We start from the raw sequence: 112,826 nt of genomic DNA, 5'->3' as shown, positions 1-112,826 counted from the left end.
CGTAGTACTCCAGATGCGCCGTGAAGCCGAAGCGGTCGCGCAGCGGGTTGGGAAGGAGTCCCGAGCGGGTGGTCGCCCCGACGAGGGTGAAGGGCGCGAGATCCAGCGGGATGCTCGTCGCGCCGGCGCCCTTGCCGACCATGATGTCGATGCGGAAGTCCTCCATCGCGAGGTAGAGCATCTCCTCCGCCGAGCGGGCCATGCGGTGCACCTCGTCGATGAAGAGCACCTCACCCGGTGTGAGACTCGACAGCAGGGCAGCCAGGTCGCCGGCGTGCTGGATGGCCGGACCGCTGGAGAGCCGCAGCGGTCTGCCGCTCTCGTGCGCGACGATCATCGCGAGCGTGGTCTTGCCCAGTCCCGGAGGCCCCGACAGCAGGATGTGGTCGGGCGGGCGCTGCTGGATCCGCGCGGCATCCAGCAGCAGCTGCATCTGACCGCGCACCTTCTGCTGGCCGACGAACTCCGCCAGCGACGTCGGGCGCAACGCGCCCTCGATCGCGAGCTCGGTCTCGTCGACGGGCTCGCCCGTCTCTCGCAGGTCATCCACCGACGGGCTCCTTCCGCGCCGGGCCGAGGGCGGCGAGCGTGAGCCGCAGCAGGGCCGGCACCGAGCGGCGATCGGCGTCACCGGCGTCGGCGACGACCGTCTCGACGGCATCCGCGGCCACCCGTTCGGACCACCCGAGCCCCACGAGCGCCTGCACGACCTGTGCCGGCACCGCGGCCGGGGCCTCTCCGCCGGCGCCGCCTGCGGCGGGGCGCGCAGCGGCGATCTTGCCGGTCAGCTGCACCACGATCAGCTTCGCCGTCTTCGGTCCGATCCCCGAGACGCGGCGGAACGGGGCGTCGTCGTCCGCGGCGACGGCATCGGCGATCTGCGCCACGGTGAGGGTCGCGAGCACCCCCAGGGCGGACTTGGGGCCGACCCCGGTGACACTCAGCAGATGGAGGAAGACCGACAGCTCTTCGCGGGTCTCGAACCCGTACAGCGACAGGGCGTCCTCACGGACGATGAGCGTCGTGTGGAGGGTCACCGCGTCGCCGACGTGCACGACCCGTGCCACCTGCGGCGTCACGGCGACGTGGAGACCCACCCCGCCCACCTCGACGACGACGGAATCCGCCTCGACGTGGACCGCCGTGCCGCGAACTGACGAGATCATGGCTCGAGCCTACGTCGGGCTTCGGACCTTTGTTCGACCGACACGCGAGGGTGGTCGCCGATCAGCGGCGCGCGAGCCTCTCGGCATCCCGCCACAGACGCTGCGCGGGTGTCAGCGACGAGGATGCCGCGACGGCGGCTCCGCCTCGCCACGCGTGGCACAGCGCGAGCGCGAGCGCGTCGGCGGCGTCGGCGGGCTTGGGCAGGTCGTCCAGGCGCAGCACGCGGGCGACCATCGTCTGCACCTGGCGCTTGTCGGCCGACCCGTAGCCGGTGACCGCCGCCTTCACCTCCGACGGCGTGTGCGTCGCAGCGGGAAGCCCACGCTCCCCCGCGACCAGCAGCGCGATGCCGCTGGCCTGCGCGGTCCCCATCACCGTGTGCCGGTTGTGCTGTGCGAAGACCCGCTCGACGGCCACCACATCGGGACGGTGCGCGTCGACCACGGCGCGCAGGCCCGCCGCGATGACGGCCAGTCGCGCCTCGATCGGGTCGGACGGATCCGAGCGCACGACATCCACGTGGACCAGGGTCGCCGAGCGGTCGGATGCGACGTCGACGATTCCCACGCCGCACCGCGTCAGACCGGGGTCCACCCCCAGGACGCGAAGTGTGCCGCGGGTGCTTCGGGATGCCACTCCCCCACGCTAGGCGTGCCGCGCCCGGCGGCGGCGCAGGCGCGCCCGGACGCGGCATCCGTCGCGATCAGTCCTCGTCGTTCTCGAGCTCCGCCTGCACCTCGGGGGTCAGGTCGAAGTTGCTGAAGACGTTCTGCACGTCGTCGCTGTCCTCGAGCGCGTCGATGAGCCGGAACACCTTGCGCGCCGTCTCGGCGTCGACTTCGACCTTGAGGTTGGGGACGAACTCGACGTCGGCCGACTCGTACTCGATGCCGGCGTCCTGCAGGGCCGTACGCACCGCCACCAGGTCGGAGGCCTCCGTGATGACCTCGAAGCCCTGCGCGTGCGGCTCGACCTCCTCGGCACCCGCCTCCAGGACGGCCAGCATGACGTCGTCCTCGGTGGTGTTCTCGCCCGAGACGACGATGACGCCCTTGCGCGTGAAGTTGTAGGCGACGCTTCCGGGATCGGCGAGCGTGCCGCCGTTGCGTGAGAGCGCGGTGCGCACCTCCGCCGCCGCCCGGTTCTTGTTGTCGGTCAGACACTCGATCATGAGGGCGACGCCGTTCGGGCCGTAGCCCTCGTACATGATGGACGAGTACTCGACGGACTCGCCGCCGATGCCGGCGCCCCGCTTGATGGCACGGTCGATGTTGTCCTTGGGGACCGACGTCTTCTTCGCCTTGAGCACCGCGTCGAACAGGGTCGGGTTGCCCTGGAGGTCGGGTCCGCCGAGCTTCGCGGCGACCTCGATGTTCTTGATGAGCTTGGCCCACGACTTGGCACGGCGCGCGTCGATGACGGCCTTCTTGTGCTTGGTCGTAGCCCACTTGGAATGCCCGGACATGGTCCTCCTGTGATCGTGGTGGCTGGGCGCCCGGGTCGAGGGCCGCTATCGGCTCGGCCGCGGCGTCTGCGCCGACAGACCATTCTAAGCGCAGGCCTCCCGCCCGTCCCGAGACGGTCAGGCCACGCGCGCTGTCCCCCGCGCGGCCACGACCATGTCGAGGAAGAGCCGGTGGAACCGGTGCTCTCCGGTGACCTCGGGATGGAACGCCGTGCCGAGCCGCGCCCCCTGGCGGACGGCGACGATGCGCCCGTCCGGCAGCGTCGCCATGACCTCGACCCCGGCGCCGGCGTGCTCCACGAGCGGCGCACGGATGAAGACGGCGTGCACGGGGGGACCTTCCAGCGCGGGGACGTCCAGGTCGGTCTCGAAGGAGTCCGACTGCGTGCCGAACGCGTTGCGCCGGACGGTCACGTCCAGTCCGCCGAAGGTCCGCTGACCCTGGATGCCGTCGGTGATGCGGTCGGCGAGGAGGATGAGTCCGGCGCAGGTGCCGTACGCCGGCATCCCGGCGGCGATCGCGTCGCGGATGGGCTCCCGCACGCCGAACGCACGAGCCAGCTTGTCGATGACGCTCGACTCGCCCCCGGGGATCACGAGGCCGTCGACGCCGTCGAGGTCCGCCGGACGCCGCACCGACAGCACGTCCGCGCCCAGCTCCGTCAGCATGCGGGCATGCTCGCGGACATCGCCCTGCAGCGCCAGGATGCCCACGCGCGGGCGCCCGGTGGTCACCATCCGCGCTCCGCCAGGCGGTGCGGCGCGGCGAGGTCGGCGACGTTGATGCCCACCATGGCCTCACCGAGCCCCCGTGACACGTCGGCGATGACCTTCGGGTCGTCGTAGAACGTCGTCGCCTTGACGATCGCCGCTGCGCGCTGGGCGGGATTGCCGGACTTGAAGATCCCCGACCCGACGAACACGCCGTCTGCGCCCAGCTGCATCATCATGGCCGCATCCGCCGGTGTCGCGACCCCTCCGGCGACGAACAGCACGACGGGCAGGGTGCCGGTCGCCGCCACCTCGGCCACGAGGTCGTACGGCGCCTGCAGCTCCTTCGCGGCCACGTACAGCTCGTCCTTCGACATCGCCCGCAGCGCGTTGATCTCCCCCTTGATCTTGCGGATGTGCCTGGTCGCCTCGGAGACGTCGCCGGTGCCCGCCTCCCCCTTGGACCGGATCATCGCCGCGCCCTCGTTGATCCGTCGCAGCGCCTCACCGAGGTTCGTCGCGCCGCACACGAACGGCACCGTGAACGACCGCTTGTCGATGTGGTTGACGTAGTCCGCCGGCGAGAGCACCTCCGACTCGTCGATGTAGTCCACTCCGAGCTCCTGGAGGACCTGCGCTTCGACGAAGTGCCCGATGCGGGCCTTGGCCATCACGGGGATGGAGACCGACGCGACGATCTGGTCGATCAGATCCGGGTCGCTCATGCGCGCGACGCCGCCCTGCGCGCGGATGTCGGCCGGAACGCGCTCCAGCGCCATCACCGCGACCGCCCCCGCGTCCTCGGCGATCTTCGCCTGATCCGCGGTGACGACGTCCATGATGACGCCGCCTTTGAGCATCTCCGCCAGGCCTCGCTTTACGCGGCTGGTTCCGGTGTCGGTCATGGTCATGAGCGGGTCCCTTCGACGGGCACGTGGAGGCGTGCAGACAGGTTGCGATATTGGCCTAGGCCAAACGGTAGCATGTGTCCGGCCTACACTCGGGAGCAATGGACGCGCATATGGACCTGGCGATCGCGGGACGCTCGGCATCGGAGATCGCCGACAGCCTCCGAGCGTCCATCGAGCGCGGTGCCGTGCGTCCGGGGGCCGCGCTGCCGCCGGTGCGGACGCTCGCCGATCAGCTGGGGGTCAACCGCAACACCGTCGTCGCCGCCTACCGGCAGCTGACGCACGCCGGCATCGTCGTCACCCGCGGCCGCGGGGGCACACGCGTCGCCGACCGGGGCACGGTCCCTCAGGAGGGCTTCGCGCCCGACAGCGTGCTTCGCGACATCGCCACCGGCAACCCCGATCCGACCCTCATCCCCGACCCCTCGTGGGCGCTCGGCAGCATGGCGGGTCGCCCCGTGCTCTACGGCGAACCCGTCGTCGATCCGGCCCTCGAGCGATGGGCGCGCGCATGGATGAGTGACGGCCTCGCCACGGCGGACTCGATGCGGGTGACGGTCACCAGCGGCGCCGCGGACGCCGTCGAGCGGCTGCTCGCGCAGGCGCTCGCCCGCGACGACGCCGTCGCGCTGGAGGACCCGTGCTTCCTGGCCAGCATCCACACCGTCCGCCTCGCCGGCTACCGGCCGGTGCCCGTCCCCGTCGACGATGAAGGCATGACCGTCGAGGGTCTCCGTGCCGCACTGGAGCAGGGGGTCCGCGCCGTGGTCTGCACGCCGCGGGCGCAGAACCCGACCGGCGCGAGCCTGTCGGCCGGGCGCGCCGCGGAGCTGCGCGCGGTGCTGCGGGATCATCCGTACGTCCTCGTCATCGAGGACGATCACTTCTCGATGCTGTCGCGGCAGCCGTATCACTCGCTCATCGACGCCGGACACCGCCGCTGGGCGCTCGTGCGCTCGGTGTCGAAGTTCCTGGGGCCGGACATGTGCCTCGCCGTCACCGCGAGCGACCCGGAGACGGCCGAGCGGCTCGCGATGCGCCTGACTCCGGGGACCACATGGGTCAGCCACCTGCTGCAGCGGCTCACCTACGCGCTGGTCACCGACCCCCGCGTCATGGCGGACATCGAAGCGGCAGGCGAGCACTACCGCGCCCGCAATTCCGCCTTCGCGGCGCGGCTGACCGCACACGGTGTGCCGGCCGCGGCTCGTGACGGGCTCAACCTGTGGGTCGCCCTTCCGGTGCCGGCGCATCTGGTCTCCGAACGCCTCATGCGCCGCGGATGGCTGGCGCGCACCGGCGACGAGTTCTCGCTGAGCCGGGCGCCGTCGCACCGGCTGCGCCTGACCGTTCACGAGCTGGACGATGGCGACGCCGAGCAGCTCGCCTCGGACATCGCCGCAGCGGTGCGCGACGCCGAGAACCTCGTCGCGGGAAGTGGGAAGATCGGACGGTGAAGATCCTCTCGATCCAGTCCGCGGTCGCCTACGGTCACGTCGGCAACTCCGCCGCCGTCTTCCCTCTGCAGCGCATCGGCGTCGAGGTGATGCCGGTGTATACCGTCAACTTCTCGAACCACACCGGCTACGGCGCCTGGCGGGGGCCCCTGATCGATCCCGCCGACGTGCGGGAGGTCATCACGGGCATCGAGGAGCGCGGCGCGTTCCCGCGCACCGGCGTGGTGCTCTCCGGCTACCAGGGCGGCGAGGGCATCGCCGATGTCATCCTGGACGCCGTGGCCCGGGTCAAGGCCGCCAACCCGGATGCCGTCTACGCGTGCGATCCCGTCATGGGCAACGCCAAGTCGGGCTGCTTCGTCGCGCCGGCGATCCCCGATCTTCTGCGCGACCGGGTCGTGCCGGCGGCCGACATCATCACCCCGAACCAGTTCGAGCTGGGCTATCTGACCGACACCGAGCCGTACACCCTCGAGGACACGCTCGCGTCGGCCGACCTCGCCCGCGACATGGGACCGCGCACCGTGCTCGTCACGAGCGTGGAGCGTCCCGACCGGCCGGAGGGGACGATCGAGATGCTCGCGGTCACGGACGACGGAGCATGGATCGTGCAGACGCCGATGCTCCCGATGAAGGCGAACGGATCGGGTGACGTCACGGCGGCGCTGTTCACCGCGCACTACCGCGCCACCGGCGACGCGGCGCTCGCGCTGGCCCGTACGACATCGAGCGTGTTCGACCTGCTCACCCTCACCCACGATTCCGGCGAGCGAGAGCTCAAGCTGGTCGAGGCGCAGGAGTTCTACGCGCACCCGCGCATGCAGTTCGAGGTGCGTCAGGTGCGCTGACGCCGGCGTTCCCGGGATGACCGCGTCGCGGCATCCCGGGACCTGCTCAGGCCGGCCAGGCGTCGGCGACGGCGCGGCGCACGTCGCCCAGAAGCTGCGGCAGCGCCTTGGTGCGCGCGATGATCGGGAAGAAGTTCGCGTCGGAGGCCCATCGCGGCACGACGTGCTGATGCAGGTGCTCATCGACGCCCGCCCCGGCGACACTGCCCTGATTCATGCCGATGTTGAACCCGTCGCAGCGCGACACCGATCGCAGCACCCGCATCGCCTGCTGCGTGAGCTCGCCGATCTCGGCGATCTCCTCCACCGTGGCCTGATCGTAGGTCGGGATGTGCCGGTACGGGCAGATCAGCAGGTGACCGGAGTTGTACGGGAAGAGGTTCAGGAGGGCGTACGCCGTGCGACCTCGCGCCACGATGAGGCCGTCCTCGTCGGACTTGTGCGGCGCCTCGCAGAACGGGCACTCCCGGCGCAGCGCTTCCGGACCGGTCTGGATGTAGGCCATGCGATGCGGCGTCCACAGTCGCTGGAACCCGTCGGGCACGCCGGGCAGCGTGGCGGCGTCGGCGAGCGCTCCGTCGGCGCCATCCGATCGGTCCTCGCTCACGCGAAGTCCGACGCCGAGTTCACGAGCGCGTGAGCGGCGATCGCCTCGCGGACGCGACGGACGGCGTCCTCGATGGGCACCCCGTTCTCCTGCGAGCCGTCGCGGAAGCGGAACGACACCGTTCCCGCGGCGCGGTCCTGCTCGCCCGCGATCAGCAGCAGCGGCACCTTCTGCGTGGTGTGCGTGCGGATCTTCTTCTGCATGCGATCGTCGCTGTGGTCGAGCTCCGCTCGCACCCCCTGCCCGCGCAGCTGCGCGATGACATCGCCGAGGTAGTCGGCGTACTCCTCCGCCACCGGGATGCCGACGACCTGGACCGGCGAGAGCCAGACGGGGAACGCACCGGCGTAGTGCTCGAGCAGGATCGCGAAGAACCGCTCGATCGAACCGAACAGGGCGCGGTGGATCATGATCGGCCGCTTCTTCTGCCCGTCGCGGTCGGTGTACTCCAGCTCGAACCGCTCGGGAAGGTTGGGGTCGACCTGCACGGTGGACAGCTGCCACGTGCGCCCGATCGCGTCGCGGGTCTTCAGGTCGATCTTCGGGCCGTAGAAGGCCGCCTCGCCGGGAACCTCGGTGAGCTTGAGGCCGCTGGCCATCGCCACGTTGCGCAGGGCGTCGGTGGAGTACTCCCAGAACTCGTCCGAGCCGATCCACTTGTCCTTCTCGTCGTCGCGCATCGACAGCTCCAGCTCGAAGTCGTCGAGGCCGAAGTCGCGCAGCATCGAGATGACGAACTCGAGGACGCGAGTGGCCTCCTCCTCGAGCTGCTCGGGGGTCACGAACAGGTGCGAGTCGTCCTGGGTGAAGCCGCGCACGCGAGTGAGGCCGTGCAGCGCGCCGGACAGCTCGTTGCGGTACACCGTGCCGTTCTCGGCGAACCGCAGCGGCAGATCGCGGTAGCTGCGCGCACGCTCCTTGTAGATCAGGATGTGCATCGGGCAGTTCATCGGCTTGAGGTAGTAGTCGACGCCCGCCTTGGTGATCTCGCCCGCGTCGTTGCGCTCCTCGTCGAGGTGGATGGGAGGGAACATGCCCTCCCTGTAGGTGACGAGGTGGTTGGACTGAAGGAACAGATCCTGCTTGGAGATGTGGGGCGTGTAGACGTAGGTGTATCCGCCCTCGATGTGACGGCGCCGCGCGTGCTGCTCCATCTCGCCGCGGACCACTCCCCCGCGCGGATGCCACACCGACAGGCCCGAGCCGATCTCGTCGGGGAAGGAGAACAGGTCGAGCTCCTTGCCGAGCTTGCGGTGGTCGCGCTTGGCGGCCTCCTCGAGGCGGGTCTGGTACGCCCGCAGCTCGTCCTTGGTCGGCCACGCGGTGCCGTAGATGCGCTGGAGCTGCGGGTTCTTCTCGCTGCCTCTCCAGTAGGCGCCCGCGACGCGCTGCAGCGCCCAGCCGTTGCCGATCAGGCGCGTGTTGGGAACGTGCGGTCCGCGGCAGAGGTCCTTCCAGGCGGTCTCGCCGTCGCGGGTGACGTTGTCGTAGATGGTCAGCTCGCCCGCGCCGACCTCGACCGAAGCCCCCTCGGTCTTCTCGGCGCCGCCGCCCTTGAGTCCGATGAGCTCGAGCTTGAACGGCTCGTCGGCGAGCTCCGCACGCGCCTCTTCGTCGCTGACCACGCGGCGGACGAAGCGCTGGCCCTCTCGGATGATGCGCTGCATCTCCTTCTCGATCGCCTTCAGATCCTCGGGAGTGAAGGGATGCTCCACGCCGAAGTCGTAGTAGAAGCCGTCGGTGATGGGCGGACCGATTCCGAGGTTGGCCTGCGGATTGATCCGCTGCACCGCCTGCGCCAGGACGTGCGCGGTCGAATGACGGAGGATGCTCAGCCCGTCCGGGCTGTCGATCGTGACAGGTTCGACGGCATCGGTCTCGCTCACGGTGGTCGCGAGGTCTTTCAGCTCGCCGTTGACGCGGAGGGCGACCACGGAGCGGTCGGGGAACAGGGCGAAGCCGTCGGAGGGATAGGACACGTCCGACGGAAGGGCGAGGTCAGTCAAGGGAACTCTCCAGAGGTGGCTCGGTTCAAGGCTACTCAGCTTCGGGCGCTGTCCGCGCCCCGCCCGCTCAGGCGCCGAACGTTCGCGTGCCGGTGACAGCGACGACCGCCGCGTGCGTCATCCGAGCTAGTTCCATGTCGCCGAGTCTACGCCGGACGCCACCGCGCCTGCTCAGGGCCGGGTGCGGGGGGCGTGGCTCGGAAGGGACAGTGCCGGCGACGGCGAGCGGCCGCTTACCCGGATTGGGGTCCTTTCCACAACCCCCATCCGTGCGCGGCCGATCCGGACTCATGCTTCGGCATGACCTTGTTCGAGTTCAGGGCCGATGCGGGTCCTCGGCGGACCGACGCCATCCTCCAGGACACCGCCTCCGGGATCCGGGAGGAGGCCGCCTCCACGTTGCGCAGCACGGTGCAGCGCCCCTTCATCGGCGCCTTCGAGAGCACCTTCCTTCCGGCCGCGGGCGTGGACGTCGGCGAGACGACGGGCGTGTACCGGCACTGGCCCGAGCACCTCGATCGCCTGCAGGCCGCGGGCGTCACGCGGTTGCGGTATGCGCTCCGGTGGCATCACATCGCCCGCGATCCCGGGGTCTTCGACTGGGAGCAGACGGACGCCGAACTGGCTGAGATCCGGCAGCGTGGCCTCGAGCCGATCGTCGATCTCGTCCATCACACGAGCTATCCGAAGCGTCTGGAGGGCGGCTTCGCTGACCGGCGCTTCGCGGCGGAGTACGTGAGCTTCGCGGAGGCTGTCGCGCGGCGCTACCCGTGGCTGACGTCGTACACGCTCTTCAACGAGCCGTTCGCGACGCTGTTCCTGGCGGGCCACGAGGCGCTGTGGCCTCCGTACCAGGCCGGCATGGAGGGCTTCGTCCGGCTCGTCTCGTCGGTCCTTCCCGCCGTCAACGCGGCAGGGGCCGTCTTCGCCGAACTGCTCCCGGATGCCGATCACGTCTGGATCGACACCTGCGAGGCGCATTCGGGGACGTCGGGAAGACCCGCGGAGTACGCGGCCTTCGCCAACGACCGCCGCCACCTGCTGCTGGATCTGGCACTCGGTCGGCACCTCGACCGCGAGCGTCCGGCCCTGGCCGCCTTCCTGGCAGCGGGGGGCGAGCCACTGCTGGAGCTCGCGCCGATGCGCGTCGACGTGCTCGGCCTCGACTACTACCCCCATTCGGAGTGGTGGTACAGCGAGGCCGGCAGCGTGTCGCCCTCGCCCGCGCCGCGCGGCTTCGCCGCGATCGCGGCGGAGTACCACGACCGGTACGGCTTGCCCGTCCTTCTGTCCGAGACCAACATCCGCGGGCTCGCGTCGGACCGTGCGACCTGGCTGCGCTACATGATCGACCAGTACGACCGGGCCGTCGCCTCCGGAGTTCCTCTGCGGGGCTTCTCATGGTTCCCCCTCGTCGACTCCGCCGACTGGGACTCGCTTCTGGCCGTGCCGGCCGGGCACCGCGACCCCGTCGGCGTCTACGACCTGGCACCCAGTGGACACTGCATCCGCACCGAGTTCACCGAGGCGTGGGAACGCGCGGCCCGGGGCGCGCCTCTGGACGAGCTGCCGGCGTACCGGTTGCAGGCGCCCAACGACGAACTTCTGCACGGGTTCTTCCGCGACCTCGAGTGGCCGTGGCAGGACGCGCCCAACCCGGAGCCGCCCATCCCCGTGTACCCGCAGGCCCACGATCTGGTGGTGCTCTCGCACCTGCGCTGGGATTGGGTGTGGCAGCGGCCGCAGCATCTCGTCACGCGCTTCGCCGAGGACCGCGGCGGCCGCGGAGCCCGCACGTGGTTCGTGGAGGAGCCCATCCCTGGCGGTGTGCCCGAGCCGGAGCTGTGGACGGAGCAGGTCGGCAGGATCACGCGCGTGCGCCTGGTCGTGCCGATGGAGCCCGGACAGGGAACCAGGCTGAGCTTCGACGACCCGGCAGCGGCGCCGTACCGGACGCTGCTGGGGGAACTGCTGGCCGACGAGGGCGTGCCGCATCCGGACGTGCTCATCTACACGCCGATGGCGCTCGACATCGCCCGCAGCCTGGATCCGCACCGCATCGCCTATGACGTCATGGACGACTTGGCCTCCTTCGCGCAGGCGCCGCCCGGGATGCGGGAGCGCCAGCGGGAGCTCCTGGAGACCGCGCATGTGGTCTACGCAGGCGGTCGCTCCCTGCACCGCGGCGTGGTGGGCATTCGACCCGACTGCCACCTGTTCCCGAGCGGCGTGGACGTCGAGCACTACGCGGCCGCGCGCCTTCTGCGCGCGGCGGATCCGGCACCCCGCCAGGTGCTGGGGTATGTCGGCGTGCTCGATGAGAGGCTCGACCTGGACCTCGTCGCGGCGGTGGCTGCCGCCCTCCCCGACTGGACCATCCGCATGGTCGGCCCCGTCGCGAAGATCGATCCGGCCACGCTGCCCACCGGGCCGAACATCGAGTATCCCGGCATGGCCGACTATGCGGACCTCCCCGCCGTCATGGCCGGCTTCGACGTGGCGATGATGCCCTTCGCGCTGAACGAGGCGACCCGTTCGATCAGCCCGACGAAGACGCTCGAGTACCTCGCGGCCGGACTGCCGGTCGTCTCGACCCGCGTCACCGACGTGGTCACGGACTACGCCGACGTCGTCTGCTTCGCCGACGACGCCGCCTCGCTCGCCGAGGCGTGCCGCCGGGTCGTCGACGACGCCCAGGAGGATCGGGACCGCCTGGTCCGCGTGATCCAGGATCACCAGAGCTGGGATGCCATCGCGGAGTCGATGATGGGACTGTTCGAAGCACCGGCCGCCCGTCTGGAGGCCCTGCGGACCGACCCTGTCCACCGCGCCGCGACGCGAGCCGCTGCGGCCGGGCTGTCGGACGCGGCTCTGGGCTCGGCGCGCCTGCAGGGACCTCTGGTCACGACGCTCGCCGAGGCTGCGGTGGCGTCGGCGACGCCGTTCCTGCGAGCGCCGCTGCTGGCTCGGCTCTCCGCCGTCGAGCGGCTCCACCCGATGTCCGGCGACGCCTCCGGCGACTGTCCGAGCTGTGGCGTGCCTGCGCCGTGCAGCACGGCCGTCGCCTGTGCGTGAGGCCGTGGGCCACCGCCTGGTCCGAGACGCGCGGACATGAGAAAGCCCCCGGGGGCAACCCCGGGGGCTTTCTCGATGGTGGGCGATACTGGGATCGAACCAGTGACCTCTTCCGTGTCAGGGAAGCGCGCTACCGCTGCGCCAATCGCCCGAGTCGAACTCCGGTCGGGACCGGGAGTGGAGGTGGCGACGGGATTCGAACCCGTGTAAACGGCTTTGCAGGCCGGTGCCTAGCCGCTCGGCCACGCCACCGCGTGTGGTTTGACCCCACGTGCCGTGGTCTCCTCGGAAGAAGACCCCCGCACTCGAGCGGATGACGAGACTCGAACTCGCGACCCTCACCTTGGCAAGGTGATGCGCTACCAACTGCGCTACATCCGCATTTCGTTCCCGGGATTCGCACCCCGGGCACGTCATCGACTTTAGCCGATCCTCGGCGTCTTGCAAAACCGACACCGGCTCGCGCGTGTCTCACACGCGTGGTTCGAGGACGGCTCCGCCATCCGGTAGGATCATTACTCGTCCCCCACGGGAACGGGCGATTGGCGCAGTTGGTAGCGCGCTTCCTTCACACGGAAGAGGTCATCAGTTCGAGTCTGGTATCGCCCACCACGAAGGCCCGGCATCACATCGATGTCGGGCCTTTCGATTCCGGCTCACATCGTCACGGCCCAGCCGTAGCGACGGTGCAGCGCTTCAGCGACACGCGCGAACCGGGCGGGATCGAGGGCGGATGCCTCGCGTCGCATGCCGTCACGGTGCACGCTGTAGATCTGCTCGATGTCGACCCAGGAGGGGCGTCCCCGAGCGTCCCACTCCCCCGCGCCGAGCGGGAGGAAGTCGCGGTCTCCGTCGCGCGTCCTGCTGGTGAGCCGGACCGCGTAGACCCGCTCGTCATCGCGCCGGGCGATGACCAGCACCGGCCGGTCCTTCCCGCGACCGTCGTTCTCGTCGTACGGCACCCACGTCCATACGATCTCGCCCGCATCCGGCTCGCCGTCGCGATCGGGCCTGTACCGGATCCGCAGCTGCCGCGGCGCCGGAGGCGGCACCTCGACCGTCGCCGTCGACCCGGCACGATCGCGCAAGCCGGCTGCGCCGGATCGACGCCCGGCTGACCCGCTCCGTCGCCGTCGCAGAAGATCGGCGATGCTCGCCAGCAGGCTCGGTCGCGGTGTCACACGGTCACCCTAGCCCGGGCAGAGGACGGGGGCGCCGCAGCATCCGCTGCGGCGCCCCTGTCGATGCCTGTCGTCAGGCGCGCGAGTTCTCCAGCACGTAGCCCTCCTCGCCGTGCACGACGGTGTCGATCCCGGCGACTTCGTCCTCGTTCTTCACGCGGAAGCCGATGGTCTTCTCGATGACGAGCCCGATGACGAAGGCCAGCACGAAGGAGTACACAAGGACCGCGATGGCCGCGATCGCCTGAACGAGCAGCTGAGCGCCGTTTCCACCCATGAACAGGCCGGTGCCGTTGGCGAAGAAGCCGAGGTACAGGGTGCCGATGAGGCCGCCGACGAGGTGGATCCCGACCACGTCGAGCGAGTCGTCGAAGCCCCACTTGTACTTCAGCTCGATCGCGAGCGCACAGACGGCGCCGGCGACGATGCCGAGGACGATCGCCCAGATCGGGTCCAGCGACGCGCAGGCCGGCGTGATGGCGACCAGACCGGCGACCGCTCCCGACGCGGCGCCGACCGAGGTCGGCTTGCCGTCCTTGATCTTCTCCACGATGAGCCAGGCGAGCAGAGCCGCGGCGGGCGCTGCGATCGTGTTGATGAACGCCAGGGCGGCGACGCCGTCGGCGGCGAGCTCGGAGCCGGCGTTGAAGCCGAACCATCCGAACCACAGCAGTCCGGCGCCGAGGAGGACGAACGGCGGGTTGTGCGGGACGTGGACGCCCTTCTGGAATCCGAGGCGCTTGCCCAGGACGAGCGCCAGGGCGAGGGCCGCGGCACCGGCGTTGATGTGGACGGCGGTGCCACCGGCGAAGTCGATCGCGCCGACGCCGAACATCTCCTGCATGCCGTAGGTGATCCAGCCGCCATAGGCGAAGCTGCCGTCCTCGGCCAGACCGAAGTTGAAGACCCAGCTGGCGACGGGGAAGTAGACGATCGTGGCCCAGAGGCCCGCGAAGATCATCCAGGAGCCGAACTTCGCCCGGTCCGCGATGGCACCGGAGACCAGCGCGACGGTCAGGATGGCGAACGTGGCCTGGAAGCACACGAAGGCCATGGGCGGGAACGCGGCGTCCTCGGGCACCTCGAGGAGGCTCGACAGCCCGATCGCCGACCAGTCGATCGACCACGGGGCGACGAGGCCGTCAGCGCCGGGGAAGGCGATGGCGTAGCCGTAGACGACCCACAGCACGCCGATCAGTCCGAGCGCCCCGAAGCTGAGCATCATCATGCTGATGACGCTCTTGGCCTTCACGAGGCCGCCGTAGAAGAACGCGAGCCCTGGCGTCATCAACAGGACGAGTGCTGCCGCTATGAGCATGAATGCGGTGTTGCCTTGATCCATCTCGGTGGAGAACCTCTCTGCGGGGACGCAGGTGTAGCGTCGGGTCCCCCCAGTGTGATCAGGGCCCGTTTCAGCCGCGGGACACCCTGTGTTTCCTTCGCGTTACGCGTGCCGCTCGCCCGTAAACAACGTGTTTCGTGCCGCCGCGGGCTCGCTTCGGATCAGGCGAGCGTCGAGGCCACGAGCCGGGAGATGGCGCGGAGGTACTTCTTGCGATAGCCGCCTGCCAGCATCTCCTCGGGGAAGACGAGGTCAAGCGAAGTGCCTGTGGCGCGGATCGGGAGCTCGGCGTCGTAGACGCGGTCGATGAAGGCGACGAAGCGCAGCGCGGCGGACTGGTCGGTGAAGGGCTCGACGTCCCGCATGCCGATGAGGTCCACGCCGTCGATGAGCTTGATGTACCGCGAGGGATGCACGCGCGCGAGGTGTGCGACGAGGTCGGTGAACCGGTCGTCCGAGGCGACGCCGCGCGCGGCGGCATCGGCGATGGCGGTGTCGTACGCCTCCGTCGCCAGCACGTCGGCGTGGCCGTCCAGTGCACGGTGGCGGTAGTCCGTGCCGTCGATGCGGATCGTTCGGAAGCTCGACGCCATGGCGTGGATCTCGCGCAGGAAGTCCTGTGCGGCGAAGCGGCCCTCGCCCAGCGCGTTCGGCGGGGTGTTGGATGTCGCGGCCAATCGCGTGCCCGAGGCCACCAGCTCACCGAGCAGGCGGGTCATCACCATCGTGTCACCGGGGTCGTCGAGTTCGAACTCGTCGATGCACAGCAGATCCGACCCTCGGAACAGCTCCACGGTGTTCTGATAGCCGAGAGCGCCGACCAGCGCCGTGTACTCGATGAACGAGCCGAAATACTTCCGGCGCGCAGGCATGGCGTGGTACACGGCCGCGAGCAGATGCGTCTTGCCGACGCCGAACCCGCCATCGAGGTAGACGCCCGGCTTGACCTCGGGGCGCTTCGCCCGGCGGAAGAAGCCGCCCTTCGCCGGCGCGGCCGCTCCCCCGGCGAACACGGTCAGCAGGTCCTTCGCCTCCTGCTGCGACGGGTAGGCGGCATCCGCCCGATACGTCTCGAACGTCGCGTCCGCGAACTGGGGCGGCGGCACGAGGGCCGCGACCATCTCGGCGCCGGCGAGCTGCGGCGTGCGCTCGGCGAGGTGGATGACGCCGGAGCGGGTCTCGGGGACGGTCATGCGGATCCTGTGTCGGAGTCTTACGGGATGGCTGTGCCGCCGGCGCCGGGAATCTAATGTCGGAGGCGACGGTTCAACCCTAACCGTCACCGTCACCCGCCCCGACCGAGGAGCACCATGGCCGTCGAGACCGACACGTCGTCCGAGAAGTTCGCCGAGTACGCCGAGCCGGGGCGTCTCGTCACGGGACAGTGGCTCCAGGAGCGACTGGGCCGGCCGGGCCTGGTCGTGGTCGAGTCCGACGAGGACGTCCTCCTGTACGAGACGGGGCACATCCCCGGCGCCGTCAAAGTCGACTGGCACACCGAGCTCAACGACCCGGTCGTCCGCGACTACGTCGACGGCGAGGGCTTCGCCGAGCTGATGTCGCGCAAGGGCATCTCGCGCGACGACACCGTGGTGATCTACGGCGACAAGAACAACTGGTGGGCCGCCTACGCGCTGTGGGTGTTCTCGCTGTTCGGCCACGAGGATGTCCGGCTGCTCGACGGCGGCCGCGACAAGTGGATCGCAGAAGGCCGGCCCATCACGACCGAGGCGCCGTCGCGTCGCCCCACCGACTACCCCGTCGTCGAGCGGGACGACAGGCTGCTGAGGGCCTACAAGGAGGACGTCCTCGCGCATCTGGGGAAGCCCCTGATCGATGTGCGGTCGCCCGAGGAGTACGACGGCACCCGGACCTCCGCGCCGGCGTACCCGGAGGAGGGCGCGCTGCGGGCCGGGCACATCCCGACGGCTCGCAGTGTGCCGTGGGCGCGCGCGGTCGCCGACGACGGCGGATTCAAGACGCGGGCCGAGCTGGACGCGATCTACCGCGACGAGGTGGGCCTGCAGGAGGGCGAGTCGATCGTGGCCTACTGCCGCATCGGGGAGCGCTCGAGCCACACCTGGTTCGTCCTGAAGCACCTGCTCGGATTCGAGGACGTCCGCAACTACGACGGCTCCTGGACCGAGTGGGGCAGCGCGGTGCGGGTGCCGATCGCGACCGGGCCCGAGCCCGGTGAGGCGCCCGCCCGGCGCTGACGCGGTCGCGCGGTGGGACAATGGGACGGATGACTGATACCGCCGTTCCCGAGCGCCTGGCCGAGATCCGGGACGAGTTCCTCGAGCTGCCCGAGGCCGAGCGCCTCCAGCTGCTCCTGGAGTACTCGCAGGAGCTGCCGCCGGTGCCTCCCGCGTACGACGGCCACCCTGAGCTGTGCGAGCGTGTGGTCGAGTGCCAGTCGCCGGTCTACATCGTCATCGACGTCGACGCCGACGGTGTGGTCGCCATGCATGCCACCGCCCCGCCCGAGGCGCCGACCACGCGCGGTTTCGCGAGCATCCTCGTCCAGGGCCTCACGGGGCTGCGCGCCGAGGAGGTGCTGGCGATCCCCGCGGACTTCCCGCAGAGCATCGGCCTGACGCGCGCGGTGTCGCCGCTGCGCATCGCGGGCATGACCGGGATGCTGATGCGCGCGAAGCGCCAGGTGCTCGCCAGATCGGCGGCGGCGCCGGCCTAGTCGCCGATCAGTCCGCGCGAGGCGAGCCACGTGCGGATGCTCTCGCTCCAGCGCTCTTCGTCGTAGTTCCACAGCTTCGTGTGGCGGGCCACCTCGAACACCTTCATTTCCACGAGATCCGGACGCGCGACGACGAGGTCGTGCGACGCGTCGGACGGCACGAACCCGTCATCGTCGCTGTGAAGGATGAGGATCGGATGCCGCAGCTCGGCGGCGCGGGCGACGACGTCGAGCTCGTCGAAGCGGATCGGAGCGCCCGCGCGCGTCAGCGGCGCCGCCCAGCCGGTCTGCAGGGCTTCGATCGCGAGCCCGCTCACGGCCGTCGGCACGCGCAGAGCACGCGCCTGGTACTCCAGCACCACGCGCCAGTCCACGACGGGAGACTCCAGCACGAGACCGGAGATGAGATCGCGATGCGCCGAGTTCAGCGACAGCTGCAGGGCGATCGCACCTCCCATGGACCAGCCCATCACGATCACCCGTCGGGCGCCACGGCGACGGGCGAAGCCGACGGCGGCATCCACATCCCGCCACTCGGTCGCCCCGAGCGCGTAGGTGCCGGTGCGGCTCCGTGGTGCCTCGCCGTCGTTGCGGTACGACACCACGAGCGAGGTGATGCCCAGCGCGTGGAACACCGGGACTGCGCGCAGGCACTCCGCACGCGTCGTGCCTCGACCGTGGACCTGGATCACCCACGTCTCGCCGTTCCCCGCGGGGAAGAGCCAGGCCGGGCACGGCCCGGCGGGCGAGCCGATCAGCTCGGGCGTGAAGTCCAGGTGCAGCTGCTCGGGACGGTCGTAGTACCAGCCGCTGAAGGCCGCCTCGGGCGACAGGCGCGCATCGTGGCCGATATGGGTGAGGAGCTTGCGCTTGACGCTCACGTCGTCCTCGGACAGCACCGATCCGAGCTTGAGGTAGTCGGCGCTGCCGCTGGTGAACAGCCCGTACCGGCCGGGAAGGCGCGTGTCCGGCGTGCGGGCGAGCGTGATCGTCTGCGCCGCCGTGTCCAGCGACAGGATGCGGGTGTCCGGCACACGCTGGGCGGGCGTGACGACGCGGCGCGCCATGCGCACCGATCCGCCGGCAAGGGCGGCGAGCACGCCGATCAGGGCGACGCTCAGCATGGTGACGGCTGTCCTCACCGCGGCGAGGACAGCGGGAGATGCGCCGCCCATCGCGGCGCGCCTGGAGGCGACCATCGAGGCCTCAGCCTAGTCTGTCCGCGTGGCTGAGCATCGTCCTCCGGCGGCACCGACCTCGTTCGAGCAGGCGGCCGAAGCCGTGCGCGCGATGACGTTCCGCGAGGATCTGACGGTGCGCGAGATCACAGCGCCGGCCAATCTGGCACCGCACGCCATGGCGATCGCCGGGGACGTGCGCGCAGAGGAGCACGGCGTCGACTCGCCCTACGGCACCGGCCGGCTGGTTCTGCTGCACGACCCCGACGAACCGGCCCCGTGGGACGGCCCCTGGCGGATCGTGTGCTTCGCGCAGGCGCCCCTCGAGCCCGACATCGGCGTCGACCCGCTTCTGGCGGACGTGGCCTGGTCATGGCTCACCGACGCGCTGGCTTCGCGTCACGCCGGCTTCCACTCCGCGTCGGGAACGGCGACGAAGACGCTGTCCAAGGGCTTTGGGTCCCTCGCGGCCGAGGGCGACGGCGCGCAGATCGAGCTTCGCGCCTCGTGGTCGCCGGAAGGCGCGATCGCTCCGCACGTGGAAGCATGGGCAGAGTTGGTATGCATGCTGGCGGGGCTCCCGCCGGGGTCGGAGGGGATCGCGATGCTGGGTTCGCGGAGGATGGCGCGTGACTGAATACATCGTCATCGACGATGCGGCGGGACTGGCCGAAGCAGCGCGCCTGCTGCGCGCCGGCGAAGGCCCGGTCGCCGTCGACGTGGAGCGCGCCTCGGGGTTCCGCTACTCGCAGCGGGCGTACCTGGTGCAGGTCTACCGCCGCGGAGCCGGCGTGTTCCTGTTCGATCCCCCGCCGATCGAGGACTTCGCCCCGCTGCAGGAGGCGATCGGCGGAGAGGAATGGGTGCTCCACGCGGCGAGCCAGGATCTGCCCTCCCTGCGTGAGCTGTCGCTGGAGCCGGCATCGCTGTTCGACACCGAGCTGGCAGCGCGCCTGCTCGGTCACGAGCGTGTCGGTCTCGGCGCCGTCGTCGAAGACACCCTGGGGATCACGCTGGCGAAGGCGCATTCCGCCTCGGACTGGTCGACGCGCCCGCTCCCGCAGGCGTGGCTGGAATACGCCGCGCTGGATGTCGTGCACCTGGTCGATGTGCGCGACGCCCTCGTCGCCGAGCTGGCCGAGCAGGGCAAGACCGACTTCGCCGCGCAGGAGTTTCAGGCGGTGCTCGAGCGCGAGCCGAAGCCCGCGCGAGAGGAGCCGTGGCGGCGGCTGAGCGGCCTGCACACGGTGCGTGGGCGCAAGAATCTGGCGGTCGCGCGCGAACTGTGGACCGCCCGCGAGGACTATGCCCGCGAGCAGGATGTCGCCCCCGGCCGACTTGTCCCGGACCGCGCCCTCATCGCCGCCGTGCTGGCCGATCCGAAGTCCAAGAGCGCGCTCGCCGCCGTCAAGGAGTTCACGGGCCGGGCGAGCAGGTCCCAGCTCGACCGGTGGTGGGCGGCCATCGAAGCGGGTCGCGCGACGACGCAGCTCCCCCTCGAGCGGGCCACCGGCGGCGACACGCTTCCCCCGCCGCGCGCCTGGGCGGACCGGAATCCGGAAGCGGACGCGAGGCTCAAGGCGGCCAGGCCCCGCATCGAGCAGCGCGCGGGCGAGCTCGGCATGCCGACGGAGAATCTGCTGACGCCCGACCTGCTGAGACGGGTCGCGTGGTCCCCGCCGGAGCCGATCACCACAGCTGCCATCGCCGAGGCGCTGCAGGATCTCGGCGCACGCACCTGGCAGATTGGGCAGACTGCACAGGTGATCGCCGATGCGTTTGTCGAATCCATGCAACCGGCCGTGACACCCTCGGAAGCCGCTTCGTAGGAATCCGCCACCCGATTCCCGACGCCTCCGAGCGCCCTCCTAGGCTGGCCGCATCCCTAGTTTTGGAGGCAGAGTGGCCGAGATTTCGGACGTCTTCTTCGTCGACGGCATGCGCACCCCGTTCGGGCGCGCCGGCGAGAAGGGCATGTACTGGAACACCCGCGCGGATGATCTGGCAGTGAAGGCCACGATCGGTCTGATGGAACGCAACCCCGCGGTGCCGAAGGACCGTGTCGACGACGTCGCGATCGCCGCGACCTCGCAGACCGGGGACCAGGGCCTCACCCTCGGTCGCAGCGTCGCCATCCTCGCGGGACTGCCGCAGACCGTCCCCGGGTTCGCCATCGATCGCATGTGCGCCGGGGCGATGACCAGCGTCACGACCATGGCGGCCTCGATCGGCGTGGGCATGTACGACGTCGCCCTCGCAGGCGGCGTGGAGCACATGGGCCACCACCCGATCGGCGGCAACGCCGACCCGAACCCGCGCTTCGTCGCCGAGAAGATGGTCGATCCCGGCGCTCTCAACATGGGCGTGACGGCCGAGCGGATCTTCGACCGCTTCCCGCACCTGACCAAGGAGCGCTCCGACCGCTACGGCATGCTCTCGCAGCAGAAGGTCCAGGCCGCGTACGAGGCCGGCACGATCCAGCCCGACCTGGTGCCGGTGGCCATCAAGGGCTCTGACGGCGCGTGGGGCCTGGCGACCGAGGACGAGGGGCGCCGCCCGCAGACCACGATGGAGGACCTGGCCGGTCTGAAGACGCCGTTCCGTCCGCACGGGCGCGTGACCGCCGGAACATCGTCGCCGCTGACCGACGGGGCGACCATGTCGCTGCTGGCCGGCGGCCGGGCGGTGAAGGAGCTGGGCCTGCAGCCCAAGATGCGGCTGGTGTCCTTCGCCTTCGCGGGCGTGCAGCCCGAGATCATGGGCATCGGGCCGATCCCGTCGACCGAGAAGGCCCTCAAGAAGGCCGGTCTCACCATCGCCGACATCGGCCTGTTCGAGCTCAACGAGGCGTTCGCCATCCAGGTGATCTCGCTGCTGGACCACTTCGGCATCGCCGACGACGACCCGCGTGTGAACCCGTGGGGCGGCGCGATCGCATTCGGGCATCCGCTGGCGGCGTCCGGCGTGCGCCTCATGATCCAGCTCGCGGCTCAGTTCGCCGAGCGCCCCGACGTGCGCTACGGCCTCACCGCGATGTGCGTCGGCCTCGGCCAAGGCGGCTCGGTGATCTGGGAGAACCCGCACTACGACGGCAAGAAGAAGAAGTGAGACCGGGCTCGATGACGAACTACGACGAGATCGACTTCTCCCCCATCCAGGCCCTCGCCGGCGACGAGATCGTCACGCACTCGCGGGCGCGGGACATTCCCCTCCCCTCCGGCAGGGTGCTCGCTCTCATCACCCTCGACAACGGCCGGGACCACACCCGGCCGAACACGCTCGGCCCTGCGACCCTGACCGAGCTCGGCGAGACCCTCCAGACCCTGAAGAGGCGTGCGGCGGCGGGCGAGATCCAGGCGGTCGGCATCACCGGCAAGCAGTACATCCTCGCCGCCGGCGCCGACCTGTCCGACATCTCACGGCTGGGCTCGAAGGACAACGCCCGCCTCATCGCCCAGCTGGGGCACCACGTGCTGGGCTCGCTGTCGGAGCTGGGCGTGCCCTCGTTCGCGTTCGTCAACGGCCTCGCGCTCGGCGGCGGACTGGAGATCGCGCTGAACTCGACGTATCGCACCGTCGACGCCTCGGCAGCGGCCATCGCGCTCCCCGAGGTCTTCCTCGGGATCATCCCGGGATGGGGCGGCGCCTACCTTCTGCCGAACCTCATCGGGATCGAGAACGCGCTCGAGGTGGTCATCTCGAATCCGCTCAAGCAGAACCGGATGCTCAAGCCCCAGCAGGCCTTCGACTACGGCATCTTCGACGCGATCTTCCCCGCGTCGAACTATCTGGAGGACTCCCTCCGGTGGGCCGACGGCGTGCTGACCGGCGCGACCAAGGTCGTGCGGAAGAACGAGCCGGGCAAGCTGGAGCGGCTGACCAAGTGGCCGATCGCCGTCAAGATGGCCCGCGGGATGCTCGAATCCAAGATCGGCACGGTCCCGCGCTCGCCGTACGTGGCACTGGAGCTGCTCGACAAGGCCAGGAGCGGCACGAAGGCCGAGGGCTTCGCGCGCGAGGACGAGGCCCTGGCAGAGCTCGTCACCGGCGATCAGTTCGCGGCTTCGATGTACGCCTTCGATCTCGTGCAGAAGCGCGCCAAGCGGCCGGTCGGCGCGCCCGACAAAGACCTCGCCAAGAAGGTCACGAAGGTCGGCATCATCGGCGCCGGGCTCATGGCGAGCCAGTTCGCCCTGCTGTTCGTGCGCAAGCTGCAGGTGCCGGTGCTCATCACCGACCTGGACCAGACCCGCGTCGAGAAGGGGCTGGCGTACATCCACGAGGAGATCGGAAAGCTGGAGGCAAAGGGGCGCCTGGACGGCGACACCGCCAACAAGCTGCGCGCCCTCGTCACCGGCACGACCGACAAGACCCTGTACGCCGACTGCGATTTCGTCATCGAGGCGGTGTTCGAGGAGGTCGGCGTCAAGCAGCAGGTCTTCGGGGAGATCGAGCAGATCGTCGCCGAGGACACCGTCCTCGCCACCAACACGTCCTCGCTCTCGGTCGAGGAGATCGGCGCGAAGCTGGCGCATCCGGAGCGACTGGTCGGCTTCCACTTCTTCAACCCGGTCGCGGTCATGCCGCTGATCGAGATCGTGCGGACGCCGCAGACCTCGGACGCCGCCCTGTCCACGGCCTTCGTCGTGGCCAAGAGCCTGGGCAAGAACGCGGTGCTCACCGCTGATGCACCCGGGTTCGTGGTGAACCGCCTGCTGGCGAAGGTCATGGGTGAAGCGGCGCGCGCGGTGTACGAGGGCACTCCCCTCCTCACGGTCGAGAAGGCGTTCGCTCCCCTCGGACTGCCGATGACGCCGTTCCAGCTCATCGACCTCGTGGGGTGGAAGGTCGCCGCGCACGTGCAGGACACCATGGCGACGGCGTTCCCCGACAGGTTCTACGCGAACGAGAACTTCCACCGGCTGGCGGAGCTGTCCGAGGTCGTCGAGAAGGACAAGAGCGGTCGTGTCACCGGCTGGAGCAAGGCGGCCGAGAAGGTGCTCAAGGGCGCCACAGGCTCGTCCCCGGCGTCCGAGGCGGAGATCCTCCGCCGCGTGCAGGACGGGCTGGCCTCCGAGATCCGCATCATGCTCGACGAGGGTGTGGTCCCGGAGGTCGAGGACATCGATCTGTGCCTCATCCTCGGCGCCGGCTGGCCCTTCATCGACGGCGGCGCGTCCCCCTACCTCGATCGCGAGGGAGCCTCGGAGCGCGTGTTCGGCGATACCTTCCATCACCCGCCGATCCGCGGCATCGGCGCCTGACCTGCAGGGTCGTCCACGGAGAGCGCCCCGGCGCGCGGCTCGCCGAGTCCGCGCCGGGGCGCCGTCGTTCCTGCCGGACGCCTAGTCGCGGGGCGGGCGCGCGCGCGCCAGGTCGCCGATCGTCGGGATCTCGCTCGTCTGCGCACCGCGTGCCACCGGGATCCGCGTGCCGAGCACCTGCGCGACGACGTCCTGCGCGATGCGCGCCGGGGTGAGCCCGGCGTCCTGGAAGATCTCCTCGCGGCTGGCGTGGTCGATGAACTCGTCGGGCACCCCCAGTTCGTCCACCGCGGTGTCGACGCCCGCCTCGCGGAGCACCTGGCGCACCCTCGTGCCGATGCCGCCCACGCGGATGCCGTCCTCGATCGTGATGACCAGGCGATGGGATGCCGCAAGTTCGACGATGGACGGCTGCACCGGGATGGCCCAGCGCGGGTCCACGACCGTCGCCCCGATCCCCTGCGCGCGGAGTCGCTGGGCGACGTCGACGGCGATGTGGGCCATGGGGCCGATCCCGACCAGCAGCACGTCCTGGGCCTCGGAGCGCACGAGCACGTCCACGCCGTCGCGCAGCCGCTCGATCGCCGGCAGCTCGGGGCTCACGGCGCCCTTCGGGAAGCGCACGACCGTCGGCGCGTCCTCGATCGCGACGGCTTCGCGCAGCTCCTCGCGGAGGCGGACCTCGTCGCGGGGCACGGCGATGCGGATGTTCGGCACGATCTGGAGCATCGCGAGGTCCCAGATGCCGTGATGGCTGGGACCGTCGGGGCCGGTCACCCCGGCACGGTCCAGCACGAAGGTGACCCCGGCACGGTGGAGGGCGACATCCATGAGCACCTGGTCGAACGCCCGATTCATGAAGGTGGCGTAGATGGCGACGACCGGATGCAGTCCGCCGAAGGCGAGCCCGGCGGCCGACGCGACCGCGTGCTGCTCGGCGATGCCGACGTCGTAGACCCGATCCGGGAAGCGCTGCGCGAACGGCAGCAGGCCCGTGGGGCGCAGCATCGCCGCCGTCATCGCGATGACGTCGTCCCTGCTCTCACCGACGTGCACCAGCTCGTCCGCGAAGACGTCGGTCCAGGCGGTTCCCGCCGAGCCGCCCAGCGCCTCCCCGGTGAGCGGGTCGATCTTGCCGACGGCGTGGAACTGGTCGGCCTCGTCCGAGAGGGCCGGCGCGTACCCGCGCCCCTTCTCGGTGATCGTGTGGACGATGACCGGCGCCCCGTACTCCTTCGCCAGCTGGAGCGTCTCGATGAGCGCGGGGAGGTCGTGGCCGTCCACCGGGCCGAGGTACTTGATGTCCAGATTGGAGTAGAGCGCGGCGTTGTTCGTGAAGCGCGAGAGGAACCCGTGTGTGCCGCCGCGCACGCCCCGGTAGATCGCGCGCCCCACCGGACCCATCCGGCGGAAGAGCCGATCGGACGACCGGTGCAGGGTGCGGTACGAATCCGCGGTCCGCACGCGGTTGAGGTAGCGCGCCATACCGCCGATCGTGGGCGCGTACGAGCGGCCGTTGTCGTTGACGACGATGATCAGGTTGCGGTCGTTGTCGTCGGAGATGTTGTTGAGTGCCTCCCACGTCATACCGCCGGTGAGAGCGCCGTCGCCGACGACGGCGACGACATGCCGGTCCTTGCGGCCCGTGCGCGTCAGCGCGCGCGACACGCCGTCGGCCCAGCTGAGCGAGCTGGACGCGTGCGACGATTCGACCACGTCATGCAGGCTCTCGGCGCGCTGAGGGTATCCCGCCAGTCCCCCGCGGGCGCGCAGACGCGTGAAGTCCTGCCGTCCGGTGAGCAGCTTGTGCACGTACGACTGGTGCCCCGTGTCGAAGATGATCGGATCCGACGGCGAGTCGAACACCCGATGCAGGGCGATCGTCAGCTCGACGACGCCGAGGTTGGGGCCGAGGTGCCCTCCCGTGCGTGCGACGTTCTCGACGAGGAAGTCGCGGATCTCCCCCGCGAGCTCCTCGAGCTGTTCGATGGTCAGTGCGTCGAGGTCTCGTGGACCGGTGATCGACCGAAGAAGAGGCATCCGTCTCCCTTCGCCTCCCGACTTCCCGGGGCGTCACCCGACGATCGGATGGCCCCTCAAGCTTAGACCGCGGGGCTGAATGACCTCCCAGAGTGGACGGCGCGGGCCCCGTGCGGTAATGGGCGAGCCCCGGAACCGACGCGGTTCCGGGGCTCGCCGCGACTGCTCAGACGAGCGAGCGCAGCACGTACTGCAGGATGCCGCCGTTGCGGTAGTAGTCCGCCTCGCCGGGGGTGTCGATGCGCACCACCGCGTCGAACTCGACGGTCTCCTTGCCGGGCGCGGACGCGTCGCTGGGCGAGGCGGTGACGTGCACGGTGCGCGGGGTCGTGCCCGCGTTCAGCTCCTCGATGCCGGAGATCGAGAAGACCTCGGTTCCGTCAAGGCCCAGGGTCGCCGCGGACTGCCCGGCCGGGAACTGCAGCGGGATGACGCCCATGCCGATGAGGTTCGAGCGGTGGATCCGCTCGTAGCTCTCGGCGATGACGGCGCGCACACCCAGCAGGCGTGTGCCCTTGGCCGCCCAGTCGCGGGACGAACCGGAGCCGTACTCCTTGCCGGCGAGGATCACCAGCGGCGTGCCGGCCTCCTGGTAGTTCACCGACGCGTCGTAGATGAACGACTGCGGTCCGCCCTCCTGCGTGAAGTCGCGGGTGTAGCCGCCTTCGACGCCGTCGAGCAGCTGGTTCTTCAGGCGGATGTTCGCGAACGTCCCGCGAATCATCACCTCGTGGTTCCCGCGGCGGGAGCCGTACGAGTTGAAGTCCTTCTTGTCGACGCCGTGCGCGGTCAGGTACTGACCGGCCGGGCTGTCGGCCTTGATGGAGCCGGCCGGCGAGATGTGGTCGGTGGTGACGGAGTCGCCGAGCTTGGCGAGCACGCGTGCGCCGGAGATGTCCGCCACCGGCTCGGGCTCGAGCGTCATGCCCTCGAAGTACGGGGGCTTGCGGACGTAGGTCGACGCGTCGTCCCACTCGAACGTCGCGCCCGTCGGCGTCGGAAGCGAACGCCACCGCTCGTCGCCTGCGAAGACGCTCGCGTACTGGGTGTCGAACATGTCGGTCGAGATCGACGAGTCGATCGTCGCCTGCACCTCCTCGGCGCTGGGCCACACGTCGCGCAGGAACACGTCGTTGCCCTCGGAGTCCTTGCCGAGCGGATCGGTCTCGAAGTCGAAGTTCATCGAGCCGGCGAGGGCGTACGCGATCACCAGCGGCGGGCTGGCGAGGTAGTTCATCTTCACATCGGGGTTGATGCGGCCCTCGAAGTTGCGGTTGCCCGAGAGGACGGCGGTCACGGCGAGGTCGTTCTGGTTGACCGCCTCGGAGACCTCCTCGATGAGGGGGCCGGAGTTGCCGATGCAGGTCGTGCAGCCGTAGCCGACGGTGTAGAACCCGAGCGCCTCGAGGTCGTCGGTCAGGCCGGCCTTCTCGTAGTAGTCGGTGACGACCTTCGAGCCGGGCGCCATGGTGGTCTTGACCCACGGCTTCGCCTTGAGACCCTTCTTCGCGGCGTTGCGCGCGAGCAGTCCCGCCGCGAGCATCACCGAGGGGTTGGACGTGTTGGTGCACGAGGTGATCGCCGCGATGGTGACCGCACCGTGATCGATCGTGTACGTGCCGTCGTCGGTGGTGACCGTCGTCGGCCTGGACACGCCGGCGGGAGCCGCGGCCAGGTCCTGCGCGGCGAACTGGTGGTGGTGGCTGACGTCGCCGGCCGCCCCGTTCTGGACGTGGCCGTCGTCCTCGGCGGTGAAGCCGATGGGGTCGGAGGCCGGGAAGGTGCCCTCGACCGCCGCATCCACCTGGGTCAGCTGGTGGGCGTCGGCGTCGGCGTAGTCGAGCAGGTCGCTGGCGAACTGCTCCTTGGCGCGCGAGAGCTCGATCCGGTCCTGCGGGCGCTTGGGACCCGCGATCGACGGCACGACGGTCGAGAGGTCGAGTTCGAGGTACTCGCTGAAGGAGGGTTCGACCGCCGGGTCGTGCCACAGGTGCTGGGCCTTGGAGTAGTCCTCGACGAGCTGCACCTGCTCCTCGCTGCGGCCGGTGAGGCGCAGGTAGTCCAGCGTGACGTCGTCGATGGGGAACATCGCCGCGGTCGAGCCGAACTCCGGGCTCATGTTCCCGATGGTGGCGCGGTTGGCCAGCGGAACGGATGCGACGCCCTCGCCGTAGAACTCCACGAACTTGCCGACAACACCGTGCCGGCGGAGCATGTCGGTGATCGTCAGGACGACGTCGGTGGCCGTGACGCCCGCGGGGATGGCGCCGGTCAGCTTGAAGCCGACCACGCGCGGGATCAGCATCGAGACGGGCTGGCCGAGCATGGCCGCCTCGGCCTCGATGCCGCCGACGCCCCAGCCGAGCACTCCGAGGCCGTTGACCATCGTGGTGTGGGAGTCGGTTCCGACGCAGGTGTCCGGGTAGGCGCGGAGCACGCCGTCGACCTCGCGGGTGTAGGTCACCTTGGCGAGGTGCTCGATGTTGACCTGGTGCACGATGCCGGTGCCCGGCGGGACGACCTTGAAGTCGTCGAAGGCCGTCTGGCCCCAGCGCAGGAACTGGTACCGCTCGCCGTTGCGCTGGTACTCGATCTCGACGTTGCGCTCGAACGCGTCGGGGCGCCCGAACAGGTCGGCGATGACGGAGTGGTCGATCACGAGCTCCGCCGGCGCGAGCGGGTTGATCCGGGTCGGGTCGCCGCCGAGCTCGGCCACGGCCTCGCGCATCGTGGCGAGGTCGACGATGCAGGGAACACCGGTGAAGTCCTGCATGACCACGCGGGCGGGGGTGTACTGGATCTCGGTGTCGGGCTCGGCCTGGGGGTCCCACGACCCGAGCGCGCGGATGTGGTCGGCCGTGATGTTCGCGCCGTCCTCGGTGCGAAGCAGGTTCTCCAACAGCACCTTGAGGCTGAACGGCAGCTTCTCGTAGCCGGGCACCGTGTCGATGCGGAAGATTTCGTAGTCGGTGCTGCCGACCGTCAGGGTGCTCTTGGCACCGAAGCTGTCAACCGTGGACACGTCTGTCTCCTTCGTCGGCGGCGGGATGGGGCCGAAGCCCGGCATTCCCCATCTTCCCCCGCCGCGAACCGGTCGGCTAGTGAGGCAGACCTAATCCGGCGGGGGCGAATTTATCTCGATATCGAGATAAATGTATCACCTGGACGACGGTGGATAGAGCGCCCGCACGGCGAGCCACGTGACCGCGACGAGGGGCGCGAACAGCGGCAGCCCCATGACGAGCTTCAGCGTCCCGAGCGCTGTGACGTCGCCGGCGAAGTACAGCGGCAGCTGCACGAGCAGCCGCGCCGCGAACAGGGCGGCCCACGCGATCGACAGCCAGAAGAACACGCGGCGCTTGCGGCGGTCGCCTCGCCACGCCACCCCTTCGCCCATGAGGAAGCCCACGGCGAGGCCGATCAGCGGCCAGCCGACGAGAGCGGAGATCAGGAACGCGCTGCCGTAGAGGCCGTTCGTGACGAACCCCCACAGGAAGTTGTCCTCGGCGCGTCCGGTCCACAGGGCGAGAGCCGCGGCCGCCGCGGCGGCGATGAGGCCCCCGAGCGCGGCGCCCACCGCCTGCCTCTGCAGCAGACGCACGGCGGTGAAGATCGCCGCGATGCCGACCGACACGCCGAGCGAGAGGACGAGGTGCTGCGTCACGGTGAACAGCACGACGAACGCCAGGCTCGGCAGGACCGATTCCAGGATGCCGCGCCACCCGCCCATCGCGGCCCACACGACGTGGCCGGTGCCCTTGTTCTCGGCCGGGTCGAGCCCTGCCCGGCGGGCGGCGCCACCCAGGGCCGCTCCGAGGATGTCGCTCGGCGCGGGCTGCTCGCGCTCCGGGTCCGGCGGCGTGAGGTCGGCCCGGTCGCTCACGCGGTTCCCGGGGTGGCAGGCATCCGGAGCGGGATGAGGTCTCGCGGCGGCATGGGGGCGCCGCCGCGCACCACGACGATGGAGCGGAAGAGGTCCTCCACGGCGGCGGCTGCCTCGACATCCGACGTCGCGGCCCCGCCGATCACACCGCGCAGGAACCAGCGCGGCCCGTCGACGCCGACGAAGCGCGCCAGGCGCTTGCCCGCGGCGCCATCCGGCCCGGCGACCACGGGGACCTCCGCGAGCAGCTCGGGGCCCAGCGGCCCCTCCCGCTCCTCGACGCGCCCGCCCTGCTGACGGATCTGCTGTCGGATCTGGTCGCGCGTCTCGTCCCACAGTCCGGCCGAGCGCGGAGCCGCGAACGGCTGGACCTGGAGGGTGGATTCGGCGTAGTCCAGGCCCACGGCCACGATGCGCTTGGTCTGCTCCTCGACCTCGAGGCGCAGGTTCAGTCCCTCGCGGGGCAGGATCTTGATGCCGCCGAGGTCGATGTAGGGCCGCACCGGGTTGGCCTCGGACTCGTCGAAAGGACCGGTCGTCGGCCGGTCATCGGGTGCGACCTTGCGCGGGACGTCGGGCGAGCTGGCGTCGCTCATGCCGGGACTCCGTTCTTCTGGTAGCCGGTCGAGCCGAACCCGCCCTCCCCACGCGCGCTGTCGGGCAGGGATTCGACCGGGATGAAGCGGGCGCGAGGAACCGGCATCACGATCAGCTGTGCGATGCGGTCGCCGACCGCGATGTCGTGGGCGTGCTGCGAATCGGTGTTGAGCAGGATCACCTTGATCTCGCCGCGGTAGCCGGCGTCGACGGTGCCGGGGGTGTTCACGACGGTGATGCCGTGCTTGGCTGCCAGGCCGCTGCGCGGGACGACGAACGCGACGTGCCCCTCGGGAAGGGCGATGCGGACGCCGGTGCCCACGACGGCGCGCTGTCCGGGCGCAAGGCGCACCGGCTCGGCGGCGACGAGGTCGGCGCCCGCGTCGCCGGGGTGGGCGTAGGCCGGCATGTCGGCAGCGATAATGGGGACGTCCACCGTTTCAGTCACCCAATGAGGGTAATGCAGAAGACACCGCGCAGTGCGAGCCCCCGAAGCCGTTCCGAGGGCTACCGGGAGCGGCTCAGCCCCTCACTGTGGATCCTGTGCGCCGCGGCCGTCGCGGCTCCGATGGCCGCCCTCGTCTTCACCGCGATCGACACCACGGTGGCCCTCGTGATCGGCGCCGTCGTGGGGGTCGCCGTCATCGGCGCGATGGTCGCCGCCTCTCCGGTGATCCGGATCGAGGGAGGCGAGCTGCGGGCCGGCCGGGTGCACATCCCGGTGCGTCTCCTGGGAGCTCCCGAGGTGCACGAAGGCGATGACGCCCGTCACGCGCGGGGCGCGGGTCTGGATCCGCGCGCGTGGCATCTGATCCGCGGTGGCATCGACGGGATCGTGACGATCCCCGTCATCGACCCCGCCGATCCGACGTCGGCGTGGGTCATCTCCTCGCGGACGCCCGACCGCCTCGCGGCGGCCGTGCGTCGCGCTCAGGCTGTCACGCCGCGCACTCCGAGCAGATAGGTCCGTCGGCGGTGTCGTGATCGAGCTGCGAGCGGTGCTTGACGAGGAAGCAGTTGGAGCAGGTGAACTCGTCCTCCTGCGGCGGCAGCACGACGACGTCGAGCTCGAGGTCGGAGAGGTCGGCACCGGGGAGCTCGAAGCCCGACGGGTTGTCGGCGTCCTCCACGTCGACCGAGCCGGAGAGCTTGTCGGGAACACGCTCCTTGAGCGCCTCGATCGACTCGCTGTCGTCCTCGGTCTTGCGGGGGGCGTCGTAATCGGTGGCCATGCGTGGAGGTCTCTACTTCCGGGTGTTTCGGGTTGCGCTCGCCCAATCGGGCGGCGATAGTTTGCATGACGGCATCCCTTTTCGCAAATGCGATGCGTGATGCCTCGGATCGTGCGTTCCCCTGAAACTCGCGCCACGCGCGCGATATTCCCGGCGGTGGCGATCGGCTGTGTCAGCATGGGCGGGACAGGCACGATCGGAGGGGCGTCCGCATGGAACAGCTCAAGGTCATCGGAACCGAGGACGACAAGCTCGTCCTGGCCACCGAGTCTGGCGAGAGATTCTCGCTGTATCTCGACGACGTCCTGCGCGCCGAGCTTCGGAAGGCCCGCAAGGACCGGGATGCCGACGCGCACATTCCCCGGCCCAGCCCGCGCGAGATCCAGGCGCACATCCGCGCCGGCTTGTCCGCGCAGGAGGTCGCGACCCTGCTGGGTGCGCGCGTGGAGGATGTCGTCCGCTTCGAGCGGCCGGTGCTCGCCGAGCGCGAGCACATCGTCGGTCAGGCACTGTCGGTGCCGGTGCTGCTGGGCGGCGACTTCGAAGGCGACGGACACGCCACCTTCGGCTCGGCCGTCCGCGGCAAGCTCGCCGAGGCCGGCGCCAGCGGTGAGCGGTGGACCAGCTGGAAGGAGCCGACCGGCTGGATCATCAAGCTCGAGTTCACGGCGAACCAGATCGATCACGACGCCCGCTGGGGGTTCGACCCGCGCCGCAGCACGCTGTCGCCGCTGAACGCCGACGCGATCCAGCTCTCGCGCCAGGGGTCGCTTCCCGAGGGGCTGATCCCCCGGCTGCGCGCCCTCGACAATCCGCTGGGCAAGGACGACTCGCGGTTCGACAGCGGCGCCTTCGGCCCGCGCCGTCCCCCCGAGGCCGACCTCGAGTCTCCCGACCTTCCCGCACCGGCGGCACCGGCGGTGCAGCAGGCGGCGATCAAGCGCGCCGACGAGCCGGTCGTGACCAACGCCGAGACGGCCGACCTGCTCGAAGCGCTGCGGCGCCGGCGAGGCCAGCGCGAGCCGCTCCCCGGAGCCGATGAGGCAGAGGCGCCGCCGCGCGGCTCCTCCCCCGTCGCGCTGTTCGACGCGCTCGAGCCGGGGTACGACGAGGCCCCTGCCGAGCCGGAGCCCGAGACGCCGTCGCCGCCGGCGGTCGCCGAGGCGGGTCGGCGCAAGGGCCGTCCCTCGATGCCGTCGTGGGACGAGATCGTGTTCGGAGCGCGCTCGGACGACTGACCGTCACGCGGGCGTCGCGAACGCTCCCAGGCGGATCAGGGGCACGATGCGCTCCTCGTCGGTCAGCGACCCGTGCTGCCCGATCATCTTCTGCGGTCCCTTGTCGTCGAGGCGGTCGTCGTAATACACCACGCCCGCTCGTGCGGCCACGACGACGTCGCCGATCCGCTCGGCGACGTCGGGGGCGACCGCGCCGAGCAGCCCCGACGCCGCCAGCTCCTCGCGCGAGCAGACCCAGGAGCGGGATGCCTCGGCGTCACGCCAGCGGGCGAGGACCGCGTCGGCCTCCCCGGGCTCGGCGTACAGGTGCAGCATGCGCGGCTCCCCGCCGATGAGCCGGACGCCGTCGAGAAGAGGCGAACCCTCCTCGAGGAGCACATGACGATGACGCGGGACATCGACCATGCCGTGGTCCGAGGTGACGATGACGCCGGTGTTCCGGTCGACGGCTGCGGCGAGGGCGCGCGCCGCGGCATCCACGCGCTCGAGGACGGCGACCCACTCGTCGGACTCCCACCCGTGCTTGTGCCCGGCGGAGTCGAGCTCCGGCGCGTACAGGTAGGTGAGCGATCCCGGATGGTCGGCGGCGATCTCGGCCGCGGCACGCACCCGTGCGTCCAGATCGTCCTCCCCGCGGAAGCGTGCGCCGTCCAGGGTGACCGCCGTGAATCCGGTCCCTTCGTACTCGTCGCGCGACACCGCGAAGAACGGCCGGCCGAGCGCGCGCGACAGCGGCGCCGCGCGCTGGAAGGAAGGCGGGAGGCCGTCGGTGTCCCAGCCGCGGAGCTGGTTCACGACGTCGTCGGTGCCAGGCACGCGCGCCCGGTAGCCGACGATGCCGTGCTCCCCCGGCGCCGTGCCGGTCAGCAGGCTCGTCAGCGCCGCCGCGGTCGTCGACGGGAAGACCGTGCGCGCGGCATCCTTCTTCCCCCTCGCCTCCGCGAGGAAGCGCGCGTGCCCCGCCCGCGCGGACAGGTTGTGGGCGCCCAGTCCGTCGATCACCCAGACGATCGCGCTGCGCGCGGGAGCGAACCACTCCGAGCGGCCCTCCAGTGCGGCCGACATCTCGCGCACGACACGGGTCACGCTCCGGGTCCGCGCAGGGTCCGCAGGTAGGCTGAAGGACATCGGGGCCAGTCTCGCACACCGCCGACCCGCGCCCGCCGCTCCCGCCGTCACCCGAGGCTTCATCGTCACATGCCCGCATCCCGCACCGACTCCGCTCCCGCCGATCACGGACGCATCGAGGACGTCGACGTCTCGTCAGAGATGCAGACGTCGTTCCTCGAGTACGCGTACTCCGTGATCTACTCGCGGGCGCTTCCCGACGCTCGCGACGGGCTCAAGCCGGTGCAGCGGCGCATCCTCTTCCAGATGGCCGACATGGGGCTGCGCCCGGACCGCGGTCACGTCAAGAGCGCCCGCGTCGTCGGCGAGGTGATGGGCAAGCTGCACCCCCACGGGGACGCCCCCATCTACGACGCCCTCGTGAGGCTCGCACAGCCCTTCTCGCTGCGCGTTCCGCTCGTCGACGGCCACGGCAACTTCGGATCGCTCGACGACGGGCCCGCCGCCCCCCGGTACACCGAGGCGCGGCTGGCGGCGCCCGCGCTGGCGCTGACCGAGGACCTCGACGAGGACGTCGTCGACTTCATCCCCAACTACGACGGCCAGTTCCAGCAGCCCGAGGTGCTGCCGGCCGCGTTCCCCAACCTGCTGGTCAACGGCGCGACCGGCATCGCCGTCGGCATGGCGACCAACATGGCGCCGCACAACCTCATCGAAGTGGTCGCCGCCGCGACGCACCTGCTCGAGAACCCCGAGGCGACCGTTGAGGAGCTGATGGAGTTCGTGCCGGGGCCGGACCTTCCCGGCGGGGGCATCATCGTCGGCCTGGACGGCATCAAGGACGCGTACGCGACCGGACGCGGCAGCTTCCGGACGCGGGCGAAGGTCGCGATCGAGTCGCTCGGGCCGCGCCGTACGGGCCTGGTCGTCACCGAGCTGCCGTACCTCGTCGGTCCTGAGCGGGTGATCGAGAAGATCAAGGACGCGGTGAACGCCAAGAAGCTCCAGGGCATCGCCGACGTCACCGACCTGACCGATCGCCACAAGGGGCTGCGGCTGGTCATCGGGATCAAGACCGGCTTCGACCCGCAGGCGGTGCTCGAGCAGCTGTACCGGCTGACGCCGCTCGAGGACTCGTTCGGCATCAACAACGTCGCACTCGTGGACGGCCAGCCGCAGACCCTCGGCCTGCGCGACCTGCTGCGGGTGTATCTGGACCACCGCATCAGCGTCGTCACACGCCGCAGCCGCTACCGCCTCGGACGCCGCAAGGAACGGCTGCACCTGGTCGAAGGCCTCCTCATCGCGATCCTCGACATCGACGAGGTCATCCAGGTCATCCGCACCTCGGACGACGGCGAGCAGGCGCGCACGCGTCTGATCGAGGTGTTCGACCTCTCGCAGCCGCAGGCCGAGTACATCCTCGAGCTGCGCCTGCGGCGCCTCACCAAGTTCTCGCGCATCGAGCTGGAGACCGAGCGCGACAACCTCAAGGCCGAGATCGCCCAGCTGGAGGAGCTGCTCGCCAGCGACGTGCTCCTGCGTGGGCAGGTCGCCCGGGAGCTGGATGCCGCAGCGGAGGCGTTCGGAACGCCCCGGCGCACGCTGCTGCTCAATGGCGGACCGGTCGCGCCGCGGTCGCGCGCGGCGGCTGCGGCGGCCGACCTGCAGATCGCGGACGAACCGTGCCGCGTGTTCCTCTCGGTCACCGGCCGCATGGTGCGCGCCGCACTGCGCACCGCGCAGGAGGGCGCAGGCGAGACGGTCATCGGCATCACACCGCCGGCGCGGCGCTCGAAGCACGACGCCATCCGGTCCGCGGTGGATACCACCACGCGCGGAGACCTCGGGGCCGTCACGAGCGCGGGGCGTCTGATCCGCTTCTCGCCGGTGGACCTGCCATCGGTTCCGGGCAACTCGGTGCAGCTGGGCGCCGGCACGCGCGCCGACCAGTACCTGGGCCTCAGCGGCGGCGAGCACGTCGTGGCGCTGGTGCCGCTCGTCGACGCGCCGCCCATCGCGCTGGGAACGCAGCAGGGCATCGTCAAGCGGGTCTCCGCCAGTGAGCTCGGCACCAAGCACGACATCGAGATCATCGCGCTCCGAAACGACGACCGGGTCATCGGCGCGGCGCCTGCCTCCGACGGGGCCGAACTGGTCTTCGTCGCCGACGACGCCCAGCTGCTGCGCTTCGACGCGTCGTCGGTGCGTCCGCAGGGGCGCTCGGCGGGCGGCATGGCCGGCATCCGGCTGGCAGACGGCGCGCGCGTCATCGCTTTCGACGTGGTCGGTCCTTCCGACTTCGACGCCGTCGTGGTGACGGTCGCCGGCTCGACCACCGCCATCGCGGGAACGGATGCCGGCAGCGCGAAGGTGTCGCTGTTCAGCGAGTTCCCCGCGAAGGGCCGGGCGACCGGCGGCGTGCGCGCTCAGCGCTTCCTGAAGGGTGAGGATGCGCTCACGCTGGCGTGGGTGGGCACCGACCCGCGCGCCGTCGGTCCGGACGGTGCGACCCGCTCGCTGCCCGCCGCCGGAGCCAAGCGGGATGCGTCGGGCACGCCGCTGGATGGCGTCATCGGCGGACTGGGCGCGGGCATCCGCTGACCCGGCCGTCCCTCGGCCGCGCCGTGGCCCGCACCCGGCGCGCGCCCGACCTCGTCAGGCGTCGATGCGCTCGCGTGCGAGCCGGTCGCTGGAGTCGATGATGAACTCCTTGCGCGGGGCGACGTCGTTGCCCATGAGCAGCTCGAAGACCGACGACGCCGCCTCGGCGTCCTGCATGCGGACCCGGCGCAGGGTGCGGCCGGCGCGGTCCATCGTGGTCGTCGCCAGCTGGTCGGCATCCATCTCGCCCAGGCCCTTGTAGCGCTGCACCGGCTCCTGCCACCGCTTGCCGGCCTTGGAGAGCTTGGCCAGCAGTCCGTGCAGCTCCTGCTCGGAGTACGTGTAGATGGTGTCGTTGGGCTTGGACCCGGGGTTCATGACGACGACGCGATGCAGCGGCGGCACGGCGGCGAAGACGCGGCCTTCCTCGATGAGCGGGCGCATGTAGCGGAAGAACAGCGTGAGCAGCAGCGTGCGGATGTGCGCGCCGTCGACGTCGGCATCGCTCATCAGGATGATCTTGCCGTAGCGGGCTGCCTCGATGTCGAACGAGCGTCCGGATCCCGCCCCGATGACCTGGATGATGGCGGCGCACTCGGCGTTGGAGAGCATGTCGCTGATGGACGCCTTCTGGACGTTCAGGATCTTGCCGCGGATGGGAAGCAGCGCCTGATACTCGCTGTTGCGGGCGAGCTTGGCGGTCCCGAGGGCGGAGTCTCCCTCGACGATGAACAGCTCCGACTCCGCGACGTCGTTGGAGCGGCAGTCGGCGAGCTTGGCGGGGAGCGAGGACGACTCCAGTGCGTTCTTGCGGCGCTGGGTCTCCTTGTGCGTGCGCGCCGAGATGCGCGCCTTCATCTCGGAGACGACCTTGTCGAGCAGCAGCGCCGTCTGCGCCTTGTCGTCGCGCTTGGCGGAGGTGAACCGGGCGGTGAGCTCGCGCGTGACGACGTTCGTGACGATCTGGCGGACGGCCGGAGTGCCCAGCACCTCCTTCGTCTGCCCCTCGAACTGCGGCTCGGGCAGGCGCACCGTCAGGACGGCGGACAGCCCCGCGAGGATGTCGTCCTTCTCGAGCTTGTCGTTGCCGACCTTGAGCCTGCGGGCGTTCTGCTCGACCTGCGTGCGCAGCACCTTCATCAGGCCCTGCTCGAAGCCCTGCTGATGCGTGCCGCCCTTGGGCGTGGCGATGATGTTCACGAACGAGCGCGTCATGGTCTCGTAGCCCGTGCCCCACCGCACCGCGATGTCGACGTGGCACTCGCGCTCGAGCTCGGTCGGGACCATGGCGCCCGAGGGCTGCAGCACGGGCACCGTCTCGGTGAAGGTGCCCGACCCGGTGAGTCGCCAGGTGTCGGTGATCGCCGCATCGGGCGCCAGGAAGTCGGCGAACTCCGAGATGCCGCCGTCATAGCGGAAGCTGGTCTCGACCGGACCTCCGCCATCGCCATCGATGCCGCGCTCGTCGCGGATCACGATCTCGAGCCCGGGGACGAGGAACGCGGTCTGACGCGCGCGCTGCTCGAGCTCCTGGAGGTTGAACGCGGCGTCCTTGGTGAAGATCTGCCGGTCCGCCCAGTAGCGGATGCGGGTGCCCGTCACGCCCTTGGCGGTCCTGCCCGCCACGCGCAGCTCGGAGCTCTTCTCGAAGGGCGTGAACGGCGACGTGGGGTGCGGTCCGGCGAAGACGCCGGGCTCGCCCCGGTGGAACGACATCGCCCATGTCTTGCCGCCGCGGTCGACCTCGACGTCGAGCCGCTCCGACAGGGCGTTCACCACGGATGCGCCGACGCCGTGCAGGCCTCCCGAGGCCGCATACGAGCCGCCGCCGAACTTGCCGCCGGCGTGCAGCTTGGTGAAGACCACCTCGACGCCGGACAGCCCGGTCCGCGGTTCGATGTCGACGGGGATGCCGCGCGCGCGGTCGCGCACCTCGACGCTGCCGTCGGCGTGCAGCACGATGTCGATGCGGGAGCCGTGGCCGGCGAGGGCCTCGTCGACGGAGTTGTCGATGATCTCCCAGAGGCAGTGCATCAGTCCCCGCGAATCGGTGGATCCGATGTACATGCCGGGGCGCTTGCGGACCGCCTCGAGCCCCTCGAGCACCTGGAGATGATGGGCGGAGTACTCGGAGGTCACAATCTCCCATCGTAGGCGCGCCCGCCGACGGTCCCGCGCAGACACGCGTCCCCGGGCGCCGTCCGTACGCGCTGAGCGAAATCTTCCGGATCCCGGCATTCTCCCGCCTGCGGCGTGGTTGTATTTCATGACCCGAAACGGAGTTCTACGCATACGAGGAGGCACCGAGATGAACACGCTTTCGACGCAGCAGGAGAACGGCGCCGTCCTCGAGTACCGGCTCACCGCGGCGGACCGGTGCGACTCGTGCGGCGCGCAGGCCTACATCGCGGCCGAGGTCAACGGCAGCGAGCTGCTCTTCTGCGCCCACCACGGTCGCAAGTACGAAGAGAAGCTGCGTGCCGTCGCGTCGTCATGGCACGACGAGACCGCGCGTCTGACCGAGTCGGCCTGACACCGGTCACGCAGCCCCGTACACGCGCGGGAGGAGCGGCGAGACGCGCACCGCGATCTCCTCGCCGATCGTCCCGATGAGCTCGGCGAGGTCGGTCGGCGAGCCCGCTCCCCCGCCGTAGACGGTGACCGTGTCGCCCACGGCGGCACCGGGCCACGCCTCGACCGAGGTCCATTCGCCGATGGCGAGGACGCGGCGCGGGCCCGCCGGTGTCCCGACCCACGCGCGCCCTGCCAGTGTCGACGGCAGTCCGTCGAGTGCGCCGATGCCCACGGTGACCTCTCGCTCGCCGACCGCGATGACGTCGGCCTCCAATCGCCCCGCGGGCGCGAGACCCAGGGCCGCGGCGTCCGGGCCTCCGGCGGAGCGGATGCCGTAGCAGAACGCACCGACCCGGACCATGTCGTAACGGAACTCGGGGCGCGCGAAGGACGCCGCGCTCGCCGCCAGGTGACGCATCGCCGGCCGCAGGCCCGCGGCGGAGGCCTCGGCCAGCGCACGCTCGTATGCGACCCGCGCCGCGTCGTCCTCGTCGTCGGACGCCTCGGCGATGTGGCTCCACACCCCTGCCACCTCGATCGATCCTTCGGCTTGGAGCTGCGCCGCCCGAGCGACGAACGCCGGCCAGTGCTCCGGGCGCACGCCGTTGCGGTGCAGACCGGTGTCGATCTTCAGGTGCACGCGCGGCGTGCCGCCGGCCGCGCAGGCCGCACGCGCGACATCCTCGAGCAGTGCCGCATCCCCGACGCCGATGTCGAGGTCCGCTGCGATCGCGTCGTCGATGTCGCCGCCGGTCGCGGCGATCCACGTGAAGATGCGGGGGGCATCGCCCAGCGCATCCCGCACCGCCCTCCCGGTGCGCACGTCGAACGCGCCGAACCAGGTGACGCCCTCGCGAGAAGCCGTCCGCACGACCTCCCGCAGGCCGTGCCCGTACGCGTCGTCCTTCACCACGAGCATCAGCTCGGACGGCGCGACGGTCGCTCGCACCCGCTCGATGTTGGCCGCCAGCTGCGCCAGATCCACGTGCAGTCGCGCGGTCACGGCGCCACCTCCCGGATCGCCCTCAGGCCCACGGCGGCGACGAGCTCCGCCGGAAGCATCCCGGTCGCCGCGACCCACTCCGCCAAGGAGGGCTCTCCGCGACCGGCCTCTCCCAGGAACACCGCCTGGTCGCCGCGCGCGACAGGGACGTCGGCGACGTCCACCACGCACACGTCCATCGCGACGCGTCCGACGATCCGCTGACGCGACCCGTGGATCGTCACGTCGGCGACGTTGCCCAGCGCGCGGACGACGCCCTGCGCGTAGCCGCCGGTCACGAGGGCGACGCGCGTGTCGCGCGGTGCCCGGTAGGAGTAGCCGTACGAGACGCCTTCGCCCGCCCGGAGCTCCTTGACCGAGAGCACCGTGCCGTGCAGGCGCAGCACCGGGCAGGCGTCCGCGGCACCGCCGGGCAGCCCGAACAGGGTGAGGGGGTCGACGTCGCCGACCGCACCGCCGCCGGGCGCGAAGGTGAAGCCTTCACCGTCGAGGACACCGCGCACCAGGTCCTCACCGTGTCCCCACGCGTCGGCGCGGAGCAGGCGCGCCGAGAACGAGCGACCCCCCGCGTGCCCGGCGATGCGGGCGTTGCGAACGAGGGCGCTCCGCGAGACCCGGGCGACGGGGGCGCTGCGCGGAACGGATTGTTCCGCCGGCGTATCGCACCCAGAGATCGCCGAACCCACGCCTCTAGACTAACGGGGTCCCCCGATCCCGACCCCGGAGAACGCATGCCATCCTCAGGCCTGGGCCTCGCGCCTCGCCTCCGCTACCTCGCCGGCCGAGCACGCCGCATCGACGTCGGCTCCGTCCTCGAGCGCGCCAGGGAGACCTCGCGCCAGCACGGCAAGTGGATGCCGGCGATCCTGGTGGACATGCTGTGGTCGGCAGGATTCCGTCAGGTCGGATTCCAGGACTACGTCGACTACGACTTCGCGATCCTCAGCCGCGCCGAGCGCGAGACGTTCATGACGCATCCGGTGTCCAACCAGCTCTCGCAGAAGTACGACCACCCCGACCACCGCCATCTCTTCCAGGACAAGGTGGAGTTCGACCGGGTCTTCAGCGCGTTCCTGCGCCGCGAGTGGATGGTGGTCGAGGAGGACAACGCGGACGCCGTCCGCGCCTTCGCCGAGCGACACGGCACGATCGTGACGAAGGAGCCCGTCGGCCAGGCCGGCACGGGCGTCCATCGGTATCACGCCGCCGACGTCGAGGACTGGGATGCCTTCCACCGGGGGCTGCGTCAGCGCGGGGAACTGCTCATCGAGGAGGTCATCCGCCAGCACGACGACCTCGCCGCGGTGTGCCCTGGGACGGTCAATACGACGCGGGTGACGGCGTTCTTCGATGGTCAGCAGACCCACATCCTGGCGATGGCGCAGAAGTTCGGCCGCGGCGCGGTGAGCGACCAGATGACCTTCGGCGGCTTCTACACGATGCTCGACGACGACGGGCACGCCGTCGGGCCCGGCTACGACTCGCACGGCCACGTGCACGAGCGCCATCCCGATTCCGGCTTCGTGATCGCCGACTTCCAGCTGCCGATGGTGGAGCAGGTCAAGGCGTTCGTGGACCAGGTGGCGCGCGTCGTTCCGCAGGTGCAGTACGTCGGGTGGGACATCGTCGTCACCGCGGACGGGCCCGTCCTGGTCGAAGGCAACTGGGGGGCGGGCGTGTACGAGAACAAGCCGAGCGTGACGGGCATCCGCACGGGCCACAAGCCGCGGTATCGCGCAGCCATCGGATTCTGACAGCGACGAAGGGGCGGGGCCGGCGTGTGTGCCGGACCCGCCCCTTCGTGCGACGTCAGATCTCGCGGACGATGCCCAGCGGCGTCGACTCGTGACCCTGCCCCAGCGGATTGTCTCTGAGGATCGTCACGAGGCGGCGCTCGCCGGCCTTGTCGAGCGTGGAACCGAGGATGTTGCCGCCGATGTCGTTGATGTCGACCACGGCGACCTCGGCCCGCACCGGAAGCAGGCGCTGCACGCGCTGGGCGACCTCGCGCGGCTTCTCGGGACCGAGGACGACCGCCGTGTTGTACGGCGGGATCGTGTGCGACGTCGGCCCGTCGATCGAGCGCGCCTTGTAGCCGGCGACGCGGTAGAAGTCGCCCCGGCGGCCGAACAGCTTGGTGACGGCCGAGACGGCGGCGGCGAGAAGGATCCGCGGCGTGCCGCACTCCCGCAGAGCCATCTCCATCGTCTCGGGCATGCCCAGCCCGATGCCGTAGCTCGTGCGCGTGACGTATCTCGAGAGGAAGCGCGCCAGGCGCCGCGGCCGGATCTCGTCGAGCTGGTACGACCTGCCCTGGGTGATCGCCACGATCTTCTCGGTGACGAAGAGCAGGTCGCCCTCGCGCACCACGTCGGCGGCGTACTCGCGCACGATGCCGTCGAGGTCATCACCGGGCATCACGACACGGGTGCGGATCGGGATGCGGGCGTACGACGAGCCGTCGACGTGGACGGTGAGCGCCTTGCCGGCGTTGGCCTCGCTCACTCGAGGTAGTCCCGCAGCGACTGCGATCGCGACGGGTGGCGCAGCTTCGCCATCGTCTTGGACTCGATCTGACGGATGCGCTCGCGCGTCACCCCGAACGTGTCGCCGATCTGATCGAGCGTCTTGGGCTGCCCGTCACCGAGACCGAAGCGCATGCGGATGACGCCGGCTTCGCGCTCGGAGAGCGAGTCGAGCAGCGACTCCAGCTGGCGCTGCAGCATCGTGAAGCCCACGGCGTCGGCGGGAACGACCGCTTCGGTGTCTTCGATGAGGTCGCCGAACTCGCTGTCGCCGTCCTCACCGAGCGGCGTGTGCAGCGAGATCGGCTCCCGGCCGTACTTCTGCACCTCGACGACCTTCTCGGGAGTCATGTCGAGCTCCTTCGAGAGCTCCTCGGGAGTGGGCTCGCGGCCGAGGTCCTGCAGCATCTGACGCTGGACGCGTGCGAGCTTGTTGATGACCTCCACCATGTGCACCGGGATGCGGATGGTCCGCGCCTGGTCCGCCATCGCGCGGGTGATGGCCTGACGGATCCACCACGTCGCGTAGGTCGAGAACTTGAAGCCCTTGGTGTAGTCGAACTTCTCCACCGCGCGGATGAGGCCGAGGTTGCCCTCCTGGATCAGATCCAGGAACTGCATGCCGCGGCCGGTGTAGCGCTTGGCGAGCGACACAACCAGGCGCAGGTTGGCGCCCAGCAGGTGGCTCTTGGCGCGCTGACCGTCGCGGGCGACCCACTGCAGGTCGAGCCCGAGCTGCGAGGACTTCTCGGCGGGCGACATGTGCGACAGCTTCTCTTCGGCGAACAGCCCCGCCTCGATGCGCATCGCCAGCTCGACCTCTTCGGCCGCGTTCAGCAGCGGAACCTTGCCAATCTGCTTCAGATAGTCCTTGACGGGATCCGCCGTCGCACCGGTGATCTGCGTCGAGTAGACGGGGACGTCGTCCTCGTCGCTGGAGGAGATGACGATGGCGCCGGTCGGAAGCGGTTCGGTGAAAGCAGGCTTGGTGCTCTCCTCGTCCTCTTCCTCATCGCCGCCGGTGGTCTCGTCCGCCGCTTTCGTCGGGGCCTTCGCGGCGGGCTGGTCGCCCTCCTCCGCGGTGTCGTCGGCGTCCGCGTCGACGTCGGCTGCGTCGCCGGCGTCCTCAGCGAGGTCCTCGGTCTCGAGTTCCACGTCCTCGTCGAGCTCTTCCACCTCGTCTTCGAACTCGTCGTCGGCCTTCGCCGCGCGCTTGGACGCGGTCTTCGTCGTAGCCTTGGCCTTGGTCTTGGGCGCGGCCTTCCCCTTGGCCGCAGTCTTCTTGGCGGGCGTCGCGGTCACAGCGGCCGCCTCCTCCGTCTCGGTGTCCTTCGCGGCCGAGCGGGCCTTGGTGTTCGTGCCTGGAGTCACGTTTCGCCTTTCACCGACGCCGCGGGTCCCGCGCTGTCGGTCGATTTCGGACACTAGTAAGACCCTTGTCAAGTCCACGGGCGTTCGCGTACGCGAACGAAGTGGTTGACAACGGGTCAGGGCATCCAGTATCTCATACTCGTCGTGCGCCGCCAGCATCCCCTGAACCGGCGTGGGCGCACCATACCTTCCGAATGATGCAACGCGCCACCCGGCCGCGGAATTCCGCGTCAGCCGATGCGTTTGTCGTCGTCTCCCGGGCGCGTCGCGAGGAAGCGCTCGAGCTCCGCGGCGAGCTCGTCGGCGCTGGGCAGGTCGCCGGTGTGGATCATCGGCGTGGCCGACGTGGAACCGGCCATATAGGCGTCATAGCGCTCCTCGAGCCCCTGGACCATGCGAGCGAGCTCCTCGCTGCCTTCGATCTGCTCGGTGACCTTGGCGAGGTATTCGCGGTTCTCGTCCCGCAGCGTGTCGCCCGAGAACACCAGACCGGTGGCGACGGTGAGGCTGTCCAGCGCCGCGAGGGCGGCGGCCGGGTACTCGGTGTCTCCCAGATAGTGGGGCACCAGCAGCACGAAGCCGGCGATCGCGGCGCCCGCCTCCGCCAGACGGTACTCGAGCAGGTGACCGGCGGTCGCCGGCACCTGCGTGTGCGGCTGCCACACCGAGTGCGCCTCGGTCAGCTCCGAGCGCGTCCCGCTGACCGTCGTCCCGATGGGCCGCGTGTGCGGCACCGGCATGGGGATGGCGTGGACCCACGTCACCGTCGAGACGGCGAAGATGTCGGCGAAGTCGACGACCGCCTCGGCGAAGGCATCCCAGCCGAAGTCCGGCTCGTATCCTGCCAGCAGCAGGAAAGGCTGCCCGAGCGCGTCGTGCGCGAAGGACAGCTCGAGCCGCGGCGGACGGTAGTCCGTCAGGTGATCGCGCTCGAACGCGACGATCGGACGGCGCGCGCGGTAGTCCAGCAGCGAGTCGTTGGAGAAGACGGCCAGCGGCGTGGGCGCCAGCTCATCGCGGAAGTACTCGATCAGACGCGTGACCGCTCCGCCAGCGTCGGTGAACCCGGTGAGGGCGATGACGAGCGGCAGACCGCGGGGCACCGGCGGGGCCGATGCCGAGCGCTCGAACAGCGGGCCTGGGAAGGGCATGCCTCCATGCTACGAGTCGGGCCGGTGGTCGGACGCGCGACGGTGGCGCTCAGAGCGAACAGCGGCGTCTCTAGGATGGACAGCATGTCGTTCCCCGACCTCGAATACCGCACCGCACCGATCCGAGAGTCCGACGCAGACGCGATCCTCCTGGCGCTTCCGCCGCTGGAGGGGGACGACATCCCCGCCCTCGCCGATTGGCCGGGCCTTCGCGAGTCCCTGCTGGCTGTCGGGTTCACCGGCTCACCGGGGAGCGTCTCGCGGGTGTACGCGCCGGAGAGCACCTCGCTGCCGCTCGCCGTCGTGGGCACGGGTGCGACGCCGGATGAGGCGGCCCTGCGGGACGCCGTGGGCGCTGCGGTGCGCACCCTCACCGGTTTCGGGACGATCTCCGTGGCCGCACCGGCGGCCGACCCGAGCCTGTGGGTCGCGGCGGCCGAAGGCGCCGCCCTGGGCGGCTACCGGTTCGAGGGCTACAAACGCGAGCCGGGCAAGTCCCGGGCCGCGCGCGTCGTGGTGCACGGCTCTGCCGAGCCTGATGAGGAGGCGCTGCGCCTGGTCATCGAGACGGCGTCGGCGGTCGCACTGGTGAAGGACCTCGTCGCCACTCCGGCCCAGTGGCTCGGGCCCGACGACTTCGCGCGCGCGGCGACGGAGGCCGTCAGCGGTCTCCCCGTGACCGCCGAGGTCCTCGACGAGGCGGCGCTGCAGGAACAGGGATTCGGTGGGATCCTGGGCGTCGGTCAAGGCTCCGAGCGCCCGCCGCGGCTCGTGCGACTGGACTACGCGCCCGATGGTGCGACGCGGCACGTCGCACTCGTCGGCAAGGGCATCACCTTCGACACCGGCGGGCTTTCGCTGAAGCCTGCCGCGTCGATGGTCGGCATGAAGTACGACATGGCGGGCGCCGCGACGGTCCTGGCGGTGCTGCGCGCCGTCGCGGCGGTCGGCGCCCCTGTGCACGTGACCGCGTGGCTGTGCATGGCCGACAACATGCCGTCCGGTCGCGCGCTCCGTCCGGGCGACGTGGTCCGCACGGTCGACGGCACCACCGTCGAGGTTCTCAACACCGACGCCGAAGGGCGCCTCGTCCTCGCCGACGGCATCGCGGCGGCGAGCCGGGAGCGTCCGGATGTCCTGGTCGATGTCGCCACGCTGACCGGCGCCATCATCATCGCGCTGGGCACGCGGCACGTCGGCGTGATGGGCGACGACGAAGCCGTCGCCGCCTATCTCGCGGCGGCCGAGCAGGCAGGTGAGCCCGCATGGCGCCTGCCGCTGCCGGCTCACATGGCGGAGGAGCTCGACTCCCCCATCGCCGATCTGCAGAACGCCAAGATCGGCGACCCCGCGGGCGGGTCGCTGTTCGCCGGGCTGTTCCTGCGTCACTTCGTCGGCCGTGTGGGCGACGAGCCCGACGCTGCGCGGATCCCCTGGGTGCACCTGGACATCGCCGGCGCCGGCATGAACAAGGGCGGCGCGTACGGCTACACCGACAAGGGCCCCACCGCCGCGACCGTCCGCAGTCTCATCCGCTTCCTTCTGACAGAGGAGTCAGCATGACAGAGCACACCTTCGACCTCGTCGTCCTGGGCGGCGGCAGCGGCGGCTACGCTGCGGCACTGCGCGCTGCGGAGCTGGGCAAGTCCGTCGCGCTCGTGGAGAAGGACAAGGTCGGAGGCACGTGCCTGCACCGCGGCTGCATCCCCACCAAGGCGCTGCTGCACGCCGCAGAGGTCGCCGATTCGGCGCGGGATGCCTCTGCGATCGGCATCCGCGCGACCCTCGACGGCATCGATCCGGCGGGCGTGCGCGCGTATCGCGAAGGCATCGTCGCGAAGAAGTACAAGGGTCTCGAGGGGCTCGTGAAGGCGCGCGGCATCACGGTCGTGCCCGGCGCCGGGCGCCTGGAAGCCGGTCCCGCCGTGCGCGTCGGCGAGGACCTCTACCGTGGCGCGGACGTGGTGCTCGCGACCGGGTCGTACAGTCGCACGCTCCCGGGCCTCGAGATCGGGGGGCGGATCCTCACGAGCGAGCAGGCGCTCGAGCTGGACGAGATCCCACGGCACGTCGTGATCCTCGGCGGCGGCGTCATCGGCGTCGAGTTCGCGAGCGTCTGGCGCTCCTTCGGTGCGGACGTGACGATCGTCGAGGCGCTGGACCACCTCGTCCCCAACGAGGACGTCGCACTCAGCAAGGGGCTCGAGCGCGCCTTCCGCCGCCGTGGCATCCAGTACTCGCTGGGCGTGCGCTTCCAGAGCGCCTCGCAGACCGCCGACGGCGTCACGGTGACGCTCGAGGACGGCCGGGCTCTCGAAGCGGACTACCTGCTCGTCGCCGTCGGGCGCGGCCCGGCGACGGCGGGACTGGGCTTCGAGGAGGCGGGCGTCACCATCGATCGGGGATTCGTCCTCACCGACGAACGACTGCGCACCACCGTGGCGCACGTCTGGGCCGTGGGCGACATCGTTCCCGGTCTGCAGCTGGCGCATCGCGGATTCCAGCAGGGGATCTTCGTCGCCGAGGAGATCGCCGGGCTGAACCCCGTCGTGGTCCCCGACACGCAGGTACCCCGCGTCACCTACAGCCACCCCGAGGTGGCATCGGTCGGTCTCACCGAAGCCCAGGCCGTCGACATCCACGGCGCCGACGGGGTCGTCTCGTACGAGTACAACCTCGCCGGGAACGGCCGGAGCGAGATCCTGGGCACGAGCGGCATCGTCAAGGTGATCCGTGGGAAGGGCGGCCCGGTCCTCGGCGTCCACCTCATCGGCGCGCGTGTGGGCGAACTGATCACCGAGGGGCAGCTCGCGGTGGGCTGGGAGGCGCACCCGGAGGACATCGCACCGTTCGTCCATGCCCACCCGACACAGAGCGAGGCGCTCGGGGAGGCGTTCCTCGCTCTGGCCGGCAAACCGCTCCACGCGCTGTGACGCCTCGCGCACGGGCCATCACTAAGCTAGATCCGATATCCATTCCGAAGGAGACATCGTCATGAGCACTTCCGTGGTCCTCCCCGCTCTCGGTGAGAGCGTCACCGAGGGAACGGTCACCCGCTGGCTCAAGAAGGTCGGGGACACGATCCAGGCGGATGAGGGTCTGCTCGAGATCTCCACGGACAAGGTCGACACGGAGATCCCCTCGCCGGTGAGCGGTGTCATCGAGGAGATCCTGGTCCAGGAGGACGAGACCGTCGAGGTCGGCGCGATCCTCGCGAAGATCGGCGACGGCTCTGGCGCCGCCACGGGCGACGCGGCGCAGGAGGCGGCACCGGAGGCGCCGGCACAGCCGCAGGCGACCGAGGCCGCACCCGCCGAGGCGTCGGCTCCCGCCGAGGCACCCGCCCCGGCCGCACAGGCACCCGCGGCGGAGGCAGCCGCTCCGGCCGCTGCACCCGCCGCCGGCGGCAAGGACGTCGTACTCCCAGAGCTCGGCGAAAGCGTCACCGAGGGCACGGTCACCCGCTGGCTCAAGCAGGTCGGCGACGACGTCGCGGTGGACGAGCCGCTCCTGGAGATCTCCACGGACAAGGTCGACACCGAGATCCCGTCGCCGTTCGCCGGCGTGCTGCAGGAGATCCTCGTCCAGGAGGACGAGACGGTCGCGGTCGGCTCGCCCCTGGCGCGCATCGGAGAAGCAGGATCGGCTCCCGCCGCCCCTGCTGAGGCTCCCGCTGCACAGCCCGCCGCGCCCGCCCCTGCCGAGGCTCCCGCCGCGCAGCCCGCGGCGCCGGCTCCGGCTCCCGCGCCCGCCGCTGCCCCGGCACCGGCTCCGGCCCCCGCGCCCGCCGCTGCCCCGGCACCGGCACCGGCTCCGGCTGCGTCGGCACCCGCTGCGGCTGCGTCGGCCGGCGCCGACGGCGACGGCGACGAGGTGGCCTACGTGACGCCGCTCGTGCGTCGCCTGGCTCAGCAGCAGGGCGTGGATCTGGCAACGGTGAAGGGCACCGGTGTGGGCGGCCGCATCCGCAAGGAGGACGTGCTCAAGGCCGCCGAAGCTGCCAGCGCGCCGGCCGCTGCACCCGCCGCTCCCGCCGCTCCGGCCCGTCCGGCGCTCGAGGTCTCGCCGCTGCGCGGTACGACGCAGCCCATGTCGCGACTGCGCAAGGTGCTGGCCGAGCGTGCGGTCGCCTCGATGCAGGCGACGGCCCAGCTGACGACGGTCGTCGAGGTCGACGTCACGAAGCTGGCCGCGTTCCGCGACAAGGTGAAGGGCGACTTCCAGGCCAAGACGGGCGACAAGCTGTCGTTCCTGCCGTTCTTCGCCCTCGCCGCCGCCGAGGCGCTGCAGGCGTACCCGGTCATCAACGCCACCGTGGACGGCGACAAGATCGTCTACCCGGCGACCGAGAACCTCTCGATCGCCGTCGACACCGAGCGAGGCCTGCTCACGCCGGTCCTGCGGGATGCGGCCGGAAAGAACCTCGCCCAGATCGCGCACGAGATCGCCGATCTCGCGGCGCGGACCCGTGACAACAAGCTGAAGCCCGACGAGCTCGCGGGCGGCACCTTCACGCTGACCAACACCGGGTCGCGCGGCGCGCTGTTCGACACGCCGGTGGTCTTCCTGCCGCAGTCGGCGATCCTCGGCACGGGCGTGGTCGTGAAGCGCCCCGGCGTCGTGAGCGTCGACGGCAGGGACGCCATCTCGGTCCGCTCCTACGTCTACCTCGCGCTGTCGTACGATCACCGCGTGATCGACGGCGCCGACGCCGCGCGCTTCCTCGCCGCGGTCAAGGCCCGCCTCGAGGAAGCCGCGTTCGAGGGTCAGCTCGGCATCTGACACCTGCGCTATGGCTGCTGCGCGACGTCCTGCACGTCGCGCAGCAGCCATTCGCCTTCTCGGCGGGTGATCACGACGAGCTGGCTGGCGCCTGTCCCATCCGCCACGTCGACCCGCAGCACGGCGACCCCGCCGAAGTCGTCCAGAAGCGTCACGCTCCGCTCGGAAGCGGGCAGATCCACAGCGCCTGCCGGAAAGCGCGCGCCCGCCTCTGCCACCACGCCCGACAGACACGTGGCATCCGTCCCGCAGGCCGCGCGCTCGTCGAGGAGGCCCGCGCCGACCACGTCCAATCCTGGGAGCACATCGTCGGCGGTCGGCGCCGCGGCGGCGACGGCCTCGTTCCCCGGTCGCGGCGCCTGGGTGCGCTCCTGCCCGGATGACTCGGGAGCGACATGGGACGGCGACGGCGAGATCGCCCCGCTCGTGGCGACGCCGCCGGCCGTCGGCCACAGCGCTCCGCCGATCAGCACGGCGGCGGCGGCGCCGCCGGCAACGAGCAACGGCGCCCGGCGGGTCCCGGGGCGAGACCGCCAGCGGCGCCAGACGCCCGTCGTCGCTCGCGACAGCGCATCCGCCATCTCTTCGTCGACCGATCCGATCAGCCGCTGCCAGAGCGACCGCTCCGGCTGCTCGGAGTCGTGCTCGGCGACGACCCGGCGGCCGCCGACATCGACGGCGCTGCGCGGCGTCAGCGTCATCGTGACGAGCGGCTCCGGCGCCGCGGCGGCGAACAGCGCGTCCTCAGCCTCCCGCAGCTCGTGCGCCGTGACCCGGAGCGCCGCCAGCGCCGCGATGGCGGCATCCCACGAGCGCTGGAGCTCCGGAGCGACGGGGAGGCCGCGGAGCACCTCCGCCGCCGTGTCCAGTCCGCGTCGGTCCCCCGTGTCGGTGGCGAGGACCGGCATGCCTTGCCCGTCGAGCCACCACCCGCCCGTCACATCAGGATCAGCGACCAGCTGCCCGCACCCGCGCAGCAGGCTCACGCCCACGGTCACGCATTCGCCCGGCGTCAGCGGCATGCGCGATGAGCGCCGGCGGAGGAAGTCCTCGAGCCGCTCGGCGCACGCCGGCAGCGCTGCGTCGTGGCCGTCGGCGCGGCGGACGACATCCGTCGGCGCGAGGACGTGGCCTCGGACGTCGGCTCGCCACCCCCACCAGCGTGGTCCCAGCACGTCGACGTCGACGAGCACCACCGTGTCGTCGTCCGATGTCGACACCAGCGTTCCCGGCCAAGGTCCGTCCTCGGGCGCCCGCACCACGCGCACCGCCCGGTAGGGCGAGCGCAGCAGTCCATCGTCCGGTGTCACCCCACCAGTGTCGGCGGCGAGTGCCCGCTGAGGTGCGGACGCGGGCGCGGCTGTGGACGGATGCCGGCCGTCCGGCCCTGGGAAGGAGCCGATGGCCGGCCCCCTGAAAAGGTAGGCTTGACCCCATGGCCGCGCGCACGACGACTCCCGAGAAGCGCCCTGGATTCTTCTCCCAGCTTCGCACCCTCTACACCTTCACGCAGAAGGAGTTCCGCTGGCTGCCGTTCGTGCTGATCGGCATCCTGCTGGTCGGCGTGGCCCTCGGCGTCACGATCGGTCTGCTGATTCCGCCGGTCGCGATCTGGAGCGTGATCCTGTGGGGCATCACGGGCCTGATGCTCGGTGTGCTGGCGTCGCTCATGACCATGACGCGTCTGTCCACGCGAGCCATGTACCGCAAGATCGACGGCATGCCGGGCGCGACGGGCCACGTCCTCTCGACCTCTCTCGGTCGTCGCTGGCAGGCCAGCGAGATGCCGGTGGGCATCAACCCGAAGACGCAGGATGCCGTCTACCGCGCGGTGGGCCGCGGCGGCGTCGTCATCGTCGGCGAGGGGGCTCGCGGTCGCCTCACGAGGCTCATCAAGGACGAGCGCGCCAAGGTGCAGCGCGTCGCGGCGGGCGTTCCCGTCACGGTCCTCTACGTCGGTCATGGTGAGGACGAGGTGCCCATCGCAAAGCTCGCCTCCACCATCAAGGCGCTGCCGAAGAAGGTCGACCGCGCGACGATGGCAGCGGTGATCAAGCGCATCGACTCGGTCTCGCAGTCGCTGGCGTCGCTTCCGATCCCCAAGGGGATCGACCCCACCCGCGTGCGCGCGCCGCGTCCTCGCTGATCGCAGCCGGCGGCCGCCGGAAGCCTACGCGCGCAGAAGGACGGTGCCGGCGAGCTTGTCGTGCAGTCCCCGCTGATCGGGATCCCAGATCACAGCCGGGATCACGACCACCAGGAGCGCCGTGCGGACGATCGGCCGCCACAGCCCCACCCACGCTCCGTCCAGGCGCACCAGCTTCAGGCCGAACAGCCGGTGGCCGGGACTTCCCTGCAGGGTGGGCAGGAACACCAGCTGGATGGCGGCGAACAGGGCGAGGATCGCCAGGGGATCCCACGCGAAGAAGCCCGAGATCAGGTAGGCCGCGCCGTAGTCGACGAAGAGCGCCCCGACGCGCCGGCCCAGACGCGCGATCGAGCCCGCACCCTCGCGGGGCAGGCCCAGACGCTCGCCGGGGTAGTTCTGAGCACTCTGAGTCACCTCACCAGCGTATCCAGGCGGCTGTAACACGCTGGAAACATAGGTGACACTGCCGGGCAATGGCCCGTGGGTAGCGTGCATGGGGTCCGCGCCGCGCGCGGGCGATCCGAATGCCCTACCTCTGGAGCCTCAATGTTCAAAGATTCATCCGAGGTGCTGACCTTCATCAAGGACCAGGACGTCAAGTTCCTCGACATCCGTTTCACGGACCTTCCTGGCGTCCAGCAGCACTTCAACATTCCGGCAGCCACGGTCGATGAGGAGTTCTTCACCGTCGGTCAGCTGTTCGACGGCTCCTCGATCCGCGGGTTCGCCAACATCCACGAGTCGGACATGCAGCTCATCCCGGACGTGTCGACGGCCTACCTCGACCCGTTCCGCGAGGCCAAGACGCTGGTGATGGTCTTCGACATCTACAACCCGCGCACGGGCGAGATCTACCACAAGGACCCGCGCCAGGTGGCCAAGAAGGCCGAGAAGTATCTCGCTTCGACCGGCATCGCCGACACGGCGTTCTTCGCGCCCGAGGCGGAGTTCTACATCTTCGACGACGTGCGCTACGACGTGAAGCAGAACCACAGCTTCTACCATGTCGACTCCGACGAGGGCGCATGGAACACCGGCCGCGTCGAGGAGGGCGGCAACCTCGCCAACAAGACCCCGTACAAGGGCGGCTACTTCCCCGTCTCCCCCGTCGACAAGCAGGCCGACCTGCGTGACGACATCAGCCTGAAGCTGATCGAGGCGGGCCTGGTCCTGGAGCGCGCGCACCACGAGGTGGGCACCGGCGGACAGGCGGAGATCAACTACCGCTTCGACACCATGGTCCACGCCGCCGACGACATCCTGAAGTTCAAGTACATCGTCAAGAACACCGCCCTCGAGTGGGGCAAGGTGGCGACGTTCATGCCCAAGCCCCTGTTCGGCGACAACGGCTCCGGGATGCACACCCACCAGTCGCTGTGGCTGGACGGCAAGCCGCTGTTCTACGACGAGAAGGGCTACGCCCAGCTCTCCGACACCGCCCGCTGGTACATCGGCGGTCTGCTCGCGCACGCCCCCGCCGTTCTCGCGTTCACCAACCCGACGCTGAACTCGTACAAGCGTCTGGTCAAGGGCTACGAGGCGCCGGTCAACCTGGTGTACTCGGCCGGCAACCGCTCGGCGGCCATCCGGATCCCGATCACCGGATCGAACCCCAAGGCCAAGCGCATCGAATTCCGCGCCCCCGACGCCTCGGGCAACCCGTACCTCGCGTTCGCCGCCCAGCTCATGGCGGGCCTCGACGGCATCCAGAACCGCATCGAGCCGCACGAGCCGGTCGACAAGGACCTGTACGAGCTGCCGCCCGAGGAGGCCAAGAACATCCCGCAGGTGCCCAACTCGCTGCTGGACTCGCTCGAGGCGCTCCGCGCCGACCACGAGTTCCTGCTGCGCGGCGGTGTGTTCACGCCCGAGCTGATCGAGACGTGGATCGAGTACAAGATCGAGAACGAGATCCAGCCGCTGAACGCCCGCCCGCACCCGTTCGAGTACGAGCTGTACTTCGGAGTGTGACGTGATTCCGCGGAGCTTCGCGGGTTAGTCCGCGGATAGTCCGCAGGATCTCAGAAAGAGCCCGTTCCAGCCGCTTGCTGGGGCGGGCTCTTTCGCGTCTCGAGTGGCACCGGTCGAAGAATGGGAAACGGTACCGGCTGCGGTTCGGAGACGAGGACATTTCCCTACTCGTGCACCGACAGATGGTTGCCTCGCACAAGCGCTGATTTGCTTCACGTTCGACGCGTTACAGCGTTCCTCCACACAACCGTCTCTACTGCAGCCCGCAGCGCCGTACCACTCGACGATGACGACCCGGCATTCCACCCTTCGACGACCGCCGGCATCCGCTCAGCGGGGCGGTTGTTCCACTGAACCGACGCCCAGGCCGTTGGCCGTCTCCCTGCCACTCGATCGCGTTGGGTACTGCCAGGTTGTCGAACCGTGCCCGACTGATTTCGCCCTATCTGTCGAAACGGGACGAAGCTGTTCGTAGAACGAAGTGAAGGCCGCGAAGAGCCGCCGAACGACGGGAGGGGTGATATGGCGGGGCATCTGCGGAAGGGGATCGGCCGGCCGAGTACACCGCGTTGGACCGAACCGGCGTTTAGGCGGGGACAGTGACTGAGCCGCTTCCGACCCGATCAAGCAACCGAGGAGCACCGCGATGCCACAATTCGCCGTCCTGATCCACGCCGAAGACTCTCTGCATGCGCCCACCGCCACGAAGCAGCAGCTCCAGGAATGCGACGACCACTTCAACTCGCTCGTCGCCACCGGGCGTATGGTCCTCGCCTACGCTCTGATGCCGCGCCAGTATGCCCGCACTCTCCGCGCCGAGGAGGCCGCGGACGGCCCGTACCGGAAGGACGGCCACGTCGTGGCCGGCTTCTACGTCCTCGAAGCCGCCGACATCGATGAAGCCCTTGACCTCGCCCGCAAGGACCCTTCGCTTCTCACTGGTGGCGGCATCGAGGTCCGGCCCGTGCACAGCGGCGGCACGATCCGATCCACGGCCTGATCGCGCGGAAATCGACACTTCCGGCTCATCGCAATCAGAACACGACGACAACGACACCATGAAGGAGACCACACCATGACAGCCCCCACGCTCTACCTCTGGTTCCCGGGCAACGCCGCACAAGCGCTCCGCTTTTACCACGAGATCTTCGGCGGCAATCTCACCTTGCACACCCTTGCGGAGATGGGCCGCACCGACGGACCCGCCGACGCCATCGGCCACGGCATTCTCTACGGCCCCGTCAGCCTGTACGCAACCGACACCACCGGGGACCAGGACCCAGTGTCGATGAGCGGCGTAAGCATCGCCTTGCTCGGCACCGCCGACGGGGCAACCCTCACCCGATGGTTCGACGCGCTTTCCCAGGGCGGTACCGTCCTCGACGCACTGCAGGAGCGACCCTGGGGCGCGTACGACGGGCAAGTCGTCGACCAGTACGGAATCCGCTGGCTCATCGGCTACGAAGTTCCTTCCGACGACGAGGACGGGACCAGCGCATGATCCGCCAGCTCGTCGGTCGCTGTACCGCCCGCCGCATCCTCGGGACGCCGGCCGCGAGCGGCGGCTCCGCCGCGGCCGTTCGTCAAGACCTTGCCATGAGATCTTTCGGCATGTGAGGGTTGCCGAGCGCATGCGGCAGACACAATCGCCGGTGCGGGTTCTCGGGGGAAGCAGGCGGAGCGTGTCATGGTCAGCACAGCGGACATGGCTGTTGAGCTCAGACATGCGGTGAATCGCCGCGAGATCTCGGCGTGGTTTCAACCTCAGATCGACTTGCGGACCAACCGGATCGTGGGAGCGGAGGCGCTGTGCCGCTGGCATCACGTCGAGTGGGGTTGGGTCGCTCCGAACGAGTTCATACCGCTTGCAGAGCAGGACGGCACGATCGACCAGATCGGCAGATTCATGGCTGCGGAGGCTGTCGCGGCGATGGCGGCATGGAATGTCGGTGTCTCGGTGAACGTATCGCCCGCGCAACTCGAAAGCTCGGCATTCGTGAGTTGGCTCGTGGGGGTGCTGCAGCGCATCCGGAGGGGCGCCCACCAGCTGACTCTCGAGATCACGGAGCAGCGGCGTCTTCACCATGTCGCGTCGGTTGTTGCGCGCCTTGACCGGCTCCGCGAGTTCGGTGTCGGGATCGCGGTGGACGACTTCGGTGCCGGGCAGGCGTCCCTGACTCAGCTGAGGCAGCTACACGCCACGGAGCTCAAGATCGACCGGAGCCTCGTGAACGACGCATCCTCCGCCGCATCGAGCATGATCGGCGAGGCGGTTGCCTATGCCCACCGCATTGGCGCCCACGTCGTCGCCGAAGGAATCGAAACGGCCGACCAGCTTGAGAAGGTCGCCCGCCTTGGCTGCGATCGCGCGCAGGGCTACCTTCTCGGGCGCCCCATGCCACGAGAACAGATGACCGAACTGCTGGCCGGCAACTGACGGAGGTTCACTAGATAATGTTCCGCCGGGTCACCGCGTTACGCCACACCACTATCTCGCGTGCTCCGGTCGGGCCGTACCACTCGACGACCACGACCCGGTCGTTCCATCCCTTCGCTACTGCTGGGACGCGCTCGGCGGGCCGATTCGCCCACTGCACCCAGGCCCACACCGTTGACCGCCGCTCGGGCCATTCGATCGGGTTAGGGCCGTACGCCTGCACGGGGAGTGTGGCGGGGCGATCGGTGCTGTCGGCGCGGCGCTGGTCGTTGAGCCCGTCGTAGTGAGCTTCGTAGCGGCGGTTCTTCGTCAAGGGTGGCAGCGCTGGTTCGCTTGGACCTCACGGGGCCACCTTGAGGACGGCGGTATCGAGCATCACGACGAACTGCGCCGCGATGGGCACGTGCAGTGGCGTTCGTTCACGCACGAGCGAGAGCCTCCAGGACGGGGAGCTTGGCCGCACGCCGGGAAGGAGCGAGTCCGGCCAGCAGCCCCGCTGCCGCCACGATCGCGGCGATGACGAGCAGCTGCGCCACAGGGATCCTGATGCCGAGCGGAGCGATGGTGGACAGCGCACCGACCGCCGCGAAGCTCGCGGCGCCTCCCAGCACGAGACCGGTGACGACCGCAACGACAGCGACGATGACGGCCTCGGCCTGCACCATCAGCGCGACGGATCCGCGGGACATTCCCATGGAGCGGAGCAGCCCGATCTCGCGGGTGCGTTCGAGGATCGACAGTGCGAGGGTGTTGGCGATGCCGAGCACGGCGATGACCATGGCGAAAGCGAGAAGGACGGTCACCAGGCCGAAGATCTGGTCCACGGTCTGCGTGCGGCCGGCGATGACGGCGGCCTGGTCGCGCACCTGCACCGTCGGGTGGTCCTGCAACTCCGCCTGCAGCGCCGTGGCGAGCTCCGCCGCGGTGGTGTCGTCACCGGCGAGCACGAAGATGCTCGCGTCCATGTCTTCCGCGAAGAGCGAGGCGTAGGTGTCCAGGGAGACGAAGTAGTCCGTCTGCAGCGCTTGCGCGGGCCCGTCTTCGATGATGCCGACAATGGGGAGCTGCTGCTCGCCGGTGCGCGCGAACGTCATCGGGAGTTGGTCCCCCACGGTGAGGTTCCGGTCGGTGGCGACCCGTTCGGCGATGACGACGCCACCGTTGTGGAGGTCGGTGATGCTCCCATCGACCATCCGGATGCGAGCCACCGTGGAGATGGCATCGGGATCGAGGCCGGTCAGCGCGCTGGTCGTCTTGCCGTCCTTCCAGTGCCCGTACCTCAGCCGCGTCGCCTCGCCCACTTCGGCGACCTTCGCGACCTCGTCGTACACAGCTGGATGCACGCCGCCGAGCATCTCCTGGCCCGCGCTTTCGACGACGACGTCGGCGGAGATGACTTCGCGGTATTGCGCACCGGTCGCTGTCTTCACGGAGTCTCCGACGATGGACACGAACGCCATCAGGGCGAGCCCGAACGCCAGAGCCATGACCGTCGCGGAGGTGCGGCGCGGCCCTCGCAAAGCGGCATCGCGCGCGAGCCGGCCGGGGACCGTCCGGGACCCGGCGCGTCCGACCAGCGCGATCACGGGGCGCAGCGCAAGCGGTGCCACCATCACGACACCGACGAGTGCGAGCACGAGCCCTGCACCCAGTAGCAGCATCGGGGCACCCAAGGTGGGTGCCGCCGAACCGGCTGCCCCGACGGCCAGGAGGGCGACTCCGGCGATGATCCGGGGGCGTCCCATGCCGCGCGCTTCGGCAGCGCTGGCGCGCATCGCCGCCAGCGGTGAGACGGCAGCTGCCCGGCGGGCGGGTCCGACAGCGGCCACTACGGTGACCGTCACGCCCACCGCCACGGCTATGACGATGGTGCGAGGCAGGATCACGAGGTCCCCGTCGGGGATGCTCACGTCGAAGGCGCGGGCGAGGGTGCGTAGCCCGTAGGTACTGACGATGCCGACCGCGACGCCCGCGGCGGAGGCGACCACTCCGACGATGAGCGCCTCGACAAGCACGGAGGTGAGCACCTGCTTGCCGGTCGCGCCGGCGGCGCGGACGATGGCGAGCTCGCGGGTGCGCTGGGAGATGACGATGCTGAAGGTGTTGGCGATGAGGAAGGCGCCGATGACGAGTGCGGCCACGCTCATGGCGACCAGGATGACCTGCAGCATCTCCAGGTTGGAGGCCGCCTGTTCGGCGCCGGCGGCGGCGAGGTCCTGGGCGGTGGCGACCTGGATGTCCGAGCCCAGCTCGTCCGCCAGCAGGCTCTGCAGCTCACCGACGGGAAGGTCCGAGGTGACGAGGATCTCACTGAGCCCGTCCCCCACCGCCAGAACCTGCTGGGCGGTGGGCAGCGTGGTGAGCGCGACCGACCCCACCGGCGGCCCGTCGCTGTCACCGAACCCTGCCAGCCCGACGATGCGCACCTCTGCCTTCTCTGCCCCCGCAAGGGTGATGGAGTCGCCGATGCTCAGACCGAGCGTGTTCGCGGCGGCCTTGTCGATGACGACGTCGCCGACACCGTCCGGTGCGTCGCCCTCGAGGAGCGGGTAGGACCCGATGGGCTCGTCGACCCAGGTGGTCAGCTGCACGCTGCCGAGGTCGGTTCCCTGGTGCTGCAGCCGGGCGGCTCCCTCGGCGACGGGCACCGCCGTGGTGACGTCGTCGAGTGCGCTGACGTCGGCGAGGACGCTGGCCGGCATCGGGTCGCGTTCGACCTCGACGCCCATGCCGGAGTCGAAGGCGGTTGCCGTGCGGACGGTCACGTCGGTGCCGGCGGTGGCGGTGGCGAACTGGTCGTCGAACAGCCGTTGAGCGGTGTCGCTGAGCACGAGGCTGCCGGAGACGAAGGAGACACCCAGCATCACGGCGACGACGGTCAGCGCGAGCCGGACACGGTGGGCGAGTACCTGCGCGAAGGCGAAACGGATCATGCCGGCACCTCGTCGCGCTCGACGTCGAACCGCGCCATCCGGTCGAGCACCGACGCGGCCGTAGGGTTGTCGAATCCGTCGACGACCCGACCGTCGGAGAGGAAGTCCACCCTGTCGGCGTACCCGGCGGCGGCTGGGTCGTGGGTGACCATGACGATGGTCTGCCCCAGGTCGTGCGCGGCGCGGCGCAGGAACTCCAGCAGTGCCTTGCCGGCGCGGGAGTCCAGCGCACCCGTCGGCTCATCGGCGAAGACGACTTCGGGTCTGGCGGCGAGTGCGCGGGCGACCGCGACGCGCTGCTGCTGTCCGCCGGAGAGCTCAGCGGGGCGGTGGGTCAGCCGGTCGGCGATCCCGAGGGTCGCTGCCAGTTCGAGCATCCAATCGCTGTCGGCTTTCTTCCCGGCCAGCCGCAAGGGCAGCTCGATGTTCTCCTTAGCGGTGAGAGCGGGCACGAGGTTGTACGACTGGAAGATGAAGCCGATGCGCGTGCGGCGCAGCAGCGTCCGCTTCTTCTCGCTCAGCCCGACCAGTTCCAGGTCGCCGAGCCGGATGCTGCCCGCGTCGACGGTGTCGAGCCCCGCCATGGCATGCATGAGGGTGGATTTGCCGGAGCCGGACGGGCCCATGATGGCAGTGAAGCGACCGCGGCCGACGCTGAGGGACGCATGGTCGAGGGCTCGGACCGCGGCGGGTCCCGTGCCGTAAGTCTTGACGAGGTCGATGGCCTCGATGGCGTGCGGGAATGTCATGGCTTCGCTGTTCCTGATCAGTGGGCGGTCGTGGCGAGATGACGGCGGTACCGGTCGGGCGTCCAGCTGGCGGTCATCTTGGTGTTGAGGGTGGCGCCGAGGCGGGCGTAGAACCGCTGCCCGGAGTGGTTGTCCAAGCGCACTCCCCAGATGACGGAGATGTCATCGCGAGCAGCGAGCCGGGCGACAGCCGACATCAGCGCGCCGCCGACTCCCTTGTCGCGGTGCTCGGGGCGGACGTAGAGGTCGTCCAACGCCAGCAGGTCGCCCCCGCTCCACAGGTGCAGGCGCCGAACCGTCGATGTGAACCCGATCGCGGCCCCATCGGACTCCGCGATCAGCACGGTCACGTCCGGCCGCGCGAGAAGATGCCGCCACCTTCCAGCGTCGACGTGCACGTGCTCGAGCGAGTTCTCGTGCGCTGCGAGCTCCCGCACCATGTCGTCGAGCACCTCGGCGTCGGCGGGGGAAGCTTCCCTGATCTCCACCATGTTGACCCTCTCCTTACAGCGTCTCGTGTAGGGCGTACGCTGTACGCTAGCGATGTACATCATGCAACGTACGGTGTACGCTGTCAAGCAGGAGGCAGACAATGGCAGAAAAGCTCTCACAGCGAGCCATCGCGCAAGCGGCACTGGCCGTCATCGACGCGGAGGGCATCGATGCGCTGACCATGCGGAAGCTGGCACAGCATCTCGGCTCGTCGCCGATGGGGCTCTACACGTACTTCCCCGACCGGGAGGCCCTGCTGGACGGAGTCGCCCAGCTGCTGATGGCGGAGGTGGACACTCCGCCCGAGGATGTGCATTGGCGCGACGCCATGCGCTACATCATGACGTCGGTGCGGCACGTCGCAATGCGCCACCCGAACGCCTCACGGCTTATCAACCGCTTCCCACCCCACACCCCCGACGCGCTGGCTTTCGTCGAAGCGGGTTTCCGCAGCTTCCGCCGCGCCGGCTTCGACCAGCTCAGCACCGCACGCTGCTACCGCGCTCTCGCCGCCTACTCGCTCGGCACCATCGACATCGAACTCGGCGGATACTTCTCGCCTGAAGCGCGCGCCATCACCTCCGATAGCCAGGACAACATCGACACGCCCACGACCGCGAAGCTTCTTCCGCTCGTCACGGAGGTCAGCCCCATCCTGTTCGCGCAGGATGATGCCGCCGAGTTCGAGTACGGCCTCGAACTCCTTCTCGACGGGTTCGCGGATGCCATGACGCGCGCCGGCCGTTCGGCGTGACTCCGCCCCTCGCTCGGTGACCTCGCGCCGTGCTCGAACGCTGGAACCCGGTCATCCTGCTGCACGCCATCGCGGCGTCGTACGCGCTACTGCTCGGGTCGGCGCATCCACACCGTCAACACGATGACGCACAGCGCCGTGACGGTGGCCACGAGGTTCGGTACCGCCACGAACAGATCGCCAGTGATGAGACCGTATGCCGCCCACAGGATGAAGCCGGGAACAAGCAGGCCGAAGTAACCGAGCGAGATGTCGTCGCCCGACCGACGCTTCAGCATCCGGATGATCTGCAGCACAGGCGCCAGCGCCATCACCACGCCCCACGTCGATGCCGCCACTCCTACAACCAGATCAGGCATGTACCCGGCCTCCTTGCGCGTACCCGCGCTACCGGGTGTAGGAGCGCTGCGCGGACAGACGCAACGCTACACAGAGCGTGCCATCACTCGGGGGGAACCGATCAGAGTCGCCTGACATAGATGCTCACGCCATCGTCGTTCTCGACGTCCAGCCGGAACTCCTCGCCGTGGAACCAGGCCTCGGTGGGGATGGAGCCGTCGGGCTCCCGATCGCGCAGCTCCAGCCCGCGGGTGAATCGGCGCTGCCCGCCCGCGGCGACCTCGTCGAACTGGGCGGTGTACAGGTCGGCGCCATCCATAGGTCGAGCGTACGTGCTCGTCCGGGCCGACCGTGCCGCGGCATCCGCTACGGAGGACGTCCGCGCGGCCGCGGCGGAGCGGAAGCGCCCCGGTGCTGGGTGCGCCACCCGGCGCCTCCCCAGTCGGCCATGGGCGCGCCGCTCGGTCCGTGTGCGGAGACGTAGGCCATGTGCACGCGGAAGCACGCCTCGCGCAGCGTCGTCGCCCAGCCGATGACGTCGCCCCGCCAGACCGCCTTGTACCGGACGTCGGCGCCGTGCATCACCCGGCGTAGCTCCACGGTGCCGTACTGCACTCCATCCGGCGCCACCATCCGCCACACGCCCGTCGGGCCTTCGACGGCGGCCATGATGGGGTGCCAGTCGGGCTGATCGTGCATGCGCCGGATCCTCTCTCCGGCCGTAGAGATATTCTACGTCAAGCGCGACCGACCACCCTATCCATAGAACAGCCGTTCGAACACACGGCGCGCACGACGGGTCGCGCCCAGATAGTCCTCTTCGACGCGCGTCGCCGAACGCGGCGGATAATCGAGAAGACGCCCGATGCCGTCGAGCTTCTTGCGATCCACCGGAAGGATGTCGCTGGTCTGCCCGGACAGCAGAGTATTCGCCGAGCGCAGGCGACTTGCCAGCCGCCAGGCCTCGGCCAGCCGCTCGGCGGCCTCCGCCTCGATGAGGCCGGCCTCCACTGCGGCGGTCAGCGCCCCGAGGGTCGAGGTGGTGCGCAGGCCCGGTACGGCGTGCGCGTGCTGCAGCTGCAGCAGCTGCACGAGCCACTCGACATCGCTGAGCGAGCCGGGACCGAGCTTCAGGTGACGCAGCGGATCGGCGCCCTGCGGCAGTCGCTCGCTCTCGACCCGCGCCTTGATGCGCTTAATCTCGCGCACAGCGTTGGGTTCGACGGATGCGGGATACCGCACCTGATCGGCGAGCTCGGTGAAGGCCGCGATGAGCTTGGCGCTGCCTGCGATGCCGCGGGCCCGCAGGAGCGCTTGCGCCTCCCACGTCAGCGACCACCGTCGGTAGTACTCGGCGTAGGCGTCCAGAGACCGTGCGAGCGGGCCGTTGCGCCCCTCGGGGCGCAGCCCCGGATCCAGCTCGAGGGGGACCCGGTGGTCCTCCGAATACGTCCGCAGCGCCGAGACCAGTTTCAGGGCGAGCTGGTGCGCGCGCTCGGGGTCCACGCCGTTCGGCCGGTACACGTACATCACGTCGGCATCCGATCCGAAGCCCAGCTCGGCTCCGCCGAACCGGCCCATCGCGATCACGGAGAAGTCCAGCTCGTCGTCCTCCGGCGGGACGATCTCCCGCCTCACCGCGCGCAGCGTCGCCTGGATGGTCACCTCGGTGATGTCGGTGAGCGCGTGCGCGATCTCGTCGATCGTCACGGCTCCGAGGATCGCCGCCATCGCGATCCGAAGCTGCTCGCGGCGTCGCAGCGCCCGCACCGAGCGCATCGCATCGTCGATGGTGTCGTGCCGGGTCTGGATCGCGCGGGCCTCCTCCTGGAGCGCCGTCTTCGCGCGTGGACGCAGCAGCTCGGCGTCGTCGAGCCACGCCGCGGATTCCGGGATCCACTCCATGAGCTCGCCGACGTACCGCGAGCCCGAGAGGACGCGCGAGAGGCTCTCGGCGGCGGCGGACGAGTCGCGCAGCATCCGGAGGAACCAGTGAGTGTCGCCGAGGCGCTCGCTCAGCCGACGGAAGGCCAGGAGCCCGTAGTCGGGATCGACGCCGTCGGCGAACCAGCGGATCATGACCGGCATGAGGTGACGCTGGATCGTCGCCTTGCGGCTGACCCCGCTCGTCAGGGCCCCGATGTGCCGCAGCGCTCCGGCGGGATCGATGAAGCCGATCGCGGCCAGTCGGTCATGGGCCTGCTCGGGCGAGAGCTGGCGCTCATCGGCGGGAAGGGCGGCCACCGCCGAGAGCAGCGGGCGGTAGAACAGCCGCACGTGGATGTCGCGGACTTCGCGCTTGACCGACTCCCACAGCGACCACACCGCATCGCCGGTGTCGGCCAGTCCGGTCGCGCGCGCCAGCACGCGCAGCTCCTCCGGACGCGCCGGCATCAGGTGGGTTCGCCGGAGCTGGCGCAGCTGCGCCCGGTGCTCGAGCAGCCGCAGCACGCGGTAGTCGCGTGCGAACACCGACGCCTCCGAGCGCCCGATGTACCCCTCGGCGACGAGCGCCTCGAGCGCCTCGAGGGTGCTCCGCTGGCGGATGCGATCGTCGGAGAGTCCGTGGACCAGCTGCAGCAGCTGCACCGTGAACTCGATGTCGCGGATGCCCCCCGGACCGAGCTTGATCTGGTACGGCACGTCGGCCGCGGGGATGTGCTCGGTGACCCGCTCGCGCATGCGCTGGACGCTGTCGACGAAGTTCTCGCGCGCGGCACTCGTCCAGATCTTCGGCTGCACGGCGGCCACGTACGCGTCCCCGAGCTCGGGGTCGCCCGCGATGGGACGCGCTTTCAGCAGCGCCTGGAACTCCCAGCTCTTGGCCCAGCGGTCGTAATAGGCCAGATGCGAGTCGAGTGTGCGCACCAGGGCGCCCTGCTTGCCCTCAGGACGGAGGTTGGCGTCCACTTCCCACAGCGGTGGCTCGATCTCGACACCCGAGATGCCTCGCATGGTCTGCACCGCCAGCCGCGTGGCGATGTCGATCACCCGATCCTCTCCCAGGGCATCACCGGCGCCGCCGTCGCCTGCCACGAAGATCACGTCGACATCGCTGACGTAGTTCAGCTCGCGGGCGCCGGTCTTGCCCATGCCGATCACGGCCAGGCGTGTCCGGGCGACATCCCCGCGAGGGAACAGCCCCGCCCCCGCGACACCGCTCGACACCCGCGTCCGGGCGACGGCGAGGGATGCCTCCAGCGCGGCGCCGGCAGCGTCGGCGAGACTCGCCGTGACAGCGGCGACCTCGTCCACCGGGGCGGGGCTGAGCAGGTCGTACGCGGCGATGCGCGCGAGCATCCGCCGGTAGCGGATGCGCAGCGCGACCCACGCGGCCTCGGACGCGTCCGCGGCGAACCCGTCGTCGCCGGCGCCCACGGCGTTCAGGAGCGCGTCGCGCAGCTCCCCTGCGGACGGCAGCGCCGTCCCGGCGTCGGTCAGGAACGCCAGCTCCTCGGGATGCCGGAAGAAGAAGTCGCCGAACCCTGACGATGCCCCCAGCAGCGCCCAGACGGCTCGCCACGACCGGGTGTCGCCGGCCGCGGCGCGCACCGCGGCGACATCGCGGCGGGCCAGGCGCGCCAGCGCGCTCAGTGCCTCGTCGGGATCCGCGGCGAACGACGCGCCCTCGACCACGGCATCCCGCGGCACACCCTCCCCCTCGAGCTCCGTCAGGAGCGCCTCAGCTTCGCTGAGGCGTCCGAAGCCGAGCCGCGCGAGGGCGGTGAGGGTACCGGATCGCTCGCTTGCGGACATGCCCGAGGGTCAGAGCATCTCGAGGTTGCTCTTGAGCTCGAACGGCGTCACCTGCGAGCGGTACTCCTGCCACTCGCGACGCTTGTTCAGCAGCACGTAGTTGAAGACCTGCTCGCCCAGCGTCTCGGCGACGAGTTCGGACTCCTCCATGTACTCCAGCGCATGGTCCAGGCTCGCCGGCAGCGGCGCGTAGCCGAGGGCACGGCGCTCGGCATCCGTCAACGACCACACGTTGTCCTCGGCTTCGGCGGGAAGCTCGTACTCGTTCTCGATGCCCTTCAGGCCCGCCGCCAGCATGAGGGCGAACGCGAGGTACGGGTTGGCCGCGGAATCGAGGGCGCGGTACTCCACGCGGGAGGACTGCCCCTTGTTCGGCTTGTACAGCGGCACGCGCACCAGCGCCGAGCGGTTGTTGTGGCCCCAGCAGATGAAGCTCGGTGCCTCGTCCCCGCCCCACAGGCGCTTGTACGAGTTGACGAACTGGTTCGTCACGGCGGAGATCTCGTTCGCGTGGCGCAGCAGACCGGCGATGAACTGCCTGCCGACCTTCGACAGCTGGTACTGCGCGCCCTCCTCGTAGAAGGCGTTGACGTCGCCTTCGAACAGCGACATGTGCGTGTGCATCCCGCTGCCGGGCTTGCCCGTGAGGGGCTTGGGCATGAAGGTCGCGTAGACGCCCTGCTCGATCGCCACCTCCTTGATGACCGTGCGGAACGTCATGATGTTGTCCGCGGTGGTGAGGGCGTCCGCGTAGCGCAGGTCGATCTCGTTCTGGCCCGGGCCGCCCTCGTGGTGGCTGAACTCGACCGAGATGCCGAGGTCCTCGAGCATGCGCACCGAGCGCCGGCGGAAGTCGTGGGCGGTGCCGCCGGGCACGTTGTCGAAGTAGCCCGCCGAGTCGACCGGTTCGGGGCCGTCCGCGCCGAAGGACGAGGACTTCAGAAGGTAGAACTCGATCTCAGGATGCGTGTAGAACGTGAATCCCGCGTCGGCCGCTTTGGCGAGCGTCCGCTTGAGCACATGGCGGGGATCGGCGACGGCGGGCTGTCCGTCGGGCGTGGTGACGTCGCAGAACATGCGTGCCGTCGGATCGATCTCGCCCCGCCAGGGCAGGATCTGGAAGGTGGTCGGGTCCGGATGGGCGAGGAGATCGGACTCGTACGAGCGGGTCAGACCCTCGATGGCCGAGCCGTCGAACCCGAGTCCCTCGCTGAAGGCGCCCTCGACCTCGGCCGGCGCGATCGCGACCGATTTGAGGGTGCCGATGACGTCCGTGAACCACAGCCGCACGAACTTCACGCCTCGCTCTTCGATCGTCCTCAGAACGAAGTCCCGCTGCTTGTCCATCCGATCCTCTCCGGTCCCCGATCCGCGGCGAACCGCGCGTCGAAGCCAGACTACTGGTCGGCGCCGGGCCTGCCGGACACGTCGCCCCAGGCGTCGTCGCGCGCTTCTTCCTCGGCCCAGGCACGCGAGCGCTCGCGGAGGATCTCGGGTGCCCGCGCCGCCTCTTCCGCCGTGTCGAACGGGCCTGCACGATCGATCGCGGGCGATTCGTAGCCCTTCTCGACCGCTCCGGTCTTGAGGTTGTACCAGTACTTCTCGCTGTCGCCGGTCATCGCAGCTCCTCGATCGCGTATGGGCCTGGCCGTGCGGTCGATCCTAGTGACGGGCCGCGCCGAAGGGGCGGTCGGCTCGTCGATAGGCTGTGGCCATGGCATCAGGCACGACACGCGCCGTCGGCGTGGACATCGGCGGCACGGGCATCAAAGCGGGGATCGTCGATCTCGATCGCGGCGAGCTCGCCAGCGACCGCGTCAAGGTCGCCACTCCTCCCGGCGCCCATCCGCCGGACGTCCTCGCGGCCGTGCGGGAGGTGCTGGAGACACTGGGCGTCGCAGATGACGCCACGGTCCCCCTGGGGGTGGCGTTCCCGGCCATCGTCAAGAACGGCAAGACGCTGTCGGCCGCGAACGTGTCGGATGAGTGGATCGGCTTCGAGGCGGAGAAGTTCTTCGAGAAGGGCCTGGGCCGCGACATCCACTTCGCCAACGACGCCGACGTCGCCGGCGTCGCCGAGGTCCGCTTCGGCGCAGCGAGGGACCAGCCCGGCCTGACGATCCTCACCACGCTCGGAACGGGCATCGGCTCGGCTCTGCTGTACAACGGCGTGCTCATCCCCAACTCCGAGCTCGGACACGTGCAGCGGGCCAAGCACGGCAAGGATGCCGAGGCTTACGCGGCCTACTCCGCCATGGAGCGCGACGAGCTCACGTGGGAGAAGTGGGCCAAGCGGCTGCAGTGGTACTACAGCCACATCGAGTTCCTCTTCAGTCCCGACCTGTTCGTCGTCGGCGGCGGCGTGTCCAAGCACGCCGACCAGTTCCTGCATCTGCTGGAGCTGAGAACGCCGATCGTGCCGGCGGTGCATCGCAACAACGCCGGGATCATCGGAGCGGCAGCGCTCGCGCTCGGCTGACGGGGCGAATGGGCCGGCCTGTACGCCGGGTTCTGTCCGGGGGCGCGAGCCCCGTGGACGGTCATCTCTCTCGGCGACACGTTGCCGTGCCGCTCCAGCGGCCTACCCGGGGACTCGGCGGGCCGCGTCGTCATCCCCTGTCTGGCCTTGCTCCGGGCGAGGTTTGCCGTGCGGGTCATGTCACCACGACCCCGGTGGTCTCTTACACCACCCTTTCACCCTTACCGGGTCGCCCCGGCGGTCTGCTCTCTGTGGCACTGTCTCGCGGATCGCTCCGGGTGGGTGTTACCCACCGCCCTGCCCTGTGGAGCCCGGACGTTCCTCGGCGCGGTGCGGGATCACCCGTCCGCGACGCGACCGTCCAGCCGACCCATTCGCGCCCTTGATTCTACGCGGCCTCACCCGCGGCGTCCTGCGTCCCGCGGCGCCCCCCTCGCGCACGTCCCCACCATGCACTACGCTGTGAGAGCTCGCATGGGGATGCGAGTGTGTCCGCCTGGGGAGGCGGACGCGACTGGGGAACGTTCGATCCGTCCATGCTCATGGGCGGACGTGCACAGCCATTGGGGAGGCTGATCGTGCTGCGCAAGATTCTGTCTGTGATCGCTGTCGGGGCGGCGCTGGCGCTGGGAGCGCCTGCCGCACACGCGGGAAACGACTATCCGCCACCGCCGCCGAGTTCGGAGACGCTCGCCGGCTCCGTCGTCGCTGCGGAGTGCGTGGGTGATGTGCCATGGATCCGCTATGACGTGATCCGGACCGATCCGTCGGGGACGGCCACCACGGACGCCGCCACGCTCGTGCTGTCCCGGGGCGCGAACACCGTCGAGATCCCTCTCGGCACGCTCGTGGACGATCGGCTCTCGGGACGCGTCCTGTGGCCCGGCGCCGCGGTGGACGCCGCGGGCGCCGCGACCGGGTGGCCGGGGTACGCGGGGCAGGACGGCCAGTGGCTTCCGACCGACGGCAACTTCGCGTGGACGCGCGGTGCCATCACGGCCACGGTGAAGGCCGGTAGCGAGCTGTCGGTGCCGCTGTCGTATCCGCCGGCCTCCGCGGCCTGCGCCGGCCCGAAGGTGTCCGGAGCTGCGGCGGGGATCGGCTCCGGCCTCGCCGTCACCGGCGGTGCTCTTCCGCTGGCCGCGGCCGGCGCGGGCCTGGCGCTGATCGCCGTCGGCGGCATCGTCGTGCTCGTCCGGCGCCGTCGCCCGGCGCGGTGACGGCGGTGGCCGCGGCGCGCCGGTGGCGTCGTGCCGGCATCGCCGTCGTCCTCGGCCTGGTCGTCGCCGTCCTCGCCGTGGTGGCGTGGGTCGGTGTGCGCGGATGGATGGCGAAGAACGAACTGGACGCCGCGGCTGAGCTGACGGGTCCCCTGCGTCAGGCGGTGGCCGACCGCGACGTCGCCGCTGCCGCCGCCGCGATCGACGAGGTCGGCGCGCACGCACGTCGGGCTGCCGATCTGACGGGTGACCCGGTGTGGCGGCTGTCGGAGGCGATCCCTGCCATCGGGGCCAACCTGGCCGCGGTGCGCGTCGTGGCCGCTCAGTCGGACGCCGTCGTGAGGGACGCCATCGGACCGCTCGTGGCGGCCGGCGAGACCTTCTCATCGGGCGCCCGCACAGCCGACGGAGCCATCGATCTCGAGGCGGTCGCGTCGCTGCAGGAACCTCTTGCGCGGGCGCGGGCCGTCGTGGACGGCGCCGCCCGGCAGCTGGGCGCGATCGAACCGGACGATCTGATCGGTCCGGTGCGGGAGGGCACCGAGCAGCTGTCCGATGTCGTGGCGCAGCTGAGCCCGACCCTGGCAGCGATCGACGACACGGCGGCCCTTCTGCCGCCGCTGCTCGGAACCGGCGGCCCGCGGACGATCCTCGTCGCGCTGCAGAACAACGCCGAGCTGCGCACCGGCGGCGGCATCACCGGCTCGTTCGTGGAGGTGCGCGCCGACGGCGGGCGGCTCTCCCTCACAGCCCAGGCGGATTCCACGCGGTTCACGCGGCGCGACACCGATGTGATCCCGGTGCCCGCCTCGACAGCCACCATCTACGGCGACGGCGTCGCGCGGTTCGTGCAGAACGCCTCGACGGCCGCCGACTTCGGCCTCACCGGGCAGCTGCTGTCCGAGTGGTGGCGTTCAGCGACCGGCACCGCGCCGGATGCCGTCCTCTCGGTGGATCCGCTGGTGCTGCGGGCGCTGCTGAGTGCGTCCGGCGCCATCCACGCCGGTGGGCAGGAGCTCTCGGCCGACAACCTGGTCGCATCGCTCCTGGTCGCTCCCTACATGGCTCTCGATCGGAACGCGCAGACGACGCTGTTCCAGGAGACGACGGCCGCGGTCTTCTCACGGCTGATGTCGCCGGACGCCGACCTCATCGCGCTCGCCGGCGCCCTCGCCGAGCCGGTCGCGGAGGGACGCGTGTCGCTGTGGAGCGCGCATCCGGCCGAGCAGGCGATCATCGATCGCACCGCGCTCGCCGGCCCCGCCGCCCGGCAGCAGCAGGCAGGCGAGGACGCCTTCGCGGTCTACCTGAACGACGCGACCGGCGCGAAGATGGACAGCTTCCTCGACGTGGGCATCCACTGGGGCGTCGCCCAGTGCCGCGCCGACGGACACCGCGATGTGGTCGTGTCGGTGACGCTGACCAGCCTCGCGCCCGCGGATGCCCTGTCGGCTCTCCCGTGGGACATGACCGGCGGCGGGTTCTACGGGACCAAGGCGGGCGACATCTCCACCAATGTCGCGGTCTCGGCACCTCGGGGCAGCTTCTTCGGCGGCGTCTCGGTCCAAGGTCAGCCGGTGCCGGCGGCGGATGCCGAGGACGCCGGATTCCCGGTGGCGGCGACCGCCGTGGGCCTGAAGCCCGGGGAGTCCACGACCGTGGACTTCCGGTTCGTGTCCGCGCAGGCCCGGGAGCTTGCGCCTGTCATCCTGCACACGCCGCTCCTGGAGACGCCGGAGATCGCCGAGGCGCCGCTCGCCTGCTCGTGACGTCAGTCCTTCGCGGCCGTGTCGGTGATGCGCACGTCCAAGCGGAAGTCGATCGGGAACGTCCCGAACAGCAGGCGGCCGGCGGCGTCCGCCGCCTCCTGCACGGCGCGTGCCGCGGCATCCGCGTGCACGGCCGGGGTGTGCACGATGACCTCGTCATGGAGGAACAGCGCCAGGTGCGGTCGCCCCTGGAAGACCGGCCCCGACCGCGGCGCGGCATCCGCGCCGTCCACCGGCGACATGGCGGCGAGCCGGATACGCAGGTCGGCCAGCCACGCCAGAGCCCACTCCGCGGCCGTGCCCTGCACGACGAAGTTCCGGGTGAAGCGGCCGCGGTCGCGGGCGTGCCGGCGGGCCCGCGACTCGTCGGCGTCGGAGGCGTCCGCACCCGTGGCGCGGGACTGCAGGTCGCGCCATGCCTGCGTCGGCGGCGGCGAGCTGCGCCCGAGCCACGTGGAGACGGTGCCGCCGTCTTCGCCGACGCGGGCGGCCTCGTCGACGAGCGCCATCGCGCGCGGGAACGCCCGCCGCAGACGCGGCACGAGCCGGCCGCTGTCGCCAGAGGTCGCTCCGTACATCGCGCCGAGGAGGGCGACCTTCGCCTCGGACCGGTCGGCGAGCACTCCGCCGTCCACGATTCCCGCATACAGGTCTCGGCCACGAGCCGCCTCGGCCAGGGAAAGGTCTCCGGAGATCGCGGCGAGCACCCGCGGCTCCAGCTGCGCGACGTCTGCGACCACCAGCCGCCATCCCGGATCCGCCCGGACCGCGGCGCGCAGCTGTCGGGGCAGCTGGAGCGCGCCGCCTCCCGATGACGCCCACCGGCCGGTGACGACGCCACCGGGGACGTAGACCGGCCGGAACCGGCCGCCGGCGACCCACTCCTCCAGCCACGACCAGCCGTTGGCCGACTGCAGCCGAGCGAGCTTCTTGTACTCCAGCAGCGGCGGCACGGCCGGATGCCGGTGCCGCGCGAGCTCCCAGCGGCTCGTGCTCTCCACGAGCACCCCGGCGCGGTGGAGTGCGCGCAGCAGCTTGGGCTGCGAGTCCAGGGTCACGGCCGGGTCGCCCAGCGATTCCCGCACCCGTGCGGCGGCCGCGGCGAGCTTGGCCGGCGGTCCCCCGCCAGGGGGCCGCTCCCCCAGCACGTCGGTGAGGATGCGGTCGTGCTCGGCGGCATCCCAGGGAAGTCCCGCCGCGTGAAGCTCCGCAGCGATCAGCGCTCCGGCCGACTCGGCGGCGACGAGCAGTCGCATCCGCCCGGGGTCGGCGCTCGCCGCGATCGCGACCTGCTGGCGCTGCAGCTCCTCGAGCGCCGCCTCGAGGTTCGCCGGCGGCCCCGCCGAAGCCGGGACGTCCTCGAGCTCGAACAGCGCGGGCGCCCACCCCTCGCCGCGCGGTCCCCCGGATGCATCCCATGCGCTCGCACCGCGCACCGCCGCGTCGGCCGGAACGGCGGCCGACGAAGCGAGGATCGCGTGACTCAGACGCAGGTCGTGGCATCGCGCCACGCGCACGCCATCGGCGAGGAGCGGCGCGTACCACTGCGGCGTGTCGTGCCAGACCCAGCGCGGTCCCCATGCCGACTCGGCGTGAGCCACCCACCCGGCGAGTCCCTGATCGGCGATCGACTCCCGGCTGACCTCGGCACCGCTCGCGTCCAGCATCGCGGCGACCACGCCCGCACGTGAGCGGCCGAGCACCACCCAGCCGGGCCCTCCCGCATCATCCATCGTAGAGCTCCCGGTCGCCGCGCTCGCATCGGTCGACCTCGAAGGCCGACCGGATGCTCACAGCCCGGATTCGCCGTCGCGGACCAGGATGCAGCCGCACTCGGGACACGTCACCACGTCGTCCTCGGCCGCCCGGCGCAGCGCGTTGAGGTCTGTGCCCGAGAGCACCATGTGACAGCCTTCGCACGTGCGGCGGCGCAGATAGGCCGCGCCGGGGGTGCGCTGCGCCAGCTTCTCGTACAGCGAGAGCAGGTCGCCCGGAAGCGTCGCCGCGACGGCGGACCGGTCCCGGGTGGCCCCCTCGAAGGCGGCGTTCGCCTCGGCGACGGCGCGCTTGCCGTCTGCGCTGAGCTCGGCGCCCTCGGCGTTGGTGGCGGCGATCAGGGCCTCCTGCTCAGCGACGGCCGCCTCAGCCGCCTCCAGGCGCTCCATGACGGCGAGCTCGGCGTCCTCGAGGTCCGCCTTGCGGCGCACGAGCGCCGCCAGCTCGCTCTCGAAGCCCTGTGCCTCCTTGGCGTTGGTGGACGCGGCCAGCCGCTCCGCGTCGCGGGCATGGCGGGCGTCCACGACAGCGACGTCGGATTCGATCCGCGCGAGCTCCGCCCGCAGGTCGTCACGCACGCCCAGGCGTGCGGTCAGCTCCTGCGTGAGCTGCTGCCTCCGAGCGAGCAGCTCCTGCACGCGACCGGCCTGCGGCGGGTTCTTCCGGGCGTTGTCGGCCTGACGGATGCGCGTGTCCAGGGCGGCGACCTCCACGAGGCGCTGCTGATCGGCGGGGCTGGCTTTCACGCATCCCAACCTACCGCCGGGAGGAAGAGGTCGTGTGGGCCCAGAGAGACTCGAACTCCCGACCCCCTCGGTGTAAACGAGGTGCTCTAGCCGACTGAGCTATAGGCCCGTGCCGTCAGTCTATGAGGTGCGTCCCGGAGTTTCGGGACTCGCTAGGCTGGAAGGCGGTGCGTTGTGCCGGGCAGACAAGCTCCGGGCCGTGCCGCTCGCGAATCCCTGGCACGATCTGCCAGATGAAGAAAGGTCTTCTGTGACTGTCAACGATCAGGATCCCTACTCGCAGGACCCCCTCGACAGCGATCCCGACGAGACCGCCGAGTGGCAGGAATCCCTGCAGCAGCTCGTGCAGGCGAAGGGCCACGGCCGTGGCCGCGAGATCATGCTCAGCTTGCTGCAGACCTCGCGGGAGCTGCACCTGAACGTGCCGCAGGTCCCGACGACGGACTACATCAACACCATCGCGCCGGAGAACGAGCCCGAGTTCCCCGGCGACGAGGAGCTCGAGCGGCGGTACCGCCGGTGGATCCGGTGGAATGCGGCCATCACGGTGCACCGCGCGCAGCGTCCCGGCATCGGCGTGGGCGGGCACATCTCCACCTACGCATCCTCGGCGTCCCTGTACGAGGTGGGCTTCAACCACTTCTTCCGGGGACTGGACGACCCGCATGGCGGGGACCAGGTCTTCATCCAGGGGCACGCCTCACCCGGCATCTATGCGCGGTCGTTCCTCGAGGGACGCCTGAGCGAGGACCAGCTCGACGGCTTCCGACAGGAGAAGTCCAAGGCGCCGGTGGGTCTGCCCTCGTACCCGCACCCCCGGCTCATGCCGGAGTACTGGCAGTTCCCGACGGTCTCGATGGGTCTCGGTCCGATCAACGCCATCTACCAGGCGATGACGAACAAGTACCTCACCAACCGCGGGATCAAGGACCTGTCCGACTCGCACGTGTGGGCCTTCCTCGGCGACGGCGAGATGGACGAGGTGGAGAGCCGGGGCCAGCTTCAGGTCGCCGCGAACGAGGGCCTGGACAACCTCACCTTCGTGATCAACTGCAACCTGCAGCGCCTGGACGGGCCGGTGCGCGGCAACGGCAAGATCATCCAGGAGCTCGAGAGCTTCTTCCGCGGCGCCGGCTGGAACGTCATCAAGGTGGTCTGGGGCAGCGGCTGGGACGAGCTGCTCGCCAAGGACACCGAGGGCGCCCTCGTGCACCTGATGAACACCACGCCCGACGGCGACTTCCAGACCTACCGCGCCGAGGACGGCGCTTTCATCCGCGAGCACTTCTTCGGCCGCGACGAGCGCACGGCAGCCCTGGTGAAGGACTGGTCCGACGAGGACATCTGGGGCAAGCTCCGCCGCGGCGGTCTGGACTACCGCAAGGTCTACGCGGCCTACAAGGCCGCCGTCGAGCACAAGGGCCAGCCCACCGTCATCCTGGCCAAGACCATCAAGGGCTACGGCCTCGGTCACCACTTCGAGGGCCGCAACGCGACCCACCAGATGAAGAAGATGACGCTGCAGGACCTGAAGTACTTCCGCGACTCGATGCGCATCCCGATCTCGGACGCGCAGCTCGAGGAGAACCCGTACCTGCCGCCGTACTACAACCCCGGCGCGCAGGACGAGACGATCCAGTACATGCTGGAGCGGCGTCGCGACCTGGGCGGCTTCCTGCCCGAGCGCCGCTCCCACCACGTGGGGCTGGACCTTCCGGGCGACGACGCGTACGCGCTGCCGAAGAAGGGCTCCGGCACCCAGGAGATCGCCACGACGATGGCGTTCGTGCGCCTGCTGAAGGACCTACTCCGCGCGAAGGGCTTCGGTCACCGCATCGTGCCGATCATCCCGGACGAGGCCCGCACGTTCGGCATGGACGCGTACTTCCCGACCGCGAAGATCTACAACCCGCACGGCCAGAACTACACGTCGGTGGACCGCGAGCTGCTCCTGGCCTATAAGGAGAGCCCGCAGGGCCAGATCATGCACGTCGGCATCAACGAGGCCGGTGCTGCGGCGGCATTCACCGCGGCCGGGACCTCGTACGCCACGCACGGCGAGCCGCTGATCCCGGTGTACGTCTTCTACTCGATGTTCGGCTACCAGCGGACCGGCGACGCGTTCTGGGCCGCGGGCGACCAGATGGCACGCGGCTTCATCATCGGCGCGACCGCTGGGCGCACGACGCTGACCGGCGAGGGCCTGCAGCACGCCGACGGCCACTCGCCGCTGCTGGCCTCGACCAACCCGGCGACGATCTCGTACGACCCGGCCTACGGGTACGAGATCGCCCACATCGTCCGGTCGGGCATCGAGCGGATGTACGGCGGGAACCACCCCGACCCGAATGTCATGTACTACCTGACCGTCTACAACGAGCCCCTCGTGCAGCCGGCGGAGCCCGAAGGCGTCGACGTCGAGGGGATCGTGCGCGGCATCCACCGCATCTCGCTGTCCGAAGGCGACGGGCCGCGCGCGCAGATCCTCGCGTCGGGCGTCGGCGTGCCGTGGGCGCTGGAAGCGCAGCAGCTGCTGCGGGAGGACTGGGGCGTGTACGCCGACGTGTGGTCGGTGACGTCGTGGACGGAGCTGCGCCGCGACGGGCTCGCCGCCGATGAGCACAACTTCCTCCACCCCGACCAGGAGCCGCGCACCGCGTACATCACGCAGAAGCTCGCCGGCACTCCCGGCCCGGTCGTGGCGGTGAGCGACTACATGCACGCCGTCCAGGACCAGATCCGGCCCTGGGTGCAGCACAACTTCGCCACGCTGGGCGCCGAGGGCTTCGGTTTCTCCGACACCCGTCCCGCCGCCCGCCGCTTCTTCAAGATCGACGGTCCGTCCATCGTGGTGCGCACGCTGCAGGCCCTCGCGGCCGAGGGCGCGGTCGATCGCGACCTGGCGGTGAAGGCCATCGAGAAGTACCGGCTGCACGACGTGACGGCGGGCACCAGCGGGAACGCGGGCGGCGAGAGCTGACCCCAGCGATGCCCGGCGCGATCGACGCGATGGACAAGTCCGAGACCCTCGCTTGGCTGCGACGGATCTCGGGCGACCTCGCGACCGTCACGATCAAGCGGCTCGAGGAGACGCTTCCCTGGTACGCCGAGATGCCACCGGCCCGACGCTCCGCCGTCGGGCTGGTGGCGCAGGCCGGCATCACGTCGTTCATCCAGTGGTACGACGACCCCGAGTCCACCCCGTGGATCGCGGCGGACATCTTCGCCGCCGCGCCGCGGGAGCTGCTGCGCAGCGTCAGCCTGCAGCAGACCCTCCAGCTGATTCGCGTGACCGTCGAGGTCACCGAGGAGCGGGTCGCCGGTCGAGGCGAGCACCTGCGCGAAGCCATCCTGCTCTACTCGCGCGAGGTCGCCTTCGCGGCGGCCGACGTGTACGCGCGCGCCGCCGAGGCACGCGGACTGTGGGACGCGCGTCTGGAGGCGCTGGTGGTCGACTCGATCCTCACCGGCGAAGCCGATGAGGAGCTTCCCAGCCGCATCGCGGCCCTCGGCTGGCACGGCCACGGCGAGGTCGCCGTCCTCGTGGGCACCACGCCGCCGCAGTTCGACGTGGACCAGCTGCGCCGCACCGCGCGCAAGCTCGGCGTGGACGTGCTGATCGGCGTGCAGGGATCACGCCTTGTGCTCGTGGTCGGGCGCGCCGAGCTGAGCGGCCGCTCGGACGACACCGCGGTCGATCTTCCGTTCGCGGAGATCGCCAAGCGGCTCGAACCCGGGTTCGGCACGGGACACCTGGTCCTGGGGCCGACGGTTCCGGCGCTCGTGGATGCGAGCCAGAGCGCGCGAGCCGCGCTGGCCGGCTTCGCGGTGGCACGGGCATGGCGCCACGCGCCGCGGCCGGTCGAGGCCGACGACCTGCTCCCCGAGCGGGCACTGGCCGGCGATCCGCTCGCCAAGCAGACGCTCGTCGAGCGCATCTACCGGCCCCTGCAGTCCCACAGCGCCGACCTGGTCTCGACGCTGTGGGCGTATCTCGACAACGGGCGCTCTCTCGAGGCCACCGCGCGGGAGCTGTTCGTGCATCCGAACACTGTCCGGTATCGCCTCAAGCGCGTCTCCGAGGTCATCGGGTGGGATGCGACCGGTCCCCGTGAGGCCCTCATCCTGCAGACCGCGCTCATCCTGGGCTCCATCGGCTCGGATGCCAGCCGCCGACGCACCCCGATGCGCCGCACGCACCTCTGACCTGTGCGCCACGCACAAACCAATGCCCGATTTCTGTGACGGGATCGCCAGAATCCGTCGGTTGATCCTTGGAAGGATGGAACGGTGAAAATCGCGGTCTTCCCCGGGCAGGGCTCACAGTCCCCCGGGTTCCTCTCCCCCTGGCTCGGGCTCGACGGCGCCGCCGACCGTCTGGCGCAGTACTCCGAATGGTCGGGCGTGGACCTCGTGGCCGCCGGGACCGAGTGGGACGCCGACCGCATCCGCGACACCCAGGTCGCACAGCCGCTCATCGTCGCGGCGAGCCTGCTCTCCTGGAACGCGCTGGACGACCGCGACGCCGTGGGCGGGGTCGCCGGACACTCCGTCGGCGAGTTCGCCGCCGCCGCGGCGGCCGGCGTGCTCAGCGAGGAGGACGCTCTCAGGCTGGTGGGCCTTCGCGGACGGGCGATGGCCGAAGCGGCGACGTCCGCCCAGACCGGGATGAGCGCGGTGATCGGCGGAGACGAGGCATCCGTTCTCGCCCGCCTCGACGAACTCGGCCTGACGCCTGCCAACTACAACGGCGGCGGACAGCTGGTCGTCGCCGGCGCCGTCGAAGCGCTGCAGGCCCTCGCGGCCGACCCCGTCGCCGGTACGAGGGTCATTCCGCTCCAGGTGGCCGGCGCCTTCCACACCGAGTACATGCGGCCCGCCGTCGAGACGCTGCGAGGAGCCGCCTCCCGGGTGCACGCGTCCGACCCGCGCGTCACCGTGTGGACCAACCGCGACGGCGCCGCTCTCACCTCCGGCCGCGAGATCGTCGACGCCCTCGTGGATCAGGTCGCCTCGCCCGTGCGGTGGGACCGGTGCATGAGCTCTTTCGCGGACGCGGGCGTCTCGGGCATCGTGGAGCTGGCTCCGGCAGGCACGCTCACCGGGCTCGCCAAGCGCGCCCTGCGGGGTGTGCCCACCGTCGCCGTCAAGACCCCCGACGACCTCGGCGCGGCCCGCGCGCTGGTCGACGCCCACGCATGACCGGAGATCCCATGACCACCCCCTCTCTCGTCCAGCCCATCGGTCCGGCGCACACGCGCATCTACTCGTACGGCGCCGCCCGGGGCGAGATCGCCGTGCCGAACGAGGAACTCGTCGGCCCGATCGACTCGAGCGACGAGTGGATCCGTCAGCGCACCGGCATCGTCACCCGCGTCCGCGCGGTGCCCGAGACCGACGCCATCGACCTGGCGACGGATGCCGCCCGCGAGGCGGTCGAACGCTCCGGCGTCGCCGCGTCCGAGATCGACGCCGTGATCGTCGCGACGGTCAGCAACCCGAAGCAGACGCCGTCGGTGTCTGCGATCGTGGCGGACCGCATCGGCGCCAACCCGGCCGCCGCGTACGACGTGAACGCCGCGTGCGCCGGCTTCGCGTACGCCGTCGCGCAGGCCGATGCCCTGATCCGCGGCGGAGTCGCCCACTATGCCGTCGTCGTCGGCGCCGAGAAGCTCAGCGACATCGTCGACCCGACCGACCGGAGCATCTCGTTCCTGCTCGGCGACGGTGCCGGCGCGGTCGTCGTCGGGCCGAGCGACACTCCGGGGATCGGCCCCACGGTGTGGGGGTCCGACGGCTCGAAGGCGGACGCGGTGGGGATGAACCACACCCTCACCGAATTCCGTGACGGCGCGGCGCCGTGGCCGACGCTTCGGCAGGAGGGCCCCACGGTCTTCCGCTGGGCGGTGTGGGAGATGGTCAAGGTCGCACGTCAGGCGCTCGAGGCGGCCGGCGTCGAGGCATCCGACCTCGCCGCGTTCATCCCGCACCAGGCCAACATGCGCATCATCGACGAGTTCGCCAAGCAGCTGAAGCTTCCCGACACCGTCGTGATCGGGCGTGACATCGAGACCACGGGCAACACCTCGGCCGCGTCCATCCCCCTCGCGACGCATCGCCTGCTCGAGGAGCACCCGGAGCTCAGCGGCGGCCTGGCGCTGCAGATCGGCTTCGGCGCGGGCCTCGTCTTCGGCGCGCAGGTGATCGTCCTTCCCTGACGCCGCGACGGCCGACCCTAAACTGAGACCCGGTCCGCCCGGGCCCACGTTCCCCCGAAGAAAACAGGAGAGACAATGGCATTCACCAACGACGAGGTCCTCGCCGGACTGGCGGAGCTCATCACCGACGAGACCGGCATCTCGGCCGACGAGGTCGCGCTCGAGAAGTCGTTCACCGACGACCTCGACATCGACTCGATCTCGATGATGACGATCGTCGTCAACGCCGAGGAGAAGTTCGGCGTCACCATCCCCGACGACGAGGTCAAGAACCTCAAGACCGTCGGCGACGCCGTCACCTACATCACGTCGAACCAGGCGTGACAACCCAGCGGTGGGGGCTCCGGCCCCCACCGGCGAACCCACGAGGGATCACGAACGCATGAGCAACTCCCGCATCGTCGTCACCGGCATCGGGGCCTCGTCGCCCATCGGAGGCACGGCACCCGAGAGCTGGTCCGCACTGCTCGAGGGCGCCTCCGGAGCCCGGACCCTTGAGTACGACTGGGTCGAGAAGTATCAGCTGCCCGTCACCTTCGCCGCACAGGCGAAGGTGCGTCCCGACACCGTGCTGGAGCGTCCCGTCGCCAAGCGCCTGGACCCCGCATCGCAGTTCGCCATGGTGGCAGCGCTCGAGGCGTGGGCCGACGCCGGCAGCCCCGATGTGGCGCCCGAGCGTCTGGGCGTGGACTTCGCGACGGGAATCGGCGGTGTATGGACGCTGCTGGATGCATGGGACACGCTGCGTGAGAAGGGGCCGCGGCGCGTCATGCCGATGACCGTGCCGATGCTCATGCCGAACGCCGCGGCGGGCAATCTCTCGCTGCACTTCAACGCGCGTGCCTACGCGCGCACGGTGGCCAGCGCCTGCGCATCGAGCACCGAGTCCATCGTGAACGCGGTCGAGCACCTGCGCGCCGGCTACGCCGACGTGGTGATCGCCGGCGGCACCGAGTCGGCGGTCCACCCCATCACGGTCGCCGCCTTCGCGTCGATGCAGGCGCTCTCGCGACGCAACGACGACCCGGCCACCGCATCCCGCCCGTGCAGCGTCGACCGCGACGGCTTCGTCATGGGCGAGGGCGCCGGCGTGCTGATCCTCGAGACAGAGGAGCACGCGAAGGCACGCGGCGCCAAGATCTACGCGAGCGTCGTCGGCGGGGGCGTCACGGCCGATTCGTACCACATCACCGCGAACGACCCGGAGGGCCTGGGCGCCGCGCGCGCCGTCCGCATGGCGCTGGAGATGGCGGACGCCTCTCCCGACGACGTCACGCACATCAACGCGCACGCCACCTCGACCCCGGTGGGCGACCCCAACGAGTACACCGCGCTCAAGGCGGTGTTCGGCGACCGCATCGACGAGATCCCCGTGTCGGCGACCAAGGCCTCCACGGGGCACCTGCTGGGAGGAACCGGCGCCCTCGAGGCCATCTTCACGGTGCTCGCGCTTCGTGACCGCGTCGCTCCCCCGACGATCAACATCACCACGCAGGACCCCGAAGTCCCCTTCTGCATCTCGGGCAGCCCGACGCCTCTGCCCGCCGGCGACCACCTGGCGATCAGCAACTCGTTCGGCTTCGGCGGCCACAACGCCGTCGCCGCATTCGCATCCGTCTGAGTCGCAGCGCACACCCAGGACGCCCCCGGAGCGGGTTCTCCGCTCCGGGGGCGTCTGTCGTGTCAGGCGGTGATTCGCGGTCCCGCGGCCCGGGATCATCGGCCTCCGAGCCTCGGTAGTGGCGCCTCGCTCCGCCCTCGTGTGGGGGCTGTGCTCGCGTGATGTGCGGGGTCAGCCGACCTTGTGCAGCCACACGACGGGTGCTTCGTCGCTCGCGTGGCGGAACGGTTCGAGCTCCTCGTCCCACGCCGCGCCGAGAGCGACCTGCAGCTCGCGGTGCAGCTCCATCGCATCCGCGCCGGCGATCTCCATCGCATAGCGGATGCGGTCCTCGCCGACGACGACGTTGCCGGCGCTGTCGGTCTGCGCGTAGTGGATGCCCAGGCCCGGCGTGTGCAGCCAGCGGCCGCCGTCGCTGCGGGGTGTGGGATCCTCGGTCACTTCGAAGCGCAGGTGCTCCCACCCGCGGATCGCGGTCGCCAAAGCCGCCCCGGTGCCGGCGGGTCCCTCCCAGTAGAACTCCGACCGGCGGCTGCCGCCGAGCACCGGCTGGTCGGCCCACTCGAAGTTGACAGCACGCCCGAGGACGCGCCCTACCGCCCACTCCAGGTGGGGGCACAACGCTCGCGGCGCGGAGTGAATGAAGATCACTCCACGCGCTTGTGGTGTCGCCATGATCTCTCCGTTCGTCAGGTACGTCTTCCCCTACGACCTGACCGGCTCACGGCGTGCTGTTCGGTTGTGCTGCGGCCATTATGACCCGTCGACGCCCCGAATCACAAGGCTGTCATTCGCGATCCGTTTCCGCCCTCCCCGCCGACGTGCGAACAGAGGGCCCCTGTCCACTCGGGACAGGGGCCCTCGAGGGAGGCGGTGACTCAGGCCTCGCTCATCGCGCGGACCTCGGCCTGACCCTTGGCCGCGTAGTACGCGGCACGGGCGGCGTCCCTGCGAGCCTGCTCCGCGTACCCGGCGTCGAGGACGTCCTGGGGCACCTCGACGCTCTCCACGCGGTTCACACCGTTGTACTTCTCGATGTACGCGTCGAGCTCGGGGCCCGACGTCCAGGACGTGATGAGGCAGTAGCGGGGCTCGGTTCCGACGTGAGTGGCGGCATGCCACAGGCGCTGCGTGTCGATGATGAGCTGTGCGCCGGCCGGAAGCGCGATGCGCACCTCACCCTGGGGGTCGGTGCGGTTCTCGCGGAGTACGAAGAAGCTGTCCTTGTCGTCCGTCAGGTTGAAGAAGCCGCGGACCACCCAACCGGTGCCGTCGGGATTCAGGCGGTTGTTGTCGTCCTGGTGGAGGTTGTACAGGCACTCGCCGTAGGGGGTCGGCTGCAGCTCGATGACCCGGCAGCGTCCCACGTTCGCGCCCGGCTCCTGGGCGCGGCGCACCAGGTTCGGCGCCTTCTCGACCTGCGACGGGATCCAGACGCCGTCCTTGTCCGTGCGCGGCGGCTTGTGGTTCCAGAAGCCGTTGCACTCGATCTCGCCGAACGCGCTCGCCAGTGGCGCGAAGCGCGTGTCGCCCGAGGACTTCCAGTCGTTGTACTCGAGGTCGAGCCACTCCTTGGGGTCGAGCTCCTGGTTGTAGCGGTCGAGGACGACGTAGCCGGTCTCTTCCAGAGCGGCGGACTTGATGTAACCCATGACGAATCATGCCTTTCGGTCAGTGAGCCAGCACGTTTTAACAGGCTCAACTTAGGCAAGCCTACCTCGGCGCGCTCGCCGGTCCTGGGGGGCGCGGCGGTGCGCGGTCGCCGTGGAGACCGGCCCGCATAGACTGAATGAGCCATGGTGAACGCCACGAATGTCGACGCAAGCGCTGTCAACACGATCGGATGGCTCTCCGGTTCCGACTGGACGATCGTGGTCCCGGTCTACCAGCGGCAGTATCGGTGGGACATCGGAGGCTGCGAGCAGCTTCTCGCGGACATCCGCGCCGTCGCCGATCTGGACGATCGTCGCATGCACTTCATCGGATCCATCCTCTCTTCCGCAAGCGACGGCAGAGACGGCGACGGCCGGGAACTCGTCCTCATCGACGGGCAGCAGCGCACGACGACCCTCATGCTGCTCGTGGCAGCCCTCCATCACACCGTCCGGGAGGCGGATCCGGCCCTCGCCGATGAGCTCGCGCGCGTCCTGGTCCACTCGGACGATCCGACGCGAACGAAGCTGCGTCCGCACCGTGCCTGGGCGGAGGTCTTCGAGCGCGTCGTCTTGGACCTTCCGCTTCCCGCCGGCCAGGAGCGCGATTCCCGCTTCGACGACAACTACGCGTTCTTCCGCAGTCAGATCAGCCTCGAGGAGGCGCCGCGGATATGGCGCGGTCTGCAGAAGCTCGAGCATGTCGCCATCACACTCGGAGCGGGCGCCAATGCGCAGCAGATCTTCGAGAGCCTCAACTCCACCGGCGAGCCGCTGCGTGACCATGAGCTGATCCACAACTACGTGCTGATGGGGCTGTCGCACGCCGAGCAGCGCGAGATCGAAGCGCAGTTCTGGCAGCCGATCGAGCAGAGCACGGGCGATTCGATCGCCGATTTCTGGCGCCAGTACCTCGTGATGACCACGGGGCGGGAGGTCACCGTCGTCGGCGGACGTGGCGTGTACGACGCCTTCCGTCAGCGCTTCCCGCGCCTGGAGCTCACCGAGCTCGTCGCCCATGCCGAGGAGTGGCGGGCGCTGGCCCACGTCTACCGAACGCTGCTCGTGCCGAGCGAGGCGACGGATGCCGAGATCGGCCGCCACCTCGCGTACCTCAACACTTTCGGCACCGTCATGTATCCGCTGGTCATGCGCAGCTACCGCGACTTCGAGCTGGGGAGGATCGATCGCGACGAGCTGCTTCAGACGCTCGAGCTGGTGCAGTCGCTCCTCGTGCGACGCTCCGTCGTCGGGATCGGCACGGAGCGTCTGGTAGCCCGCCTCTGCCGAGCCCGCGAGGAGGGCTTCGATGCCCTCGTCACGGCGGTCTCGCGGATCACCCCGTCGGACGAGCGTGTCAGCGTCGCGCTCAAGTACTCCGAGCTCCCCCACGCCCGCTACATCCTGGCCCGCATCGCCGGTCTCGACGACACCGCGGACGTCGGCATCGAGCACATCTTCCCGCTTGCACCGAGCGATTCCTGGTCGGGCGACGGCGTCCGCGAGTGGGCCTCGTACTCCGACGACGAACAGAACAGCCACCGCGCGCTGGCCAAGACGATCGGCAATCTCGCTGTGCTGGAGGAGGACCTGGCTCTTCGCGCGCTGGATCGGTCGTTCCCCGAGAAGCGATCGCTCTACGCGCGCAGCGCGGTGCCCACGACATCGGAGTTGGCCTCCGTCGACGCGTGGGGAACCGCGGCGATAGCGGCCCGCACGACGCAGCTCACCGCACGGTTCCTCGAGGTGTGGCGCCGCGCGAGCGCGTCGCTCATCGACGACGACGGGCTCACGCCCATCCTCGACGCCATCCGTCGGAGGGGGTGGCCTGCCGGCTGGCACCGGGAGTGGTCGTACGTGGAGTACTGCGGCGAGCACTGGGAGGTCTACGACGTCAAGCACCTGTTCAATCGGGTGTTCAAGCGACTGTGGGCCGATGCGCGCGACGCCGTCGTGGCGTACAGCCGGCGCCGTGGCGGCCCCGTCTACACCGCGCAGTCATGGAACGGGCAGTGGGACCGGCTCGACGACGACCACTCGCTGTACATGGGCTGGGATTCCAGCTACATGCTCAGCGCCGTGCAGGGCGTCCTCGAGGAGGCGGGCCTGGCCCCGGAGGTCTTCGTCAAGTACTCCTACATCGGCAACGCGATGTGACGATCGTCATTCGAAGTCGATGCGCGCATCGGCGTTGTTCAGCACGACGACCGCGGTGATGGTGGGATGCCCCGCCGCGCGGATCCTCGCCGGGTCGAACCGCAGCAGCGGCGTGCCGGCACGGACCGCCTGACCCTTCTCCACGAGGGTGCGGAAGCCGTCGCCCTTCATCTGCACCGTGTCGATGCCGACGTGGATGAGCAGCTCGGTGCCGTCCTCGAGGACCAGCGCGACGGCGTGACCGGTGTCGAAGGTCGCCCCGACCGTGGCATCCGCCGGCGCGATCACGGTGTCACCGGTCGGCTCGATCGCCGCACCGGGACCCATGATGCCCTGACCGAAGGTGGGGTCGGGAACCTCTGACAGCGGCACCACGCGGCCTTCGACCGGCTGACGGAGGGTGATCGTGGTGACCGGGCGTGCCTTCGTCTGCACCGCCGATCCCCCGACCATGTCATCGGCCGTCGGCTTCGCGCCGTCGGGCACCGAGGCCTGACCCGACATCAGACGCTCCATGGCGTCCTTGACGAATTGGACGTTGAGCCCGTAGACGACCTGCACCGACCGACCGCCCGGCTTCATGGTGCCCGCCGCACCGGCACGCTTCAATGCGGCGTCGTCCACCTTGCTGACGTCACCGACCTCCATGCGCAGCCGCGTGGCGCAGTTGTCCAGTTCGAGGATGTTTCCCTTGCCGCCGAGGGCGGTGATGAACCGGTCGGCGGTGGCCAGGTAGGCGGCATCCTTCGTGTCGGCATCCGCCGTCGTGCCGGCCTCGAGCACATCCTCGTCTTCGCGTCCGGGAGTCTTCAGGTTGAAGCGCTTGATGAAGAAGTAGAAGACGACGAAGTAGATGAAGAACCAGAACACCCCCATGACGAGAATCAGCCACGGGTTCTGCGCCATGGGGTTCATCCAGCCGAGCACGAGGTCGATGAATCCGCCCGAGAAGCCGAATCCCATCCGCACCGGGAGGATCGCGCTGATCGCCATCGAGATGCCCATGAACACGGCGTGCACAAGGTAGAGCACCGGGGCGAGGAACATGAACGCGAACTCGAGGGGTTCGGTCACACCGACGAAGAAGGACGAGATCGCGCCCGAGAGCAGGATGCCGTAGGCCAGCTTCTTGCGGGTCGTCTTGGCCGTCAGGTACATCGCAAGCGCCGCGCCGGGGAGGCCGAACATCATGACCGGGAAGAACCCGGTCATGTACTGGCCGGTGACGCCGTACGTCCCGGCGCCGTCCAGGAAGTTGTTGAGGTCGTTGATGCCTGCCACGTCGAACCAGAACACCGAGTTGAGCGCGTGATGCAGGCCCACGGGGATGAGCAGCCGGTTGAGGAAGCCGTAGATGCCGGTGCCGATGGGTCCCAGGGTGACGATCCACTCGCCGAACTGCACGAGGCCGGTGTACACGAACGGCCAGACGAAGAACAGGATGATGGCCACGACCAGCGAGAAGCCGGCGGTCACGATCGCGACCGAGCGCTTGCCGGAGAAGAACGACAGCGCGTCGGGGAGCTTGGTGTCCTTGAAGCGGTCGTAGCAGTACGCGCCGATCAGGCCGCAGATGATGCCGACGAAGACGTTCTGGACCCGCAGGAAGGCGGGATCGACCTCGTTGACGTCGTCGACGCCCAGGAACAAGGCGACCGTCTCGGGCCTGAGGAGGGTGGTGATCACGAGCCACGAGACCAGGCCCGCGAGAGCGGATGTGCCGTCGGACTTGCTCGCCATGCCCAGCGCGATGCCCACCGCGAACAGCAGCGCCATGTTGTCCAGGAGCGAGCCGCCCGCGGCGCTCAGGAAGGTCGAGGCGAGATTGTCACCCGCTGCCGACTTGATCCAGTAGCCGAGCCCCGAGAGGATCGCCGCCACCGGGAGCACCGCCACCGGAAGCATGATGGATCGGCCGAGCCGCTGCAAGAACTTCATCGTTCCCCTCCCTGCGGGTGTGTCGCTGCGTTGAGGTTACACAACCGCCACCGCCACGGACAGCATTGACGGGGGCGGACGCCCGCGCTCACGGGATCGCCGCGCCGAGCGCCTCGCCGAGCAGCCGACGGGCGTTTCCTCCGGCGATCGCCGCGCGCGCAGCGGGATCCAGATCGGATGCCGCGATCTGCAGCATGGTCGGCTCCGGAGCCTGCACCGGCATCCCTGAGCCGAAGACCCAGCGCTCCGGTTCGCTGCCGATCGCGTCGGCGACCGCGAAAGGGCCGTTCACATGCCAGAGGTCCAGCAGCACGCCCTGAGGCGGCGCATCGGCCAGATGCGGCAGAACACGCTGCCACTCGTCCCACCGGAGCCCGCTGAGCACGACTGCTGCTCCGGAGGCACCGCGGAGGAAGGCGGCGATCTCCTCCTCGTGAGGATCGTCCGCCTGGAAGCGGGGATGCCGCACCCGGGCGTCGTCGAGGCGGACGAGAACCTGAAGCGGCAGGCCGCGCGCGCGGCACGCCTCCGCGACAGGAAGGGCCTGTCGCAGGCGATAGCCGTGGAAACCCGGCGCGATGCGCACGCCGACGGCACCCTCCGACAGCGCCCAGATGAGCTCGTCCTCCCACATCTCATCCGTGGGATCGACCACGGCGAACACGCGGAAGAGGGGATCCTCCGCGCACACCCGCAGACACGCTTCGTTGCCGGTACGGGTATCGAAGCCGAACAGCGCCGCCAGGTGCGAGACCCAGATCGCACGAATGCCGTGCGAGCGCGCATACGCACGCAGGTCTCCGGCGTCGGCGCATGCCTGCAGGCGAAAGGGCCACTGCCCCAGGTGACAGCTGACGTCGACGGCGTCAGCCTCGGCGAATGACGACAGCAGCCGGCGCGCGGGCACATCGCTCATGCCGTCACCTGCGCGAGCCACGTCGCCGCGGTTCCGCCCAGCACTTGCGCAAGGGCGTCGTCGTCGAGCCCGGCGCCCAGCACCTTTCCCACATTCGCCGAGAGACAGGCGTGATGCAGGTCGGAGCCGAAGACGACGCGCTGCACCCCCAGCCGCTGCACCGCGAGCGCCACCTCCCCGCGTCCGATGATCGTCCCCGAGGTGTCCACCGCGACGTTCGGGTGCGGGCGCACCGCGTTCAGCGCGGACTCCGGCTGTCCACCCAGATGAGCCATGACGAAGCGCACATCAGGATGGCGGGCCGCCACGCGGGCGACATGCGACGCGGTGGACTCGTGCGGCAGCTGACCCACGGTCTTGCGCCACGCGTGGGTGAGCACGATGAGCCGGTGCGCGGCGGCATAGTCCAGGAACGGATCGACGAGCGGGTCGTCGGCCAGCGTCGCGACCCACAGCTTGATGCCGATCATGCCGTGGTCTTCGACACAGCGTCGAAGGTCCGCCAGGCTCTCCCGTCCCCCGCGCGGGTTGACATAGCAGTACCCCTTCAGCTTGTCCGGGTACCGCGCCAGCTCCGTCACGAGCGAGCGGTTCATGGCGTGGACCTCGTCGGGATCGGGGTGATGAATGTAGGCGCCGATGTTGCTGCACAGGAACGTGCCGATTCCGAGTCGCTCGCCCTGCGCGAAGATCCCGGGATCGAAGCGGTCGCCCGCGAGGTGAGTATGGACGTCGACGCCGTTCATCGAGCGTCTCCCACCTCGGCGAGGGCTCGGTCCATCCGGGCGAGTGCTTCGTCGATGTCGGCCCGCTCGTGCGCGCGATTGACGTACACCACCGAGTAGAGCGAGACACCGTGGCGATAGCCGGCACGCAGGATCTCTTGCAGGATCGCCGGGTCCGTGGCGGTGATCTGCGGGCAGACCGGCTCCCCTCTCAGCGCGGCTGGAACGCCGTGCTTCGCGAGAAGCGTGTTGAGGCCCCCGAACAGCTGCGCCCCGCGGCGCCGCAGAACGCCGATGACGTCCTCGTCGCGATACGCCGTCATGACGGCCATCGCCGCGGCGAGCGAGAGCGTCTCGCCCGCATACGTCGAGCTGACCACCACCTGGCCCCGGTCGAGCACGGAGAGCACGTCGCGCCGGCCGCTGTACACCGCCAACGGCATGCCGTTGGCGATGCCTTTGCCGTACACAGCCAGGTCCGGCAGCACCCCCGAGTACTCCGCCATGCCGCCGACCGCGACCCGGAAACCGGTGACCATCTCGTCGTACGCCAGCAGCGCTCCATGCTCATCGGCCAGGTGACGAAGGAACTCGTAGAATCCGCTGCTCCGCGGCAGATCGGCGTAGTCCGCCGCCACGAGGATCACGGCGATGTCGTGGCCGTGATCGCGGAACACCCCCTCGAGCGCTTCGCGGTCTTCCCACGGAATCTGATGGTGCAGCTCCGCCAGGACGCGCGGCACGCCGGCGACGTCGGACGCCTGCGTCCCCGGGAGCACCCGAGCTCCCGGGGCCAGCGCGTTGAGCCAGCCGTTGTAGCCGATCTGCACGACCCGATCACGCCCGGTGAAGGCGCGGGCGACGCGGATGACCGCCGCAAGCGCCTCTCCCCCGGTCTTGAGGAATCGGACCGCCTCGGCGCCGGGCACGAGCTCGCAGAACAGCTCCGCAGCGCGCGTCTCCAGAGGGTGCGGATGGCCGAACAGGATGCCGTCCGAGAGCTGCGCGGCGATCGCGGCATCGACCCCCGGATCGGCGTAGCCGAGGGTCACCGGACCGAGGGCGTTGCGGAAGTCGATGAATTCACGGCCGCTGTCGTCCCACACACGGCACCCCCTGCCCCGGACGATCACCTCGGGCTCCTCGGGAAGCAGGAAAGGGGCCTTCGAGTTCGTACTGGAGCCGAGGGGGATCACCGCGAGCGCGCGCTCTCGCCATGTCTTCGGACGCGTGTCGGTCATCGCGCGCCGACCGGGAGTGCGTCGAGGGACACCACGGCGCCTCCCGCGGCATCCGAAGCCTGCGCGGCCTTCACGATCTCGAGGGTGCGGATACCCGCACCCGCGTCCGGTATAGGCGGGCGACCGTCGCGCACCGCGTCCACGAACTCGGTCAGCAGGAGGAAGTCGAGGTCGCTTCCTGTCGGAGTCCACGTCTCCCCGGTCGTGTCATGCCCGCTCACACCCTTCGCGAACGGACTCACCGTCACGGTCCCGCGCTCGGCGACGATCTGCAGCGTCAGCCCGCCCCACGTGGCGGAGCTCATGGGCCAGCTCCAGGAGCAGTCGATGGTCGCCACCACGCCACTGGGATACGTGATGCTCACCAGTCCCCCCGTCTCGACGCCCGGCGCCGTGTCCGCATGCAGGATGCGATTGGATACCGCGCGGACGGCGGCGGCGCGCTCACCGAGAAGCTCGTCGAACAGGTCCGCGCAGTGGACGACGTGATCGACGAGGGCGCCGCCGCCCGCGAGCGCGGCGTCGGTGAACCACGCTCTATCCCCGGGAAGCTTGCCGTTGTTCACACCCGTGACGCCCAGCACGCGACCCAGCGACCCGCTTCGCACCCGGTCGAGGACGTCGCGGAACTCCGGCGCGAAGCGCACGGGATACGCCACCGCGAGGTGGACCCCCGCTTGTTCGCAGGTATCCCGCATCTCAGCGGCGTCGGCGAGCGAAGTGGCCAGCGGCTTCTCGCACAGAACATGCGCGCCGGCCTCGGCGGCGCGGATCACCAGGTCGCGGTGCGCCGCGTTCTCGGCGGTGACGACGACGGCGTCTGGTCTCCACGAGAACGCCTCCTCGTACGTGTCGACGTAGTCGACACCCAGCAGTGCGGCCAGCTCCGCGCCTCGTGGCGCCTGGTCGGGAGCACGTCGCCCGTCTGGGTCGGCCGCCAGCACCTCGACACCCGGCATCCGCCGCAGGACGTCGACGTAGCTGATCGCATGCGTGTGCGCGAAAGACAGGACAGCGATCCTGACGGCCCTCATCGGATTCCCTCCTCGAGGGTGACGGGCGAGCCCGTGGCGAGCGAGGCATAGGCGGCATCGGTGACCGCGACGGCGGCAACCGCATCGGCGGGGCCGACGGCGGCATCCGCACCTGCCGTGATCGAGGCGACGAAGTCGGCGATCTCGCGACGGTAAGGAGTGTCGCCGGAGGACACGGGTGGCAGGTACTGTTCCGCTTCGGCGGCGACGGTGTCCACCAGCAGTGCCTGGTCGGCGGAGCTGCTGTATGTCAGGCGCCCTTCCGTGCCCGAGACCTCGACGCCCACCCGGAACGGCGTGCCTTGCGGCAGCCAGCTCCCCTGGATGTGGCTGATGACCCCACTGGCGTGCGTGAGGACGACATGCGCGGTGACCGGTTGAGGGACGGCGCCTTTCGCGGTCGTCGGGTTCTGCGAGGCGTACACCGACGTGACGGGGCCGGCGTACCACAGCGCCTGGTCGATGTCGTGGATCATCAGGTCACGCACGATTCCGCCGCCGGCGCTCTCGCGGAAGAACCATGGCGACGTGGGCGCCGATCCCATCCGGTAGAACCGCTGCGTGGCGAGCCTCCCGATCGCGCCGGCGGCGACACGCTCCTTGATCGCGCGGTACTCGTCGAAGTATCGGACCACGTGTGCCGGAAAGAGCCTCACGCCGGCAGCCTCCGCCGCATCGGCCAGCTCTCGCGCCTCGGAGGCGCTGGGCGCGAGCGGCTTCTCGCAGATGACGTCGAGTCCCGCGGCGATGGCGGCGCTCACCAGGTCGACATGGGTGTCGGTGGGCGTGACGATGTCGACGATGTCGGCGTGCGCGAACAGGTCTCCGAGCGAGTCGGCGACGGTGAATCCGTACATCGTCGCCAGCTGCTGGGCGCCATGGTGGGAGTGCACCCGGACGTTCGCTCCGAGCGCCCGCCAGGCGTCGGCGTGGACATGGGAGATGCCGCCGGCGCCGATGAGGCCGACGTTGAGTTGTCGCATCAGAATCCTCGTCGGAAGTGATCAGGTGGGGATGGCGGCGGAGGGCGTCCGCTCGGGCGTGGCCGGGTGCGGCACGGTGTTCAGCGGTGTGACGGGGGGAGCCGGCATGCCGCCGAATCCGTAGATGCTCGCCGTGCATCGGGTGAACGCGAAGACGAGCGCGCCGTGAGCGGCGGCGTCCGGCCCCAGGCGCGCCGCCACGATGGGGATGTCGAACGGGAGCGCGATGCGTCGCGTCACAGCCGAACGCAGCGGCGTCAGCAGCCGCTCACGCGCCAGCGACACTCCGCCGCCGATGACCACCAGCGCCGGGTCGACCGCCATCACGAGCGTCGCGATGCCCCGCGCCAGCTCCTCGATGAAGGCGTCCAGTTCTGTACGGGCGGCCTGGTCGCCTTCCTCCGCCTGCTGGAACACCGATTCGGCGGAGTCGGCGCTGTGCCACTCGATCTGCCCGGTCTGCGCGTCCCAGCCGCGGAACGCGAGCCGCCCGATGTCGCCGGCGACGTTGTGGACACCGCGTCGCGGCGTGCCGGCGAGGATCAGTCCCGCCGCGACGCGATTGCCCACCGACAGGTAGAGCACGTCGTCGACGAGCCGCGCCGCGCCGAGATGATGCTCCGCGACGGCCGCCAGACGCACGCCGTTGTCGATGACGACGGGGCACGAGAAAGCCGCGTGCAGGTGTCCGGCGACGTCGATACCCGACCACGTCGGAAGCACGACGGATGCCACGACCCTGCCGGCGTCATCGACGATCCCGGGCAGCGCGACGCCGATGGCGCGCAGATGCGAGGGCTCCACGCCCGCCTCGCGCAGGGTGTGTTCGATGTCGGCGACGACATCCAGCAGCTGCGCCGCACCATCCTCGTCAGGCTTCAGCCCCGCGAACGAGCGCTGCGCCCGCACGCCACCGGCGAGATCCGACAGGACGATGCGGATGCTGTGGACACCCACGTCCACGCCGGCCACGACGCCCGCCGACGCGTCGAACGAGAATCTGCGCGCGGGCCGGCCCGCGCCGCGCGCCGGGGTGACCGGCGCATCGCGTACCAGGCCTGCGTCCCACAGTGGCGCCAGGCTCGTCTCGACGGAGGTGCGGGAGATGTCCAGCGCGCGGGCGAGCTCGCTCACGGTGTGGGATCCGTGGTCGCGGAGGCGAAGAGCGAGCCGGAGCGTGACAGGCGACGTCGGCTGGAGCATCCGCCCTCCTTCCTGGTCCGGTGAGCGGTGGGCTCAAATTAGCACAGCGCGTCAGCGGAATCCATGGTCCGCTCACGCCGGGGTAACGGTTGCGAAACAAAGACGTTACGCGAAACGCTTGACCAATTATCACCGACCACTGTCATAATGGCGACCGGGTCCACAGTGCTACACGAGAATCTGCGAAGGAGCATCATGCGTGTTGGGAAGTTCATGACGGCGGCGGTCGGTCTCACAGCCGTGGGGCTGCTCGCCGGCTGCGCGGGAGGAGCCGGCGAGGCCGGCGGTGACCAGCGGGTGACGCTGTGGATGTATCCGGTGATCGCCGACGAGAAGAAGCACAAGGAATTCTGGGACGCCACGATCGAGGCGTTCGAGGCTGAGCACGAGGGCATCGACGTCGAGTACGAGATCTTCCCCTGGGCCAATCGCGACGAGAGCCTCCAGACGGCCATCGCCGCGAACAAGGGCCCGGATCTGGTGTATCTCGTCCCCGACCAGCTGGCGGCCTACGAGAACTCCATCGAGCCCCTGGACGACTATCTCAGCGAGGACCGCATCTCGGACCTCCTCGACAACGTCAAGACCTCCATCACGCTGGAGCCGGGCATCATGGGTGCGCCGGTGCTCACCAGCGCCATGACGCTGCTGTGCAACCCCGCCGCGTTCGAGGCGGCCGGCGTATCGGAGTTCCCCGAGACGTGGGGCGACGTGCTGGAGATGGCTCCGCAGTTCGTCGAGGCGGGGATGTACGCGCTGGCCTACCCCGCATCAGCGGAGAACACCCTCAACATGACCTTCTACCCGCTGCTCTGGCAGGCGGGTGGCGAGGTGTACACCGAAGACGGCGAAGTCGGTTTTAACAGTGAGGAAGGGCTCGAGGCTCTGACGTTCCTCACCGACCTGGCGGGAATGGGGGCTCTCGAGCCGAGCGTGCTCACCAGCCAGGTGCCGATCGAGCAGACCCCGCTGGCGCAGGGCAAGGTCGGGTGCACCTGGAACAACTCCGTCGTCGAGCTCGAGCCCTTCTGGGGCGAGGACATCGCCGTCCTGCCTCCGCTGACCGAGGAGAAGTCGGTTGCGTACGGCACCGTCGGGTCGCTCTCGATGCTGAAGAGCTCGAAGAGCAAGGACGCCGCAGCTCAGTTCGCCGAGTTCGCCACCAGCGCCGAGGTCCTGGAGCCCTACCTGCTCGAGGCCGGATTCTTCTCGGCGCTGAAGTCCACCGAGCCGCTGCACGCGCCCGACACCCTTCTGGGTCAGGTCGAGCAGTACGTGCCGGACACGACGGTGGGCGAGCTCGCGACGAGCTCCCGCGCACTCATGGGGGTGCTCTCTCCCGAGATCCAAGCGGCCCTGCTGGGTGCGAAGACCCCGGAGGAAGCGCTCGACGCGGCCGCGGCGGCAGCCGAACCGCTTCTGAAGTAGCCGGCGAACGAGGGGCGTGCGCCTTCTGCACGCCCCTCTCGATGTGAAGGATCGACGATGACGACGGCACCACCGCTGGCGGCTCCTCCGAGAATCGACCCTCCTCTCGGCAGAGCGCCGGGAAGAGCCTCCCGGATTCTGGCGCGTCGTGAAGCGCGCATCGCGCTTCTGTTCGTCCTGCCGGCGTTCCTGCTGTTCCTGGCGTTCCGGTTCGGTCCGACGATCGTCGGGATCGCCCTGAGTCTGTTCGACTACGACATCTCCGGGGAGATCGCGTGGCGGGGACTGGAGAACTTCGAACGCCTCGTGACCGATCCGCTGTTCTGGCGTGCCCTGACCACGACGGTTCTCTACACGACCTTCGCTGTTCCGCTCTCGCTCGTGCTGTCCACGGTGATGGCGCTCGGGGTGCGACGGGCGTTCAAGGGATCGCGCTTCTTCCGCTCGCTGTTCTTCCTCCCGGTCATCACCTCGCTTGTGCTCGCGGGCTCGATCTTCGTCTGGATCTTCTCCGCCAACGGACCCTGGTCGGCTCTGATGACCCCTCTCGGGCTCGGCGGCTCGTGGCTGGCGAGCACCGTCCTCGTGGTGCCGGCCGTGGTCGTCGTCGGGGTCTGGTCGCGCTTCGGCTACGGGATGATGATCATGATCGCGGCCATGCAGGACATCCCGCGAGAACTCGAGGAGGCCGCACTCGTCGACGGGGCCAGCGCCTGGCAGCGCTTCCGATGGATCATCCTTCCGCACCTGCGGCCGACGGTCTTCTTCCTCGCCGTCATCGAGACGACGGCGGCCTTCCAGGTCTTCGACGTCATCTACGTGATGACCCAGGGAGGCCCGGCGAACGCCAGCTACTCGCTGGTCTACCTCATCTACGACCAGGGCTTCCGCTACTTCGACTACGGGTATGCGGCGGCGGCCGGCGTCGCCCTGTTCGTCATGACTCTCGTCGTCGCGCTCATCCAGCGCCTCGTGATCGGAAAGCAGAAATGACAACGACGGCCACGGCGCACCTGCGCCGACGATCGTACCGGGCGCTCGAGCCCACGGGCCTGGGCATCGTCATCCGCTGGGTGTGGCTGAGCGTCGCGGCGATCTTCAGCTTCTTCCCCTTCTATGCCATGGTCGTGCTGAGCCTGAAGCCCGGCATGGTCGTCGACTTCCCGCAGTCGCTCCTCCCGTGGGGTGATCTCTCCTTCGCGTCCTACGAGCAGGTCCTGTCAGGACAGAACATCCTGCTGTGGCTGTTCAACACCCTGGTGTATTCGCTCGTTTCGGTCGTCGCGGTGCTGCTGCTGTCGACTTTCGCGGGATACGCGTTCGCGAAGAAGCGGTTCGCCGGCAAGGAGGTCATCTTCTGGTCGTTCTTGGCAATGGTGATGGTGCCGTTCCAGGTCACGCTCATCCCGACGTTCATCCTCATGGCCGGGCTCGGGGGCGTGAACGAGTACTGGGGCCTGATCCTGCCGACGCTCGCCAACGCGCAGGCGGTCTTCCTGATGCGTCAGTTCATCAGCGGGTTGCCTGATGAGCTCTTCGAGGCGGCCAAGATCGACGGCGCCGGAGAGTTCCGCATCGTGATGCAGATCGTTCTGCCGCTGTGCAAGCCCGTGCTGGCCACACTCGGGATCTTCGTCTTCCTGTGGCACTGGAACGACTTCCTCTGGCCGCTGATCATCGCGAAGTCGAATGACATGTTCACGCTCACCGTCGGAATCTCGTCGCTGCACGAGCAGAACGTGCCGCTGAGCGTCATGCTCGCGGGATCCGTCGTCGCCCTCGTACCCATCTTCCTGGCCTACCTCGTGGCCCAGAGGTACGTGCAGGAAGGCGTCACAGGAACAGGCATCAAGGGCTGAGGAATGGAAGGAACGGCAGTGAGCACACGAGGGTTCGCCTCGGAAGCGGAGTTGGAGTCGGCTCTGAGCCTGCCCAGCGACGGGCTGGTGGAGGACATGGCGTCAGGAGCCGGCGACCTGGTGATCCTGGGTGCCGGCGGGAAGATGGGTCCTACCCTCGCCATGCTGGCGAGGAGGGCCATGGATGCCGCAGGCCGCACCGACGACCGCGTACACGCGGTGTCCCGGTTCGGCGACGAGGGTGTCCGCATGCGGCTGGCTGCGGCGGGTGTCGACGTCGTCCCCTTCGACCTTGTCGCGAACGACGATCTCTCGGTGCTTCCCGACGGCTCGAACGTGATCTTCATGGTGGGAGCGAAGTTCGGCGCCGCGACGAACGCCTCGTGGGCATGGGAAGTGAACGCAGCGCTTCCCGATCGAGTCGCGCGTCGCTATCGCGACAGCTCCCTCTCGGTGCTCTCGACGGGGAACGTCTATCCGTTCGTGCCGGCTTCCTCAGGAGGCGCGACGGAGGAGGTCGCACCCGCGCCGATCGGCGAGTACGCGCAGTCGTGCCTCGGCAGAGAGCGCGTGTTCGAGTTCGGCGCGCAGGAACGCGGCACGCGGGTGGCCGTCATCCGGCTCAACTACGCCGTAGACCTGCGGTACGGCGTGCTGGCCGACATCGGCAGCGCTGTTCGGGACGGCGATCCCATCTCGCTCGCCACTGCCAACGTGAACGTCGTGTGGCAGGGCTACGCGAACGAGGTGGTGCTGCGCAGCCTCACCCATGCTTCGCCGGATGTCTTCACGGTCAACCTCACCGGGCCGGAGCTGCTGAGCGTGGAGTCCGTGGCGCGCCGGTTCGCACAGCTCCTCGACTGCGACGTCACTTTCGCCGATGAGCCCCAGCCGACCGCTCTGCTGAGCGACTCACGTCGCTGCATGGCTCTGTTCGGATACCCGCCGGTCTCCGCCGAGACCCTGATCCGATGGCAGGCGGCGTGGCTGCGCGACGGGCTCCCGCTGACAGCGAAGCCGACGAAGTGGGCCGTGCGAGACGGGAAGTTCTGATGAGCGCAGCACCGCCCCTGCGCCCCGAAGCGGCGACGACGCTGTCGCGCGGCGCCGTCATCCCGGCCCACCCCCTCGCGCTCACTTCGGCGCGCACGCTCGACGAGCGACGCCAGCGTGCACTCACCCGCTACTACATCGACGCCGGCGCCGGTGGCATCGCCGTCGGGGTGCACACCACCCAGTTCGAGATCCGCGATCCGCGACACGGCCTGTTCGAGCCCGTCCTGGCACTCGCCGCCGAGGAGCTGGACGGGCGTGCGGGCACGCATGTCGTGCGGGTCGCAGGCGTCGCCGGCGACACCGCACAGGCCGTCGCGGAGGCCGAGCTGGCGCGGAGCCTGGGCTACGACGCCGTGCTCATCAGTCCGCGACTGCCCGGCGCGGACGACGCCAAGCTGCTGGACCGGGCGCGAGCCGTCGGCGAGGTGCTTCCGCTCATCGGGTTCTATCTACAGGAGGCCATCGGCGGCCCCGTGCTCGGACGCTCGTTCTGGCGCGCGTTCGCCCAGATCCCATCCGTCGTCGCCGTCAAGTCGGCACCGTTCGATCGTTACCGCACTCTGGAGCTGGTCCGCGGAGTGGCCGAGTCCGGGCGCGCCGACGCGGTCGCGCTCTACACCGGCAATGACGACGCGATCGTGGCGGACCTCTTGGCCGAGTTCCACGTCGACTCGCCGGAAGGACCTCGCACGCTGCGCTTCGTCGGAGGCCTGCTCGGGCAGTGGGCCGTGGGCACACGCGCGGCGGTGAGGATGCTGGAATGCGCCCATCGCGCCGCTGCGGGCGACATCGAGGCCTATCGCAGGCTCGGTGCCGCCGCGGCCGACATGGTGGACGTCAACCAGGCCGTCTTCGACCCGGGCAACGACTTCCACGGCGTGATCGCCGGCGTCCACGAGGTGCTGCGTCAGCAAGGTCTGCTTGCGGGCGTCTGGTGTCTGGATCCCGCTGAGGGCCTGTCTCCTGGGCAGGCCGAGGAGATCGAGCGGGTCCGGCAGCGCTATCCGCACCTCCACGATGACACGTTCATCGCGCAGCATCGGGACGAGTGGCTGCGGTGACAGCGCCGACGGTGATCGCTGCGGTGTCCGAGCAGCTGATGACGGAGTTCTTCTCGGACGACGACCTTGCACGCCTGCACCGGGCGGCGCAGGTGCTCGCGGACGGTCGCGGGGAGGCATTCAGCCGCGTCGACGACCTGGGCGAGGCGCGGGATCGGGCAGGGTGCCGCATCCTCATCACCAGCTGGGGCGCGCCACCGCTCGACGAGGATCTTCTCGGCACGCTTCCGCTCCTGCAGCTGGTCGCGCACACCGGCGCGAGCATCCGTCCCTTCGCCACTGACGCGATGTTCGACCGGGGGGTCGTCGTCACACAGGCCGGTGCGGGCATGGCTCGTTCTGTCGCGGAGGTCTCGCTGGCCTTCACGATGGCGCTGCTGCACCGGATCCCGCAGATGCACGAGCGCCTGCGAGGGACCGCAGGCGGCTGGCACGTCGCGGGTGCACAGCACGAGATCCTCGGGGCGCCCATCGCCGTGATCGGCGCGTCCCGCACCGGTCGCTCCTATCTCGAGCTCATCCGAGCACTCGGGGCGCATGCCCTGCTGGTGGATCCGACGATCACCGAACCCGATGCGCACGCCCTGGGCGCCCGGCTCGTCACGCTCGACGAAGCGCTCAGCGAGGCGCGGATCGTCGCCCTGCACGCGCCCAGCCTGCCCGAGACGCGCCACCTCATCGGCGCCGACGAACTCGCGCGCATGGCGGACGGCTCGGGCCTGGTCAACACGGCGCGGTCATGGCTCGTCGACGAATCCGCCCTCCTGGCTGAGCTCGCCCGGGGGCGCCTCAGTGCCGCGATCGACGTCTTCGATGAGGAGCCGCTCGCGGCCGACAGTCCCTTCCGCACCGTCCCCGGCGCGCTGCTCACGCCACACCGTGCCGCGGGCACCGTCGAAGGACGGCTTCGCCAGGGCCGGATCATCGCGGACGAACTCGAGGCCTTCGCGGCCGGCAGGCCGCTTCAGCACGCGATCACGCGGGAGCAGCTCGCGGTGATGGCATGAGGATCGGCAGGCCGGTGCGCGTGGCGTTCGCCGGAGTCGCCCACTCGCATCCTTTCGCGGACGCCGAGAACCTCCGGGCGCGTGGAGCGCGACTGCTGTCGCTGTGGGACCCCGACGATCCCGCGGCCGCGAACGAGTTCCGGCGTCGGTTCGGGGTCGCCGCCCGCCCTGACCTGGACGCACTCCTGGAGGAACGGCCGGACGTCGTCGTCGCAACGGTGCGAACGCCGCGGGCGGCGCACGTGTCTCGCGTGTGCACGCGAGCACGGATTCCGGCGTTCTTCAACAAGACCGTCGCTGCCGACGAACGCGGGCTCGCGTGCTGGTCGGCGGCGGCCGGCGCTCCGAGATTCACGACGTCGGTGCTGCGCTTCGCTCCAGCCCTGCTGGAGCTGGCCCGCGAACTCCGGGATGTCCGGGTGCGAGCCGTGGACATCGTCGCACAGCATGACATCTCAGCGTTCCTGCAGCCCGGCCGACGCTGGCAGGACGATCCCCGTGGAGCGGGCGGGACGCTGGTCAACATCGGCATCCATGCATGGGAGATGCTCGACGTGCTGCTTCCCGGCGCGCGAGCGCGTGTCCTGTCGGCGACGGTGACGAAAGGGACCGTACCGACCGCGTCCGAGCTGCTCGCGACCGTGCACGCGGAGGTCGGGGAAACAGCGCTCGCCGTGACCGTGTCCGGCGTCGCGGGGCCCGACTGCTACGCCGTGCGCGCGCTGACCGACGACGGCCTTCGTCACGTGCGGCTGGGAACCGATCCTCCCGCGCTGGGGTATCACGGCGCCGCGGACGGCATTCTCCGCCTCGCGCGAACGCGCGAGCCTGCCGTCGCGGAGAGCCGCACGCGCGCGGTCTACGACAACGCCCTCGCTGCCGCGCGCGTCGCCCGGGATGCGGAGGCTTGCGCGGCACCTTCACCACCTCACCAGATCGGAGAACACAATGGCAGTGCATCCGTTTGACCCTCGCTCCGTCCCCTCCTGCGAGGGGCTCCCGCCCGCATCGGCGGCGCTCAGCCGCCGAGCTTTCCTGGGAGGAGCCCTGGGAGTCGGTCTCGGGCTCGCGAGCCTCACCGGCGCCGGCGCGACGGCTGCCGCGTACGCCTCAGCCGCCGGCAACCTCCTGCGCAACGGCGGCTTCGACGATGTGGCTGACGGCATGCCGCGAGACTGGAGCGTTTTCGCGCCGGCCTCCGCGCCGCACGTCCGCTCCTCGCAGGAGCGCGCGCGCGCCGGTGGCTGGAGCGTGCGGCTCGACGACCCGGACACCGGGACGGTCGTCGGCCTCCGAAGCGCAGCAGCCGCGGTAGCGCCGGGTGAGACGTACGATGCGGGCGTCCATCTCTTCCTCGAGAGAGGCGAAGCGAGCCTGTACCTGGAGTTCTGGGATGCCGCGGGTCAGCGGATCTGGAACCAGTTCCGCACCAGCTCGATCACGGGAAGCTGGCAGCATCTGGACGTCCGCGGCACGGCGCCGGAGCACGCGGTCGCAGCGACGGTTCTGGTGTACTCCGGACGGTCCAGCGTCGGCACGAGCTTCTTCGACGACGCGACCCTCACCGCCGTGACGCCGCTGATACCAGAGCTGTTCGGACCGGCGTCGCTCACGGCCGCTGTTCGTGGTGCCCTGCTCGTGGGCGATGTCGTCTATGTCACCTCGCGATACAAGACACCGGAAGGAAGACTCCGGCTGGCGCAGGTGGACGTGCGAAGCGGCTCCGTGACGACGGTCGACGATCTCGAGGTCGACGGCACGGGTGGGCACCGTCTGGCCTCCGACGGTCGATACCTCTACATCGGCCCCTCCGGCAGCGCGTGGATCTGGCGCTTCGACCCGTCGACCCGCACGGCTGAGCGGTGGGCGCAGGCCGGCACAGCGAGCACGTGGTACTACGCCATGACGGTCCACGACGGGCACCTCTACATCGGCACCTACCCTGACTGCGCGGTCAAGCGGGTGCGCCTGTCCGACGCCTCGGTGCACACCTACGGTCGCGTATCAAGCTCGCTCTACGCGACGGCCGTCGTCGTCGACGAGGAGTACGTGTACGCGGGTTCGGCGGCGCCGGGTCGGCTGCTGCGTTGGCCGAAGCAGGGAGGTGAGCCGCTCGACCTCTCCTCGGCGCTCAGCGAGTCCCCGGTGGGGATCCTGGCGATGGCAGCCGCCGGCGGCCTGCTCCACGTCGCCTGTGGCCGCGAGGTGATCTCCCTTCGGCCGGACGGCTCAGAGCGGGTGAGCCGGCCCATCCCCGAGGCCGACCGATACGTCGACCAGCTGGCCGTGGGCGGCGATCGCGTCTACGCGGTGGCGCGTCTCACCTCGAACCACTACGAGGTGACGGCGACCGGCTTTGTGCCCCTCGGGCGCCCGCTGGACAACGTCGAGAACCAGCTGCTGGCTGTCACCGCGGATGGCTCCCTCGCCGGCGTGAGCGGGCTCGGGCATGTATGGACGCTGCAGCCGGGCGGTGCCCACACGGTCTGGGACACCTCCACGCGTGGATTCGGGTATCCCGAGGTGGCGCAGTCGATGCTTCTGACGAGCCGGCAGCGCGTCTGGGTCGGCGGGCACTTCGCGATCACGGTGCACCATCCGCCTTCTGGTGGGAACGACAGATTCGACGTCAACGGCGAGCCGAAGGCGTTGGTGGAAGGGCGCGACGGCACGGTCTACGCCGGGATGTACCCCACGGGCGAGATCATCGCCATCGAGCCCGACACGCACGAGGTGACCGTCATGGGCACCCTGGGGAACCAGCAGATGCGTACCCGCGCGATGTACGCCGATCATCCCCGGAATCAGCTGCTCGTCGCGTCGGGTCCCACGGGAGGGATGCACACCGGCGCCCTCACGTTCATCGATCTCACCACGGGCGCGTTCGACGTGCACCGCGAGTACCTGCCGGACCAGAGCGTGATGTGCGTCGCCGTGTCGGGCACGACCGCGTACATCGTGGGCGACACCTACGGCGAGTCCACGGGCGGGCCGCTTCGCCCGGCCGCGGAGGTCGCCGCCGTGGATCTGCGAACCAGGCAGCTGCTGTGGCGCGAGGTCCTGCGCAGCGATTGGCAGTCGTACGAGGCCGTCCACGTCGCCGGCGACCTGCTCTACTTCATGAGCCGGCGTCCTCGCGGTCGCTGGTTCTCGTACGACGTCGCTGCGCGTCGGATCGTGCAGGAAGGTGATCTGGGGGGCTACGGGGCCTTCGGTGGCAACGACGGTCGCGTGCTGACCTGGGTGCACTGGACCTACGACATCCGTGAGCTGCCGAGCGTGCGCACCGAGGTCGGCAGGCTGCTGCACGCAGGGGTGCCGAACGGCTGGTACAACAACCCGGCCTTCAACATCACGCCCAACGGCAAGCACACGTGGGGCATGCACGGCACGGATCTGGCTCGATTCCCGATCCCGCGTTCCTCCTGATCGGCCGGTCATCCAGGAGCGGCCGGGCCGCCTGTCCGCCGTGCGCGCGGCTACGCGGTCCGGCCGGCCGAGGCCTCGGATCCGGCCTCGGCGGCCGCCGGAAGGGTGATCGCCGCGAGGCCGTCGCGGAAAGCGCCGACGGGCGTCTCCACCGGCTGGTACTGATGGGTGAAGCCGTTCTCGTCCACCACGGCGAGAGACACGAGCACGTAGCCGCGTCGCGGCAGCCGCTTCTGCTTGCTCTTGGCCATGCGGCGAGCCTACCGGCGGTGGCCGCCAGCACGCGGGAACGGCACACGTCACCGTCGAGTGGCGGCGCGTCGTAGGGCGGGTGGGACTTGAACCCACGATCGTCGGGTTATGAGCCCGCTGCCTTGACCAGCTTGGCCACCGCCCCTTGCGCCTCCGAGCCTACCGGTGAGAGAGCCGGCGCAGGAGTCGCCGTCAGTGCGCGTCGCCGTCGGCGGGGTCCTTCACCGGCGGCTCGGGCCAGACCTTCGACACGGCCTCGGTGACCCTGATGTTTCCCGTCCGGGGATGGGTGACATCCGGGCCGCCGCTGCTGCCTCGCTGGATCGGGATCTCCTGGCTGTCGCTGATGATCTGCGGATGATGACGCGCGAGCTGGAACACCCCCCACACGGCGGCCGCGCCGACGATGGCGAAGGCGATGTACACCCACAGCGGGGCACCGCTGGCCTCACCGAGGACGAACAGGCCGATGAGGATCGCGACGATGGGGTCGACGACGGTGAGTCCGGCGACGACGAGATCCGGCGGACCGGAGGCGTACGCGGTCTGCACGAAGTACGCGCCGATGATCGCACCCGCGATGAGGGCCGCCAGGCACGCGAACGTGAGCCACTCGAAGTCGCCGCCCTGGATCCGCTTGATGACCACCTTCGCCAGCGTCGCGACGAAGCCGTAGATGACGCCCGCGGCCATGATGTAGAACAGGGCGCGCATGCGCTTGCGCAGCCACACCCACAGCACCGTGAAGACGAGTGTGACGATGCCCAGCAGCACGAGGATCGTGATCAGCTGACGCTCCGACACGCTCTTCTCCGTCGCGAACAGCGCTGCGATGGTGACGAAGACGAAGACGCCCCCGACACAGGCGGCGATGGCGGTGAGCGACCGCCGCGTCGGGCGATGCCCGCTGATCTGCGCGTTGAGCAGCGTGGTGATGACGAGCGCGATCGCGCCGAGCGGCTGCACCACGATGAGCGGCGCGACCGCCAGCGCCGAGAGCTGACAGACGATCGCCACCGCCAGCATGAGCGTCCCGAGAACCCACGACGGGCGCGAGAGCAGCCGCAGCAGGTTGCTGCCGCTCAGCCCCTGACCCCCGCTGGAGCCGCTGAGCCGTTCGACCTTCATCACACCGCGATGCTGGTACTGAGCACCGAAGGACATGAAGACCGCACCGAGCAGCGCCAGGGGGATGCCGATCAGTAGAGCGGGGTTCTGGAACGCGCCGACGAGCTGGTCGCCGACGTCCTCGAGCTCCTGAACGGTGAACACCACGCTTCGACACTAGCCCGAAGGTGCCGGTCGGTAGTGTCTATGCGTGGCTGTTCTCCCGATTCGCATCATGGGCGATCCCGTTCTGCACTCTCCCGCGGCACCCGTCGAAGAGGTCACGGACGAGATCCGCGCCCTTGTCGCCGACATGTTCGAGACGATGGATGCCGCGCCCGGCGTGGGCCTGGCCGCGCCCCAGGTGGGCGTCCCGCTGCGGATCTACACGTACTCGTACGCCGACGACGACGGCAGCCCGTGGCGCGGCGTCATCATCAACCCGGAGCTGTGGATGCGGCCGCTCGAGCCGGGGCAGCCCGATCCCGACGAAGAGTCGGAGGGATGCCTGTCGTTCCCCGGCGAGCGGTTCCCGCTCCGGCGCTCGGACGAGGTCCTGGTGACCGGCACCGACCTGGAGGGCGAGCCGGTGCGGATCGAGGTCGACGGCTGGAGGGCCCGCATCATGCAGCACGAATTCGATCACCTCGACGGGATCCTCTACGTGGACCGGCTGGCCGACAGCGACTGGAAGACGGTGCAGAAGATCGCGCGCAAGCGCGGTTGGGGCCGGCCGGGACAGTCCTGGATGCCCGGCGTCGACGACCTCGAGGGCTGACGCGGCCGGCGCTGCGCGGCAGCGGCGGACAGCGTCGAACGAACTCGAAAAAAAGTCTGTCGAGTCGGGAATAAATCGACCTCCTCATGGCGTCGATGTGGATACAACCGAAACCACACGACCAGACAAGGAGGTTTGATGATGCTCTTCGATACGTTGCGTGCATTCGATCGTCCTGAGTCGGTCTTCGAAACCGCCTTGGACGGCATGACGACCATGGCGGCGCCGATGGACCTGCGACGGGACGCCGACCGGTACGTCCTGGAGACCGACCTTCCGGGCGTCGACCCCGACTCGATCGACGTCTCGGTCGACGGCCGCTGGCTCACCGTGCGAGCCGAGCGCTCGCACTCCAGCGAGGACGAGCGGGGTGAGTGGCTCGTCCGCGAGCGCTCTCGATCGCAGATGATGCGCCAGGTCACCCTGTCGCAGGACGTCGACGTGGACAAGATCAGCGCGAACTATCGCGACGGCGTGCTGACCGTGGCCATCCCGCTCCTCGAGTCGGCTCGCCCGCGGAAGATCGCGGTCGAATCAGGCTCCGGACAGCGTGCCCTGGGCACTCAGGAGACGGTGCAGGTGCAGGAGAAGGAGCACGCCGGGGCCGCGTCCACGGCGGGTCAGCCCGTCGAGGGAAAAGCGCCCGCCGCGCACTCGATCGCGTCCTGACGCGATGGTTCCCATGGGGCCGCCGCGACAGCGGCGGTCCCGGGGACTCTCGGGTGCGCGGCGACATCCCGGTCCGCATCCGTCGCCCGGCGCCGGCGAGGAGGGTCTGATGCGAGACGATCCCCTCGCCCTCGTCGACACCTTCCCGCCCCTCGCGCCGGGGAGCGACGACCCGGAGATCGATGTCCGAGAGCTCCCGAACCGCGCCGCCGATGACCGGTGCACGGGTGGCCGAGGGTCTGGCTGCCGGCACGGCCGCCCCGGAATTCGAGCTGCCGCAGGCGGACGGCACGCCGGTCCGCCTGTCCGACTTCCGAGGACGCCCGGTGGCCCTGGTGTTCTACCCGCTCGATTGGAGCCCCGGCTGCTCCGTGCAGCTCGAGCTCTACCAGCAGGAGTACGACGAGTTCGCCTCACGTGGCTTCCAGGTGCTCGGCATCTCGGTGGACTCCATCTACAGCCACGGGGCGTGGGCGGCGGTACGGGGCATCCGTTTCCCGCTTCTGTCGGATGCCAACCCCCACGGGGAGGTGGCTCGGCGCTACGGAATCTGGCGCGAGGAGGACGAATTCTCCGAGCGCGCCATCTTCCTCGTCGACGCCGACGGGGTCATCCGCTGGTCCCATGTCTCCGCGGAGCTTCATCACCTTCCCGATTTCGACGAACTGATCGCGGCGATGGACGACGTCTCGTCCTCGCACTCCGACAGACCTGAGGAGGTGCGCACATGACCCTCTACGACCTCGACGCTCGTCGTCGGACGGGGTGGTCGTATCCGCACGCCGCGGTGCGCCCACAGATTCCGATCGCGATCTACGGCAACGCCTGGTGCGGCCGAACGCAGCTGATCCGGCGGGCACTGGACCGCGCCGGCATCGATCACGCCTACGTTGATCTCGATCGGCATCCGGACGCCCATCGCAAGCTCCGAGCGCTGGCCGCGGGTCGGCTGCGCACACCCGTCGTGCACATCGATGGCGAATGGCTCATGGAGCCGACGCTGCGCGAGGTGGACAGGGTGCTTGCGTCCCGGGGAGTGTGGCGATGAGCGCTCCGGACCTCGTGACCCCGTGCCCGTCGTGCGGCGCCCGCAACCGGGTGCCGCGCGGCGGGCGGGGCCGCCTTCGCTGCGCCGCGTGTCATGCGGATCTCCCTTGGCTCGTCGAGGCGGATGACCACACGTTCGACGAGGCCGTCATGCGCAGCAAGCTCCCCGTGCTCGTCGACGTGTGGGCGCAGTGGTGCGGTCCCTGCCGCGCCATCGCGCCGGTCGTCGAGCAGCTCTCCAGGGATATGGCGGGGCGGCTGAAGGTCGTGAAGGTGGACGCCGACCGCTCCCCTGCGGTATCGCGTCGTAACGATGTGCGTGCCATCCCGACGCTGCTGCTGTGGCGCGACGGCGCGGAGGCGGCGCGCACGGTCGGCGCGGTACCGGCCGCGCAGCTGCGAACGTGGGTCGAGTCGGCGCTCGGCGCGCCCTGAGCGGCGGCGCCGACGGGCGCCGGGACAAAAAGAGACGGCTCGGAGGTGGAGCTCCGAGCCGTTCCGCTCCCCCACTTGGACTCGAACCAAGAACCTATCGGTTAACAGCCGATTGCTCTGCCAATTGAGCTATGGAGGAATGCGACGCGCTCTCGCGCGGGCAACCCCACCATATTAGCAAAGCCGCGAGGGTGCTCGTGACCGTTATGAGGACACCAGGCGCCGGTCGGCCTCGCCGCTCGGCGTCCACAGCAGGTCCTGCGTGCCGTGACCGTATGCCACCGCGTGACCACCGCGGAGCACGAGGACGTCGGCGTCCAGCTCTCGCACGACGTCGGCCTCGTTCGTGACGACGAGGGCCGACATGCCGAAGTCGCGGCGGCGTCGCAGCATCGCGTCCCGCGCGGCTTTGCGCACTTCGACGTCCAGGTTGGCGAAGGGCTCGTCGGCGATGAGCACCCGCGGCTCGAGGACCAGGGCCCGTGCGAGTGCGACCCGCTGCCGCATGCCCGCGCTCAGCTCGTAGGGGTACTTCGCCGCGGCGCCCAGCGGCAGCTGCAGCTCGTCGAGCAGAGTGGCCACGCGCACCGCCAGCGCCCGCTGGTTGACGCGGCGATCCCGAGCGGTGATCGGCTCGCTGATCACCTCGGAGACCGTGAGCCGCGCCGGCAGGTGCGCGCCGGCGGACTGCGGCAGGTAACCCGTCAGGTAGGTCAGCTCGCGGTGCGCTCTGCCCGGGCGGCGGACCGGTATTCCTTCGACGTGCGCCTGTCCTCCCACGACAGCCAGCCCGTGCTCGTCCGCACCGGCCAGCACAGCCACGAGGGACGATTTCCCCGCCCCGGTCGGTCCCATCACCGCCAGCGCGCTGGCGTGGTCCAGCCGGAAGGTCACACCGTCGATCACACGCTGCGACGCTCCGTGCCCGGCACGGGCGATCGAGAGGTCCGCGCAGTCGATCGCGACGTCGGCTTCTCGGCGGCGAGGCATGGCACCCATCCTGCCTTCCCAGGACGGTCGACGCCAGCCGGATGCGCGGTTCAGACGTCGGCCAGCAGGCTCTGACGCTCCACGTCGATCTCGCGCAGCCGCAGCCGGATGCGGCGCCCATCCTCCGAGTCCGCCGGCACCCGCTGAATCGCCCCCAGCAGCTCCTGCTTCTCCTGCTCCAGCGCCCGCTTGATCAGGTGGCGCGCGAGGTCCGCTGTCGAGGTGACCGCCTCGTCGTCGTCGAGGGCCGGGAAGTCGCCCGCGAGCAGCGCAGCAGCCAGGCCCCGGTACGGTTCTCGCACGCTCGAGACGGCATCCATCGCCCACCCGGGCCGCTGCATGTCCGGCGCGGCGCGGACGGCGGTGCGCACGGCCTCCAGCGCGGGATGCCGGAACGGCAGGTCGAGGGCTCGGGTCACCAGCGACGACTCCATGCGGTGCCCGAACTGCAGGAATCCCATCAGCGCGTTGCGCTCGAGGCTGACATCCGGATTCCGGGGAAGAGTGGCCAGCGTGACACGCGTCATCGCCGGCTCGGGAGCGGGATCGGATGTCGCCGACGCAGCGCCGGCCGGGGCATCCCGTCGCGCACCGCGCGCGATGCGCTCGACCTCGCGCCGGACGTCCTCGGTGTCCATGCCGAGCCGGCGCGCCAGGACGCGGACGTACTCGGGCTGCAGCAGCGGATCCCGCAGATCGGCGACCACCGGGGCAGCAGCGCGCAGAGCGCCCACGCGCCCCTCGACGCTGGCCAGGTCGAACCCCGAGATCCGCTGGTCGAGCACGAACTCGACCATCGGGACCTTCGTCTCGATGAGGGCGCGCACGGCGCCGTCGCCACGCGCGAGCCGGAGGTCGCACGGGTCGAGCCCCTCCGGTCCGGTCGCGACGTACGTCTGCGCGTTGAAGCGCTTGGCGTCGGCGAACGCACGCAGAGCGGCTTTCTGTCCCGCCGCGTCGGGATCGAAGGTGAACACCACCTCGCCGGCCGCCGAGTCGTCGCCCATGACGCGGCGCAGCACCGTGATGTGATCGGACCCGAACGCAGTGCCGCAGGTGGCGATCGCCGTCGTGATCCCGGCGAGGTGGCACGCCATGACGTCGGTGTAGCCCTCGACGACCACGACGCGATGATCGCGCGAGATCGCACGCTTGGCCAGGTCGAGCCCGTACAGCACCTGCGCCTTCTTGTAGATGGAGGTCTCGGGCGTGTTGAGGTACTTCGGGCCCGGATCGTCGTCGTACAGCTTCCGCGCACCGAATCCGATGACCTGACCGGTGACGTCCCGGATCGGCCAGATCACGCGGCCCCGGAATCTGTCGTACACGCCCCGCTGCCCCTGGGAGACGAGCCCGGCGGCGCTCAGCTCCTCATCGGAGAACCCCTGAGCACGCATCGCGGCATGCAGTCCCGACCAGCCCTTGGGTGCGTACCCCACGCCGAAGTGCGCCGCCGCGCCGGCGTCGAAGCCGCGCTGCCCGAGGAAGCGCCGCGCCGCATCGGCGTCGCCGCCGGCCAGCTGCGATCGGAAGTACTCGGCCGCGGCGGCGTTCGCCGCATACAGGCGGGCCCGGCCGGAGTTCTCCGGAGCCGCCCCGCCGTCCTCGTAATGAAGGGTGTACCCGATGCGCGCGGCCAGCCGCTCGACCGCCTCGGTGAACGACACATGGTCCATCGCACGCAGGAAGGAGTACACGTCGCCGGACTCCCCGCACCCGAAGCAGTGGTAGAACCCCGCCTGCGGGCGGACATTGAAGCTCGGGCTGCGCTCGTCGTGAAAGGGACAGAGTCCTTTGAGGGCCCCGACGCCCGCGGATTTCAGCGCCACCCGCTCGCCGATGATGTCGGCGATGTTCGTGCGCGCCTTGACCTCTTCCACGTCCGCCTGTCGGATGCGCCCGGCCATCAGACCTCCCCGCGGACGTGCGCGTCCACGGGACGCGCTCCCGGCGACCACACACCGAGGGATGCGGCGTCCACGGGCGCGACGAGCGCCCCATGCCAGGCGATCGCGAGCTGGTCGGTCAGGCTCGCGACCTGATCGACGATGACACGCCGGCGTGCGGCATCCGTCTGGGCCGCGTCGAAATCCGCCGCGTGCAGGGGATCGAGTGCTTCCGGTCGTTCCCAGAGCGCCGTCGCGAGGCGCTTGAGCACGCGTCGCTGCTCCCTGTACAGATCCTTGCGTCCCTCGATGGACACCACGAAGGCGCCGATGATGCCCTTGAGCACCGCCATCTCGGCCTCCACGACGCGCGGCACGACGAGGTGCCCGCGGTACCGGGTGAGGATCGACGTCGCATACGCTTCGCGGGTCGCGGTCGTCGCCGCCCGGGCGAAGCGCCCGATGAGGTCGGACGTCAGGTTCTTCAGGCGTGCCAGCGCCGGGCGCGTCCCATCGAAGGAGTCGATCCATTCCGGCATGCGCATCAGGCGATACAGCGCATCCTCGAGCTCGTCGCGCGCGAAGTCGAACCCCACCCAGGACTGGATCGCCGTCAGCAGCGCGTGATGCTCGGCCGGGTCGGCGAGCCGGGCGGGGTCGAGGTAGCCGTTGACGACGGCGTCCTCGAAGTCGTGGACCGAGTAGGCGATGTCATCCGAGAGGTCCATGACCTCCGCCTCGATGCAGCGGACGCGGCCCGGGGCGCCGTCGCGCATCCACCGGAAGACGTCCTCATCGTCCGGGTACACGCCGAACTTCAGACGGCCGCCGGGGTCGGGCAGCGGGTGCTCGGCCGTCCACGGGTATTTGCAGGACGCGTCCAGGCTCGCCCGTGTGAGGTTCAGCCCGAAGCTGCGCCCTTCGCCGTCGATGACCTTCGGCTCGAGCCGAGTGAGGATGCGCAGCGTCTGGGCGTTGCCCTCGAAGCCTCCGATCGACTCGGCCCATTCGTTGAGCGCGCGCTCCCCGTTGTGCCCGAACGGCGGATGACCGAGATCGTGGGTGAGGCAGGCGGTGTCGACGACGTCGGCCGCCAGCTGCAGCGCCGTCGCCAGCTCGCGCCCGACCTGGGCGACCTCCAGCGAATGGGTCAGACGGTTGCGGGCGAAGTCGGCGGGGCTGGCGGGACTGAGCACCTGCGTCTTGGCGGCCAGTCGTCGCAGCGCCGCGGAGTGCAGGACGCGGGCCCGGTCGCGCGCGAAGTCGTCGCGCTGGGAACGGTGCTGCTCGGAGTGGTAGCGCGCGGCGTCGGCGTCGTCGTACCCGGCGGGTCGCTCGGACGCGCCGGCGACCTCAGCCGCCACTGTGGTCGAGTTCCGCATCGGCCAGGGCGCAGGATGCCTCGACGCCCAGTTCCCGCGAGTCCAGCCAGCCGTCCGGCAGCGCCGGGCGCTTCGGCGTGCCCGCGCGGCCCCGCTGACCCTCGGCCGCCGCACCCGGGTAGGGGGCATCCAGGTCGAGCGTCGCGAGCAGCTCGTCGATCTCGGCGAGGGTCGAGACGGTCGCGAGGCGGGCGCGCAGATCCCCGCCGACCGGGTAGCCCTTGAAGTACCACGCGACGTGCTTGCGGATGTCACGGCAGCCGCGTCCTTCGTCGTCGAAGAACTGCACGAGCAGCTCCGCGTGTCGGCGGAACGCGTGCGCGACGAAGCCGAGCGTCGCGTCGACCGGCTCGGCGGGGGCAGCGCCGGGCGCGCCGAGGGCGCGCGCCAGATCGCCGAACAGCCAAGGCCGGCCCAGGCATCCGCGCCCCACCACGACACCGTCGCAGCCGGTCTCGTCCATCATGCGGACCGCGTCGTCGGCCGACCAGACGTCGCCGTTGCCGAGAACCGGGATGCTGGTCACCGCCTCCTTCAGCGCGGCGATCGCCGCCCAGTCGGCGTGACCGGAGTAGAACTCCGCTGCGGTGCGCGCGTGGAGCGCGACGGCTGAGATGCCGGCGTCCTCGGCGATCCGCCCGGCGTCGAGGTAGGTCAGGTGGTCGCCGTCGATGCCCTTGCGCATCTTGACGGTCAGCGGGATGTCGCCCGCTGCCCGGGCGGCGCGCGTGACGATCTCCCGGAAGAGCCCCAGCTTCCACGGGAGGGCAGCGCCTCCGCCCTTGCGTGTCACCTTGGGCACGGGGCATCCGAAGTTCAGATCGATGTGGTCGGCGCGATCCTCTTCGACGAGCATCCGCACCGCGGCCTCGGTGGTCGCCGGGTCGACGCCGTACAGCTGGATGGAGCGCGGCGTCTCGGATTCGTGGTGCGTGATGAGGCGCATCGTCGTCGCGTTGCGCTCGACGAGCGCGCGGGTGGTGATCATCTCGCTCACGTAGAGACCCGCACCGTATTCACGGCACAGCCGCCGGAAGGCGGTGTTGGTGATGCCCGCCATGGGAGCGAGCACCACGGGCGCATCGAGCTCGATGGGCCCGATGCGCAGCGTGCGCGCGGGAGCGAGGGCAGTGGTCACCATGTCATTCTCCCAGACTCCCGCTGAGCACGCGCAGAGCGCGGCCGGCTGTGGACGAGCCCTCGCGAT

100 protein-coding genes, 7 tRNA genes and 1 other RNA gene (1 of these 108 running past the window's edge) are annotated in these 112,826 nt (G+C 70.0%); 47 read left to right on the top strand and 61 right to left on the bottom strand.

Features of this window, described 5'->3' with window-relative positions:
• The 6 genes from ruvB to pdxS form a co-directional block, all read right to left on the bottom strand.
• Positions 1-550, bottom strand: partial view of a Holliday junction branch migration DNA helicase RuvB gene (gene ruvB, locus AC5RVZ_RS15180; RefSeq protein WP_494066599.1) — the 5' portion only. It extends 479 nt beyond the left edge of the window; the window shows 550 of its 1,029 coding nt (coding positions 1-550); its start codon is at positions 548-550; the stop codon falls past the left edge of the window.
• Complete coding sequence (gene ruvA / locus AC5RVZ_RS15175) at positions 543-1,166, bottom strand: Holliday junction branch migration protein RuvA (RefSeq protein WP_494066598.1); 624 nt, start codon at positions 1,164-1,166, stop codon at positions 543-545. The genes ruvB and ruvA overlap by 8 nt, the downstream gene beginning before the upstream one ends.
• Before the next feature lie 61 nt (positions 1,167-1,227).
• Positions 1,228-1,803: a crossover junction endodeoxyribonuclease RuvC gene (gene ruvC, locus AC5RVZ_RS15170; RefSeq protein ID WP_494066597.1), complete on the bottom strand. Its 576-nt coding sequence runs from the start codon at positions 1,801-1,803 to the stop codon at positions 1,228-1,230.
• 67 nt (positions 1,804-1,870) lie between these two features.
• On the bottom strand, positions 1,871-2,632 hold the full coding sequence (locus tag AC5RVZ_RS15165; RefSeq protein ID WP_494066596.1) for a YebC/PmpR family DNA-binding transcriptional regulator: 762 nt from the start codon (positions 2,630-2,632) through the stop codon (positions 1,871-1,873).
• A gap of 117 nt (positions 2,633-2,749) precedes the next feature.
• Positions 2,750-3,370 (bottom strand): pyridoxal 5'-phosphate synthase glutaminase subunit PdxT, encoded by a 621-nt coding sequence (gene pdxT, locus AC5RVZ_RS15160; protein WP_494066595.1) that lies wholly within the window; start codon positions 3,368-3,370, stop codon positions 2,750-2,752.
• Positions 3,364-4,254: a pyridoxal 5'-phosphate synthase lyase subunit PdxS gene (gene pdxS / locus AC5RVZ_RS15155; protein ID WP_494066594.1), complete on the bottom strand. Its 891-nt coding sequence runs from the start codon at positions 4,252-4,254 to the stop codon at positions 3,364-3,366. The genes pdxT and pdxS overlap by 7 nt, the downstream gene beginning before the upstream one ends.
• 98 nt (positions 4,255-4,352) lie before the next feature.
• Between pdxS and AC5RVZ_RS15150 the strand changes: the two genes are divergently transcribed.
• Entirely contained in the window at positions 4,353-5,711 is a 1,359-nt protein-coding gene (locus AC5RVZ_RS15150; protein WP_494066593.1) for an aminotransferase class I/II-fold pyridoxal phosphate-dependent enzyme, read from the top strand.
• On the top strand, positions 5,708-6,559 hold the full coding sequence (gene pdxY / locus AC5RVZ_RS15145; protein WP_494066592.1) for a pyridoxal kinase PdxY: 852 nt from the start codon (positions 5,708-5,710) through the stop codon (positions 6,557-6,559). Before AC5RVZ_RS15150 ends, pdxY begins: the two co-directional genes overlap by 4 nt.
• Before the next feature lie 46 nt (positions 6,560-6,605).
• Here pdxY and AC5RVZ_RS15140 read toward each other — a convergent pair whose 3' ends face one another.
• Complete coding sequence (locus tag AC5RVZ_RS15140; protein WP_494066591.1) at positions 6,606-7,166, bottom strand: HIT family protein; 561 nt, start codon at positions 7,164-7,166, stop codon at positions 6,606-6,608.
• Positions 7,163-9,172 (bottom strand): threonine--tRNA ligase, encoded by a 2,010-nt coding sequence (gene thrS / locus AC5RVZ_RS15135; protein WP_494066590.1) that lies wholly within the window; start codon positions 9,170-9,172, stop codon positions 7,163-7,165. The genes AC5RVZ_RS15140 and thrS overlap by 4 nt, the downstream gene beginning before the upstream one ends.
• Positions 9,173-9,472: 300 nt before the next feature.
• Between thrS and AC5RVZ_RS15130 the strand changes: the two genes are divergently transcribed.
• A complete protein-coding gene (locus tag AC5RVZ_RS15130; RefSeq protein ID WP_494066589.1) occupies positions 9,473-12,247 on the top strand; it encodes a glycosyltransferase in 2,775 nt (924 codons plus the stop codon).
• A 76-nt stretch (positions 12,248-12,323) separates the two neighbouring features.
• On the opposite strand, the gene AC5RVZ_RS15125 is transcribed toward AC5RVZ_RS15130, so the two are convergent.
• The 3 genes from AC5RVZ_RS15125 to AC5RVZ_RS15115 all read right to left on the bottom strand — a co-directional run bounded on the left by AC5RVZ_RS15125 (position 12,324) and on the right by AC5RVZ_RS15115 (position 12,628).
• Positions 12,324-12,398: transfer RNA gene (locus AC5RVZ_RS15125), tRNA-Val, on the bottom strand.
• Positions 12,399-12,425: 27 nt separating this feature from the next.
• A tRNA-Cys gene (locus AC5RVZ_RS15120) sits at positions 12,426-12,499 on the bottom strand.
• Between the two features lie 56 nt (positions 12,500-12,555).
• Positions 12,556-12,628, bottom strand: a tRNA-Gly gene (locus AC5RVZ_RS15115).
• A 155-nt stretch (positions 12,629-12,783) separates the two neighbouring features.
• Between AC5RVZ_RS15115 and AC5RVZ_RS15110 the strand changes: the two genes are divergently transcribed.
• Positions 12,784-12,859, top strand: a tRNA-Val gene (locus tag AC5RVZ_RS15110).
• Positions 12,860-12,903: 44 nt separating this feature from the next.
• On the opposite strand, the gene AC5RVZ_RS15105 is transcribed toward AC5RVZ_RS15110, so the two are convergent.
• From AC5RVZ_RS15105 to zapE, 3 genes are all read right to left on the bottom strand, one after another.
• Complete coding sequence (locus tag AC5RVZ_RS15105) at positions 12,904-13,428, bottom strand: type II toxin-antitoxin system PemK/MazF family toxin (RefSeq protein ID WP_494066588.1); 525 nt, start codon at positions 13,426-13,428, stop codon at positions 12,904-12,906.
• Between the two features lie 73 nt (positions 13,429-13,501).
• On the bottom strand, positions 13,502-14,770 hold the full coding sequence (locus tag AC5RVZ_RS15100; RefSeq protein ID WP_494066587.1) for an ammonium transporter: 1,269 nt from the start codon (positions 14,768-14,770) through the stop codon (positions 13,502-13,504).
• Positions 14,771-14,931: 161 nt separating this feature from the next.
• Positions 14,932-15,963 (bottom strand): cell division protein ZapE, encoded by a 1,032-nt coding sequence (gene zapE / locus AC5RVZ_RS15095; protein ID WP_494066586.1) that lies wholly within the window; start codon positions 15,961-15,963, stop codon positions 14,932-14,934.
• Positions 15,964-16,080: 117 nt separating this feature from the next.
• Between zapE and AC5RVZ_RS15090 the strand changes: the two genes are divergently transcribed.
• Both AC5RVZ_RS15090 and AC5RVZ_RS15085 read left to right on the top strand, forming a co-directional pair.
• A complete protein-coding gene (locus tag AC5RVZ_RS15090) occupies positions 16,081-16,986 on the top strand; it encodes a sulfurtransferase (protein WP_494066585.1) in 906 nt (301 codons plus the stop codon).
• Between the two features lie 29 nt (positions 16,987-17,015).
• A complete protein-coding gene (locus tag AC5RVZ_RS15085; RefSeq protein ID WP_494066584.1) occupies positions 17,016-17,465 on the top strand; it encodes a SufE family protein in 450 nt (149 codons plus the stop codon).
• On the opposite strand, the gene AC5RVZ_RS15080 is transcribed toward AC5RVZ_RS15085, so the two are convergent.
• On the bottom strand, positions 17,462-18,664 hold the full coding sequence (locus tag AC5RVZ_RS15080) for an alpha/beta hydrolase family protein (protein ID WP_494066583.1): 1,203 nt from the start codon (positions 18,662-18,664) through the stop codon (positions 17,462-17,464). The genes AC5RVZ_RS15085 and AC5RVZ_RS15080 overlap by 4 nt on opposite strands.
• Before the next feature lie 25 nt (positions 18,665-18,689).
• Between AC5RVZ_RS15080 and AC5RVZ_RS15075 the strand changes: the two genes are divergently transcribed.
• The 4 genes from AC5RVZ_RS15075 (at position 18,690) to AC5RVZ_RS15060 (ending at position 23,907) form a co-directional block, all read left to right on the top strand.
• Complete coding sequence (locus AC5RVZ_RS15075) at positions 18,690-19,280, top strand: DUF3000 domain-containing protein (RefSeq protein WP_494066582.1); 591 nt, start codon at positions 18,690-18,692, stop codon at positions 19,278-19,280.
• Positions 19,273-20,472 carry a ribonuclease D gene (locus tag AC5RVZ_RS15070; protein WP_494066581.1) on the top strand — a complete coding sequence of 400 codons (1,200 nt, stop codon included), beginning with the start codon at positions 19,273-19,275 and terminating at the stop codon, positions 20,470-20,472. The genes AC5RVZ_RS15075 and AC5RVZ_RS15070 overlap by 8 nt, the downstream gene beginning before the upstream one ends.
• A 73-nt stretch (positions 20,473-20,545) precedes the next feature.
• Positions 20,546-21,751: a thiolase family protein gene (locus AC5RVZ_RS15065; RefSeq protein WP_494066580.1), complete on the top strand. Its 1,206-nt coding sequence runs from the start codon at positions 20,546-20,548 to the stop codon at positions 21,749-21,751.
• 11 nt (positions 21,752-21,762) lie between these two features.
• Complete coding sequence (locus AC5RVZ_RS15060) at positions 21,763-23,907, top strand: 3-hydroxyacyl-CoA dehydrogenase NAD-binding domain-containing protein (RefSeq protein WP_494066992.1); 2,145 nt, start codon at positions 21,763-21,765, stop codon at positions 23,905-23,907.
• 81 nt (positions 23,908-23,988) lie between these two features.
• Here AC5RVZ_RS15060 and dxs read toward each other — a convergent pair whose 3' ends face one another.
• The 5 genes from dxs to dut form a co-directional block, all read right to left on the bottom strand.
• Positions 23,989-25,947, bottom strand: coding sequence for a 1-deoxy-D-xylulose-5-phosphate synthase (gene dxs / locus AC5RVZ_RS15055; RefSeq protein ID WP_494066579.1), 1,959 nt, complete (start codon positions 25,945-25,947; stop codon positions 23,989-23,991).
• A gap of 166 nt (positions 25,948-26,113) precedes the next feature.
• Positions 26,114-29,014 carry an aconitate hydratase gene (locus tag AC5RVZ_RS15050; protein WP_494066578.1) on the bottom strand — a complete coding sequence of 967 codons (2,901 nt, stop codon included), beginning with the start codon at positions 29,012-29,014 and terminating at the stop codon, positions 26,114-26,116.
• A gap of 90 nt (positions 29,015-29,104) precedes the next feature.
• Positions 29,105-29,830, bottom strand: coding sequence for a DUF3159 domain-containing protein (locus AC5RVZ_RS15045; RefSeq protein ID WP_494066577.1), 726 nt, complete (start codon positions 29,828-29,830; stop codon positions 29,105-29,107).
• Entirely contained in the window at positions 29,827-30,426 is a 600-nt protein-coding gene (locus AC5RVZ_RS15040; RefSeq protein WP_494066576.1) for a DUF3710 domain-containing protein, read from the bottom strand. Before AC5RVZ_RS15040 ends, AC5RVZ_RS15045 begins: the two co-directional genes overlap by 4 nt.
• Positions 30,423-30,875: a dUTP diphosphatase gene (gene dut / locus AC5RVZ_RS15035; RefSeq protein ID WP_494066575.1), complete on the bottom strand. Its 453-nt coding sequence runs from the start codon at positions 30,873-30,875 to the stop codon at positions 30,423-30,425. Before dut ends, AC5RVZ_RS15040 begins: the two co-directional genes overlap by 4 nt.
• A 12-nt stretch (positions 30,876-30,887) precedes the next feature.
• On the opposite strand from dut, the gene AC5RVZ_RS15030 reads away from it, so the two are divergent.
• Positions 30,888-31,391, top strand: coding sequence for a DUF3093 domain-containing protein (locus AC5RVZ_RS15030; RefSeq protein ID WP_494066574.1), 504 nt, complete (start codon positions 30,888-30,890; stop codon positions 31,389-31,391).
• Here the strand turns inward: AC5RVZ_RS15030 and AC5RVZ_RS15025 are convergent.
• On the bottom strand, positions 31,366-31,659 hold the full coding sequence (locus AC5RVZ_RS15025) for a DUF4193 domain-containing protein (RefSeq protein ID WP_494066573.1): 294 nt from the start codon (positions 31,657-31,659) through the stop codon (positions 31,366-31,368). The two genes, AC5RVZ_RS15030 and AC5RVZ_RS15025, sit on opposite strands and share 26 nt — an antisense overlap.
• 212 nt (positions 31,660-31,871) lie before the next feature.
• Between AC5RVZ_RS15025 and sepH the strand changes: the two genes are divergently transcribed.
• The gene (sepH, locus tag AC5RVZ_RS15020) at positions 31,872-32,897 is read left to right on the top strand and encodes a septation protein SepH (RefSeq protein ID WP_494066572.1); all 1,026 of its coding nucleotides are present in this window, start codon (positions 31,872-31,874) and stop codon (positions 32,895-32,897) included.
• Positions 32,898-32,900: 3 nt separating this feature from the next.
• On the opposite strand, the gene AC5RVZ_RS15015 is transcribed toward sepH, so the two are convergent.
• Positions 32,901-34,025: an alkaline phosphatase family protein gene (locus AC5RVZ_RS15015; protein WP_494066571.1), complete on the bottom strand. Its 1,125-nt coding sequence runs from the start codon at positions 34,023-34,025 to the stop codon at positions 32,901-32,903.
• Positions 34,026-34,094: 69 nt separating this feature from the next.
• On the opposite strand from AC5RVZ_RS15015, the gene AC5RVZ_RS15010 reads away from it, so the two are divergent.
• Entirely contained in the window at positions 34,095-36,569 is a 2,475-nt protein-coding gene (locus tag AC5RVZ_RS15010; protein WP_494066570.1) for a DNA gyrase/topoisomerase IV subunit A, read from the top strand.
• A gap of 54 nt (positions 36,570-36,623) precedes the next feature.
• Here AC5RVZ_RS15010 and AC5RVZ_RS15005 read toward each other — a convergent pair whose 3' ends face one another.
• Positions 36,624-38,711, bottom strand: coding sequence for a DNA gyrase/topoisomerase IV subunit B (locus tag AC5RVZ_RS15005; RefSeq protein WP_494066991.1), 2,088 nt, complete (start codon positions 38,709-38,711; stop codon positions 36,624-36,626).
• Positions 38,712-38,877: 166 nt separating this feature from the next.
• Between AC5RVZ_RS15005 and AC5RVZ_RS15000 the strand changes: the two genes are divergently transcribed.
• Positions 38,878-39,102, top strand: coding sequence for a DUF7455 domain-containing protein (locus tag AC5RVZ_RS15000; protein WP_494066569.1), 225 nt, complete (start codon positions 38,878-38,880; stop codon positions 39,100-39,102).
• A gap of 6 nt (positions 39,103-39,108) precedes the next feature.
• Here AC5RVZ_RS15000 and AC5RVZ_RS14995 read toward each other — a convergent pair whose 3' ends face one another.
• Both AC5RVZ_RS14995 and AC5RVZ_RS14990 read right to left on the bottom strand, forming a co-directional pair.
• Positions 39,109-40,146: an alanine racemase gene (locus AC5RVZ_RS14995; protein ID WP_494066568.1), complete on the bottom strand. Its 1,038-nt coding sequence runs from the start codon at positions 40,144-40,146 to the stop codon at positions 39,109-39,111.
• On the bottom strand, positions 40,143-40,832 hold the full coding sequence (locus tag AC5RVZ_RS14990; RefSeq protein WP_494066567.1) for an alanine racemase C-terminal domain-containing protein: 690 nt from the start codon (positions 40,830-40,832) through the stop codon (positions 40,143-40,145). Before AC5RVZ_RS14990 ends, AC5RVZ_RS14995 begins: the two co-directional genes overlap by 4 nt.
• 45 nt (positions 40,833-40,877) lie before the next feature.
• Here AC5RVZ_RS14990 and AC5RVZ_RS14985 point away from each other — a divergent pair, with 45 nt between their 5' ends.
• The gene (locus AC5RVZ_RS14985; RefSeq protein ID WP_494066566.1) at positions 40,878-41,900 is read left to right on the top strand and encodes a sugar-transfer associated ATP-grasp domain-containing protein; all 1,023 of its coding nucleotides are present in this window, start codon (positions 40,878-40,880) and stop codon (positions 41,898-41,900) included.
• Positions 41,901-41,955: 55 nt separating this feature from the next.
• Here AC5RVZ_RS14985 and AC5RVZ_RS14980 read toward each other — a convergent pair whose 3' ends face one another.
• The 3 genes from AC5RVZ_RS14980 to AC5RVZ_RS14970 form a co-directional block, all read right to left on the bottom strand.
• Positions 41,956-42,651: a coenzyme F420-0:L-glutamate ligase gene (locus AC5RVZ_RS14980; RefSeq protein WP_494066565.1), complete on the bottom strand. Its 696-nt coding sequence runs from the start codon at positions 42,649-42,651 to the stop codon at positions 41,956-41,958.
• On the bottom strand, positions 42,648-44,042 hold the full coding sequence (locus tag AC5RVZ_RS14975) for an RNA polymerase sigma factor (RefSeq protein WP_494066564.1): 1,395 nt from the start codon (positions 44,040-44,042) through the stop codon (positions 42,648-42,650). The genes AC5RVZ_RS14980 and AC5RVZ_RS14975 overlap by 4 nt, the downstream gene beginning before the upstream one ends.
• Positions 44,043-44,272: 230 nt before the next feature.
• Positions 44,273-45,193, bottom strand: coding sequence for a proteasome assembly chaperone family protein (locus AC5RVZ_RS14970; protein ID WP_494066563.1), 921 nt, complete (start codon positions 45,191-45,193; stop codon positions 44,273-44,275).
• An 84-nt stretch (positions 45,194-45,277) separates the two neighbouring features.
• Here AC5RVZ_RS14970 and AC5RVZ_RS14965 point away from each other — a divergent pair, with 84 nt between their 5' ends.
• The 3 genes from AC5RVZ_RS14965 to sucB all read left to right on the top strand — a co-directional run bounded on the left by AC5RVZ_RS14965 (position 45,278) and on the right by sucB (position 49,975).
• Entirely contained in the window at positions 45,278-46,756 is a 1,479-nt protein-coding gene (locus AC5RVZ_RS14965) for a leucyl aminopeptidase (protein WP_494066562.1), read from the top strand.
• Positions 46,753-48,126 carry a dihydrolipoyl dehydrogenase gene (gene lpdA / locus AC5RVZ_RS14960; protein WP_494066561.1) on the top strand — a complete coding sequence of 458 codons (1,374 nt, stop codon included), beginning with the start codon at positions 46,753-46,755 and terminating at the stop codon, positions 48,124-48,126. The genes AC5RVZ_RS14965 and lpdA overlap by 4 nt, the downstream gene beginning before the upstream one ends.
• Positions 48,127-48,187: 61 nt before the next feature.
• On the top strand, positions 48,188-49,975 hold the full coding sequence (sucB, locus tag AC5RVZ_RS14955) for a 2-oxoglutarate dehydrogenase, E2 component, dihydrolipoamide succinyltransferase (RefSeq protein WP_494066560.1): 1,788 nt from the start codon (positions 48,188-48,190) through the stop codon (positions 49,973-49,975).
• 8 nt (positions 49,976-49,983) lie between these two features.
• Here sucB and AC5RVZ_RS14950 read toward each other — a convergent pair whose 3' ends face one another.
• Positions 49,984-51,285, bottom strand: coding sequence for a hypothetical protein (locus AC5RVZ_RS14950; protein WP_494066559.1), 1,302 nt, complete (start codon positions 51,283-51,285; stop codon positions 49,984-49,986).
• A gap of 125 nt (positions 51,286-51,410) precedes the next feature.
• Between AC5RVZ_RS14950 and AC5RVZ_RS14945 the strand changes: the two genes are divergently transcribed.
• Positions 51,411-52,121: a DUF4191 family protein gene (locus AC5RVZ_RS14945; RefSeq protein WP_494066558.1), complete on the top strand. Its 711-nt coding sequence runs from the start codon at positions 51,411-51,413 to the stop codon at positions 52,119-52,121.
• Between the two features lie 24 nt (positions 52,122-52,145).
• Here AC5RVZ_RS14945 and AC5RVZ_RS14940 read toward each other — a convergent pair whose 3' ends face one another.
• Entirely contained in the window at positions 52,146-52,538 is a 393-nt protein-coding gene (locus tag AC5RVZ_RS14940) for an RDD family protein (RefSeq protein WP_494066557.1), read from the bottom strand.
• A 132-nt stretch (positions 52,539-52,670) separates the two neighbouring features.
• On the opposite strand from AC5RVZ_RS14940, the gene glnA (AC5RVZ_RS14935) reads away from it, so the two are divergent.
• The 4 genes from glnA (AC5RVZ_RS14935) (at position 52,671) to AC5RVZ_RS14920 (ending at position 56,532) form a co-directional block, all read left to right on the top strand.
• Entirely contained in the window at positions 52,671-54,095 is a 1,425-nt protein-coding gene (gene glnA, locus AC5RVZ_RS14935; RefSeq protein ID WP_494066556.1) for a type I glutamate--ammonia ligase, read from the top strand.
• A 646-nt stretch (positions 54,096-54,741) separates the two neighbouring features.
• Positions 54,742-55,095, top strand: a complete 354-nt coding sequence (locus AC5RVZ_RS14930; RefSeq protein WP_494066555.1) for a YciI family protein — start codon at positions 54,742-54,744, stop codon at positions 55,093-55,095.
• A 75-nt stretch (positions 55,096-55,170) separates the two neighbouring features.
• Entirely contained in the window at positions 55,171-55,596 is a 426-nt protein-coding gene (locus AC5RVZ_RS14925; RefSeq protein WP_494066554.1) for a VOC family protein, read from the top strand.
• 186 nt (positions 55,597-55,782) lie between these two features.
• Positions 55,783-56,532, top strand: a complete 750-nt coding sequence (locus AC5RVZ_RS14920) for an EAL domain-containing protein (RefSeq protein ID WP_494066553.1) — start codon at positions 55,783-55,785, stop codon at positions 56,530-56,532.
• Between the two features lie 10 nt (positions 56,533-56,542).
• On the opposite strand, the gene AC5RVZ_RS14915 is transcribed toward AC5RVZ_RS14920, so the two are convergent.
• The 4 genes from AC5RVZ_RS14915 to AC5RVZ_RS14900 form a co-directional block, all read right to left on the bottom strand.
• Positions 56,543-56,845, bottom strand: coding sequence for a hypothetical protein (locus AC5RVZ_RS14915; protein WP_494066552.1), 303 nt, complete (start codon positions 56,843-56,845; stop codon positions 56,543-56,545).
• A gap of 106 nt (positions 56,846-56,951) precedes the next feature.
• The gene (locus tag AC5RVZ_RS14910) at positions 56,952-59,465 is read right to left on the bottom strand and encodes an FtsX-like permease family protein (protein ID WP_494066551.1); all 2,514 of its coding nucleotides are present in this window, start codon (positions 59,463-59,465) and stop codon (positions 56,952-56,954) included.
• Positions 59,462-60,214, bottom strand: a complete 753-nt coding sequence (locus AC5RVZ_RS14905) for an ABC transporter ATP-binding protein (RefSeq protein ID WP_494066550.1) — start codon at positions 60,212-60,214, stop codon at positions 59,462-59,464. The genes AC5RVZ_RS14910 and AC5RVZ_RS14905 overlap by 4 nt, the downstream gene beginning before the upstream one ends.
• A gap of 17 nt (positions 60,215-60,231) precedes the next feature.
• Positions 60,232-60,705 carry a GNAT family N-acetyltransferase gene (locus tag AC5RVZ_RS14900; RefSeq protein WP_494066549.1) on the bottom strand — a complete coding sequence of 158 codons (474 nt, stop codon included), beginning with the start codon at positions 60,703-60,705 and terminating at the stop codon, positions 60,232-60,234.
• Between the two features lie 101 nt (positions 60,706-60,806).
• Between AC5RVZ_RS14900 and AC5RVZ_RS14895 the strand changes: the two genes are divergently transcribed.
• Complete coding sequence (locus AC5RVZ_RS14895) at positions 60,807-61,460, top strand: TetR/AcrR family transcriptional regulator (RefSeq protein ID WP_494066548.1); 654 nt, start codon at positions 60,807-60,809, stop codon at positions 61,458-61,460.
• 86 nt (positions 61,461-61,546) lie between these two features.
• On the opposite strand, the gene AC5RVZ_RS14890 is transcribed toward AC5RVZ_RS14895, so the two are convergent.
• The 6 genes from AC5RVZ_RS14890 to AC5RVZ_RS14865 form a co-directional block, all read right to left on the bottom strand.
• The gene (locus tag AC5RVZ_RS14890) at positions 61,547-61,819 is read right to left on the bottom strand and encodes a SemiSWEET family sugar transporter (RefSeq protein WP_494066547.1); all 273 of its coding nucleotides are present in this window, start codon (positions 61,817-61,819) and stop codon (positions 61,547-61,549) included.
• Positions 61,820-61,920: 101 nt separating this feature from the next.
• Positions 61,921-62,118 carry a hypothetical protein gene (locus AC5RVZ_RS14885; RefSeq protein WP_494066546.1) on the bottom strand — a complete coding sequence of 66 codons (198 nt, stop codon included), beginning with the start codon at positions 62,116-62,118 and terminating at the stop codon, positions 61,921-61,923.
• Positions 62,119-62,165: 47 nt separating this feature from the next.
• Positions 62,166-62,498: a hypothetical protein gene (locus AC5RVZ_RS14880; protein WP_494066545.1), complete on the bottom strand. Its 333-nt coding sequence runs from the start codon at positions 62,496-62,498 to the stop codon at positions 62,166-62,168.
• Positions 62,499-62,555: 57 nt separating this feature from the next.
• A complete protein-coding gene (locus tag AC5RVZ_RS14875) occupies positions 62,556-65,555 on the bottom strand; it encodes a bifunctional [glutamine synthetase] adenylyltransferase/[glutamine synthetase]-adenylyl-L-tyrosine phosphorylase (protein WP_494066544.1) in 3,000 nt (999 codons plus the stop codon).
• A 9-nt stretch (positions 65,556-65,564) separates the two neighbouring features.
• A complete protein-coding gene (gene glnA, locus AC5RVZ_RS14870) occupies positions 65,565-66,902 on the bottom strand; it encodes a type I glutamate--ammonia ligase (protein WP_494066543.1) in 1,338 nt (445 codons plus the stop codon).
• A gap of 50 nt (positions 66,903-66,952) precedes the next feature.
• The gene (locus tag AC5RVZ_RS14865; protein ID WP_494066542.1) at positions 66,953-67,174 is read right to left on the bottom strand and encodes an SPOR domain-containing protein; all 222 of its coding nucleotides are present in this window, start codon (positions 67,172-67,174) and stop codon (positions 66,953-66,955) included.
• Between the two features lie 95 nt (positions 67,175-67,269).
• Between AC5RVZ_RS14865 and ppgK the strand changes: the two genes are divergently transcribed.
• Positions 67,270-68,034 carry a polyphosphate--glucose phosphotransferase gene (gene ppgK / locus AC5RVZ_RS14860; RefSeq protein WP_494066541.1) on the top strand — a complete coding sequence of 255 codons (765 nt, stop codon included), beginning with the start codon at positions 67,270-67,272 and terminating at the stop codon, positions 68,032-68,034.
• A gap of 5 nt (positions 68,035-68,039) precedes the next feature.
• On the opposite strand, the gene rnpB is transcribed toward ppgK, so the two are convergent.
• Positions 68,040-68,407: RNase P RNA component class A (rnpB, locus tag AC5RVZ_RS14855), an RNA gene on the bottom strand.
• Positions 68,408-68,522: 115 nt separating this feature from the next.
• On the opposite strand from rnpB, the gene AC5RVZ_RS14850 reads away from it, so the two are divergent.
• On the top strand, positions 68,523-69,254 hold the full coding sequence (locus AC5RVZ_RS14850; protein WP_494066540.1) for an LAVTG motif-containing sortase-dependent surface protein: 732 nt from the start codon (positions 68,523-68,525) through the stop codon (positions 69,252-69,254).
• Positions 69,251-71,023 (top strand): DUF4012 domain-containing protein, encoded by a 1,773-nt coding sequence (locus AC5RVZ_RS14845; RefSeq protein WP_494066539.1) that lies wholly within the window; start codon positions 69,251-69,253, stop codon positions 71,021-71,023. The genes AC5RVZ_RS14850 and AC5RVZ_RS14845 overlap by 4 nt, the downstream gene beginning before the upstream one ends.
• A gap of 2 nt (positions 71,024-71,025) precedes the next feature.
• Here AC5RVZ_RS14845 and AC5RVZ_RS14840 read toward each other — a convergent pair whose 3' ends face one another.
• The 3 genes from AC5RVZ_RS14840 to AC5RVZ_RS14830 form a co-directional block, all read right to left on the bottom strand.
• Entirely contained in the window at positions 71,026-72,756 is a 1,731-nt protein-coding gene (locus tag AC5RVZ_RS14840; RefSeq protein ID WP_494066538.1) for a bifunctional 3'-5' exonuclease/DNA polymerase, read from the bottom strand.
• Between the two features lie 57 nt (positions 72,757-72,813).
• On the bottom strand, positions 72,814-73,545 hold the full coding sequence (locus tag AC5RVZ_RS14835; RefSeq protein WP_494066537.1) for a zinc ribbon domain-containing protein: 732 nt from the start codon (positions 73,543-73,545) through the stop codon (positions 72,814-72,816).
• A gap of 35 nt (positions 73,546-73,580) precedes the next feature.
• Positions 73,581-73,654, bottom strand: a tRNA-Val gene (locus AC5RVZ_RS14830).
• A gap of 141 nt (positions 73,655-73,795) precedes the next feature.
• On the opposite strand from AC5RVZ_RS14830, the gene aceE reads away from it, so the two are divergent.
• From aceE to AC5RVZ_RS14800, 6 genes are all read left to right on the top strand, one after another.
• Positions 73,796-76,525, top strand: a complete 2,730-nt coding sequence (aceE, locus tag AC5RVZ_RS14825) for a pyruvate dehydrogenase (acetyl-transferring), homodimeric type (protein ID WP_494066536.1) — start codon at positions 73,796-73,798, stop codon at positions 76,523-76,525.
• Between the two features lie 8 nt (positions 76,526-76,533).
• Positions 76,534-77,751, top strand: a complete 1,218-nt coding sequence (locus tag AC5RVZ_RS14820) for a PucR family transcriptional regulator (protein WP_494066535.1) — start codon at positions 76,534-76,536, stop codon at positions 77,749-77,751.
• An 84-nt stretch (positions 77,752-77,835) separates the two neighbouring features.
• Positions 77,836-78,747, top strand: a complete 912-nt coding sequence (locus tag AC5RVZ_RS14815; protein ID WP_494066534.1) for an ACP S-malonyltransferase — start codon at positions 77,836-77,838, stop codon at positions 78,745-78,747.
• Positions 78,748-78,758: 11 nt separating this feature from the next.
• The gene (locus AC5RVZ_RS14810) at positions 78,759-79,763 is read left to right on the top strand and encodes a beta-ketoacyl-ACP synthase III (protein WP_494066533.1); all 1,005 of its coding nucleotides are present in this window, start codon (positions 78,759-78,761) and stop codon (positions 79,761-79,763) included.
• 75 nt (positions 79,764-79,838) lie between these two features.
• On the top strand, positions 79,839-80,087 hold the full coding sequence (locus AC5RVZ_RS14805) for an acyl carrier protein (protein ID WP_124293295.1): 249 nt from the start codon (positions 79,839-79,841) through the stop codon (positions 80,085-80,087).
• 58 nt (positions 80,088-80,145) lie between these two features.
• Entirely contained in the window at positions 80,146-81,384 is a 1,239-nt protein-coding gene (locus AC5RVZ_RS14800) for a beta-ketoacyl-[acyl-carrier-protein] synthase family protein (RefSeq protein ID WP_494066532.1), read from the top strand.
• A 171-nt stretch (positions 81,385-81,555) separates the two neighbouring features.
• Here the strand turns inward: AC5RVZ_RS14800 and AC5RVZ_RS14795 are convergent, their stop codons facing one another.
• A complete protein-coding gene (locus AC5RVZ_RS14795; RefSeq protein WP_494066531.1) occupies positions 81,556-82,059 on the bottom strand; it encodes a DUF3145 domain-containing protein in 504 nt (167 codons plus the stop codon).
• A 203-nt stretch (positions 82,060-82,262) separates the two neighbouring features.
• Positions 82,263-83,036 (bottom strand): hypothetical protein, encoded by a 774-nt coding sequence (locus AC5RVZ_RS14790; protein ID WP_494066530.1) that lies wholly within the window; start codon positions 83,034-83,036, stop codon positions 82,263-82,265.
• 144 nt (positions 83,037-83,180) lie between these two features.
• Between AC5RVZ_RS14790 and AC5RVZ_RS14785 the strand changes: the two genes are divergently transcribed.
• Entirely contained in the window at positions 83,181-85,193 is a 2,013-nt protein-coding gene (locus tag AC5RVZ_RS14785) for a DUF262 domain-containing protein (RefSeq protein WP_494066529.1), read from the top strand.
• A 6-nt stretch (positions 85,194-85,199) separates the two neighbouring features.
• On the opposite strand, the gene nagE is transcribed toward AC5RVZ_RS14785, so the two are convergent.
• The 7 genes from nagE to AC5RVZ_RS14750 all read right to left on the bottom strand — a co-directional run bounded on the left by nagE (position 85,200) and on the right by AC5RVZ_RS14750 (position 93,233).
• Complete coding sequence (gene nagE, locus AC5RVZ_RS14780) at positions 85,200-87,131, bottom strand: N-acetylglucosamine-specific PTS transporter subunit IIBC (protein WP_494066528.1); 1,932 nt, start codon at positions 87,129-87,131, stop codon at positions 85,200-85,202.
• An 88-nt stretch (positions 87,132-87,219) separates the two neighbouring features.
• Positions 87,220-88,047, bottom strand: coding sequence for an amidohydrolase family protein (locus AC5RVZ_RS14775; RefSeq protein WP_494066527.1), 828 nt, complete (start codon positions 88,045-88,047; stop codon positions 87,220-87,222).
• Positions 88,044-88,793: an amidohydrolase family protein gene (locus AC5RVZ_RS14770; protein ID WP_494066526.1), complete on the bottom strand. Its 750-nt coding sequence runs from the start codon at positions 88,791-88,793 to the stop codon at positions 88,044-88,046. The genes AC5RVZ_RS14775 and AC5RVZ_RS14770 overlap by 4 nt, the downstream gene beginning before the upstream one ends.
• Positions 88,790-90,013: an aminotransferase class III-fold pyridoxal phosphate-dependent enzyme gene (locus tag AC5RVZ_RS14765; RefSeq protein WP_494066525.1), complete on the bottom strand. Its 1,224-nt coding sequence runs from the start codon at positions 90,011-90,013 to the stop codon at positions 88,790-88,792. Before AC5RVZ_RS14765 ends, AC5RVZ_RS14770 begins: the two co-directional genes overlap by 4 nt.
• Positions 90,010-91,047: a Gfo/Idh/MocA family protein gene (locus AC5RVZ_RS14760; RefSeq protein ID WP_494066524.1), complete on the bottom strand. Its 1,038-nt coding sequence runs from the start codon at positions 91,045-91,047 to the stop codon at positions 90,010-90,012. The genes AC5RVZ_RS14765 and AC5RVZ_RS14760 overlap by 4 nt, the downstream gene beginning before the upstream one ends.
• A complete protein-coding gene (locus AC5RVZ_RS14755) occupies positions 91,044-92,030 on the bottom strand; it encodes a Gfo/Idh/MocA family protein (protein ID WP_494066523.1) in 987 nt (328 codons plus the stop codon). Before AC5RVZ_RS14755 ends, AC5RVZ_RS14760 begins: the two co-directional genes overlap by 4 nt.
• Positions 92,031-92,051: 21 nt before the next feature.
• Positions 92,052-93,233: an ROK family protein gene (locus AC5RVZ_RS14750; RefSeq protein ID WP_494066522.1), complete on the bottom strand. Its 1,182-nt coding sequence runs from the start codon at positions 93,231-93,233 to the stop codon at positions 92,052-92,054.
• A gap of 195 nt (positions 93,234-93,428) precedes the next feature.
• Here AC5RVZ_RS14750 and AC5RVZ_RS14745 point away from each other — a divergent pair, with 195 nt between their 5' ends.
• The 8 genes from AC5RVZ_RS14745 to AC5RVZ_RS14710 are packed head-to-tail and all read left to right on the top strand — an operon-like array spanning position 93,429 to position 103,073.
• Positions 93,429-94,661, top strand: coding sequence for an ABC transporter substrate-binding protein (locus AC5RVZ_RS14745; protein WP_494066521.1), 1,233 nt, complete (start codon positions 93,429-93,431; stop codon positions 94,659-94,661).
• Positions 94,662-94,718: 57 nt separating this feature from the next.
• Entirely contained in the window at positions 94,719-95,654 is a 936-nt protein-coding gene (locus AC5RVZ_RS14740; RefSeq protein ID WP_494066520.1) for a carbohydrate ABC transporter permease, read from the top strand.
• The gene (locus AC5RVZ_RS14735) at positions 95,651-96,520 is read left to right on the top strand and encodes a carbohydrate ABC transporter permease (RefSeq protein WP_494066519.1); all 870 of its coding nucleotides are present in this window, start codon (positions 95,651-95,653) and stop codon (positions 96,518-96,520) included. The genes AC5RVZ_RS14740 and AC5RVZ_RS14735 overlap by 4 nt, the downstream gene beginning before the upstream one ends.
• 18 nt (positions 96,521-96,538) lie before the next feature.
• The gene (locus tag AC5RVZ_RS14730; protein WP_494066518.1) at positions 96,539-97,573 is read left to right on the top strand and encodes an NAD-dependent epimerase/dehydratase family protein; all 1,035 of its coding nucleotides are present in this window, start codon (positions 96,539-96,541) and stop codon (positions 97,571-97,573) included.
• Positions 97,573-98,637: a dihydrodipicolinate synthase family protein gene (locus AC5RVZ_RS14725; protein ID WP_494066517.1), complete on the top strand. Its 1,065-nt coding sequence runs from the start codon at positions 97,573-97,575 to the stop codon at positions 98,635-98,637. The genes AC5RVZ_RS14730 and AC5RVZ_RS14725 overlap by 1 nt, the downstream gene beginning before the upstream one ends.
• Positions 98,625-99,644: a hydroxyacid dehydrogenase gene (locus AC5RVZ_RS14720; protein WP_494066516.1), complete on the top strand. Its 1,020-nt coding sequence runs from the start codon at positions 98,625-98,627 to the stop codon at positions 99,642-99,644. Before AC5RVZ_RS14725 ends, AC5RVZ_RS14720 begins: the two co-directional genes overlap by 13 nt.
• Complete coding sequence (locus AC5RVZ_RS14715; RefSeq protein WP_494066515.1) at positions 99,641-100,612, top strand: Gfo/Idh/MocA family oxidoreductase; 972 nt, start codon at positions 99,641-99,643, stop codon at positions 100,610-100,612. Before AC5RVZ_RS14720 ends, AC5RVZ_RS14715 begins: the two co-directional genes overlap by 4 nt.
• Positions 100,593-103,073: a YncE family protein gene (locus AC5RVZ_RS14710; protein ID WP_494066514.1), complete on the top strand. Its 2,481-nt coding sequence runs from the start codon at positions 100,593-100,595 to the stop codon at positions 103,071-103,073. The genes AC5RVZ_RS14715 and AC5RVZ_RS14710 overlap by 20 nt, the downstream gene beginning before the upstream one ends.
• A gap of 50 nt (positions 103,074-103,123) precedes the next feature.
• Here AC5RVZ_RS14710 and AC5RVZ_RS14705 read toward each other — a convergent pair whose 3' ends face one another.
• The 3 genes from AC5RVZ_RS14705 to AC5RVZ_RS14695 all read right to left on the bottom strand — a co-directional run bounded on the left by AC5RVZ_RS14705 (position 103,124) and on the right by AC5RVZ_RS14695 (position 104,600).
• Positions 103,124-103,324 carry a hypothetical protein gene (locus AC5RVZ_RS14705; protein ID WP_494066513.1) on the bottom strand — a complete coding sequence of 67 codons (201 nt, stop codon included), beginning with the start codon at positions 103,322-103,324 and terminating at the stop codon, positions 103,124-103,126.
• A gap of 72 nt (positions 103,325-103,396) precedes the next feature.
• A tRNA-Ile gene (locus tag AC5RVZ_RS14700) sits at positions 103,397-103,470 on the bottom strand.
• 47 nt (positions 103,471-103,517) lie between these two features.
• Positions 103,518-104,600: a DMT family transporter gene (locus tag AC5RVZ_RS14695; RefSeq protein ID WP_494066512.1), complete on the bottom strand. Its 1,083-nt coding sequence runs from the start codon at positions 104,598-104,600 to the stop codon at positions 103,518-103,520.
• 43 nt (positions 104,601-104,643) lie between these two features.
• Between AC5RVZ_RS14695 and def the strand changes: the two genes are divergently transcribed.
• From def to trxA, 5 genes are all read left to right on the top strand, one after another.
• Positions 104,644-105,210, top strand: coding sequence for a peptide deformylase (gene def / locus AC5RVZ_RS14690; RefSeq protein WP_494066511.1), 567 nt, complete (start codon positions 104,644-104,646; stop codon positions 105,208-105,210).
• Positions 105,211-105,348: 138 nt separating this feature from the next.
• Positions 105,349-105,879 (top strand): Hsp20/alpha crystallin family protein, encoded by a 531-nt coding sequence (locus AC5RVZ_RS14685; protein ID WP_494066510.1) that lies wholly within the window; start codon positions 105,349-105,351, stop codon positions 105,877-105,879.
• 182 nt (positions 105,880-106,061) lie between these two features.
• Positions 106,062-106,610 carry a peroxiredoxin gene (locus tag AC5RVZ_RS14680; RefSeq protein WP_494066509.1) on the top strand — a complete coding sequence of 183 codons (549 nt, stop codon included), beginning with the start codon at positions 106,062-106,064 and terminating at the stop codon, positions 106,608-106,610.
• A complete protein-coding gene (locus tag AC5RVZ_RS14675; RefSeq protein ID WP_494066508.1) occupies positions 106,607-106,927 on the top strand; it encodes a glutaredoxin family protein in 321 nt (106 codons plus the stop codon). The genes AC5RVZ_RS14680 and AC5RVZ_RS14675 overlap by 4 nt, the downstream gene beginning before the upstream one ends.
• Entirely contained in the window at positions 106,924-107,361 is a 438-nt protein-coding gene (gene trxA / locus AC5RVZ_RS14670) for a thioredoxin (RefSeq protein WP_494066507.1), read from the top strand. The genes AC5RVZ_RS14675 and trxA overlap by 4 nt, the downstream gene beginning before the upstream one ends.
• Before the next feature lie 66 nt (positions 107,362-107,427).
• Here the strand turns inward: trxA and AC5RVZ_RS14665 are convergent.
• The 5 genes from AC5RVZ_RS14665 to dusB form a co-directional block, all read right to left on the bottom strand.
• Positions 107,428-107,500, bottom strand: a tRNA-Asn gene (locus AC5RVZ_RS14665).
• 65 nt (positions 107,501-107,565) lie between these two features.
• Positions 107,566-108,351: an ATP-binding cassette domain-containing protein gene (locus AC5RVZ_RS14660; RefSeq protein WP_494066506.1), complete on the bottom strand. Its 786-nt coding sequence runs from the start codon at positions 108,349-108,351 to the stop codon at positions 107,566-107,568.
• 50 nt (positions 108,352-108,401) lie between these two features.
• The gene (gene dnaG / locus AC5RVZ_RS14655) at positions 108,402-110,258 is read right to left on the bottom strand and encodes a DNA primase (protein ID WP_494066505.1); all 1,857 of its coding nucleotides are present in this window, start codon (positions 110,256-110,258) and stop codon (positions 108,402-108,404) included.
• Entirely contained in the window at positions 110,258-111,619 is a 1,362-nt protein-coding gene (locus AC5RVZ_RS14650) for a deoxyguanosinetriphosphate triphosphohydrolase (RefSeq protein WP_494066504.1), read from the bottom strand. The genes dnaG and AC5RVZ_RS14650 overlap by 1 nt, the downstream gene beginning before the upstream one ends.
• On the bottom strand, positions 111,591-112,760 hold the full coding sequence (gene dusB, locus AC5RVZ_RS14645) for a tRNA dihydrouridine synthase DusB (protein ID WP_494066503.1): 1,170 nt from the start codon (positions 112,758-112,760) through the stop codon (positions 111,591-111,593). The genes AC5RVZ_RS14650 and dusB overlap by 29 nt, the downstream gene beginning before the upstream one ends.
• Positions 112,761-112,826 lie beyond the last annotated feature (66 nt).

The organism is Arthrobacter sp. Cza30 (assembly GCF_059090765.1).
This window is presented reverse-complemented; position numbering and strand designations above follow the sequence as displayed.

What these genes read in the sequence shown, in the direction of transcription:
- ruvA (WP_494066598.1), bottom strand. Translation starts at nt 1,166, where the DNA reads ATGATCTCGTCAGTTCGCGGCACGGCGGTCCACGTCGAGGCGGATTCC.
- AC5RVZ_RS15165 (WP_494066596.1), bottom strand. Translation starts at nt 2,632, where the DNA reads ATGTCCGGGCATTCCAAGTGGGCTACGACCAAGCACAAGAAGGCCGTC.
- pdxT (WP_494066595.1), bottom strand. Translation starts at nt 3,370, where the DNA reads ATGGTGACCACCGGGCGCCCGCGCGTGGGCATCCTGGCGCTGCAGGGC.
- pdxS (WP_494066594.1), bottom strand. Translation starts at nt 4,254, where the DNA reads ATGACCATGACCGACACCGGAACCAGCCGCGTAAAGCGAGGCCTGGCG.
- AC5RVZ_RS15150 (WP_494066593.1), top strand. Translation starts at nt 4,353, where the DNA reads ATGGACGCGCATATGGACCTGGCGATCGCGGGACGCTCGGCATCGGAG.
- AC5RVZ_RS15130 (WP_494066589.1), top strand. Translation starts at nt 9,473, where the DNA reads ATGACCTTGTTCGAGTTCAGGGCCGATGCGGGTCCTCGGCGGACCGAC.
- AC5RVZ_RS15100 (WP_494066587.1), bottom strand. Translation starts at nt 14,770, where the DNA reads ATGGATCAAGGCAACACCGCATTCATGCTCATAGCGGCAGCACTCGTC.
- zapE (WP_494066586.1), bottom strand. Translation starts at nt 15,963, where the DNA reads ATGACCGTCCCCGAGACCCGCTCCGGCGTCATCCACCTCGCCGAGCGC.
- AC5RVZ_RS15090 (WP_494066585.1), top strand. Translation starts at nt 16,081, where the DNA reads ATGGCCGTCGAGACCGACACGTCGTCCGAGAAGTTCGCCGAGTACGCC.
- AC5RVZ_RS15085 (WP_494066584.1), top strand. Translation starts at nt 17,016, where the DNA reads ATGACTGATACCGCCGTTCCCGAGCGCCTGGCCGAGATCCGGGACGAG.
- AC5RVZ_RS15080 (WP_494066583.1), bottom strand. Translation starts at nt 18,664, where the DNA reads ATGGTCGCCTCCAGGCGCGCCGCGATGGGCGGCGCATCTCCCGCTGTC.
- AC5RVZ_RS15060 (WP_494066992.1), top strand. Translation starts at nt 21,763, where the DNA reads ATGACGAACTACGACGAGATCGACTTCTCCCCCATCCAGGCCCTCGCC.
- dxs (WP_494066579.1), bottom strand. Translation starts at nt 25,947, where the DNA reads ATGCCTCTTCTTCGGTCGATCACCGGTCCACGAGACCTCGACGCACTG.
- AC5RVZ_RS15050 (WP_494066578.1), bottom strand. Translation starts at nt 29,014, where the DNA reads ATGCCGGGCTTCGGCCCCATCCCGCCGCCGACGAAGGAGACAGACGTG.
- AC5RVZ_RS15040 (WP_494066576.1), bottom strand. Translation starts at nt 30,426, where the DNA reads ATGAGCGACGCCAGCTCGCCCGACGTCCCGCGCAAGGTCGCACCCGAT.
- AC5RVZ_RS15030 (WP_494066574.1), top strand. Translation starts at nt 30,888, where the DNA reads ATGCAGAAGACACCGCGCAGTGCGAGCCCCCGAAGCCGTTCCGAGGGC.
- AC5RVZ_RS15025 (WP_494066573.1), bottom strand. Translation starts at nt 31,659, where the DNA reads ATGGCCACCGATTACGACGCCCCCCGCAAGACCGAGGACGACAGCGAG.
- sepH (WP_494066572.1), top strand. Translation starts at nt 31,872, where the DNA reads ATGGAACAGCTCAAGGTCATCGGAACCGAGGACGACAAGCTCGTCCTG.
- AC5RVZ_RS15015 (WP_494066571.1), bottom strand. Translation starts at nt 34,025, where the DNA reads ATGTCCTTCAGCCTACCTGCGGACCCTGCGCGGACCCGGAGCGTGACC.
- AC5RVZ_RS15010 (WP_494066570.1), top strand. Translation starts at nt 34,095, where the DNA reads ATGCCCGCATCCCGCACCGACTCCGCTCCCGCCGATCACGGACGCATC.
- AC5RVZ_RS15000 (WP_494066569.1), top strand. Translation starts at nt 38,878, where the DNA reads ATGAACACGCTTTCGACGCAGCAGGAGAACGGCGCCGTCCTCGAGTAC.
- AC5RVZ_RS14985 (WP_494066566.1), top strand. Translation starts at nt 40,878, where the DNA reads ATGCCATCCTCAGGCCTGGGCCTCGCGCCTCGCCTCCGCTACCTCGCC.
- AC5RVZ_RS14970 (WP_494066563.1), bottom strand. Translation starts at nt 45,193, where the DNA reads ATGCCCTTCCCAGGCCCGCTGTTCGAGCGCTCGGCATCGGCCCCGCCG.
- AC5RVZ_RS14965 (WP_494066562.1), top strand. Translation starts at nt 45,278, where the DNA reads ATGTCGTTCCCCGACCTCGAATACCGCACCGCACCGATCCGAGAGTCC.
- lpdA (WP_494066561.1), top strand. Translation starts at nt 46,753, where the DNA reads ATGACAGAGCACACCTTCGACCTCGTCGTCCTGGGCGGCGGCAGCGGC.
- sucB (WP_494066560.1), top strand. Translation starts at nt 48,188, where the DNA reads ATGAGCACTTCCGTGGTCCTCCCCGCTCTCGGTGAGAGCGTCACCGAG.
- AC5RVZ_RS14945 (WP_494066558.1), top strand. Translation starts at nt 51,411, where the DNA reads ATGGCCGCGCGCACGACGACTCCCGAGAAGCGCCCTGGATTCTTCTCC.
- glnA (WP_494066556.1), top strand. Translation starts at nt 52,671, where the DNA reads ATGTTCAAAGATTCATCCGAGGTGCTGACCTTCATCAAGGACCAGGAC.
- AC5RVZ_RS14930 (WP_494066555.1), top strand. Translation starts at nt 54,742, where the DNA reads ATGCCACAATTCGCCGTCCTGATCCACGCCGAAGACTCTCTGCATGCG.
- AC5RVZ_RS14925 (WP_494066554.1), top strand. Translation starts at nt 55,171, where the DNA reads ATGACAGCCCCCACGCTCTACCTCTGGTTCCCGGGCAACGCCGCACAA.
- AC5RVZ_RS14920 (WP_494066553.1), top strand. Translation starts at nt 55,783, where the DNA reads ATGGTCAGCACAGCGGACATGGCTGTTGAGCTCAGACATGCGGTGAAT.
- AC5RVZ_RS14910 (WP_494066551.1), bottom strand. Translation starts at nt 59,465, where the DNA reads ATGATCCGTTTCGCCTTCGCGCAGGTACTCGCCCACCGTGTCCGGCTC.
- AC5RVZ_RS14905 (WP_494066550.1), bottom strand. Translation starts at nt 60,214, where the DNA reads ATGACATTCCCGCACGCCATCGAGGCCATCGACCTCGTCAAGACTTAC.
- AC5RVZ_RS14900 (WP_494066549.1), bottom strand. Translation starts at nt 60,705, where the DNA reads ATGGTGGAGATCAGGGAAGCTTCCCCCGCCGACGCCGAGGTGCTCGAC.
- AC5RVZ_RS14895 (WP_494066548.1), top strand. Translation starts at nt 60,807, where the DNA reads ATGGCAGAAAAGCTCTCACAGCGAGCCATCGCGCAAGCGGCACTGGCC.
- AC5RVZ_RS14890 (WP_494066547.1), bottom strand. Translation starts at nt 61,819, where the DNA reads ATGCCTGATCTGGTTGTAGGAGTGGCGGCATCGACGTGGGGCGTGGTG.
- AC5RVZ_RS14885 (WP_494066546.1), bottom strand. Translation starts at nt 62,118, where the DNA reads ATGGATGGCGCCGACCTGTACACCGCCCAGTTCGACGAGGTCGCCGCG.
- AC5RVZ_RS14880 (WP_494066545.1), bottom strand. Translation starts at nt 62,498, where the DNA reads ATGCACGATCAGCCCGACTGGCACCCCATCATGGCCGCCGTCGAAGGC.
- AC5RVZ_RS14875 (WP_494066544.1), bottom strand. Translation starts at nt 65,555, where the DNA reads ATGTCCGCAAGCGAGCGATCCGGTACCCTCACCGCCCTCGCGCGGCTC.
- glnA (WP_494066543.1), bottom strand. Translation starts at nt 66,902, where the DNA reads ATGGACAAGCAGCGGGACTTCGTTCTGAGGACGATCGAAGAGCGAGGC.
- AC5RVZ_RS14865 (WP_494066542.1), bottom strand. Translation starts at nt 67,174, where the DNA reads ATGACCGGCGACAGCGAGAAGTACTGGTACAACCTCAAGACCGGAGCG.
- ppgK (WP_494066541.1), top strand. Translation starts at nt 67,270, where the DNA reads ATGGCATCAGGCACGACACGCGCCGTCGGCGTGGACATCGGCGGCACG.
- AC5RVZ_RS14840 (WP_494066538.1), bottom strand. Translation starts at nt 72,756, where the DNA reads ATGGATGATGCGGGAGGGCCCGGCTGGGTGGTGCTCGGCCGCTCACGT.
- AC5RVZ_RS14820 (WP_494066535.1), top strand. Translation starts at nt 76,534, where the DNA reads ATGCCCGGCGCGATCGACGCGATGGACAAGTCCGAGACCCTCGCTTGG.
- AC5RVZ_RS14810 (WP_494066533.1), top strand. Translation starts at nt 78,759, where the DNA reads ATGACCACCCCCTCTCTCGTCCAGCCCATCGGTCCGGCGCACACGCGC.
- AC5RVZ_RS14805 (WP_124293295.1), top strand. Translation starts at nt 79,839, where the DNA reads ATGGCATTCACCAACGACGAGGTCCTCGCCGGACTGGCGGAGCTCATC.
- AC5RVZ_RS14800 (WP_494066532.1), top strand. Translation starts at nt 80,146, where the DNA reads ATGAGCAACTCCCGCATCGTCGTCACCGGCATCGGGGCCTCGTCGCCC.
- AC5RVZ_RS14795 (WP_494066531.1), bottom strand. Translation starts at nt 82,059, where the DNA reads ATGGCGACACCACAAGCGCGTGGAGTGATCTTCATTCACTCCGCGCCG.
- AC5RVZ_RS14790 (WP_494066530.1), bottom strand. Translation starts at nt 83,036, where the DNA reads ATGGGTTACATCAAGTCCGCCGCTCTGGAAGAGACCGGCTACGTCGTC.
- AC5RVZ_RS14785 (WP_494066529.1), top strand. Translation starts at nt 83,181, where the DNA reads ATGGTGAACGCCACGAATGTCGACGCAAGCGCTGTCAACACGATCGGA.
- nagE (WP_494066528.1), bottom strand. Translation starts at nt 87,131, where the DNA reads ATGAAGTTCTTGCAGCGGCTCGGCCGATCCATCATGCTTCCGGTGGCG.
- AC5RVZ_RS14775 (WP_494066527.1), bottom strand. Translation starts at nt 88,047, where the DNA reads ATGAGCGATGTGCCCGCGCGCCGGCTGCTGTCGTCATTCGCCGAGGCT.
- AC5RVZ_RS14770 (WP_494066526.1), bottom strand. Translation starts at nt 88,793, where the DNA reads ATGAACGGCGTCGACGTCCATACTCACCTCGCGGGCGACCGCTTCGAT.
- AC5RVZ_RS14765 (WP_494066525.1), bottom strand. Translation starts at nt 90,013, where the DNA reads ATGACCGACACGCGTCCGAAGACATGGCGAGAGCGCGCGCTCGCGGTG.
- AC5RVZ_RS14760 (WP_494066524.1), bottom strand. Translation starts at nt 91,047, where the DNA reads ATGAGGGCCGTCAGGATCGCTGTCCTGTCTTTCGCGCACACGCATGCG.
- AC5RVZ_RS14755 (WP_494066523.1), bottom strand. Translation starts at nt 92,030, where the DNA reads ATGCGACAACTCAACGTCGGCCTCATCGGCGCCGGCGGCATCTCCCAT.
- AC5RVZ_RS14750 (WP_494066522.1), bottom strand. Translation starts at nt 93,233, where the DNA reads ATGCTCCAGCCGACGTCGCCTGTCACGCTCCGGCTCGCTCTTCGCCTC.
- AC5RVZ_RS14745 (WP_494066521.1), top strand. Translation starts at nt 93,429, where the DNA reads ATGCGTGTTGGGAAGTTCATGACGGCGGCGGTCGGTCTCACAGCCGTG.
- AC5RVZ_RS14740 (WP_494066520.1), top strand. Translation starts at nt 94,719, where the DNA reads ATGACGACGGCACCACCGCTGGCGGCTCCTCCGAGAATCGACCCTCCT.
- AC5RVZ_RS14735 (WP_494066519.1), top strand. Translation starts at nt 95,651, where the DNA reads ATGACAACGACGGCCACGGCGCACCTGCGCCGACGATCGTACCGGGCG.
- AC5RVZ_RS14725 (WP_494066517.1), top strand. Translation starts at nt 97,573, where the DNA reads ATGAGCGCAGCACCGCCCCTGCGCCCCGAAGCGGCGACGACGCTGTCG.
- AC5RVZ_RS14715 (WP_494066515.1), top strand. Translation starts at nt 99,641, where the DNA reads ATGAGGATCGGCAGGCCGGTGCGCGTGGCGTTCGCCGGAGTCGCCCAC.
- AC5RVZ_RS14710 (WP_494066514.1), top strand. Translation starts at nt 100,593, where the DNA reads ATGGCAGTGCATCCGTTTGACCCTCGCTCCGTCCCCTCCTGCGAGGGG.
- AC5RVZ_RS14705 (WP_494066513.1), bottom strand. Translation starts at nt 103,324, where the DNA reads ATGGCCAAGAGCAAGCAGAAGCGGCTGCCGCGACGCGGCTACGTGCTC.
- AC5RVZ_RS14685 (WP_494066510.1), top strand. Translation starts at nt 105,349, where the DNA reads ATGATGCTCTTCGATACGTTGCGTGCATTCGATCGTCCTGAGTCGGTC.
- AC5RVZ_RS14680 (WP_494066509.1), top strand. Translation starts at nt 106,062, where the DNA reads ATGTCCGAGAGCTCCCGAACCGCGCCGCCGATGACCGGTGCACGGGTG.
- AC5RVZ_RS14675 (WP_494066508.1), top strand. Translation starts at nt 106,607, where the DNA reads ATGACCCTCTACGACCTCGACGCTCGTCGTCGGACGGGGTGGTCGTAT.
- trxA (WP_494066507.1), top strand. Translation starts at nt 106,924, where the DNA reads ATGAGCGCTCCGGACCTCGTGACCCCGTGCCCGTCGTGCGGCGCCCGC.
- AC5RVZ_RS14660 (WP_494066506.1), bottom strand. Translation starts at nt 108,351, where the DNA reads ATGCCTCGCCGCCGAGAAGCCGACGTCGCGATCGACTGCGCGGACCTC.
- dnaG (WP_494066505.1), bottom strand. Translation starts at nt 110,258, where the DNA reads ATGGCCGGGCGCATCCGACAGGCGGACGTGGAAGAGGTCAAGGCGCGC.
- AC5RVZ_RS14650 (WP_494066504.1), bottom strand. Translation starts at nt 111,619, where the DNA reads ATGCGGAACTCGACCACAGTGGCGGCTGAGGTCGCCGGCGCGTCCGAG.
- dusB (WP_494066503.1), bottom strand. Translation starts at nt 112,760, where the DNA reads ATGGTGACCACTGCCCTCGCTCCCGCGCGCACGCTGCGCATCGGGCCC.